We start from the raw sequence: 115343 nt of genomic DNA on the forward strand, positions 1-115343 counted from the left end.
ATCGTGTGAAACACGCTGTTGCCGTCCAGTAAATAGATGACCGGATATCCAGACGGCGGGGCCGGTCCCATCGGCTGTGCCGCAATGATTCGGTAGCGGCGCTGCCCTGCCCTCGAGCGCATCACCCAATGCTCCGCATGGGGCAGCTCCACGCTGCGCCGCATCATATCAACGTAAGGCGTATGATTGCTCATGCAGTGCCTCCTATTGACCCGCGATGGAGCGAACGACATCATCCACGATTTTCTCGTAGGCAATAAGGCCGCTTCCCAGCCAGTATTCGTTATTCGCTTCATAGACATGCCCGTTCTTAACGGCCGGCATGCCCTTCCAAATCGGGCTTTCCGTGATTTCCTTCAAACGCTCGGTTCCCTGATCGTAGGCGTTAATGACAAAAATATAATCTGCATCCAGCTGCGGCAGTATCTCCAACGAGATGTTAGCTGCATTCTCGTTCTCGACCAGCTTGGACTTGCCCAGTCCCAGGTCTTGATGGAGCACAAAGCCGCAGAGATAATTTCCGCCCATCAAACTGACGCCTCTAGGTGCAAAACGAATGATGGCAACGTTCTTGTCCCCCACCACGGAACTCAGCTTAGCCTTCGCTTCGCTTGCTTTTTGCTCGTAATCCTTCAGAGCGGTCTCGGCCTCCGTTGCTTTCCCAAGCAGATCCCCCAAGGTGGTCAGCGATTTCTCAACATTACCGGAAGCATTTTTGAACACGTATGTTGGCGCGATTTTGGCGTATTTTTCATATGTACCGTCCGCGGCATAGGTTTCGGTATGGAGCACGATGAGATCTGGTTCATAGGACATCAGGGCTTCTGGTGAAGGTAAGCCTCCTGAAAAATCAATCAAGGGGACGCCGTCCAGCTCCTGCTGCAAATAGGTGTGTCCCATCTTGCCGTTGGCCCATTGTGCAACAGGCTTCACGCCGAGCTTCAGCAAAGAATCCTCCATGTTCGGTGCGAACACGTTTTTCACGTCAGCCGGAATCTTCACTTCATGCCCAAGCTCATCCGTTACCGTTCGCTCCTCCTTCGTTGATGTCCCTTCACTGTTCGTTCCTATTTCCTCCGTCGATTCTTGACCGTCCTCAACGGTGCCGGTCGTCTCGACTGCTACGTTCTTCGCTGCCTGCTGATCGCCGCCCGCTGCTTCGGAATCCACCTTGTCCCCACAGCCTGACAACAAGCCTATGACGATAACACAGCACGCCAGTGCTGATATTTTGATCCTCCAACTTCTCTTTCCACGGTTAAAACGTTCTGCCACAATATATCTCCTCCTGTGATAATGATTCTCAATTAAGTCGAGTATATATTACGTAACAAACGATTCACCATGGCTTTTATCCAGAACTCCGTTTGGACTATCTCCTGTAAACAGCAGCAATGCCTCGTCCAGCATTCTCGTCACGGCAAGAGCGGAATATTCGAACCACGGATCGGACGAGATCATGTAGACGCTGCTTCGAACGACAGCTCGGAGTGTCTGCCATTTCGCAGAATGCAAAAGCGCAAGCCAATAGCGGCGTGATGTGGCTTCAGGGCATACCGCGATCAGGATCCGGTCCGGATTAATCCGTTGCAAATCATCCAGCGTGATCTGTTGATTACGCATGGTATCCAGACCGCAAGCTTCCTTGAGCTGTAAATCCTGGTATAGCACTTCCTTAAGTCCCCGGTTACCGTATGCATAGAGGCTATGTCCATATATTCGCAGCGCAACGATACTCTCGCTTCCCATTACTTGCTGCATTCGTGAGCGTGCGTACTGCACTCGACGTTCATACTGTTCTATCCATAATTGTGCCTGCTCTTCTTTATTCAAAAACGTTGCGATACTCTCCAACTGCTTCCTCCACCCTGCATGGGACGGAACAATCAAGGTAGGGGCAATATGCTCCAGCTTGGTGACTTCCTCTGGACCGAGATGGTCCATGCCGATAATAACGTCAGGTTTTGCGCGGAACAGCTGCTCGATATTCTCCTCGAAACGGCTGTCCGGATAAGGGGACGTCAGCTTTAAGCGCGACTTGATCTCCGAGTGATAGGCATTGTAGTAATACGGAGTCCACTTCGCGTCAAGAGGCGCAGCGGCAGGGACGACATTCAACGCTACCAGCTGCCCGATGATAGAGGAAGAGCAGGCCGCAATGAGCTGCCTTGAATTTCGGGCATATTCGGACGGCGACATGCCCACCTTCTTTTTAAAAATACGGCTGAAATAGAACTCATCCTTGTAACCGACTCGCTGTGCAATGTCTCGAAGCCGATCGTCCGATTCGGCCAAATAACGCTTCGCATGATTCATACGAACGTGGGTTAGGTAGTCGATCGTGGTTTGGCCGAATGTCTTTTTAAATAAATCCACAAAATACTTAGGACAAATATTAGCCATCCTGGCCAATTGGCCAATAGATAACGCCTCTTCATAGTGGCAATCGATAAACTCTTTAATCTCAACCAGACTGGTTCTCCCGCTACGATCCGAATCCGATAGGCTATCTATTTTCAGCTCTTCTTCCGTACGCATGAGTTGCCTCCTTTTTCCGATAAAACGAGATGCAGGCTATGCAGGCATGTTTATCAGCCTCAATAATTGATAATGATTATCATTTTCATTGATAAAAATAGCATGCCATTAGCAACGTGTCAATCCAAATTTGGAAGGAAATGCTTGTCCCTATACTCTGAATGAAACCTGTTAACAGGTTTCAAACTACGCAAAAAACCCGCCATTAGGCACTTTCCCAAGTGTCCTGTGGCGGGTTCTCTTTTATAAAATAGTCGATTTACGACAAACAGTATTTCACCAATGCCTCGTGTACGCCGTCCTCATTATTCGAAGTTGTCACCGCATTGGCAGCAGCCTTGACCTCGACCGGAGAGTTATCCATCGCAATCCCCATCCCTGCATAGGTCAGCATCGTAATATCGTTGAAGTAATTGCCGATGGCCAGCACCTCGTCCGGCTCATAACCTCTTCTTGCTGCCAGCTGCTGAAGCGCGCTTCCCTTGGATGCTTCACTATGCATAAGATCGATGAAGTACTCTCCGCTTCGCAGCATGTTAAAAGGAAGGGTCCACTGGCTCCAATCTGCGTAAACGCGGTCGATATCGGCGGATTCGCCAAAGGTTGTGAATTTGACGACCGGGTCTGACAGCTCCTCCCATGACGGCAGGTTGCTTGGCAGCATTAAATAGTTCTCGTACATCGAACGAACCGGACCGGCAAGCTCCTCCACCTGGTCCACATACATCTCAAAGGCGGTATTCACGTCAAAATGCACCCCGTGCTTACGGCAGTATTTCATGAAAGGCTCAAGCTGAAGCGGGTCCATGCCGAACTGATGCACAATTTTTTGGGTCTCCACTTCTACCGTTGCCGCACCATTATGACTGATGACATAACCGCCAAGACCCATGCTTTTCATAAAAGGAATCGAATTCAGCGGTCCTCTGCCTGTGCACAGTACAATTTCCACCCCTTGTTTTGCGGCTTCCATTACGGTGTTCCTCGTTTTCTCCGTAATTTCATGATCATCATTCAACAGCGTTCCATCAACATCAAGTGCTACCAATTTGTATGCCATTCTCCATCCATCCTTTAGTCTCTATTTCTCTATCGTGATTATGCCCTTCCGATCAAAGACAATTCTTGCTCGGTCAGCTCCCGGTACGCCCCGATCTCGAGCTTTTCATCCAATCGAAGTTCGCCCATGCTGACTCTTTTGAGATAAACGACTTTTTTGCCTACCGCCTCAAACATCCGCTTGACCTGATGAAATTTACCTTCATGGATCGTCAGCGAGATGCGGGACATCTGGGCCCCGTCGCCTCGTTCCTCATGGGAATGGATTACCAGCTCTCCGGGCAACGTTACGTATCCGTCATCTAAGGTAATTCCCGCAGCAAACAACCGCACATCCTCATCGTCCACCCTGCCCTCTACTATCGCTTCATAGGTTTTCGGAATATGCTTCCGGGGCGACAGCAGCTCATGGGCCAATTTACCGTCATTTGTAAGCAGCAGCAGTCCTTCCGTGTCCTTATCTAATCGGCCCACCGGAAACGGCTCGAAGATCAGGTATTCCTCATCCAGGAGATCCAGCACCGTACGGTCACGAAGATCCTCGGTCGCCGAAATGACGCCCGGAGGTTTGTGCAGCATGAGATACACAAATTCCCGGTATTGAACGGTCTCTCCCTCAAACTCAATGATATCCGTATAAGGATCAACATGTTTGCCAGAGTCCTTCATCACCGTTCCGTTGACCACGATGCTCCCTTGTTTGGCTTTTTTCTTCAATTCGGCCCGCGAGCCGAATCCCAGATTGGATAACACCTTGTCCAATCTTTGCGTTGTTCTGCCTTTAGCACTCATATCGATGTCCACCTCCACCCTGCCGGATACTCATTCTTCAATATTCCTGCCTGCCATTTGCCCCAACCGGCTGAGTATCCGTCTATACACACTAACACATAACCCTTCGCTTCAGCACCCGATCGACAGATCACGCGCTCTTCCGGAATCGATAAGGTTTCCCCTTTCAAATACCGGACCGCTTCCCCGTCCTCGGAGGACAGGCTGACATAGCGAACAGCCTCATCCGCTCGAAGTGCTGTAGCCAAGGGATGTCCAGGTACAAACCGTTCATTCTTCAACTGTCCCATATACCATCCGGGACGAATCACTTTGAGCTGCTTCAGCCGCTCTTCTGGCAGGGGCGATACATACACATGATTCCCGTAGATTACGAGATATCCCGTCAGCTCCATATCCAGCTGCTCGCGAATAAAGGCTTGTAAAAGATGAATCGAACCCGATTGAGAATCCGTAACGCTCCGGCGGGATGCCTGCTGGCGCGTTGCACCTTTACCGTATTTCCCTGGTTTACCTGATCTCTCCTCCCGAAGAGCAGTTTTACCTTTACGTTCACGGGATTGCTCTGTCCGGGAGGATATAGCAAGCGACTCGTTGACCAAGCCGCCAGGCTTGAATAATGGAGCTTGTTCCCGTTCAGCCTCACGCATGTTCAGCTCGCCCTCCCGCTGAAGCACGGCCATGAAATGTCCTTCGCCTCTGACCTTATGCGGCCACAGTCTGGCGGTCCCGGAAAGCTGCTTCAGTACATCGTCCTTCACCTTTTCCTGTCCCGACATCCAGGCCGTTTCACCCGGAGAATAAAATTCCGAATGATCCACCGGGACCACGCAAAAATCCGAATGCTCATTCAGAAACTCCGCAATCATCCCTTCGTTCTCCTCTGGAGAGAAGGTACAGGTAGAATACACCAGCCGACCTCCCGGACGGAGCATGGCTGCTGCCGATTTCAAAATATCCCGCTGCATCTCCGCAAACTTCAGCGGAGACGACGCTTCCCAGTACTTCAGCATGGATTCGTCTTTGCGGAACATCCCTTCGCCGGAGCAGGGGGCATCGATCAATATTTTGGAGAAAAATCCGGGGAAAGCACCCGCGATCCGCTCCGGATCCTCATTCAGCACCACGGCGTTCCGCACGCCGTACATCTCCAAGTTTTTCGCAAGCGCTTTGGTGCGGTCCGGATGAATATCATTGCTAACCAACACCCCCTGCCCACTCAGCTTTGCTGCAATCTGCGTAGATTTGCCGCCGGGAGCCGCGCACAGGTCCAGTACCAGATCCCCCGGCGTTACGCCGAGCAGTTCAACCGGAGCCATCGCGCTTGGTTCCTGAATATAATATAACCCCCCATGATAGTAAGGATGCCGTCCCGGACGCTCTCCAGCCTGAGTATAATAACCGGTGGAACACCAGGGGATGGGTACAAGGTCAAAAGGGGACAACTTCATGAATTCCTCTCTGCTGATCTTCAGCGTATTCACCCGAATGCCGGCATTCGGGGCTTGTTCATAAGACTTCATAAAATTGTCATAGTTTTCGCCAAGCAGCGATTTCATCTTCGCCAGAAACGGCGAGGGCAGTTGTAATGCCATACATGGTACCTACCTGTTCTGTATCGTATCGTTTGAAAGTATATTTTCACCGTGCTGAAGCAAACATTCGCATGTTCCGCTCCGACTTTTAATATTGTATAATAAACTACATTAAAAAGGACAAGTCCTTATTTATTATTAATCATTAGGGGGTGGATCCATGAACCGCAAAAAAAAGAATAAATACACCGCATTATACGCCTTCGGCGGAGTCTTCGTCTTATTGATTGCTGCACTCATTTTCTTGAACGGTCAAGGAGAAGCAAGCGAATTGTACGGGGGCAAGAAGGTCTCCAGCCTGAACCCGGCTACGCAAGAACTCCTTAATGATCCGAACTACCAGCAAATCATTTTGCCGGATCAGCTGAAGAGCAAGGTTGACAACAAAGAGAACTTCTTCGTGTACTTCTTTGCATCCGACTGTCCGCACTGCCGTGCGACGACCCCGGAACTGATGCCTTTGGCGGACGATGCTGGAATTACCATGCACCAGTACAACCTTCGCGAGTATCAGGAAGGCTGGAGAGAGTACAACATTGAGTTCACCCCGACGCTGGTCTACTTCGAGAACGGCGTAGAGAAAGAACGCATGGTCGGCGGATTGAAACCAGAAGGTTCCAGTGAAGGTTATTCCATCGATGACTTCAAGCAAATCCTGGATAAATATAAAGGGAGCGTGACGAAATGAACCGCACTCGCGCCATCCTCTTTACCTTCGTCATTTCGGGCATGCTGCTGACCGCATGCGGCGGTAAAGAATCCGCTGCTGGGCATCAGCACGGCGCCGATTCTGAACGATATGAGACAACAGCCAGCATGACGGTTATGCCGAAGTTCTTGTCGAGCTATACCGACAACACGCAAGCAACCTATGCCACGGTCGGAGAATTAGAAGACATCATGAAGGAAATCAAATGTTATTGCGGCTGCATGGACGAGGAGAATGGCTATCACGATTCCCTTCATCGCTGCTTCATTGCCGAGAACAAGGACGGCGAAGTCAAATGGACGGACCATGGCGCTCAATGCGGCATCTGCCTGACCGAGCTGCAGGATGCCAAACGGCTTCATGACGAAGGAAAATCCGTCGAGGAAATCAAACAGTTCATCGATGATAAATACAAAGGTACCGAATCTTAATCCTAAATGGTCATATAAAAAAGAGCTGCCCAAAAGTAGATCCCTCTACAGACGGGCAGCTCTTTTTTCACTTGTTCCTAAAGTTACTTGGAATGTGCCCGCTCCGGCTTTCGCCGCTGCGGAATGTTCGGCATGATGCGCTCCGATGCCAACCGAACTGCCTGCTTAAGCTCAGCATCCCCAATTTCGATCGTCAAATCCCTATAGGGAAATGGACGAACGTCATACGACGCCAGCTGCTTGGCATAGTCACGTACTTCGCTTACCAGCTTCCCCATCGAGATCCCCAGTTCATCCCCGGGATAACCCCCGAGTCGGGATACAGCGCTTGTGAACATTTTAAATGCTCCTCTTACGTTGTTGTTCCGGAAATGAAAAAGCCCGACAGCCACTTGCAGAAGTCCCTTATACCTTGGATCACGATCCCGCGCGAGCCACAGTTCTTCTAACACTTCATGACATTCGAAGTAGTCCCGATCACGGTTAAAGTAAACGAGGTAAGCGACATACAGCGGTTCATAGCTCATGCTCGTTTACTTTCTTCTTGGCTTCGGCCAGCAGCTCCTTCACCTCATCCAGAAGCACCTTCATCGCATCCATGTCATGATCCTGAAATATCGCGTTAAACCGGCTCTGAAAAGCAATTGCCTCATTGACCAGATGGAAGAAATACAGCTTGTGAATCGCGTTCAGCACCTGTGTCGTAATATTGGAATCGTCCTCGAACTGCCGCTGCGCCTCCAATATATCCTCCCGGATGCTCGACATTTCCGTATCCAGCGTATTCGCCGCTTCTCCGGCCTTCTTCAGCCGTGCCCGAATGTCATCCGGGAGGCTTTCCCGGTACTTGTAGCTAAGGGAATGCTCAATCGTAGCCCAGAAATTCATGGCCAGCGTGCGGATCTGAATTTCGGCAAGCACCTTCTTTTGCCCCAAAGCCGTTTGCACCGGATATTCGATAATCATATGAAAGCTCCGATAGCCGCTCTCTTTGAAATTGGTAATGTAGTCCTTCTCGTATAATACAGTCAGGTCTTTCCGTGCCCGGATATATTCGGCTACCCGCCGGATATCCTCCACGAACTGACACATAATCCGAATGCCTGCGATATCCTCAATCCCGGTTTCCAACTCGTCCATCGGCACATCGAGGCGTTTCGCCTTGTCCAGTATGCTCGAGATCCGTTTGACCCGACCCGTTACGAATTCGATAGGTGCGTATTCCTCCCGTTTTTTCAGTTCGGAACGCATCGTCTTGAATTTAACCTTCAATTCCTCAACGGTCTGCTCATACGGAAGCAAAAATGTCCCCCAGTCTCTAACGTCCATCGCCTTGCCTCCTGTCTTTACCCTTTACCGATGATTAGCCCCGACGGCTTCGGAAATATGGCTGAAGCCATCCCGTGCAAGCAGCTCCCGGAGACCGGAATGAAGCTTGCGGTTCACCTCAGGCCCTTCATAGATAAGTGCTGTATAAATTTCCACCAGGCTTGCGCCCGCGCGTATTTTGTCATAAGCATCACTTGCCGTAAAAATTCCGCCAGACCCGATAATCGGAAGCGCACCGCCGGTCTGCTTGTAAATCCGGGATACAATCTCCGTCGATCGGTTACGCAGCGGTTTCCCGCTAAGGCCGCCGGTTTCTTTGGCGTTACCGTGCGTCAGGCCATCCCGGGAAAGCGTCGTATTCGTAGCGATAATGCCGGAAACGCCGCTTGCACTAATCGTATCCACCATGAATTCCAGTTCCTCATCACTCACATCCGGCGCAATCTTCACCAGGACGGCCTTCTCGCCTCCATGGATCTTGGCTTGGCGGGACATTTCGTTCTTCACGGCTTCCAGCAAGGATGACAATTCGCTCCCATGCTGAAGGCTGCGCAAGTCCGGCGTGTTCGGGGAACTGATGTTGACAACAAAAAAGTCGCCATACGGAAATAAAGCTTGAATGCAAGCTTCGTAATCACCGTTGGCTTTCTCGTTCGGAGTCGCCTTGTTCTTTCCGATGTTGACGGCAACCGGAATACGGCGTTCCTTGAGTGCGGACAGCCTTTTTGCCATCGCCTCGGCCCCTTCGTTGTTGAAACCCATCCGGTTGATGAGTGCCTCATCCGGAGGAAGCCGGAACAATCGCGGCTGTTCGTTGCCCGGTTGTCCCTTCGGGGTCACCGTTCCTACTTCCATAAATCCGAAGCCTATGGAGGAGAAACCTTTGACGGCCTGGGCATTTTTATCTAACCCGGCGGCAAGTCCGACCGGTGTCGGGAAATGAAGCCCGAACAGGTCCACCGCCAAATCCGGTGTTTCGCTAACACCGTACATCCCTCGCATGACAGCGTCTGCGCCGACCACGCCGGAGGCACGTCCAAGGCCGCCAACCACAAGGTGGTGAGCTTTCTCGGGATCGAGTTTAAAAAATATAGGTTTGCCTATGTTGCGGTACAGCACATCCACTCTTCCTCTCATCCAGTTATTTCTCTATCCTTCAGTTTATCCGTTTCTGCCTCAAAAAGAAAGTTCTTCAGCATAAACCGGGCGATCGTCCTGACGAGAAAGCGATGTGGCAATTTCGGGACAAACCCCTTACAATAAAGGAGGATTGTACAAATCATTTTCATGATCATGAGAGAAAGAGGGGAAAGACATGTCAGCCAAACGTAAGCCTCCGACCTTGCAGCAGAAAAAAGAAGAGGTTAATAAGAAGGCCATACTATGGATCAGCTCCGGCATCGCTCTTCTTATTATCCTGATTATCGTTCTGATTGTGATCGCCCAGCCTTAATCCAGCCAGTGATACACCTTGTTGGGGTTGGTCTGCCCCTGGGCAAGCTTGAGCTTAAAACGCTCTTTCGGCGTCCACAGGTCCTCGGGCAGAACCCCTTCCCGAATTGTCACGACGGTTCCCATCGGAACCAGATCAAACAGCTCCTCCACATCCTCTTTAAGCATACGAATGCAGCCCTCAGATTCATTTGCTCCGATACTGTCCACGTCTAGTGTACCGTGTATCGCGTATTGCGTATCGGACAGCTGCATTCCCCGCGTCCCATAGGGGCCCTTCGTGGTCCCGTTCGGATTAACAACCTTGTCATTAATATGAAAATCACCCAGCGGCGTTTTCGCTCCTCCAAGCCCGACCGCATAATTGCGCAGCATGACGGTGCCGCTGACAACGGCAAGCCGATGATGTTTCCGGTCAATGATGACCTGAAGCGGCTGCTTAAAAAAAGGATCCCCGTTCGGCGAAGTCCCCCAATATCCAATCTCCTCCGGGTTGTTCCCAGGCTGCTGCCCCGGCTGGTCCTTAGGGCCGCCAGTTCCTTGGGACTTATGCTTCATCAATGCTCCGAACATCTCCTCCATTGCTTTCGAACGGCCGGACAGCCAATTATTCGGATACGGCTGCGTCAGTTCGTTCAAGCCTTTAGGCAGACGTCCATGTCGAGCCTTATACTGGTTGACCGCTTCCTGCAGCACGGCCGTCTCAACTTGCAGATCCGCCCATTGCCCCGCGCTCCGCTTAAGCTGCGAACTATCCGCAGGCTCGCAATCACACTCCAATGCCGCTCCTTCATATGGCTGGATCGCAATGGCGCCTTTAGCATCCCGATGCAATCCGTATAAACGTTCCATGTCCTTGCTCCATAACTGCCACTTGCCCGATTGCTTCATCCCCAGCGCAACCGACCAATTCGGCAATGCCTGCGGATGCCGAAGCAATGAGGACAGGGCTCCGGCCGAATCCTTTCCCTGACCGGAAGCAACGGCGGTATACAGCGGTTCTTTACGCGAATCCCGCTTCTCTTTGTTAACGGCCGAGGCGGATACCGGCTCATTCGGCGGAAACACATCTGATGCAAAATCCCCCGGAACGGAGCCCGGTGCCTGGGCTGGAGGAAGGAATACCAGCAGCAATAACACCAGCGCAGCAAGCAAACGCCGGGTTCTTTTTCGCCTGCGGTCCTTGTCCCTCTCCATCTCCAATAAACGCTGTTCGTAATTTTTCCATATATCGGACGGGACCTGACTAAGCTCAAAGGCTTCATAGACCCCTTCTGCCTTGTTGTAGCAGTAATTTGCCTTGCCCTGTTCGCCGGCCTGCTCATATTCCTTCCCCAGCAGGTACCAGGCCATTTTATTATCAGGATGCGTCTCCACATACCTTTTGAGGTACAGCGAATTGTTCATTCGGGAGCCTCCTTTTATGACATTTTTGCCTCTATTATCCTGTATATCGGAATAAACGCTCCAATTATGTATGAATCGTCGGATACGAAAAAACGCCCCCTGCCTTTGTCGGGCAGAGGGCGTCGGTATAAGTTCAAGATGGAATATCAGGGCTTAAAGCGGTATTGGTTATTCTGCGTTAAACGGCTCGTCAGCAATCCGAATTGAATCTGTTGGGCAGCCATCGCAGGCATCCAGCATATCATCATGCATATCTTCCGGAATTTCAGTTACCCCGCGGTTGTTGTCTCCGTCAAAAATAACTTCTGCCAAGCCTTCGTCGTCGTAATCGTAAATATCGGGTGCCGTTGCTCCGCATGCGCCGCAAGCAATGCAGGTATCTTTATCTACCCAAGTAAACTTCGCCATAGTCTCTCTTCCTCCTGTATATCTATAAACATCTCTATAAACATAGTATAAGCTGACGGTCTCCCGCCACCATCTACATATATTAATACAATTTTTTTAGGAATACAAATATATTTCCTAACATTTTCCGACAATAATTTGTTATTTTCAAAGGAAATGAAGGAGCTTCAGCTATCAAAAAAAAGGCTAATCGCGGTCCGGGTCCTTCGCGGGCGGCTGAACGGCATTTTTATTATCGTTCCCCAGATCCCTTACAAAATCCATCTGTAAAGATGTACCTCTCCGCTTATGATTGCGGATTAAGGACGACGGGTCATCTCCCAGCATGCCGGCGGTCAGCACCGCACTCTCGCCGAATTTATTGCGCAGCTCGTCCATGACCCGGGTCAGCGATTCTTTCTTTGGCTGTTTCTCGTAATCGAACAAATCCAGCTGAATGGCGGATTCCTCCTTCGCGATAAGCTGCTGCAGCGTAACGCCAAGCAGACGAAGCGGCTTGTCCTGCTTCCAGTGCCGGTGATACAGCTCGCACGCTTCCCGGTAGATATCCTCGGTATTTTCCGTCGGAATGGCCAGATGCCTCGACCGGGTGATGGTCTTCATATCCGGTGTACGCAGCGTGATCTGTATGCCGCTGGTCATTAGACCCTGCCTGCGGAGCCGGCGCGCTACCTGATCGCTCAGATTCAGCAGCACCCTTCGCGCCTCCTCCGCCGAAGTAACATCCTGCGGGAGCGTGGTCGTGTGTCCGATCGATTTGCTCTGTTCCCGCTCCGCAACGACAGGAGCATGGTCGATGCCGCTGGCTGCCCTTTTCATCCATGACCCCATTACGCCAAAAGTCGAGGTCAGCAGGCCTTCATCGGCAGCGGCCAGCTGTCCGATCGTCTGAATGTTCAACTTACGCAGCTTGTCGGCTGTTTTACTCCCGATGCCAAACAGCTCTGCGCAGGGTCTGTTCCAGAGTACCTGCGGGACATCCCGTATCCGCAGCACGGATAGCCCGTTGGGCTTTTTCATGTCCGAGGCCATCTTGGCCAGCAATTTATTCGGAGCAATGCCGACGGAGCAAGGCAGCGACAACTCCTCGCGAATGCGCTCCTGGATCTCCCGGGCGATATCCAGGGGGGTACCGAACTGCTTTGATCCCGTTATATCCAGGTAACATTCGTCAATCGAAGTCGCCTCCAACAGCGGCGTATAGGCATATGCTATATTCATAAATGCATTGGAATACTTGCGGTACAGATGAAAATCCGGCTGGATGATCATCAGGTCAGGGTAGATCCGCAGCGCCTGTCTCACGTTCATTCCTGTGCGGATCCCGAGTGACCGTGCCGCATAGGAGCAGGTGACGATGACGCCTTTTCGCAGCTCGATGCTGCCCGCGACAGCCGTGGGCTTGCCCCGGTAAAGTTCCGGCTCCTCCGCTTCGTGTACAGAACAGTAAAAAGCATTCATATCCACATGAAGTATAACGCGGCCACTGGCCGGATAATAATGGTCGATATGTCCCACGCAGAATTCCTTCTTTCTTCGGCACGGTTCTACTTAAGTCTTATTGCTGCCCTCATCTTGAAGTTCATTTTGAATGATTCTCACGTTTTCCTTATGGCACTTCGCCGTGAATTCGGAGACAAATCCGTGCTCCTGCCGCAGCTGGTCAAGAGCCGTATCATCGCCATCCATAACAGCCTGACGCAGTCGTTCCAGATAGCTCCGGGCTGCCTCCACTCTTCGATTCATCTCAGATCGGCTTGTCGTATGCCGGCCATGCCCCGGGATGAGCAAAGCAATCGGATGCTCCTTCAGGATCCTTGCAGCTTGGCGAATCGTTCCTTCATAGTCCCTCGCACTTTGGAAGATAAATGGAAGCTCAAAATCGGATAAATAGTCACCGGCTGCAAATACGCCCACGGAATCAATCACAGTAAACAAGCCGTCGGCCGTATGTCCCGGTGCTCTATAGAACGTAAGCGTTGTGGAGCCCATTGCGAGCTGTTGTCCATCTTCCTCGATAACCATATCAAGTACCGGGAATTCTATGGGATAATCGCGAGTAATATAGTGGGAAGCATCAAAATCACGAATTGATTTCAGTTTATCCTCTTTTTCCGGGTCATCTCTGAGTCCGGCACTCCCAATCGTCTTTGCGTCCGGGAAAGCCTTATATCCGATAATGTGGTCGTAGTCCCCATGCGTGAAGATGAGATAACACTCCCTGTTTCCCCGAACCGCGTTAACATGTTCTCGAATCTCATCGATTTCGTGCGGCAACCAGGTCGGATCGATGATAATGATACTCTCATCCAGCTGGATTACCGTTGATGTGGTCTGAAATAACGCACTTTGAAAAATCGTCACCTGATCATTAGAATATTGAATCATGTCATAAACTCCGTTCCATTATATCTTCTTTAGTCAATGAAGTGTCTTCATGTCATTATCCATGAGGAATCATGAAGGCTTCACCAACGCCTCCAGCATATCGTTACCCTTAACACGGGTCAAGAATAAGCCTCTATAGGTAAGGTTTGTTTTTTACTCTGTTACTTTCCCGCAAAGAAATGTTATAATACAAAATTATAAACAATACGGTCCAATCCCGGACACCCAAAGGAGGACATCATGTCTAAGTCCATTTCCATCTTTGATACGACACTTCGCGACGGAACCCAAGGCGAAGGAATCAGCTTGTCGGCGGACGACAAGGTCAAAATCGCCAAGAAACTCGATGCTCTTGGTGTTCATTATATTGAAGGCGGTATCCCGGGAAGCAACAGCAAGGACATCGAATTTTTCAAAAGAGTCCAGGATCTCGGCTTAACCTCAAAAGTAACCGCGTTTGGCAGCACTCGCCGCAAAGGCTCCATCGCCGACCAGGATGCCAATCTGCTTCGGATTTTGGAATCCGGCGTTTCTGCGGCCACTTTGGTCGGGAAGTCATGGGATTTCCACGTCCATACCGCGCTTCAGACGACACTTGAAGAGAATCTGGCGATGATCTATGATTCCATCGCTTTCCTGAAGCAAAAAGGCCTCGAAGTGATTTTTGATGCCGAGCACTTTTTTGACGGCTATAAGAATAATCCCGAATATGCTGTTGCCGTATTGTCCAAAGCACGAGAGGCAGGCGCTGATTGGCTTGTCATGTGCGATACGAACGGCGGCAGTCTCCCGCACGAGATCTCGAACATTGTTACATCTTTAGCGGGTCCATTGCCCGGCGCTCCACTCGGCATTCACACCCACAACGATTGCGAGCTTGCCGTTGCCAACACCCTAAGTGCCGTACAGGCTGGTGTCCAGCATGTGCAGGGAACGATGAACGGTTATGGGGAACGTTGCGGGAATGCCAACCTGTGCTCCATCATCCCGAATCTGCAGTTGAAGCTGGGTTATGAGTGCATCGGAGACGATAACCTACGCACGCTGACAAATACCGCACGGTATATCAGTGAAATCGCCAACGTCAATATGCCGGTCAACCAGCCGTATGTGGGTAACGCTGCCTTTGCCCATAAGGGAGGCATCCATGTTTCGGCAATCCTGCGCGATTCCAGAACGTACGAGCATATCGAACCGGAGAAAGTCGGAAACAAGCAGCGCGTGCTTGTTTCCGAGCTTGCAGGACAGAGCAACATCGTATCGAAGGCGCAAGACATGGGTCTTGACTTTGATCCGGCTAGTGAACAATCCAAGCATATTATCGGAAAAATCAAGGATCTTGAGCATGAAGGATATCAATTCGAAGGCGCGGACGCCTCCCTGGAGCTGCTTCTTCGGGAAGCGAACGGAGAGCTTAAGGAGCTGTTTACCTTCGAATCCTTCAAAATGCTGGTAGAGAAATCAGCTGGGCAACCGGTTGTCTCCGAAGCCTTCGTTAAAGTCAACGTTGCCGGTGAGAGCATCTACACTGCGGCAGAAGGCAACGGTCCGGTCAATGCGCTTGACAACGCGCTGCGTAAAGCGCTGGTCCAATACTTCCCGACACTCAAGGAAATGCATCTCGCTGACTATAAGGTACGGGTGCTCGATGACAAGGATGCGACGGCAGCCAAAGTACGGGTGCTGATCGAGTCCAAGAACTTTGAGAATTCCTGGAACACCGTCGGGGTCTCCAGCAACGTCATTGAGGCGAGCTGGGAAGCCCTGGTGGACAGTATGCGCTATGCGCTGCTCGGCCAAATCTCACCGGAACAGGTGCATGAGTCCGCGACTAGACAAGGGTTGGTTAATCACTAAGACTGTATCCAAATATAAAAAGCGCGTATCCGCCATGTCATGAACATGGTGGCCGCGCTTTTTTGGTGTTTCCGCCGCCTTTCGCTTCACAGCTAATTCAACAGCTTGGTTACCTTCTTGCGAAGATCCTTGGGATCCGGAGCGCCCAGAATGATTTCCTGGATCACGCCGTTTCGATCAATCAGCACATTCGTTGGGAAGACCTGGCCTTTATACAACTCCTCAAACACTTCTCCTTTGGGATCGAGAAGGATCGGATACCGAAGTTCAAAATCCTTAACGAATTGACGAGCTTTCTTCTCATTGTCATACTTGGACACGTTCACGCCGTAAATTTCCAGCTCATCTGCATATTCCGCCGCCAACTTGTCGAGTTCCGGGGCTTCTTGCTTGCACGGTTCACACCATGATGCCCAAAAATTGACGACCATTGCTTTATCGCGCGCTCCGCCGCCTGCATAGATCTTGTCGTCCATCCCCTTCAAGGTGAAGGTGGGGGCAAGCAGTCCAGCCTTGGCGCCTGTCTCCGTCGGGAGCGGCTTCTCCTGCGTGAAGACGGCTTGGATATTGTCGCCGGCTTGATTATAGATTACAGCGCCTACCGCAACAACAAGCAGGACGAGAATGATGATATTTCGTCTCATAGGTATAGGTTCCTTTGCTAAACTTAGTTATAGAGGTTGTTCAAAAAGTCCGCTTTTGATAAGAAAACCTCTATCGAGGCCACTTCAAGGATGAGCGACCGCGATGGATAGGTAGGTTTTCTTGCGATATAGAATTTCATCAGTTCCACTGATAATTCATAAATTCTATATCTAACACGAAGCGAATCAGGAAGCAGCTCGGCATCGAATCTTGAATTCAGCCGGGCCTTCCGGTGCTCACGTACCCAAAACGTACGCTCTGCTCCTCACTCCCTAGCTTCATCCAACTGAAGCGTTTTGAAAAAACGCACATCGGAAGCATAAGCTTCGGTGCTGAAAATCGACCTTTTTGAACATGCACTTATAGTCCCTATTGTACCCTGAAACCCTGATCTTTCAAACACGCGATCAACTTCAATTATAGCCCGGGAGGGAAAAAGATGAACCCGTCTGACATGGCCCTGGAGCAGCTTCTGCTGCACGCGGCAGTACAACAGCATATATCGGACTATACGTACGATTGTCTGCCAGAGGAAGCCTGTGGCGTCCTTATCGGGCACTCTAGCGCAATAAGCCGATCGGTAACTGTTACGCAATTTATCCCCGTAAAAAATACTGCGGAGTTTCCGCTGCATTCTTTTCATCTGGACCCTGTTCAATGGACCCGCTTGGTGTTAACTGAAAAAGGAATCATCGGTTTGTTTCACAGTCACCCGCACACATCCCCTGAGCCGTCCGGCGAGGATCTGCTGCAGCTCCCATCCTTCGGCGGATTGCTTCAGGTATATGCCATCGGATCTCCTGCAGCTCCAAACGCTCCCGGCTTGAAACCATTACAGCTTCATGCCTTCAAAATTATGCGGGAAAAAGAAACCGCCGAATTAGACAGCGATCTACCGTCAAATTCCTGGGTTCGTCCGGCAGCGGAGTTCTATTCCCTCACCCCGATTCCTTGCCAGATCAAATAGGGTAATAAGCTATTGCTGCATCCATCATGTTTGAGGTTATGCCTCGCTTAGATAGACATACAAATCTCCCAGCGTGGTTGCATGGCCGCGCGCTTGAATTTCTTTCATATAATCCGCCCACAACCGGGCAGTCATTCGCGCGTCGGACAGAGCATGATGCCGGCCCTCCACCGGGATGCCGCTGCTCCGCAGCAGCTCATCCAGACTGTAGTCCTTCTGCTCAGGATATAATCTCTGTGCGAGCATCATCGTATCGAGGAGCCGATGGGTTAATCGGACCTTCGATGTCTTCCACAAGGCTGCGTTCAGGAATCCACGGTCATGCGCAGCGGCATGGGCAACAAGTACCCTGCCTCCGATAAATGCCATGAAATCATGCAGCCCCTCCATCAAAGGCGGGGCTGCATCAACCATATGCTGCGTAATTCCCGTCAGCTCAGCAATGAATGGAGGAACAGGAGCACCGCTGTTAACGATCATATGAAAGGTTTCGTTCTCGATCACTTGCTCGCCGATGACCTTGATTGCACCGAATGACAAAATTTCATCACCGTGCTGGTGATTGAACCCCGTCGACTCCAGATCAAATACGACAACCTCCAGCTCGTCCAGCGGAGTACCCAGAACCTCCGGCCTCCGGTTATCCTTCATCTGGGATCGGATGAAGGCCAACTGCTGCGCTGTCTGCGCGCCGCGCATGGAGGCGATGGCGGAATTAAAGTCACCCAAGCGGAGTGATCTCCAGAACCCACCGTTCGATTGTCCCGGTTCAGTCATGGGTTCCTCCTCTCCGCAAAACGGTGCTCTCGCTGCAATGACCGGTGTATCCGTCTGACCACACCAAGCGTATCGCGAAGCTCGTACTGCATGGTTTTGTTCTTGAGCTGCTCCTGCGGGATATACCCGCTGCTGATGATCAGCCCGTTCTCCAGCCTATGGGGCGTGTTATTTCTCAGCCGAAGCGCCGTCAAGAAAGCACGCTGCACGCTTTCCAGCAGGAGGTTGCCGCCCTCAAGCAGCATCACCTTCTCCATGCGCTTTTGCGTTGAGGTTTCGATGATGCCTCTTTGCAGCGCCATCGTGCGAATGCTGTTCACAAGCGGAATATAGACGCCATACTTCACGTCAAATTCACCGGCATGCTCACCAAACCGCTCCGTCACAATTCGTCCCATGACATTTAGCGTTGCCTTATGCTTGACCGTGTTTCGCAGCACGGCATTGCCGATGCTCGGGTGCAGCTCGACAGAGCTTCGGAAATGGTCAACCCATTCCTCCGATAGTTTGCCATCTCCTGCTACATGACGGAGATCCGAGGCGATGATGAAATTGCGAATCGGCTCCCACTGCTGGTCTTCACACCACTCGCTAATCTGATTTTTCCAATCGCCAAGCTTTTTGCTCCATAATGGTTCCGAACACATTACCTTTCCCGAACATTTGGGATAGCCTGCATCCTCCAGCAGATTCGCCAGCCGAAGGCCAAATTCCCGAAAAAAAGGGAGCTGATCCTCCTCCAGCTCATCACCAATGATCAGTCCATTGTCCTGATCACTCCACAACGTAGCTTCCTGCCTTCCGCTGCTGCCAAAAGCAACAAACGCATAACGCGCAGGAGGCCGGCCCAAGCCAGCCTCCCACATGTCCTGCTCACAGATTGCCGCGGCACGCTGTCCAATCAGATCGTGCATCGTATTGACGGATGCGATCCACTCTCTCAGCTCCATGTCATGACGCATCTCGATCAGATGGTTCTGACAAGCGATCCGTTCATCTCGTAATTGCTGGGCTGTTACTGCTGTCTGAATTTCCGAGAATACTGGAAACAGATTGACGGATTTCAGAGGTTTCATGCCGCGGCCTCCTTATTGCATATTCATTAACCATTTCGAGTTTATTATTTATAATGCGGTGTCGCTTCCAGGTAACGCTTTGCCTCCGGAACGAAACTCAGGGGAGTTCCCTTCCGATTCCGCCAGAAGTTTCATTTGCTCCGGATATCCGTAAGTTCCGTGTTCACTGATATCAAGGCCCATCAATTCTTCTTCCTCCGTTACGCGAATACCCATCGTGACTTTCATGATATACAGAATGATGAAAGAGATCACGAGAACGAATGCAAACGTTCCGATCAGACCCAGAAGCTGAACGCCAAGCTGACCGAAGCCCCCGCCGTAGAACAAACCTTCTTTGCCTACGCCTGTAATTTCAACAAGTCTAGGTGCTGCGAACAAACCGGTGGATACGGCACCCCACATACCGGCAATACCATGTACGGAGAATGCATATACAGGATCATCAATGCCTTTGCGGTCAAACCACTGAGCCGTAAAGAAGGTAATCGTACCAGCTACTGCACCGATAACAACAGCCGCCCAAGGTTCCACGAATGCGCAAGCCCCTGTGATGGCAACAAATGCAGCGAGGATACCGTTTAGCATGCTGGGTATATCCGCTTTGCCCCGAACCGCCCAAGAGATCAGCAACGCTGCAAGCGCACCTGCCGCTGCTGCGATATTCGTATTTAAAGCCACAAACCCGAAGAAGCCGTCCGTGAGTGCGGAGATGGTGCTCCCCGGATTAAATCCGAACCAACCAATCCAGATGATGAACACGCCGAGTACCGATAATACCTGGTTGTGACCTGGGATGCTGTTAGGCTTCCCGTCCTTATTATATTTGCCAAGTCGGGGTTTCAGAAGAACGGTAGCCACCAGCGCCGCTGTAGCACCTGTCAAGTGAACGACCGTCGATCCGGCAAAGTCCTGCATACCCAGAGCCCCAAGCCATCCGCCGCCCCACACCCAGTGAGCAACAATCGGGTAAATCACGATGGTGAACAGCAATCCGAACACGATATAAACGCTAAGCTTCGCACGTTCGGCCATACCGCCGCAAGCGATAGCCAAGGAGACGGCTGCAAAGGATAAATGGAACAGAAACATAATGGTCGTTGGCACATCGTAAGCGGACAAGGAATCAAATGAGCCTGATGCATTGTCACCGCTTAAGAAAAAACCTTCAAATCCGAAAAAGCTGTTCCCGTTACCGAATGCCAGGCCAAATCCTAGCGCCCAGAAGGCCACGATCGAAATGCCGAAGGTCAGGAATGTTTTACCGGCAACGTGGCCTGCATTCTTCATACGAACCGATCCGGCTTCCAGCAGTGCGAACCCTGCTTGCATGAAGAATACGAGCAATGCTGCCAAGAATACGAACACGGAGTTCAAACCAGCCGTTAATTCAACATTTGTGGCTCCTCCATCAGCGGCGAACGCGCTCGCCGGGAATGCAAGCAATGCGATTGCTCCCGCCATTAAACCTAGCCATCTTTTGTTCATGTTTTACACTCCCCTTAATGTTAACTAATATAACATCAACTTGAATTCATATTGTCATTATAGGGGGGCGAATGAATATCTGCAACGATTTTTTTCATGATAAACACCATTTGTGTAATATAATCTAACATTAAGTGCATTCAGTGCAAATCGTCTAACATCATGTAGAGTTAAAAAAGACGACTAAACATCCATGTTTTTTTGTCACAACTATGACGTTTGACTGTATGGTTCATGATCATGTATCATATTTCTATTAAAATGAAAATATAAATGCATTCATTAATGTCCAATTCAATGAAAGCTTGTGAGGTGATGAATGATGGGGATCACGAGAGGAAACCTTTTCCGGATCGGTGAGCTGGCCAAGGTTGCTGGAATCAGCGAAAGAACCATTGACTATTATACGAAGCTGGGTTTAATCTCCCCTGAGAAACGGACGTTAAAAAATTACCGGTTGTACAGTTCTGAAACCTTAAGCACTCTCGAACGTATTAATCAGTTAAAGCAAGAGAAATATACTCTCGATGAGATTAAGGAGAGACTGGATCGCTGGAAGTCGGTACCCGATGATTCCGAAATGACGGAGAAGCTAACCAAGCTCGAAATACAGATGAGACAGCTGGAACGGGATGTGAAGGAACTCAACCCGCTTCTGCGTGAATTAAAACCAAGTCAAGCCCGGGAAGTACTTGCTAACATCCTTCCTAAAGGAGCTGCCTGTATCGAGTCGATTCAAATTTTGTTGAACCAGTTCACTTCGATGTAATGGTGAAGAACCAAACGACAACTTTGTATGGGGGTATGATATATGTATTCTGACTGGATGTTTATTCTCATTATTATCGCTTTTATATTCTCGCTCTGGGCTCAGTTCCGGGTCAAAGGCACATTTAATAAATGGGCCAAGGTTGAGAACAGCACAGGCATGACCGGATACGATGCTGCCCGGCACATGCTGGATGCGAGCGGTCTCCACGATGTTCCGATTGAACCGGTGCCAGGCACACTCTCCGATCACTATGATCCGACTAAGCGCGTTGTGCGTTTGTCCGAGCCCGTTTATTATGAACGTTCCATCTCGGCTGTCTCTGTTGCTTGTCACGAGGTCGGCCATGCGATCCAGCATGCGGAACACTATCCGATGCTTGTCGCCCGGCACAAGATGTTCCCGGTCGTAAATTTCGCATCGGGTATCGCTCCGTTTCTCTTGATTGCGGGATTCCTGTTCCAAGCCATGAATCTGGTCGGTCTCGGCATTCTCTTCTTCTCTTGCGCCGTTGCCTTCCAGCTTGTCACCCTGCCGGTCGAGTTTAACGCAAGTAACCGTGCCCGTCAGCTGATGGTTCAAGAAGGCTATATCGCCAATGACGAAGAGCGCGGAGTGGCTAAAGTATTGAACGCCGCAGCTCTGACCTATGTCGCTGCCGCCTTGATCTCTCTGCTTGAGCTGATCCGTTATATCATGATCTTTACAAGCAATCGGGAATAATTTAATAAAGCGTAACAACAAAGGGCTTTCCTCTCTACCATGGTTTGGCGGAGAAGGAAAGCCCTCTTTTTGTATTAGGTTATTCTCGATGAATGAAGCCAGGTTAGGGAGTTGTTGTGGAATCCGCTTTCCCTTCCTTTTTCGGTGACGGATCAATACCAAAATATTGAAGCAAAAACGCACGGAAGGCTTGCGCAACCGGTGGCAACTTCTCGTCCGCGCGGTGAATCAGACCGATGGAACGCGTTACCTTCGGCTCCGAGATCCGGACGCGTGCCGGCTGCAGCGGATTCGTCTGGAATAGCGCCATTTCAGGAAGCAAGCTGACCCCCATACCGGCTGCAACCAGCCCGCGGATCGTATCCGTTTCCTCGCCTTCAAAAGCAATTTTCGGCGTGAACCCGGCTTCCAGGCAGGCATGCCACACAATCGGACGCAAGGAGTAGCCTTTGCTGAACAGCACAAAGCGCTCCTCTTTCAACTGCTCCAGCTTGATGGACTGCTCCCCCGCAAGCGGGTGATTCGGCGGCAGGATCGCAAACAACTCCTCTGTCAAGACGATATCTCCGTCCACTTGATCATGACGATCCGGAAACGGCGACACAAATGCCAAATCCACTTCAGCCCCAACCACGTCCCGGATCAAAGTCGGGAACATCCCCTGCTTGAACCGGAACTTCACGTTCGGGTATTTCTTCCGGAATTCAGCCACAATGGACGGAATCAAATGGATGCCCAGGCTGTGCGGGAATCCGATGCGGATCTCCCCCTGCTCCGGGTCCAGAAATTCATGTATCTCGACGACCGCACGGTCCAAGTCCTTCATAATGCTCTCCACCCGTTTGCAAAAAAGCTGACCTACCGGGGTTAACTGCAGATTCCGGCCTTTTTGCATGAACAAATTAACACCAAGCTCTTCTTCCAACTGATGTATTTGACGGCTGACGGCTGACTGAGCCACATGAAGTTCTTCTGCCGCTTGGGTAACGTGTTCCTTTTGCGCAACCTTTACAAAGTATTGCAACTGTCGTAATTCCACGCCTTTTATCGCTCCATTCTTATTCCCTAGAAGACTTGAAGACTTTATCAAATCATCCAATTCTATTATAACAGACCCCTCTAAGGTCCGATTATGTTCGACGTTTAAATAATCGAATCATGAGACCGTAGAGGAAAAATCCGCCTACCAATCCGCCGACATGTGCTACAAGGCTGACCCCTGGGGTAAACGAGAACAGAATCCCCAAAATAAGCAGGGTGAACAGCGTCTTGCGGGACGACTCATCCATGACATGCCGCTGGAACAGGGCAATATACAGATAAGCGCCATATGCACCGTATATGGCTCCAGAAGCGCCGACAAGAAAGTGGTAACCCTCCATGCGCTCATAATATGCCAATCCGATGATATTGCCGAGCAGACCACTGAGCAAATACAGGATCGCAAATTTCCAACTCCCCATGATTCTCTCCAGCGGGGGAACAAACACCAGTAGTGCAAAGCTATTAAACAACAAATGATCAAATCCATTATGGAGAAACATCGCGGCAAAATATCGCCAAGCTTCATCAACAAACTGCGGCAAATCCGATAAAGCCCCGTATTTCATCAGGGTCAATGGATTTCTCGATCCGCCGTCAATCGACGTCAGGACGAACATCACCAGGTTGATCACGAGCAGCAGCGATGTAACGGGATAATAACGCAAATAACTTTTCCAATTTTCATAACGTACGAATATCATAGCATCCTCCTCATCCTAAATCAGGCCAGGGATGCCCCTTAGTGGACATTCCCTTTTTAAAAAGATTATAATGTACCATGAACCTGATCACCAAACTTTGATATCCAAGGAGGAGATTTCTCATGGCTCAAGAACGTTCAGGAGCTGCCACTTTCAAAGGCAATCCTATTACACTCATCGGACCACAGCTCAAGGCTGGTGATGCCGCGCCGGATTTTACAGTGAGCAAAAACCTGCTCGAAGACGCATCTCTTAAGGATTATGCTGGTAAAATCAAGCTAATCAGTGTCGTTCCTTCCCTCGACACCGGGGTATGCGACGCACAGACTCGCCGTTTCAATGAAGAAGCCGCCGGTCTAGGCGATGATGTGGTGATCCTTACGATCAGTGCCGACCTTCCGTTCGCCCAAGCTCGCTGGTGCGGAGCTGCAGGCGTTGACCGGGTCATTACGCTGTCCGACTATAAATCGCGTTCTTTCGGTGAAGCGTATGGCGTGCTCATCAAGGAATTCCAGCTCGACATGCGTTCGATCTTCGTCGTGGATACTAACGATACCATCACCTATGTAGAATACCTTGGTGAGATGACGGAGCACCCGGATTACGAAGCCGCGATCGATGCAGTAAAATCTTTGCGGTAACACGCCAAAGGCTACATACACTGCACACTTTTAAAAAGCGGGAGAGCAGCTCTCCCGCTTTTTCTTATTCTACTAAGCATCCACTTTATACTTGCTCAGTTTCTTATCCAGAACAGCGTACAGGTTCAAGATAACCCGATAGTTCGCTCCCAGATCCCCTAGAGAACCGCGGGACGCCGAATACATATCAACTGCGCTGCGAACCGGACTGATGCCAAGCACGGATACGGTAATGTCCAGTGTACGTCCAAACGAGGTTCTTTTCTCGAGCGTAATTTCTCCCACGGATTTAACCTCATGCAGAACTTTGTAACCCGGAATTTTTTTTAGTGTCGAGGAAACCTCTTCAAAACACTTTTCTTTTGAAAGATTGTAATAACGCGTCTTCAGCTTGGGATCTTTAGCACGGTCGCTTGTGCCGTCATAGCTGCGCACGATACCAATTAGAACTCGTTTTAATGACAAAGACCGTTCCTCCTTTATAAATGACCGTTCCATCCATACTCTAGTTTAACATTGTTTATGCTTTCAGCAAACCTTTATATATAGCAAAAAGGCACCTCTTTCACTTCAAATTCGAAATGAAAGAGGTGCCCATTCATTGGTTTAACGAAACCCGCCTATGCCGTCCGGTAAACATTGTCTTCGAACCTGCATTAGCAGGTGGGTGACCGCAGAACCGCTTATGAATTCCCCTTGTCATATAGACAGGGCATTTCAGCCACGATTACGTATAGATCTCCCTAGACATCGTCATTGGTTCAAAACAACGGAAAACCGAAACGAACATCGCAGGATGTAGTCTTATTATAGGGGGTTTTGCCGGAAAAGTAAACCTCGCATATTAAGGTTTCGATCCATTATCTCCCTTTTGGGCAGCATCCATGCTTTCCAGAAGAGCTTGTTCGGTTTCAGACTCCTCTTCCTCGGCTTTCTTCATCTTCTCCTGCTGTTCCTGCATTTTGGTAAAGGTAGCATAGAAGTTAAAGAACGCGAACAATGCCATCAGGCAGAACAGGAAGAACACGAACAGCACCGGCATCTGCGTGCCGATATATGCCAAGACAGCGCTTCCGATCAACGTCGAAAATACCCGGAACGGGCGAATCAATGTCAGCAGTACGGCATTTTTCAACAGCTGTATCGTTTTCATCTCATAATGGACAGTCATGGAGAAGAAATTAAACAGGGAAACAAACAGCACGATAAGCAGCACGAGCATCACAATGCCGACAAGCTGGAAACCATCAAGCTGCGTCATATAAACCGTGTAATCCACATACATAATCACGAACAGCAGCGTATAAAAAATGCCGCCGATCATGCTCTGCTTGTAATTTTCCTTATAACCCTTAAAGAACGTTTTGAATACGGACACATCCGGATTGCCCATGACCCACTTACGTACAACGGTAAATAAAGCCGCCGTAGCCGGAAACAGAACAAACGGTGATAATATTCCGAGAACCCAGTTGGACAGCAGCTGCTCATTATGCGCATCCGGTGTCTGAACGGCCATCAGGAATTTAGTTAGAACAATAAACAGGAAAGGCGATGTACAAATAACCCACAAGATGTTCGAAAAAGCAATACGGGTAATCCACTCGGTGAGCTTGTATAAGCCACCCATGGCTCCTTTCATTTCCAAATCCGTTTCCTCCTCACTCAAATCATGCATGTATCTATTAATATACCTTATTTTGTACATGCATTGCCAGAGCCTAATTTATACGCACCTGGGTGAATGTCCAATCCAGCGCCATCGTTTTTCCATACGATATCTCGTAATCCGTTCAACAAGCTTGAATTTCCAAATTAAAAGAGGAGGGATTATGTATGTCTTGTGAAGGTGGCGGCGGGTACGGCTACGGATCAAATGTCGGTATTGTCTTGGTTCTGTTCATTCTCCTTGTAATTATTCTCAGCACATTCTATATCTAATGACTCCTTGAATCATTCAGTGAAACAGATCAGCTGTTATTGATCTAAAACTGCAAGTTTAAAGGGGATGCACCCTGGGTGCATCCCCTTTAAACATAAACAAAAGACGAAGCGGGCTTCACTTAGCGTGGGCAACTGCTTCGTCTTTTGTGCTCGGTTACTTCAGTCAGATAAAGTTAACCGTAAATACTATTCGTCTCCGCTCCGGTTAGGACGACGTTCGCCGCCGCTGTAGGAACGCGGTTTACGGTCACCGCTATTGTTGCGGTCACGGTTGTAGCCACCGCCATCGCGGTTGCCATAACTGCTGCCGCCGCCATCACGATTGTATCCGCCTTTGGAGTAGCCGCCACGGTTACCACCGCTACCGCTGCCGCTTCCGCCATCACGACGATAGCCGCCGCCACCGCTGTTGCTGCGTCCGCCATAGCCTCCGCTTGGCTTGCGGCCACTTCGAATATCCGGCTTCCGGCGCTTTGCGCGGATCGGATCTTCCGGAGTCAAGTGAATATCGGAGCCTTCCTTCTTGTCGCCCGTCAGGATTTTCATTGCAGCTGCCAGCAATTGTACGGAATCGTACTGCTCCAGCAATTGAATGGCAAGACCTTTATACTCGGTCAATTCGCCTTGCTCAATGATTTCAAGCACACGCTCAGCGATGATCCGTTGTTTACCTTCAATCGCTTCAGCGATCGTAGGCAAAGGTTTACGTGGAATACGGTGACGAGTCACACGCTCGATGAAGTACAGATGATCCATCTCACGAGGAGTTACGAAGGACCAAGCTGTACCTTCTTTACCCGCACGGCCTGTACGTCCGATACGGTGTACATAACTTTCCGGATCTTGCGGCAAGTCAAAGTTCACAACATGGGTAACGCCCGATACGTCGAGACCACGTGCAGCCACATCTGTCGCTACGAGAACATCAATGCTGCCGTCACGGAATTTACGCATAACGGTATCACGTTGGTGTTGGGACAGGTCACCATGGAGACCGTCTGCAGAGTAGCCGCGTTTTTGCAGAGCTTCTGCCAGTTCGTCTACCCGGCGCTTGGTACGTCCGAATACAATCGCAAGCTCAGGCGATTCCATATCCAGAAGGCGGCTCAAGGCTTCGAATTTTTGACGTTCAGGAACTTCGATATATGCTTGGTCAATCAGAGGTGCACTAACGTGCTTAGGAATAACGGATACATGCTCAGGTTCTTTAAGGAACTGGGATGCCAACTTCTGAATGTTAGCCGGCATAGTTGCGGAGAACAGCAAGGTTTGACGTTCTTCAGGAACAAGCTTAAGGATCGACTGAATATCTTCCATGAAGCCCATGTCCAGCATTTCATCCGCTTCATCCAATACAACCGTTTGGACATCATCAAGTCGGATGGTTTTTCTGTTGATGTGGTCAAGTAGTCGACCTGGTGTGCCGATAATGATTTGAGGCTTCTTTTTCAAAGCGCGGATCTGACGCCCGATATCCTGTCCGCCATAAATAGCCAAGGAACGAATTCCTTTAAAACGGGACAGTTTACCGATTTCTTCAGCAACCTGGATGGCAAGTTCACGGGTTGGTGTCATGATGAGAGCGACGATACGCTCCTCTTCCTTGGCGATCTTGTGAATAAGAGGAAGGCCGAATGCTGCTGTCTTACCCGTACCCGTCTGTGCTTGTCCAATCATATCCTTGCCGGTAAGAGCAATCGGAATCGATTGGGATTGGATCGGTGTGGCTTCCTCAAAGCCAAGTTCAGTAATTGCTTGCAGCACGCGCGGCTCCAAGCCAAAATCTGCGAAATTTTTCAATAGGTTCATACTCCTTCTATCTGTGGACTTCCACTTTCTTCTCTGTATTCTTAAGTAGTGGTAACGTTTATAGGCTTTCCCGGCCAGCAGGATTTTCTGCACGAGGTGAACCGGTATATTTCTCTTATCACCAGTATGTTGACTGGATAATGTATAATCATCCTGATAAGCTTGCAAAGTTATCAATGTAACGGACTACTCAAGAATATCCAATACATTATATCACAAAACATTTCTGGAATACCAGCAAGCTTAAAGAAGTCATAATAACCGGGAGGTGATTCCTATGTTGAAGCGTCTATGGACCTATTTCGCGATCGTATTCGGCGGCATCATTATCGCCGGCGGATTTAATTTATTTCTGATTCCCCATCATCTGCTTAGCGGTGGCGTTTCCGGCGTGGCTCTGATTATCGGCTATTTCACGCCGCTAAATATCAGCATCATGTATTTTGTGCTTAATATCCCGATTCTTATAACCGGTTGGTTCAAGCTTGGCAAAAGATTCGTTGGTCTCAGCGTGATCTCGGTTATTGTTACTACCCTGTTCCTTGAGCTCATTCCAGTTACTCCGGTTGCAACCGATATGCTGCTCTCCTCCGTTTTCGGCGGCGTGCTTGTCGGATTCGGCACCGGCCTCTCCTTTCGGGTTGGTGGTTCTACCGGGGGCTTTGATATCATCGGCTCCCTCGTTACGAAATATCGGGACTTCCCCGTTGGAAGTGTACTCGTGACGCTGAACGCCATCGTCATTATGGCGGTTGCTTATTTGGAAGACGACTGGAATCTGGCCCTCGCCTCGATGGCTTCCATCTATGTTGCCGGAAAAATGGTGGATATGCTCCACGTCAGTCATATCAAGGTTACCGTCTTTATTGTCACGAACCAGACGGAAGCCCTGCTGGAGAAACTGCTCAAGCGCCCCCGCGGCATAACCAAGATCAAAACCGAGGGAGCCTTCAGTCATAAAGAAAAGGATATGCTTATGACCGTCACGACGCGATATGAGCTGGCTGAGCTAAAACAAATTATTACAGAAACAGACCCCCTGGCCTTTGTTAATATCGTGGAAACTACGGCTGTCATGGGTCAATTCCGCAAGAACTAAATATTTACCACCTGTGAGGGGTTGGTAAATATGTGGTATAATATTTGTGCGCGGTTCCTACAATATTCATGAGATCTGTTTCCCGGGCATCGCTTTGGCCCAATTTTAATTGTTTTTCCGTTTTACAAAAGAACGTCCTGCCTAACCAATTTGGAAGGAAAGGGTGATTTTTATGGAAATGGAAACGGTAAAATTGTCACAAATCGTCATGAAGTGGTTCCCGGAAATGATACCGTTCTTTAGACAGAAGGAACTAAATTCCATGATCGTTCTAAGGGACGGGCTGAGTATTCTGGAGCAGGAGGATGCTCTTGAAATCATTCAGTTCAGCATTTGCGAGCATCAGAATCAAACGCCGCTTCATTAATTTTAATGCAACACGTGAATATCGCACGACAAGTGCCGTTATTCACCGGTAAAATTCACCGGTGAATAACGGCATTTTTTTATGGAGAAATGTAAATTCTATAAGCACGTCTTTCCCCACCATGCAGATAAAGCTGTAAGTAAACGCTATCACCTTCTTATGCTCATTATTTCCGATGCTTGTCACTCCCCATGTTCACAAGTTGTTCACGGCCAGCGCCGAGAAATGTCGATATTTAGCGTTTAAAACGCCCTTTACCCGTTTAATTATCTAGGTACGCTCACCCCCGTTTCCAATTTATTGTCGATTGTAACAATCCTGTTCTTTTTGAAGGCATCCGTTCCTTTATAATCATGATGTGAATGTACACAAGGGAGAGAGTAATTATGAATATCATCTTGGCTTTATTCATCTTAGCGTCCGCGGGCTTCGGCGGTTCCAGTCCGCAAGATAGCAGCCTTACCGCCAAACTTCAGGCTTCATTAAATACCGCTATGATTCAGGGCATGCACCAAAAGGGCAACCAAGGTCAGGGCCACAGCGGCATCAAATCAAACACAACAGAGATCGATCCGCAGATTGAAGCGCCTAAAGTCAAGGGCATTTATGTAACGGCTTATAGCGCAGGCGGCTCCAGAATGAATCAACTCGTAGATCTTATGGACAAGACCGATCTCAATGCCATGGTCATTGACATCAAGGACGATGAAGGATACATAACGTATAAAACCGAGAATCCGAAGCTGAAGGAACTCGGTAAATCTCAGCCTTTTATCAAAGACATCAAGCAATTGATGAAGCGGCTGGAGAAACACGATATTTATCCGATCGCCAGAATTGTCGTGTTCAAGGACACGATTCTTGCCAAGAAAAACCCGGAGCTTTCCTTCCGTAAAGGAGACGGCAGCGTCTGGACCAATGGCGGGGGCGACAGCTTCGTGAACCCGTACAGTAAAGAGGTTTGGGATTACAACATCGAAATCGCCAAGGAAGCTGCAAAACTTGGATTCAAGGAAATCCAGTTTGATTATGTTCGTTTTCCGGAGGGCTTCGAGAAACGCGCCGATTCCCTGAAATATACCAAGACGGATCAATCGCGCGTGGACGTGGTATCCGACTTTGTACAATACGCCCGGGAAGAACTAGCACCGCTCGGCATACGCGTATCCGTTGACATCTTCGGGTATGCTGCTTCGGTACCCGCGGCAGAAGGGATCGGCCAAGACTTCGTCAAAATTTCCAAGAACGTCGACATCATCAGTCCGATGGTTTACCCTAGCCATTACACGGCAGGCTGGTTCGGCTCTCCTGTACCGGATAAGGCTCCTTACCAGACCATCAAAGGCTCCATGGAAGCTACCCACAAAAAGCTGGATGAGCTGGGGGATCAAAAACCGATCATTCGGCCTTGGATTCAGGACTTTACTGCGAGTTGGCTCGGAAGCGGAAATTATGCCAAGTACGGCAAAAAGGAAATCGAGGAGCAGATTCGAGCCCTCAAAGATACAAACGTCGATGAGTATTTACTCTGGAATGCTTCCAACCGTTATACGGAAGGCGTCACTCATAAATAATTCAATTATCAGTCGCAAAGGGTCGGCCAACAACAGGGCCGGCCCTTTCTGCGTTCAAACCGTTCGGTGAACTCTCTTGACAGCAGATGCTATGATGATGGATAGGACTGGTTTCACCCCCCAATCTTTGAAATTGACGTACTCCAATTCAACAGCTGGTTGAGTTCTGGCTCGCCGCTCAATAAGCCAGTTATTGTTCCCAGCCATAGCAGGACCCTACAATATGGGGACAGCGTCATAAAAACTACAATAAGAAAGGCACAAACGCACATGCAACCGACCACAACAACACGGGGAAAGCTGAAGCAATTCGCGATCATTCTGATCCCCATTCTGATTACGCAGCTAGCCTTGTCCGCCATTACTTTTTTTGACACCAACATGTCCGGAAAATTCAGCTCGGCCGACTTGGCAGGCGTAGCAATCGCTACAAGCATTTGGATCCCGGTCCAAACCGGCCTTAGCGGAATACTAATGGGGATAACCCCCATCGTTTCGCAGCTCGTTGGCGGGCGACAGGAAAATAAAGTCGCTTACCAAGTGAACCAGGCGCTCTGGCTGTCCATCTTACTCGCCATCGTCGTACTTGCGATCGGGTATGCGGTTGTACCGGGCATTCTCGGAGCCATGGGCCTGGAGCCGGAAGTTCGGCGGATTGCTTCCCAGTTTCTCGCCGCCATATCGATTGGCATCATCCCGCTGTTCGCATATACCGTGCTCCGCAGCTTTATTGATGCCCTTGGGCAAACTAAAATTTCCATGGTGATCACGCTGATTACCCTGCCGGTAAACGTAGGCTTGAACGCTCTCTTCATTTATGGATTCTGGGGCTTTCCAAGAATGGGAGGCGTAGGTGCCGGCATCGCTTCCGCGATTACATACTGGACCGTTCTCATCATCGCGATCGTAATCATCCATAAAAATCAGCCCTTCTCTTCATTCAGCATCTTCAGGCAGCTTCAAGGTGTTTCCTTGAGCGCATGGAAAAGCCTGTTAAACATCGGCGTGCCGATCGGGTTCTCCATCTTCCTCGAGACCGCCGTCTTCGCAGCGGTGACGCTGCTTATGAGCAGCTTTGATACGGCGACCATTGCCGCACACCAAGCGGCCCTGAATTTCGCTACGACACTGTACATGCTTCCATTAAGCATATGCATGAGTTTGACGATCCTGGTTGGCTTCGAGGCCGGCTCTGGACGCATGAAGGATGCCTGGAAGTACGCTAAACTTGGCATTAGCACAGCCGTTATCCTATCGCTGATCACGGCGGTCATCCTATTTATGGCCGGCAGACAGGTCGCCGGATTATATTCTAACGAGCCTGCAGTCGTGGCGCTGATCCAGCAGTTCCTGCTGTTCGCGATTTTCTTCCAGATCTCGGACGCGATCGCCACGCCGACTCAAGGGGCGCTGCGAGGCTATAAAGACGTGAATGTCGCTTTCATGCTCGCTTTTCTGTCTTTCTGGGTCATTGGCCTGCCTGTAGGATATGTGCTCGCCAACTACACCGATTGGGAAGCCTTCGGCTACTGGATCGGATTAATCACAGGCCTTGCCGTCGGCGCTGCCCTGATGCTTATGCGTCTGGTCAAAGTTCAACGCAAGTACACACGACAGGTAGATGCTTCATCTCGATCCGTATCCTAAACGTCTATCGACGTACCTTCTTAAAAAAGACCGCCTCCATGCAGAATGCGTTCTGCAATGAGAGACGGTCTTTTTGCTTATCATCAAAAATTAGGCAGCGGCCTAATTTATTGGGACAATCGCAATGCCAAATCGTAAAGCTCACGGTTAAATTCTTTCTTCGTGTTAACGACCTTGTCAATATCCGTGAGGACCAGCTCGCCCTTGATGATGCCGCATCCTTTATCGGATTGGCCGTCAATCAGACTGCGAACCGCAAAATCGCCAAGACGGCTGGCCAGGTTGCGGTCAAACGGAGTCGGAGCTCCACCGCGCTGGATATGTCCAAGCACCGTTACTCGTGCATCGATTGAGGCATGGCACTCTTTAAGATCACATACGATGTCCTCGCCGCGTCCAACGCCTTCCGCTACAATGATGATACTGTGACGTTTGCCTTTTGCAAAATTCTCGCGCAAGCGGGTTGCCACTTCATCAAGGTTATACTCTACTTCCGGCACCAGAATGGTCTCTGCGCCTGATGCAAGACCTGCATGGAGCGCAATGTCGCCGCAGTGGCGTCCCATAACCTCTACAACGGACGAGCGAGCATGGGAAGACATTGTGTCGCGCAGTTTATTAACGGCGTCTACAACGACGCTAACGGCTGTATCAAAGCCGATCGTATAATCGGTAAATGAAATATCGTTATCAATCGTTCCTGGAAGGCCCATCGTTTTGATTCCGAGTTTACTGAGCTTGTTCGCCCCATGGTAAGAGCCGTCCCCTCCGATAACGACCAATCCGTCGATGCCATGCTGATTCAGAATGTCGGCACCCTTCTGCTGCCCTTCCGCCGTCTTGAATTCTTCACAGCGGGCGGAACGAAGGATTGTGCCTCCACGCTGGATGATATCCCCTACGCTGCGAAGATCCATTTTAATAATATCGTTCTCGAGAAGTCCTTGGTAACCGCGCTGAATCCCATATACTTCAAGACCATAATACATACCGCTGCGTACAACGGCGCGAAGCGCTGCGTTCATCCCTTGGGAATCGCCACCACTTGTAAGAACTGCAATTTTTTTAACCTCTGCCATGTTTCGTTTCCTCCTTCAATGTCACTCATGCTTTATGCTTACGAATCCATCGGCTGTTGACGTAGAAAAAGATCCGGGTCATCGGACTCTTCTTCATCAAACGTTTGGATACGGAGCGAACCAGCTGCTGCTCGCTGACTTTTGGATCGGATAAATATAACGCCAGTAACCCCTCAATGATCATACGATGAAAAGGGGTCGAGGGAATTGTTCTGACATCCTTCCGGGCCCACTCAACTATGGAAGCTATACGGTTCAGCATCGTATCGGCATCTTCGTAATAATTACAAAAGTTCAGATCGCCACCCAGCCTGTCTTCGTCTTGATCAATAAGATAATCCAGCATAATGTGGAGACTGCATACATTCGGAAAATAAGACGCATGAATGGACGATGCATCCTCGTCATCCAGAAACGGATCAGTTGCAGCCAAGAATAGCATGAACACACCCAAGGTTGATCCCGTTGCAGCCGCAAACTCGTTCCACCGCAGATGCGGTGTCCGATGAGCATGCTGGGACCACCATTCAAGCAATGCCGCTTCTCTCTTATCCGGATGGATGTGCTTGTGTACCTGCAAATCGGTATACAGCCCAGCCAAATCCCTTATGTAGGGCTTTGCCGCTTCATATCCTGATAATTGACCGATACAATCCCGGCATTTCTGCACAAGACGGAGAAGGTAACCTCCATCCTCCCTTTCGGTCCGGAGAGCGTAATAATCGGCCGGCTCAGTCTCAGGCGTAACGGCATCCAACATCGACTGATGGAGCTGTCTGAAATCCGCTGGATCCAGCGAAGTACTACGGTCACATAAATTATCGAGATAATCGCTAATTGTCTGGTAAGCTACAATCAATGGAATGAGAATATGCTTCTCCGGCAGATTGGCTGCGGCATACACCGCTCCGCCCTGGCAGTGAAATCTTTTGTTATCTATACTGGCCAGTGCCTGCTTTCGTAGCTCCTCATCCGGAATTTGCTCAGCCTCCCGGCGCCACTTCTCCAATTCGATCCGCACTTCCGGAAGTATGAATTTATACACCCGGCTCATCAGCCCAACCGGACTGCGCGGAACTTTGCGGCTTAGCTCTTGATTATTCAATGAACTCTGCCTCCACATGGTTGTCTTTTTATACCTATCCAAATCAAACCTATTATAATATGATCGTTCATTTTGCACAAATAACACAAATCATTGACGGCGTACGGTAGTTGGACGCGTCCTATAATCCATCTATCTCCATTATGCGATATGTTATATACTAGTCGGAGCTGAATAACAGACCATGAACCTCATAAATAGCGTTATCTATACGGGCTCATGAAAAGAACGGAGATCCCCAGCATGAAACTTCCCGCTACGCCCAGACCGGATCAGAATTGGCTGCGCGCCTTTATGTTTACGATTTTTGGCACGACAGCCCTCGTCATTTCCTATTTCCCGCTATATTTCAAAGAAATCGGCTTCAGCAGCGCGCAGATCGGTTATCTGTATGCCATCGGCCCGCTTATATCCATGTTCTCCAATATGATTTGGAGTTACACCAGCGACAAATACCAGACTATCAAACGTATTATGAACATTCTGATTATCGGACAGCTCGTCACGATGCTTGTGTTGTGGCAAGTTGCAAGTTTCGGCGTTGTATTGTTCACGATCAGTCTGTTTTATTTTTTCTACTATCCGGTCTATCCCCTGGCGGATACGATGGCCATCCAAACGGCACAGAGGACGGACGCAGCTTTACCGTCATTCGCGTATTCGGCTCACTCGGCTATGCGTTCTTCGCGCTTGCCATTGGATATGCCATCGGTGCTGCAGGCGCATCGGCCACACTGGCGATCGGCATTGGAATCGGCGTGTTCACACTGCTCTGCTCGTTTCTTCTCCGCGACGGAGTTGCTGTCAAGTCAGAGCCTGTTGAGCTGGGAGCCCTCCTCAAAATATTGCGTTCCAAAGAAATATTGTGGTTCTTCGGCTGCACGTTCTGCCTTGCCATCGCCCACCGTATGAATGAAGCCTTTCTTACGCTTACTTTATCCGAGCTCGGTGCGGGCGAAGGACTCATCGGCTGGTCCTTAATGGTCTCGGCTGGCAGCGAGATCCCGATTTTCTTCCTGCTGAGCAAGTATGGCGACAAGATAAAGGAGCTGCCGCTGCTGACCTTTGCAAGCCTAATGTTTGCGCTCCGTTTCCTGCTCATGGCCCTGGCAGCTGATCCGTTGTCCGTGCTCGCGGTTCAGTCGCTTCACAGCATTACTTTCGGCGTGTTCTATGTAACCGCCGTGCGTTATATTACAAGGATCATTCCTTGGCAGTACCGCGCGACCGGCATGGCTCTATTCATTATCTTCTGGTCAAGCGTTTCAGGACTTCTCAGCGGAGCCTTCGGCGGTTTGCTGTTCGAAGCGGCAGGAAGACCGGCCTTCTACCAGCTTGCAGCCCTCCTGGCCTTAATCGCTGGTCTCGGGTTTCTTTACCGGCACCTCTTTGCCAAGCCGGAAGATATGAATGTCGGCGGAATCAGCGCTTAGAGGATCCGCTTGGATATCCCTCGCTTGCTCCAAAACAATAAAGGCAAGTACGGACCAAAAATCATCCGTACTTGCCTTTGCTTTCTAATGACACTGGCTTGACCCATCAGAATACAAAAAAGCACAGTTCTCAAAACCGAGAACTGTGCTTCATGCCTTGGTAATTCTATAAGATCTCCGTATTAGGAGCTAACTTACAGTTTAGTTACGTTGGCTGCTTGAGGACCACGGTTACCTTCAGTGATGTCGAACTCAACCGCTTGACCTTCTTCCAAACTCTTGAAGCCTTCTTCTTGAATTGCGGAGAAGTGTACGAATACATCCTCGCCACCTTCAACGGAAATGAAGCCGTAACCTTTTTCTGCGTTAAACCATTTAACTGTACCTTTCAAATGAACAACCTCCTAAAAATACCGCCATCTATGGCGAATATCCATATTATATCCCATGTTTTCTGACAATGCAATCCGTCAATTCGCCCTAAGGGGCTTTTTTTGAACCACTATTTAACAGAAGATTATTTGCTTTTACGCCCACGAGTGCGTTATCATTTACCCAAAAGCCTAAGTAGCAAACGGAGAATGCATATGATCAAAAAACATGAAATATACAAAAAAGACAAGTGGAACATGATGACGGTTGAAGTTCAGGGCCGGTACATCGTTCTACGCGAGATTTCTGACCAGTGGGGCGAAGAGACCCATACCTTTATGAGTCGGCCAGCCTTGATGCACTGGGCTCAAAACCGTTTCCCCAAAGCAGATTTTGAAGGCCGGGAAGATGAGTGGAGAGAAATGATGGCTGCTTTTAAGCAGGTGTAGAGCATGGATTATACAAATATTGTCATCTTCATTATTCTCGCGTTCAGTCTCGGTGCCGTCATGATCATGTACCGGGATAAGATACCGCCAAGACTGAGGAAGGGGATGGCCCTGATTGCCGTCGCCTTCATCTTGTTTGCCTTTTACCTTATTGTATACAGTTTCTTGAATCCAGGTTCCTCGTAAATTTATAGGATGAAATTGGCGGGTACGCGGCATACTATCGCTCGGATGCTTCAATTCGAGGAGGTATTATGCCATGAGAGGCGCCAAGGTGCTCAGTATGACAATTGCAATCTGCCTGATCGCTCTAACTACCCGCAACGAAGTCTTATCTGAAGGAACCCGGACTCCAACTAATACATATCATTCAAGGAGGATTTCCATGGAACAATTGTTAAAACGCGCTGATGTCCCTAAAGAGCATCAATGGAAGCTTGAAGATTTATTCGCTGACCAGAAGGCATGGGATGCGAGCTTTGCGGAGCTGAAGAATCTTCTGAAACGCACAGCCGATTATCAAGGCAAGTTAACCAACGCGGCTTCCATCAAGGAATGCTTCGAGCTTGAAGACGAAATCTCATATCATGCCGAACGTTTATATGTTTATGCTCATATGCATCATGATGAGGATACAGCAAACCCTACATATCAGGCGCTATCTGCCAAAGCCAAAAAATTGAATGTCGAAGCCGGAGAAGCCCTCTCTTTCATCACGCCGGAAATTCTGTCCTTGTCCGAAGCGGAGCTTGACAAACTCATTGAAGACCCTTCCCTCAAGGAATTCAAATTTACGCTGTCCGAGATGAAACGGGAGAAAGCGCATGTTCTGTCCAAGACCGAAGAAGCGCTGCTGGCTCAAGTCGGCAACCTCTCCTCTGCGCCGCAGACCATTTTCGGCATGCTTAACAATGCGGATATGAAATTCCCGAAAATCAAAAACGAGGACGGCAAGGAAGTCGAGCTCACACACGGCAACTATATTCAATTCCTGGAGAGCTCGAACCGCGAAGTTCGCGAGCGTGCTTTCAAAGCCGTGTACGAAACCTATGGCAAGCAGAAAAACACGATTGCGGCTACGCTGAATGCCAATGTAAACAAAAATATGTTCTATTCCCGCGTACGCAAGTACCCTTCCGTTCTGGAAATGGCGCTCTATGGCGATAACATTCCGAAGGAAGTCTACACCAACCTGATCGACACCATTCACGAGAGCCTGCCGCTCCTCCACCGGTACATGGAGCTCCGCAAGAAGCTGCTGGGCGTGGATGAACTTCACATGTACGATTTGTTCGCACCGCTCGTAGAAGAGTACAAGTGGGACATCACTTACGAAGAAGCAAAACAAATGACCAAGGAAGGCCTCACGCCGCTTGGTGAAGATTATCTCAGCAGCCTGCAAGCCGGATATGACAACGGCTGGATCGATGTATATGAGAATGAGAACAAACGGACTGGCGCATACAGCTGGGGCGCTTACGGCACCCATCCTTATGTGCTGCTGAATCATAAAGATAACCTGAACAGCATGTTTACCCTTGCTCATGAGATGGGTCATGCGCTTCACTCTTACTATTCCGACAACGCCTTGAAATACCGTGATGCCCAGTACACCATCTTCCTGGCTGAAGTGGCATCCACTACGAACGAAGCGTTGTTGATGGATTACTTGCTGAAAAACGCCAAAGATCCGAAGCAAAAAATGTACCTGCTCACCTACTATGCCGATCAATTCCGGACCACGGTATTCCGTCAAACGATGTTTGCCGAGTTCGAGAAGATTGTGCACGAACGCGCGGAGAGCGGCGAATCCCTGACTCCTCAAGACCTATCCGACATCTACTATGAGCTGAACGTGAAATATCACGGCAAGGGCATGCAGGTGGATAAGGAGATCGGCATGGAATGGGCACGGATTCCTCATTTCTACAACAGCTTCTATGTGTACAAATACGCCACTGGCTTCTCGGCTGCGACCAGCTTCTCCAAGCAAATCCTTGAAGAAGGCCAGCCTGCCGTTGACCGCTACCTCGGCTTCCTGAAGAGTGGCGGCAGCGATTACTCCATTAACATTCTCAAGAAGGCCGGCGTGGATATGTCCTCACCAGAGCCGATTCGTGAGGCGATGAGCGTGTTTGAAGACATCATCAGCCAAATGGAGCAATTGACGAAATAAACAGCCTCTATAGCAGGATGAGCGATTCTTAAATTGACCAGTGGAATAAAATCCCTTGCCCTTTACAGGCAAGGGATTTTATACTGTTTGGAGGAAGGAGGTGTTCCCCATGAAAATTCAATGGTCGCTAATCGCAGCCTTATTGTTTGCCCTGATTACGGCTGTATTCGCCGTCATCAACGTCAATCCGGTTGAAGTGAATCTGTTATTCGGCACAGTCAATGTACCGCTGATTCTGCTGATTATCGGGTGCTCACTGATCGGGGGACTGATTGTCGGCACGTTCGGCATTTACCGTCAATATCAAATGCAGAAGGAAATCCGTTCGTTAGCGGAGCAACTTATACATATCCGTGAAGTAACGGGATACACCCCTGAAGTACAAGCTGCCGAAGAGGAAAGCAAGAAAGAAGAGAAGGACGCCCCCGCTGCTGAATAGGGAGGGCGGTTCGTTTGAAACAAGGAGGCTTAACAATTCGTGTCGATACAACCGAATGAAACTTATGTGCTCGACCTGCTAAAAGAACTGCTCGATACACCGAGCCCTACCGGATATACCCAAGACATTATGAAGCGGATCGAACAGGAAGCCGCTTCGCTGAATGTCTCGCTGGAATGGAATGAAAAAGGCGGTGCCATCCTGTCCGTTCCTGGACAAGACGGCAGCCGTACAGTTGGACTGAGCGCCCATGTGGACACGCTTGGCGCGATGGTTCGTGCCGTGAAATCAGAGGGCACACTCCGGCTTACCTCCGTTGGCGGATACATGATGAACAGCATTGAGAATGAATACTGCATCATCCACACGCGCAGCGGCAAGAAATATACAGGTACCATCCTGTCCACGCATCCTTCCGTTCACGTGTACAGCGATGCTCGTGATTTCAAGCGCCAGGAAGCCCATATGGAGGTCCGGATCGACGAGCTGGTGGAGTCAGCCGATGATGTGAAGAAACTCGGCATTGGGGTTGGCGATTTTGTTTCCTTTGATGCTCGTCCGGTCATTACACCAAGCGGGTACATCAAATCGCGCCATCTGGATGACAAAGCCAGCGTTGCCGCCCTCTTCGGCTTGCTCGAAAGCATGAAGCGGGATAACTGGAAACCTAAACACAATGTGAAGCTTCTCATCTCGAACTATGAAGAAGTGGGACATGGCGCAGCCTACATTCCTGCCGACATCAATGAAATGATTGCGGTTGATATGGGCTGCATCGGCGATGACCTGAGCTGCAAGGAAACCGATGTATCCATCTGCGCGAAGGATTCATCCGGTCCCTATGACTATGACATGACCAGCCGTTTGATCCAGCTGGCCGAGAGCGAAGGCATTGCTTATGCGGTGGATGTCTACCCTCATTACGGCTCTGACGCCTCTGCGGCGCTTTCCGCGGGCAGCAACATCAAGGCCGCGCTGATCGGTCCCGGCGTTCATGCATCCCATGCCATGGAAAGAACGCATAAACAAGCCGTTCTTAACACCGTTAAGCTGCTGGCAGCCTACGTCAGGTAAAATCATTCATAAACAATGTCTATTTACGTACTTTCATAGAGGAGCGTCCACGTTTAGAGGATGTTGTTCTTACGAATCTCACAAGGTTTCCGCTTCGCTGAAACCTTAATCTAACAAAGGGGCGTCCCGCCAAGGCATTATGCCTGGGGACGCCCCTTTGTTATTGATATGGATCGCTTAAAATCATTACGATTTCTTGCTCTGTTCAATCTTCTCCGCGAGCTCATTCAAATAGGTCCAGCGTTCCATCAGATGCTCCAGCTCACGTTCCGTTTCCTCTTGAGCCTTCATCAACTCCTGAAGTCTGGCTGCATCGCTGCCGGCGGTCTCCATCTCCGATTGAATGGATGCCAGCTTGCTCTCTGCTGCTTCAATGAGACTGTCAATCTGCTCATACTCCCGCTGTTCTTTGTAACTGAATTTCAAGCGCTCTCGCGGTGCTTCTTTAGCTGAATCGCTATCCGTGCCATCATTGCTCCCCGAAGCAGACTTGGAACTGGATGCCTCCGCCTTATTCCCGGCAGCTTCACCACCATGGCGCTGCATCCATTCCGCATATTCGCTGTAGGAGCCGACATGGACACGGATCTCTCCGTTGCCCTCAAACGCCATAATCTTGTCTACCGTTCGATCCAGGAAAAAGCGATCATGGGATACCACGATACAGACGCCCGGGAACTCATCCAAATACTGCTCCAAGACGGACAATGTCTGGATGTCCAAATCATTCGTCGGTTCATCCAGCAGCAGCACATTCGGTGCGCTCATCAGCACCCGAAGCAGATACAACCGTCGCTTCTCTCCTCCGGACAGCTTCGCAATCGGCGTCCACTGCAGCGCGGGCGGGAACAGGAACCGCTCCAGCATCTGGGCCGCGGTAATCGCCGAGCCGTCCGCCGTGCGGATAACCTCTGCTTCATCCTTGATATACTCAATCACGCGCTGACTACCATCCATCTCCTGATGCTCCTGCGTGAAATAACCGAGCTTGACCGTCGGTCCCAGCACGACTTCCCCGCCATCTGGCTGAATCAGCCCGGCAATCAGATTGAGCAGCGTGGATTTGCCGCTGCCGTTGGGGCCTACGATGCCAATTCGATCTTCGGGAACTGCGATGTAGGAAAGGTCCTGAATTAACGTTTTGTCGTCGATCTTCTTCCGGAGACCTTCGATCTCCAGAATTTTGCGTCCCAAGCGGGTGGAAGCGACTGAGACGTCAAGCTCACCAGAGCTGTGCACCATTTCCTGATCCTTGAGTTTCTCAAAGCGCTCAATTCTCGCCTTCTGCTTGGTCGTACGGGCCTTGGCACCTCTGCGAATCCAGGCAAGCTCGCTCCGCAGCAAATTCTGACGCTTTTGCTCGGAAGCAGCCTCGCGCTCCTCGCGTTCTGCCTTCAGCTCCAGAAAACGGCTGTAATTCGCCTCATATCGGAACAACCGTCCATGATCCAGCTCCAGCATGACATTCGCCACCCGGTCCAGAAAATACCGGTCATGCGTAATCATGAGCAGCGCACCGCGGCGCTTCTGCAAATACTGCTCCAGCCAGGCGACGGATTCATTATCAATATGGTTTGTCGGCTCGTCCAAAATGAGCAAATCGGAAGGCTGAATCAAAGCGGCGGCTAATGCCACTCGCTTACGCTGGCCGCCCGACAGCGTACCCATCTTCGCTTCATAATTCCGAATCCCCAGCTTGGACAGGATGGTTTTCGCATCGCTTTCAAGCTGCCACGCCTGCAGTGCATCCAGCGTCTGATTGAGCTTCAGCAGTTTCTGCTGCAGCTCCTCATGACTCGGATGCAGCTCCAGCAGCTCCATCGTTTCGGTGTACTCCCGCACCGCCTTCATCTCCGGAAGATCGCCCTCAAACACCTGCTGGAGGACGGTTTTGTCCGGATCAAACTCCGGGTTCTGTGCCAGGTAGCGCACCCGGATGCGATTGCCCATCGATATTTTACCGGAGTCGGGCGGCTCGAGCCCTGCGATGACGCGCATAAACGTGGATTTCCCCGTGCCGTTAACACCGATAATGCCGACTTTATCCTGATCCTCCATTCCGAAGGACGCATCTTGAAACAGAATTTTATCTCCATAGCTTTTTGTTACCTGTTCGACGGTCAAAATATTCATTGTTATGATCCCTACTTACATCTATAGATTTCGTTGAGCGTTGTTTCATCGGTAAGATGGATACATTATAACGCAATCAGCACTGCAATCCCATAAGCTGCCGCGCCGCCGAGAAGTGAACTGACCAGATTAACTGCATCATTGGACATCCAAGCATATCCGCGCATGCGCACCGTATCTTGGCCGCAGTGTTGAGATACTTCCACTGATTTGCCGCACGCACGGCACCGATACATCACCTGTAAAGTCGCTCCGAGGTACGAATCGGCAAAAGCTCCAACCAATCCTCCCGCAAGGGCTGCCAGGACATACGGCCATATCTCTGCATCCATGCCGCTCCATCCAGCAAGTAACCATCCGCCTGCCCCAATCAGTATGCTCCCTACCGCTGCAGCCGTGGAGCCGACCCAGGAGACGCCGCCGGATTCGCCGGCGGTCAGTACCTTGCCGTTCAGCACGGAACGCGGAGGTTTCCGGCTAAGGCTGCCTAACTCCGTGGCCCAGGTATCCGCCGTTACGGTAGCCATAACACCTATAAACAGGAATACCCACAGATCGGACGGGAACCATGCGTTTATCAGACACAGCACCATACCGATGCCGCCATTGGCGAATACCTGGCCTGCATCCCGTCGGCCTGTCTTGGCATAGGATTTCTCCAGGTCGGCCTTCCGCTGTTTCCCGTACCGGGAGAGAAGTGTAGACGTTATGAAAAAAAGAAGCAGGGTTCCGAACCAAAACACGTTCCCTGCTCCGTAATATATGGTACCCATCAGAATAGCGGCCGCGGCTCCGGATTCCGATAGCGATCGTTTCCTGTATGCGGCTCCTGCCACGATAAGGGCACCTGCCGCTCCGATCAGCCAATCCATCTGTGACCCCTCCCATGATAAAGCATATCAGATTACCCGATTTCGCAGCGGCCCAGACGGACATCTCCCCAGAACAATTCGAATACGTCACCGGATTCCGTCGGACCTACGCCAGCCGGTGTACCCGTAAAGATTAAATCACCTTGACCAAGGCCATAATGTTCGCCGATGTAATCGATGATGCGCTGAAGGGAGAAGATCATATCCTTCACATTCCCGCGCTGTACCTCTTCGCCGTTCTTCCTTACGATAAAATCAATATCCGCCAGCTTCGCGGTTCCGGGAAACGCAATGGATGGCGTAAGCGGTGCAGAAGATTTAAACGCTTTTGCCGCGGTCCAAGGATGTCCCTTTTCCTTAATGACCGACTGTACATCACGCAGCGTGAAATCGATGCCAAGAGCCATCGTTTTTACAAGCTCGTCAACACTTTTGCCTGGCGCGTAATCCTCTGCGAGCTGTATAACAAACTCACCTTCAAAATGAAGACTCCCGCGGTCCATCGGCAGCTTCAACACGCTGCCATCCAGCGGAACGACGGCATGCGAGGGTTTAAGAAAAATCATCGGCTCTTCCGGTACGGTATTGCCGAGCTCCGCCGCATGCAATTGATAATTACGACCTACACAGTAAACGTTATTCACTAAGGCACACATACATTAAAACCTCCATTTTCTTCGCCAGAATGGAACTTTAGGTGCAATTTTATGAATAAAAATCTGCCCCCATGTATCGGGGCGGTTCGTACAGATCATGATGGCAGGATTCATTCTGGCCAGCGATCTCATGCTCTTCGCATCATCCACCGTCCAGGCCATCGGCGTAATGCCATTCTTCACCAAATCCGACGCGAAGGCCGCATCCAGATGGGAGTAGCCGATGGATAAAAAGGAGCATTTCATTTGCTTCAGGCGTGCTACCAAATTGCGAGGATGCGCATCAATAATAAGTCCGGTTCTCACATTAGGTTCCAATTCCTTCGCTTTCATCAAGGCTTTCGGCTCAAAGGAAGTGAGCACCACATCCGGAAGCATCCGGTGGGCATGAATCCGTTCCAGAACGGCCTTCTCAAGGCCGGGATACATATCTCCGCTTGTTTTAAGTTCGATATTAAGTTTCAATCGGCCTTTGACAAGCTGCAGGACTTCATCGAGCGATGGAACCTGCTCTCCCCTGAATTGGCGTCCCTTCCATTCTCCGGCGTCCATCCTCCGGATTTGCTGCCAGGTCAGATCCTTCACCTTGCCCTTCCCGGTCGTCGTACGATCCACGCTGAAGTCATGTATCACTACAGGGACCCCGTCCTGAGTCAATTGCACATCAATTTCCATCCAATGCACGAAGGGCTCATCCATCGCCATCTGAATGGCTGCGCGCGTATTTTCAGGTGCTTTACCGGAAAATCCCCGGTGAGCCACACATAAATTGTTCATGGTGGGACCTCCTTGCTGTAACGTTTAACGAATTATTCCACAGCCTTGCCTGCAATTACTTCACCATCAAGCGCTATTTTGACGCCGCCAACGGATCGCTTCTCCACCTCTTTCAGCAAGGACTCAGCTTCTTTGCCTTCAAGCGGGATGACCTGTCCGATCTCCGTACGATAAGGCGTCAGCTTCAAGTCACAATCTCCTTGCTTGCTGCATGACGCCTGGAATACGGCTGTTTTCCACGTATCTTCATTCGACGATTTAGTAAATATAAAATTGCCGGTACTATAGGCAATCCACTTGCCTTTGTACTGCTCCAATCCCTGCAGCACATGGGAGTGCCCGCCGATAATCAGGTCAGCCCCGCCGTCAATGAACGCGCGTGAGAGATTGATCTGATGGACATTTGGCGTCTTATGAAGCTCCTCGCCCCAATGGGCAATCACGACCACCAGATCGGCCTTGGAACGCGCTGCCTGGATCGCTTCAACCGCCTTGGGCAGCACATGGTCATACGCCCCGGCCACCCCCGGCCTGTTCTCCAGCGCGTACCAGGTCGTTTCCGGGAGCACACGGCTGAATCCAAGCAATGCAACCTTCATGCCCTGAAGCTCGAAATACTGGGCCGCGAAGGCTTCATCCTCATTCCGTCCCGCTCCCACATAACGGATATCCTGGTCCTTCAAGTGCTTCAAGGTATCCAAAAGTCCTTCTTGGCCTTGATCCAGGATGTGATTGTTAGCCAGATTAACCGCCTCTACTCCCGCATCTCGGAGAGCCGGCAATACGTCCGGTGAGGACTTGAATACGAATTTCTTATTGGCCGCGCCAACGCCTCCGGTCGTAACCGGCGTTTCCAGATTAAGCACGGTTAGATCGTCCTCCAGGAATGCGGTGCCCAGATGCTTGTAGGGATAATCATATCCGTGCTTCTTCAGCTCAGCCTCCACCTTGCCCGAGAACAAGGTATCCCCTGCAAAATGCATAACCACCCGCTTTGCCATCGCGGAATCGGCAGGATCATCTGTTGCGCTGCCTTCTGGCTTGGTCCTATCGGAACCTGGGGGTTCGCCAGTCTCCGTCGTCTCCGGAGGCTTTGAATCCGCCCCCTCCCCGTCAGCTTGTTGTCCGGAGCCGGGGCTATCCGCCTGATCCCCTTCCATGCCAAAGTCCGGCATACCAGGCGGATAAGCCGTTTGCTGAACAGGATCTTCCTTAAATTTAAAATGATAGACAAGCAAAGCAGCGATCATAAAAATCAAACATAAGTTAAGTATAATCCAAACCCGTCCGGTTCGCTGCTTACGGGCCTTCTTCTCGGCCTTGCTTTTCTCTGATCGTGACAGATGCATAGGTCACTCCTTTATTTCACTTATGAGCTCGCGTTATAAGTCGCTTCCCCCATTATACCAGCTTCCATATAAAGAATAGAACCCCCCGTCACCGGGGAGTTCCATATCTAAGCTTCTATTCGAATTTCCGGTAATAACGGATTTACAGACCTATCAAGGTGATCACGGAATCGCTGAGCGCTTCCATGTAAAGCGGGTCACTGTTCAAGGAGTCGATGCGCTCAAGCCGCATATCCATTTCCTTGGCAATGCTTTTGGCTTCAATATCCAGATCGTACAGGACCTCAAGATGATCCGAGACGAAACCGACCGGTGCAACCAGTACATCCTCGACCTGCTCTTCTTTATTCAGCGTTTGCAGCGTATCCAGAATGTCGGGACCGAGCCAAGGCTCCGCCGTCCGACCAGCACTTTGCCATGTGAACTGCCACTTCTTTACGCCGGCCTGTTCGGCTACGGCTTTGGATGTCTCAAGCAGCTGCTCCTGATAAGGATCTCCGATGGACAAGATGCGTTCCGGGAGGCTGTGAGCACTGAACAGCACTCTCACGCTGTCCCGGTCAGCCCCTGCTTCCTCGAACTGGTTCAGCTTGGCGGACACCCGATCGGCAAAGGCCTCGATCAGTTTCGGATGCATGTGATAGCTCTCCACAAACGAGATCTCAAGTCCCAACTCATCCGCTTTGGCTTGAGCGCGCTTCACGTAGGATCCGATGCTCATCGTGGAGTAATGAGGAGCCAGCACGATGCCGACGGCTTCCTTAATGCCGTCCCGCACCATTTGCTCAACACCATCTTCGATGTACGGTGCTGCGTGCTTTAGTCCCTGATAGCATACAAACTCAAGATCGATCGCGCGAGGATCCGCATTTAATGTATCCTCCAGCGTGCGTACCTGTCGGTCTGTATTCTCCCGGAGTGGAAAGACTCCCCCAACAATCGCCTCATAGCGGTCAGTAAGCTCCTTGAGCTGCTCCTCCGACGGCTTGTTCCCGCGACGGATGTGGGTATAATAACTCTCGATTCCTTCCATGTTCTCCGGAGTACCGTAGGACATAACCAACACGCCAATCTTGTTCTTCATACCAACTCACCTCTGACTAATAAAATATTCAACATTTAAGAGCGTTGTGCACCTGCGTGCAGTGCCTGAGCGGAGTATTCGTGAATATACGATGTCAACTCACGCAGTTTCTCTAGCGAAGCCTCCGGGAATAAACCGTGCCCTAGATTAAACACAAAGCCGGGCTCCTGAATCCCTTGATCGATAATCTCCTTCGCATACTGCTGGATGACCGGCATCGGTCCGGTCAGAACGGTCGGGTCCAGATTGCCCTGAACAGCATACTTATGCTCTAAACGGCTGCGTCCTTCTGCAATGGACACTCGCCAGTCGAGACCGATGACATCCGTGCTGAGATGCGTAAGCGTAGGGAGCAGCTCACCCGAGCTCACGCCTGGAAAATAAATTTTCGGAACACTCAGGTCCTGAAGCTCCGCAAAAATACGCGTAATCGTTGGTAGGACAAACGTTTGGAAATCCTGTGGAGACAATGCCCCCACCCAGCTGTCGAACAATTGAAACGCTTTCCCGCCGTTAGCGACGTGGGCACGCAAATAAGCGATCACCATATCCCCAAGTTTGTCCATCAGCGAGAACCATACCTTCGGCTCACTGTACATCAGCTCTTTCGTGCGAAGATAATTTTTGGATGGTCTGCCTTCGATCAGGTAGCTGGCAATCGTGAACGGAGCGCCGGCAAACGTGATAAGCGGCACTTCCAGCTCCTTATCCAGGATACGGATCGTCTCCAGGACATGTCCAAGATCCCCCTCGACATCAATCGGGCGTAGTTTCTCTACGTCCGCCGCAGATCGGATCGGATTATCAATCACCGGGCCGATATTTTTCACGATATCGAAGTCTACCCCGATTGAGGCAACGGGATTCATAATATCGGAATATAAAATAGCCGCGTCTACACCAAGCTTCCGTACGGGCATCAAGGTTACCTCTGCCGCCAGCTCCGGTTGACTGCATATTTCCAGTAAGGAGTACTTTTCTTTAATCTTTCGATACTCCGGGTCGTAGCGTCCCGCTTGACGCATGTACCACACAGGAACATGATTCACTTCCTGCTTACGGCAAGCGCGAATGAATTGATCGTTATAGGTCATGATTAGGCCCCCATCAATGTGTATAAAGTTTCCTAAATTTCATTATGCCCTTTTTAAAAGTAAGTAACAACCGTCTTACATGGACATCCTATGAAAATCACATGACAATCTTATGACATTGTTAGCTTTTGGCACTTTTTAAATATGTTATACTGAAAGAACGGCATTTTCAGGGTACTCCCGCAATTCGCCCGGTCATTCCGGGCTCGACAGCTTAGAAAGGAAGTGAAGGGCACATTGACCAATTGGAAAATCAATCTCATTGTGCTTTGGTTCGGACAGTTTTTGGTCAACTCCGGGATGACAATGATCACCCCGTTCCTGACATTATACCTGGCGCAAGACCTGAATGTTGTTGGAGACCGGGAAATAGGACTATGGGCAGGATTGATATTCGCCGCCAACTTCCTGACATCATTCATTTTTCAACCGATCTGGGGAAAAGTCGCCGATAAATACGGACGCAAAATCATGCTGCTGCGCTCCGGCTTCGGCATGGCGCTGGTCATTGCCTGCATGGGCTTTGCTACCCATCCATGGCATCTGCTGGTTCTGCGTTTGCTGAACGGTACCATATCGGGATTTAATCCTGCGGCGATATCGCTCGTATCAAGCACGACGCCCAAGAATCGAATGGGATTTGCGATGGGCATCATGCAGTCCGGACAAGTTGCAGGCACCATTCTCGGTCCGTTGATCGGCGGACTCATGGCCAGCTGGGTCGGATTCCGTCCAATCTTCTATATCACCGGCGGACTGATCTTTGCCGCTTCGATGCTTGCCTTGTTCCTGGTTAAAGAAAACTTCAACCGCGAGCAGGCAGCCAAGGCGCCACAGCCTTCGGTTATTGCCGGGCTTAAAGAGCTGAGCCACATTCCGCAGCTGCCAGCGTTATTCGCCGTCACGTTCCTGTTGCAATTCGCCATGATTAGTCCCATGGCACTGCTCCCGCTGTACGTTCAGAAGCTGCATGGAACCGCGGTGGATATTGCGATATGGGCCGGGTTCGTTGTAGCCGTAACGGGGCTGTCAAACATGATCGCCTCCCCGATACTCGGCAAGCTAAGCGACAAGGTCGGTGCGCACCGCATCTTGACCTACGCCTTGATCGGTACGGGACTTACACTGATCCCGCAAGCCTTCGTTCAATCGGTGTGGCAGTTGATTATTGTACGGTTCATGATGGGCGTCTTCATGGGCGGGCTGCTGCCGAGTGTCAACGCGCTGATTCGCTCTTACACGCCGGACGGCATGGAAAGCCGCTCCTTTGGTTTCAATACAAGCTCGCTTGCGCTTGGCAACATGCTGGGCGCGGTGATCGGCGGATTCTTATCCGGTTTCATCGGAATCGAAGGATTGTTTATTACTTCCGGCTGCCTGTTGATCATCAATATGATGTGGGTGAGACGAAAGCTGTTCTCGCAAAAGCCTTCGCCCAAATATCGTTGATCCCCCTGGGTCTGTCATCTAGATGGAGCGAGTCTCCCAAACCAAACAACAAAGGGCTGTCCCGTGGTCTACATCGACCCGTGGACAGCCCTTTGTTTATATTCATGTACCCGTCAAATCACCTACATCCATGGGCCATGCGCCGGATTATACCAGGCGGCAAGCTACAAAATGACCCGATGCACTCCTTCCAATGGTTATCTGATCGTCCAGCACATCTCGCTATTGATTGTTTCATCCTTTAACTCGTGCAAGGATCAGCCCGTCATAAGCGGGCAGCAGTGTGCTAACCAGCCTCTTGTCCGTCGCGATGACTTCATTAAACCGGCGTACCGCTTGAACCGAAGGACCGTTCTTCTCCGAGTTCAGCGTTCTGCCGCGCAAAAAGCAGTTATCCCCAGCTATAAGCGCACCCGGATTCGCAAGCTCCAAGGCATAGTCCAAGTATAGAGGATAGTTCTCCTTATCCGCATCAATAAAGAAAAAATCGAATGTCCGTCCGTCCTGCTTCAACGCTGCCAAACTGTCCGCAGCCGGACCGATCCGGTACTCCACCCGATCCTTGAATCCGGCCTTCTCCAGATGCCTGCCTGCAAGTTGCGCATATTCTTCCTTCAGCTCGAGTGAGGTGAGTTTGCCGTCCGCAGGAAGCCCTCGGCACAGACAGATGCCGCTATAACCTCCAAGGGCGCCGATTTCGAGAATATTTCTAGCGCCGGCCGTCTGTACCAGCATGGTCAGCAGTCGGCCATATGCCGGTGCCACCGAAACCTCCGGCATCCCATGCTTGCGGATGGCCTCTATGACGAACTGAAGCTCTTCATCTTCAGGGTATAATTGGTTAACATAATCATCAGGGGTCGTAAGCAATGAAGCCGCCTCCTTTGTCTTAATAAGATGCGTTGTTTCCCGTTAAACCTAACGAGAACTATCATATGATAATTGTCTTAGTCAATGCAATCGCCTATACTATATAGATTGAACCGGCGGCGACTATCGCCGTACACATGTTAAATGGAGTTGACATCGTTAATGCCTCGATTACAATTGATCGCGACGGCCCCGATGGGGCTGGAAGCCGTCGTTGCCCGCGAGTTGAAAGAGCTCGGGTACACCGACATGGAAGTAGAGAATGGTAGAGTTACCTTTTCAGGTGACCTGATTGATATTTGCCGCTGCAATCTGTGGCTCCGGACGTCGGACCGTATTCTCGTCAAGATGGGTGAGTTTAAAGCCTTTACCTTCGACGAACTCTTTGAAGGAACCAAAGCTCTTCCATGGGAAGAGTGGATTCCGGCGGATGGCGAATTTCCTGTGGAAGGGCGTTCCCATAAATCGCAGCTTAGCAGCGTTCCCGCCTGTCAGGGCATCGTGAAAAAAGCAATCGTGGAGAAGCTGAAGCTCTCGCACCGTACGGAATGGTTTCCCGAGGACGGCCCCCGTTATGTAGTCGAGGTTTCTCTCTTGAAGGATCGAGCCATACTGACCCTTGATACTACGGGACCAGCCCTTCATAAACGTGGCTACCGCAAGCTGGTTACGGAAGCTCCGCTGAAGGAAACCATGGCTTCCGCCCTGCTGCAATTAAGCCGTTGGGGCCCGCATCGTCCGCTGTATGACCCATGCTGCGGTTCGGGCACCATTCTGATCGAAGCCGCGATGATGGCCTGGAATATTGCGCCCGGCCTGCGCCGCTCGTTTCCGTCCGAGCATTGGGATATCATTGGAGACAACCTCTGGGAAGATGCACGCGAGGAGGCTTTTGACGCTGTGAAGGACGATATTCCGCTGCATATCGCCGGAAGCGATATCGACCCGAAAGCGATCGAAGTAGCCAAAGCCGCCGCCAAAAGTGCGGGACTTGCTGGCGAAATCGACTTTAGAGTGCTCCCTGCAGCCAAAGCCATACCTGAAGGTGAATATGGTTGTTTTATCACCAATCCACCCTATGGCGAGCGGTTAAGCGAGAAAGAGGAGGTTGAACGTCTCATCCGCCAGCTCGGATCCGTAACGCATTCACTCCCGACCTGGTCCTTCTTCGCACTTAGCCCGACCAAGCAATTTGAGCATTACTTCGGCCGCAAGGCGGACAAGCGCCGCAAGCTGTTCAATGGCCGGATCGAATGCCAGTATTATCAATACCTGGGCCCCTTGCCGCCTCGTAACAAATCGGCGGAATAACGAAATGACGCTTCCTGCAATCGCCGCCCTTGGGCGGCTTTTTTGCTCGGTCATCCGGGCCAAGCTATAATAAAAGGATGTTTTTGAAAAAAGGAGGATACCCACGTGCTCTCATCCCCATCATGGAGCGATATCCGAAGCAGGGTCTCCAAAGGGCTGCATTACCGATACACCGCATATTTATTATTCCTTATCCTCATGATGTACAAGCTGATCATGCTTGATCATCATCTCCATATTACCAACATGAAGCTGGATCAGGCAGACTATGTGATCGCTGTTGGCTCGCTCCTGCTGATCTCCTTCTGGACCTTGTGGCTTCCGGCAAGAGGCCGGCTTGCGGCCTTAACTTTATTAAATCTCTTCTGGACGGGGATTCTGTACGCCGATTTGATCTATTATCGCTACTTCGATGATTTCATTACAGTGCCGGTACTTATGCAGGCCGGACAAGTCGGTTCCCTCGGGGATAGCATTCGTTCCCTGATTCATGCGTCTGATCTGTTCTTTTTTATCGATTGGCTTATGATCGTCCCATTTACTGCCGTGATGGTGTTCCGCAAACGGAGATCCACCTTTGGAACCTACGCACTCCCGGGTGAATATCGCCAGCATCGGCGGAACCGGATCATTCGCCGTTTGGTAACAGGCACACTTGTGTTCATCCTCGGCATGGTCATGACTTTCATTCCGATCAAGAAAGCGTCCAATACATGGGCCGTTGGCCTCTTTGAAGGCAATTGGTGGAATATTACGCTGTATAATGTGACGGGACTGATCGGCTTTCACGGTTATGATATCTACCGTTATGGACGAGATCATCTCGTGGGGCAGCCCAAGCTTCCGGAAGAGGAAATCAATCAGATCAAGGCATGGTTTGATGCTAAACGTATGGAACCGTCCGATACGGACGCCTTGTTCGGCAAGTATAAAGGCAGCAATGTCATCATGATTCAGACGGAGGCCTTCATGAATTTTGTCATCGGCCAGTCGATCGGGGGGCAGGAAATCACCCCTAACTTCAACCGTTTGATGAAGGACAGTATGTATTTCAGCAATTTTTATCATCAAACCGGTCAAGGGCGAACGTCCGACGCGGACTTTGTCACGCACAGTTCCTTGCTTCCGCTGCCTACAGGTTCCGTATTTACGCGATATGCTGATCGCGAGTACGATACCCTTCCGGAGATTCTGAAAGAACAGGGCTATGGCGCAAACGTGTTCCATGCCTATGACAGCAGCTTCTGGAACCGTACCACAATGTACCGAGAAATGAATTACGACCGGTTTTACAGCAAGAAAGATTTTGAAATGAACGATGTGCAGGGATGGTCATTGAGCGACAAAGCGTTCTTCGCGCAATCGCTGGATGCGATGAAAGGCATCAAAGAGCCCTTCTATTCCTTCCTGATTACGTTAACGAGCCATCATCCGTATTATGTCCCCAAGGATGGGGCGAAGCTGGATACAGGGGCTTTTGAAGGATCGATATTCGGGAACTATTTGCAGTCGATCCACTATGTTGACGAAGCATTCGGCCAGTTTGTCGAGCAGATGAAACAGCAAGGACTGTGGGATAACACCATATTGATCATCTATGGGGATCACGACAATTCGATCAAAGAAAAAGCGGACTATGAGAAATTCCTGGGACGAGAACTGAATGCACTCGACATGGAGCAAATCATGAATCAGGTTCCCCTGCTCATCCGCCTGCCTGATGGGAAGCAAGCCGGAGTATATCCTGAAGCCGCTGGCATGATGAACGTGACACCAAGTATTCTTCATCTTCTCGGCGTGCCAAAAGAACCGTATTACTGGATCGGAAGCCATCTGTTGGATAACAAGCCGCGTCTAATTCCGCTGCGCAGCGGCGCATTCTCCGATGAGAAAGTGTTCTACCTGCCAACCGAAACGGCCGGACTTGAAGGGGGAACTTGCTACGATCTTGCGACGCGTCAGCCGACCGATATTCAGGCCTGCCGTGAAGGTTATGATAAGACACAGGAGCAGCTGCGTATTTCCGATCAAGTGATCACGTATGACCTGCTGAAGTTATTTAAATCACAGGGCGAAGCGAATGCCCGATAACCGGGCCTAAAATAGTAAATTTCAAATTTTGTTCAGCCTCTGATCGCTGTTGACTGGGGCTGCTTTAAACCAAACCAACCAGGCTGATCATATCCATCAGCCTGGTTGGTTTTTTGAGCTAGGCGTGTCAGAAGAGGCACGCCTAGCTGCATTTATGAAGAATCATCTTTTTACTGGTAACATTTCTTATATCAAGCCCGGCGGGTAACCGACTCAAGATGTTTTCTCCGATTGACAAGCGTTCCGTACATCAGCACAAGCCCCATCCATGCCAGGCTAGCTACAATCCCGAGTGTCATATAGGCAATGTCAGGTGCAAAGAGTCGTATGGAATTCCAAGGGGAGCTTGTCAGACGCGTGAAGAGCGGAATGATGCCAGCTGACATCGCAAATAGAACCAAACTCAGCGGAAGCGTGAGATATAACTTCAAGTTGCGTTTTTTCATTCTTAGCAGCAACCATATCAGAATAGCGAGCAGGATGAACAAAGTTCCCGCCAATCCCCAAATCATCGGATGGACTCCAGCGGAAGGAGGTTTCGGGTCTTGTCCGTCTAGTATCCCCCTCAAATCCTTGGAGACCTGAGACAATCTGGCTTCCTCCAAAACGTGATTCTTGTTGGTTAAAATAACGGCCCCTACGCCCCGATCAGGGATGAAGAAGATTTCCGCCCGTGCCTCCGGCGTTGATCCGGAATGCCATACCAGAGTCTCGCCTTGGTCCGTCTCACTTATTCTCCAGCCAAAACCATAGGCGCGATCCGGTCGATGCTGAACTAAAGGCGACAGGAGCAGATCCTTATATTCTCGACGAAGCAACATGTCGTTATCTTGGAGCAAAAATTGGACATACCGTGCCATATCGTCGATACTCGCCGTGATATAACCATAAGAAGCACCGCTATTGTCATAGGGAACGCTGCTCACTCGCGCATAGCCGAACCAGAATTGATACCCTTGTTCAAACCCGGATCGCCCGCTCCTCATCGGCTGCAGCCGTACTCATGCCCAGCGGGCCAAACACATGCTGCTCCATATAATCGGCATAGGATTGCCCCGACACCTCCTCCAGAACTGCACCCAGGATCATATAATTGGCGTTACTGTATTGATGTTGTTCCCCTGGCGCTCTAGTAAGCTTCGCGTGAGAGAGATTGCGCACATTCTCTTTCAGGGCAGAAGCATGCTTCGCACCCACATCGGAATACTCCATGCCCGTATATGTACTATATCCGCTCGTCTGAGCGAGCAATTGCCTTATCGTTATTGACGACGCCTCGGAAGACGCTTCGGCCGCAAACCATGGCAGATAGGTCCCAATGGACTCATCCAAGTCGACCCTGCCCGACTCCACAAGCTGGACAATCCCTAACGCCGTCATGGATTTGGAGATGGATCCGAGGAAAAATGGAGTATTGGAGCTGACCGTGCTGCCTTCTGCTGTAACGCCATAACTGTATGTAAACAGCGTGTCCCCATCCTGTACGATGGCAACGGAAAGGCCCGGAATTTGATATTCCTCCATCATCGCTTTCATGTAGAGGTCAACCTTATCGGTCATGCCTTCATCCGCTTCGACAACGTTCCCCCATGTCGGAAGTAGAAATGCCAGAACGGTTACAACGACATACGTCCACTTCTTTCTCATAACACGCTTCCTCCTTCTGTAAAACGGAGGGCACGTCTATGTTTTCTTTTACCGAAGACGTAGACCAGAATCGTAACGAGCACCGATATCGAAAGGCTGGATACGATCAACATCATATTCCACCACATCTGATCGGATATCCGGTACAACAGATTGAAGCCGGTTATCTCAAACCCCTTCACCCATGCCGTCGTTAATGAGAAGGAAAACAACAGCTGACATAGGATATAAACGGCCGCAAAGACCAGTGGATATTTCATAAAGCCCCATACACTAAGCCGCCCGCTACGCGGTTCCGGTTCTTCAGGAACAGACTCGAGATCCCTGGCGTCTTGTACTCTAACCAAACCTTGCACCTCTGCATAATCCCTGACATACATATTGGGAGAGCCCAGATCTTCAAGACCATTCTCCCCGTGCTCCCGGCTTGCCTCCAGATGCTCCTGGATCTGTTCGACAACGGCCTCTACCTGGCTTGACGTCATTTCGTACCGTTTCAACTCGCGGCGAACGGCCACGATAAATTGTTCTTCTTCATAGGATAATATCATGATCTCTGGCTCTCCTGTTCCACGCCATCTTCAAAACGCTGCACATTCGATGAAAGCAATGACCGAATATCCTGCTGCAGCTCCTGCCACTCCTGAATCTTCTTGTCCAGAAACAGATCTCCACTAGGCGTTATTTCATAATACACTCTGGCTTTACCGCTCTCGCTAAGCTCTCTCGTATCCGTCACCCATCCCTGATCTTTCAGCTTGGAAAGGATTGGATATATGCTTCCTACTCCCTTCAATTTCAGTCGGTGTTTCTCCAGCTCCTTCATGATCTCGTAACCATAACTCTTGCCATGACTCAGAATGGCCAATACGCACATTTCCAAATGCCCTTTAATTAAACTTGTTCTATCCATGACAACAATTTAACAAAAATATATATCGGAATCAAGTATATAATTCAAATACGTATATCAATATGTAAAAAAGCCCGTTCATTAGCTCGAAAGCTATTGAACGGACTGCACAGGATCCTAAACTACTTTTTAGCTGAACGAAGCTTGGACAGACGTTCCTTCTCATCGCCTAACAACTCTTCCGCCAATTCCACCGCGTTTCGATTTCCCTGCTCAATTACCTGGGAAACCGCTTGCTCCGTATGGGATAACGAATTCTCCGCTTGCTGAATCAGCTGTTCCGTCGGATGGGACATTGCCGAGGATACGGCACGGTGCAGCTTCTCCACGGAATCTAGCGCGCTGTTGCTGGGACTGTTGGAGTGTAGACTGGAATCGTGACTGTTCATGACGGATGCTCCCTTCTAAAGTTGTTGTTCCCGTTGCCCTCTTAGCATGGATGGCTGAGCCAGGAACTATACCCGTAGAATGGGAATTCCACTTTAACTTCAATGCAGATGTGTTAAACAGCCTGTTTGTTTGTTATTTCACAAAAGGCAGCGCCTTTGCCAGCACTTCATCCTCTGTAGGCGCGCTGACGTAACGGCCATTGATATACATAAATGCTCGTTTGCCGCAAGGACCGCAATAGGATTTACAGCCGATCTTAATGTCGGCATCCGGTACCATTTTCTTAATTTTTGGGATCATTGTCTTCAACTTCGTATGTCTGCACTTCTCGCAGACTCGAATATCATTAGCCATTGTACATTACCTTCTTTATTCTGAAGTAACCTAGTGGTCGCCGTGATTGCCCTGGGACGGATTCGTAATTACAAAGCCTTCCTCAGGAAAATAAAGATAGTCGATTTTGACGCCGTCCAGGAAAGGTTGTCCTGCCTCCAAAATGACGTCGATCTCTTTATCTGTGGATACGATGACATCATTTTCCTTAGGCGTGTCCAGATCCAGGCCGTAGTGGGCATGATCGCCATGCGCATGGGTAACCAGCACGCGGAGTTTCTTATCCTTGTTCTCTTCCTTGTCCAGCTCTCGCTTTAACACCTTGGCGGCATTACGGGTAATTTTACATTTCACGTATATTCATCTCCTCACGGATGTTTCATTCAATATGTTATTGTAGACCCCTGCCAACTTTTTCGCAAGGGTCCGATCCGTATTGTTACCGCCCGAGTCTCATTTACCGTACGCGCTTGGCAGGGCCCTGGTCCTCACCGATCAGACCTGGATATTTCCGTTCGACACGGGATACGAACCAGTTCATCAGCAGCATCGTGACTCCGATGTCATCGATCGGCAGCAAAGGCATAAAGTCCGGCAGCACCCAGTACAGCACAACGGGGACCAGAAATAACAGCTTGTCCCCGAGTGCAACCCGGGAAGAGGCTAAATACCCGAATATCCGCTGGAATACATGCGACCAGCGCCGAAGCGACCATAATCTTCTCCACTTCATATTGTTCCCTCCATTCCAAGCAGCATGTCTATATCATTACCCAATTAGCAAATCTCTAAGAAATCCCGGAAACACGGTATTCCGGTGGCTGCTTCAATAAAAGCGCGAAAAGAGGCCACTGCCTTGTGATCCATTAAAGCAGCGGCCGTATTCTTCTATATTTTATACGTTGAATAAACCTATTCGTTTCAAACGATCTTATTCCAAAGACATAAACGCAGCTAGAATAGAACCCACCTCGACGCACAGATCCTCGAAATCCTCAAGCGGCAGCGGATTCATCCCATAACCAATCTCCACAGTAAATCCCGGCCTCCGGTAATGCTGAATGAACCAATCCTTGTATCCTGCATCGCTGCCCTGCAGCTTCACCGGCCTGTAACCGCCGGCCTGACCTAATCTTCGGGCCATGTCCTCACTCTCCGGAGGTTCGTAGTCCCTATAATTCCAATAGATTTCCCTGCCTTGGCTGTGCAGGGAAATGGCCCGTTCCGGAGATATCGATAACGTATGCTGATAGACGGCCTCGGCTTCTGGCTCACTTAGCGGCTTTGTCCCCGCATAATCCTGCGGCGACGGATGGATCTTGCCCCTCCGCGCGACTTCCTCATTCCAATGCGCAGGGAATTGATCCCCCAAATCCACGCCGTTAATATTAGCCTTCCAGCGGCGAAAGTCCTCGCGCCCGCCATTCCATTCGAGCAGACGCTCATAATATGGATGAGAAGGGGTAACGCCTTCTTGGACAAGCTCTACCCCATCCGGGTTCGCCATCGGCACGATCCATAACGTATAGTTCCGGTACCACGCATGCGGATCCTGAAAATAAACCGGTGACTCTTGCGATAAAGCCTTGCTATATTCCTCCATGAATCGCATCAGACAAGGGGTTGTGATCCATTCATTGGCATGCAGTGCTGCATTGATGTGAAGGTTCTTAGGGCCTTTGCCGATTTTGGCCGCATAAATGGGTTTGCCGAGCACACTTCGGCCGATGACACTCCACTCGATAACAGGGTAGCGAAGCTGCATCTCTTGTATATCACGTTCCAGATCCCCCGGTCCGTATTCGCCGGTTAATCGTATCAAATGCCTATGCGTGGTACCCGGCAGAACGATCGTTTTTCCCTGTGGCAAATGATGAGCTGATAATCCGGGATTCAGTTCTTCCAAGGCTTCCTTCCGAAACCGGAACGTACTGGCAATACTATCAAAGGTATCATGTTCCTGAATGATATACCTTCGGCGCAACGATGCAGGAAGATAGAGCATTTGCCCCTGCTGGAGATACGGCTGCTGCGCCGCCCATGGATTCGCCGTAATCAGCTGTTCATACGCCAGACTATATCTGGCAGCCACGCGTCTTAGCGTGTCGCCTTTCTGTACGACATATTGCTGCATAATGGATTCCTTTCCGCGGCAAAGCCGCTTCAATTAGCGTCCATTCCATGTATATGAGCAGCCGGTTGTCCAACATGTATGATGCAAAAGATCAAAAAAGGCTCCGATATCCCTATCCTTTTGGAAACTTAGCACTGGAAATAATGAAGGCAGAACAAGGTGTTATCCCTTGTCCTGCCTGCGCTTGCTTGCTCTTATTCATTCTTGATAAGCTCTAAGGTATGAATGTGAATTATAGCTTCGTAATTTGCCAGACAACAGGCGTCCGCTTGATATACTCTCCGAGCCATTCGGTCGCAATGCTCTGAAAAATGACCGGATCTCCTGTACAGAAAAATTGATGCACCGGGCTCTCCATGCTGCTCGCGAGCTGGCCTTTATCGTACAGAATCGTGCTGACCTCGCGAGCCGTCTCATCGGCGGAGCTGATCAATTTCACGGACGGCCCCATAACCTTCTGGATCGTATTCATCAGGAACGGATAGTGAGTACAGCCCAGGATCAGGCAATCAATGGAGGTATCCTTGATGCCTCTCAAAGATTCTTGCACCACCTGCAAGGCATCCTTGGATCGGAACAATCCGTGTTCGACGAGCGGTACCAGTTCGGGACAGGCTTGACTTTCCACCTCGACGTAAGGCGAGAGCTGTTTCAGAGCCGCTGTATATGCTCCGCTGCCAATGGTTCCGACAGTACCGATGACGCCGACGTTACCGGTCTTTGTTGCGCTTATGGCGGCACGCGCCCCTGGGTGAATGACACCGATGACCGGTACAGGCACTTTGGACGAAATATAATCAAGCGCCGCCGCCGTAGCCGTATTACAGGCGATCACAATCATTTTAGGATCATACTGAATTAAATAATCTACAATTTGCTCCGTAAATAAACGGACTTCTTCCGGCGTACGGGGTCCGTAGGGTGCGCGGGCTGTATCTCCGAAATAAATAATTTTCTCTCTCGGGAGCTGTCTCATCACTTCTTTAGCGACAGTCAGCCCGCCGACACCCGAGTCTAGTATTGCGATTGCTTGCTGCACGAACCCACCGCTTCCTTCTTGTCAAATTCATGGTTTACAGTGATACCATATGTCATTTCGGATCGAAATGTACCTTAAATCTTACCCCAATTCCCCCCTATCTTCAACAAGGGCACCGCTCCCAAAAGACCGTTGGTTAATTGTTCAAGTAATTGTAGGACTCTTGCTCCGGTCGCTGACCGCAGGTAGTTTATACTATAATAAGCGCGCGTATAGTAAAGGAGAATTCTACGTGAATGACAACATACATCATACCGACCTTATGGAAGCTGCGAAGCCGTTTATCGAGCTTTGTTATGCTGAATTAAACCGCACCCCGGAAGAAGTCGAGGACCGGCTCATGAACATCCGCTCACAGATCGAGCTGACAGGTACATATGAGCATACACTTGAGGAACTGACGCATGGAGCCAAAATGGCTTGGCGAAACAGCAACCGCTGTATCGGCAGACTGTTTTGGGATCGCCTCAAGGTATTCGATGCCAGGCACTTAACGGAGACCTCTGACATTTTCTCGGCACTCCTTCACCATATCGAGAGTGCCACCAATGGCGGGAAAATCATGCCTACGATTACGATTTTCAAGGCTGCACGTCCAGGGGAGGCCCCGCTTATTATCAAAAACCACCAGTTGATTCGGTATGCCGGTTACGAAACGGCGGACGGGACGATTGGCGATCCGGCTTCCCTATCCTTCACGAAGGAATGCATGGAGCTGGGGTGGCAGGGAGACTTGACCGACTATGATGTGCTGCCGCTGGTTGTGCAGCAGGGGAATGAGCCGCCGGAGTGGCTTGCGATACCGAAATCCTACGTGCTGGAAGTCCCTTTGGAGCATCCCGAACTTCCTGCTCTTAAAGCGGAAGGGATAAAATGGTATGGGGTGCCTCTCATCTCAGACATGCTGCTTGAAATCGGCGGCATTATGTATACGGCAGCACCGTTCAACGGCTGGTATATGGGAACCGAAATCGGAGCCCGTAACCTTGCAGATGAAGGGCGCTACAACAAGCTTCCGCTTATTTCCAAGCTGATGGGGCAGGATACTTCCAGCGAAACTACCTTATGGAGGGATCGCGCATTGGTTGAACTCAATGCTGCCGTGCTCTATTCCTACAAAAAAGCGGGCGTCAGCATAGTGGACCATCATTCGGCAGCAGCCCAATTCGGTTTGTTTGAACAGCGCGAACAGCAAGCCGGGCGGGAGCTCACAGGGGATTGGAGTTGGTTGATTCCTCCGGTCTCGCCGGCTACAACCCATATTTTCCACACCTCTTATCCTAACGACATCCGTTCGCCGAATTTCCATTACAGGAGCAAAGGGCAGTAATCGGGGCTTTATTTCGAATCGTTTATACACAACAAAGCCGGGGCTCATTGCCGCCCCGGCCTTCATGTATTTTGATATGATCCTTATCCTCGTAAATGAGTGCTGAAGCGGTCATCTGATCCCGGATTAATCGTTGACCTTCACTTCGGCAGCAGTGGACACATTAACCTCTTCTTCAAAATCCTCATCAAACGCGGAGACCTGTGCAATTTCCTCATCTGCCATCCAGCTTTCTTGCCGATTGCGCCAGGACTGAATGTCGGAGATCACATTCTCTGCCCGATCCGTCATAATGCCGATCAGGTTAACGCCCTGCTCTCCTACCTTCTCTGCTGCCTCCTGCACCTTGGTGCCGATGCCGCGGGCGCCGTCGGCAATGTCATTCCGAAGCTCTTTGCCGGATTTTGGAGCCAGAAGAAGTGCGGTAACAGAACCTGCAACACTGCCGATCAATACTCCCCAGAGGAGCCCTTTGCTCTTCTCTTTCATATTCCATCTCTCCTTCTATTTGGCTTGCCCTTCGTCGGACTTGGAGGTGTATTTGTTCCATGAATGCCAAAGCGTCATTCCGGCATCAACCCACCGGAACACCTCCCCGATCTGCCGTTCATTATCGAGGCGAGCACGTTCCAGATGCTCAATGGCAGTTATGGAAGCTTTTTTCCCTACAGCATGAACCGCATCGGCCGTCTTGGCTACCGCTGACGCAGCATCGGACATGGAAGCGGCAATAGCTTCGCTCGCTGCCAGCTGACGCTGAATCATCTCTAACGAGACCGATGCCTGCTCCAGCACCTGCGAGGCTTCCTTACTCAATCGGCTACTGTCTTCCTCAAGCCTGCCCAGCATGGTCTCGGCCCGCCCGATCAGCTTTTTAACCGACACCATCATGACCACCGCCGCAACCGCGATCAGAACGATGCCGATAGCAGCGGCCAGCGCACTCCATTCTGTCATCGGGAACTCCTCCTTTCGTCCGACCGGGCGAATGCCTAGTCGCTTGATGCATTATAAGCAGTATGGGCTTGTCTTGACACAACATCGGCGATTTTTTTATTCCAGCAGAGAAAAACCACGAGTATCCCCTACAACTTCGGAACATCCCAGCCGCTTGAGATAAAGACAACAAAAAAACAGACCGTTCAGGGATTACCTGAACGGTCTGTTATGGATGAATCGTATGGAAGAGCCCATGGCGCGTCATGAATATCTCTTTTTTAAAACTATACAAGCCTCAGTACATCTCGTTCTTTAAATACTCACGGACATTTCCCGCAAACTGCTCCAGCACATCAGGCAAAATCGGGGTTAAAGAATGAAGCGCATGCCTGTCCCAATCATAGTAGTCCTGCACGAGCGGTTTACGCAATCGAACCAGCTCCAGCAGCACCTTATGAACCTCTTCAGGGAACACCTTTTCCTCATGATTAATATCCATGATATCTTCATAACTGCTGGCATCCCGCATAATAAATCCGTCAATCAAGTAGCTGCCGACATCCGTTACGACTTCGATCGCCAAATGAAGCGCTCGTTCCTGAACTAAGCCCAGCACCAGGCCTCCGTCCCATGATTGTGCCGCAGCACGCAATCCTTCCGCGATTTCGGGAATCGCGCTCAGACGCCGTTCAATTTGTTCTTGATTCACATAATACACCGCAAATCTCCTCCAGCCTGTTGTTGTAAAGTCTATATCATTGCCTACACTTCAAAATCAACGCTAAGCGTATGATCTTTCACCGTATTGATGTATTGGATCACTTCCTGGTGAACAGGATGAACGGCATATGCTTGTAAATCTTCAAGATTGTCCACTTCAACGATCAAAGCCAAATCATAAGAGCGCTCGGAGCGAATAACATCGGCACCCGCCTCAAGGGATCTTAGCATCGGAATCTTGCCATCCATATCACGCAGCACCTGCACCGTCTTCTCAATATTCTCGGCGGATGAATCCTTCAATTTGAAAAAAACAATATGTTTAATCATCGTCCGTTCCTCCATCTCTAGCATTTATGTAAATCTTTCGTATCTATCATACCCCGTTCGTCCGGAAAAAGAAATCGCTACCACCAACATAGCGGACATATCAGCTGCGCCAGATCTAGCCAAATAGGAGCACGTTCTGACTTACGCCAGAACGCGCTCCTGAAATCGAATTCTATTTAAGGGAACAACCGCTAAAATCACGAACCTAATTGGTTCAGCATGTTCTGGGCAATCCAGACGCCGGCGGCTCCTGCCTGAGCAAGCCCCCTGGTAATTCCGGCACCATCCCCGCCACAATAAAGACCCTTGATTTCCGTCTCGAAAGACTCCGACAGCTTCGGTCTTGCGGAGTAGAACTTGGCCTCCACCCCGTAGAACAGCGTGTGCTCCGATGCGATCCCCGGCGTGACTTTATCAAGCGCTTCGACCATCTCGATCAGGCTTTTCATAGTGTTGTACGGCAGCACCAAGCCAAGATCTCCAGGAACCGCTTCCTTCAGCGTCGGCTCCAGGAACCCTTCACGAATTCGGCCATCGGTGGATCTCCGACCGCGGAGCACGTCACCGTATTTCTGTACAATGACCCCGCCGCTGGATAGATCGTTAGCCCGCTTGCATATTTCACGCGCATATTCGTTAGGCTTGTCAAACGGCTCCGTAAACTTATGGGATACGAGCAGCGCAAAGTTCGTATTGGCTGATCCCAAAGCCGGATCTTTGTAGGAATGGCCATTGGCTGCCATAACTCCACTATGGTTCTCAACCACAACATGACCGGAAGGATTGCTGCAGAACGTACGCACCCGGGTTCCAACCGAGGTGTTAAAGATGAATTTGCCTTCATACAAATGCTCATTGATCTCGCGCATGACCACATCCGAGGTTTCCACCCGAACGCCCACGTCCACTTGGTTATTATGCATTTTCAATCTGCGTTTTTTTAATATACCGGTCAACCAGGCTGAGCCGTCACGCCCAGGGGCAACCATCACTAAATTCGCCTCATGGACCTCCCCGCCTTTCATTGTGATACCGGTAATACGGTGGGTTCCGTCTTCTTTGACGGTGACAATGTCCTCGACTTCCGCCCGGAAAGCCATATCAATTCTTGTCTTCAAATATTCATATATCGACTTTAGAATCTCCAAATTCTGCTCAGTTCCAAGATGTCTTACCTGAGCGCGAAGCAGCTTCAGGCCCGCTGCGTATCCACGGTGTTCAATATCCCGAATCGCATGGGTTGTCGGGTCCGTAATGGCAGGTGTCGCTCCATGCTCCAGATTGATGGCGTCGACATATTGGATGAGCTCCATGACTTTGGAGCCAGGCAAATAATCGGTCATCCAGCCGCCAAACTCCGTGGTGATGTTGAATTTGCCGTCGCTGTATGCTCCCGCCCCACCAAACCCGGCTGTAATCGAACAAGCCGGCAAACAACCGGCAAATTCCTTGCGTCCTACTGCCGGTGGACAGAGCTTAATCTTCTCTTCCAGGATCGGGCAGCTTCTCCGGTAAATATCATGTCCCTTGTCAACCAGCAGCACCTTGCTTCCTGGTGACTTCAATGTCAGTTCATAACAAGCGAAAATGCCAGCCGGACCGGCACCAACAACGATAACATCATATTTGCTCATCATATCCCCCTGTGTGTTTGACTGTCGCTTTGCGCACAACACTTCCGGGCACAAAAAAAATCCTGCTCCGAATAGGTATGCTTGCGCATCCTATTCGTAGTCAGGAATTTAAGGTCCCTTGTAGAAACCCCTGAACCTTATTTTCAGGGATATACGAACAAGCATCTTTTTTCTTTATCAACCGTAGTTAATATAAAACGAATTCACGAATGAGTCAAGTTAAATCATTCCCATCGTTCGTCTTTAACCTCTTATATTCTGGTTATACATGCGATTCACCCCGAGTAAAAACGTCAAAAGACGAACGATTCATTATAATAATTAAATAAACGAGTAGGTCCATCGGACCATTACATCCGACTTATAAATCATGTAACAACGAAATGGAAACAATTGTTTTATGTTTGGCTATTGAAAAGTGAGTGTCGAATATTGTAGTATTGTGTTAAAAAAATCGGAGGAATTATGCCTACAAAACTGCAGCAAGAAAAACACTCCATTGAGGCGTGGTCCCTGATCAATCGTAAATATTTGGGGAAAGGTGTGCGAGTCAAGCGCTTTCGCCGGCCGACCCGCTGCCAAATTCGCAACCGCGTCCTACTAGCCGTACTTATGGCCAACGATATCAAGTTGTCGCAATTGGCCGAGGAACTGGGAGTATCCTCCCGTAGTGTCAGCGCCTGGGTATATGAGGGACGCGTTCCCGGAAAAAACAACCTGGAGAAGGCTTGTGACTACTTGGGTTATCCCCGCCACATACTCTTCAGAGAGGAACTGCTGGACAAGTCACCTTTAATCTGTCAGCCGGCACCTTCCCGCTTCATGAAACGCACCCTGACACGCTCACCGGTTAGCAACCGGATTCTGACAGGTCTGTGCATGGTTTATGATTTGTCGGTAAGCGATGTCAGCCGCTGGATCGGCGTGCATCCTGGCACATTCCGCAAATGGCTGCACCAGGGCACCGTACCATCCCCAGCGTTCCAGGAAAAAGCGGAGCAGTTCTTCCGTATCCCTAAATCTGTTCTATTCGCAGATTGCGCATTAAAGCAAAATTCCTAATCGAAGTTGCCGTAATGCCATAACCATACTTATATTTCAACCCATGCTCAGCTTGTCGGATCGCTCCGGCTAAGCCGGGCTTATTTTCTGTTATGGCATATTTCGAGACGATCAGGGAATACAAGTAACATTCAGACCGCAATACTTAACTTTGAGGTGACAGACATATGACGTTACGTCATAAACAAATTGGCGCTGCACTGGGATTGCTCACCGGAACAACCATGGGAAGCGGCATTGGATTCCTGCTCGGCTGGCACTCCTTTAATTTGATCGTCCTGGTGGCCCTCTTCGGCTTATTCGGAGTTGCGGCTGGTATTTGGCTAGGCTCCCGAATGATATTCAAAGAGCTCCCTTAATGAATGATATGATATTCATCGTTCTGCCTCTTCCTCGCTGAGAATGGAGGCATAACCACACAAAGAAGACCGGAGGTTTCCGGTCTTCTTTGTTATGAATTAGTTATGGGTCCTTGTATTAACAACATACAATGGTCCAGACACAGCGCCTACGTTCTTGGGAGCTTCAGCAGCTCCATCGGTGATAGCTCCCGTGGCAGGGCTGCTGGCGGTCGTATCCGGTATATCCTGGTCGCTCCAGGTTTTACCTCCGTCCTCGGTTTTGGCTTGACCGCTGAATCCCGTTTCAGGCGAGATGAAATGGAGAAATCCGGCATTCGGCGTGCTTCCAATCCGAATCCACGTCTCCCCGCCATCCGTGGTGCGATACAGATCGTTATTCTCCATCACGGTCCAGGCCTGTTTGCCATTCAGCGCAAAAATTTGGCGTACCGTGCCTTTCGGCTGAGCCTGAACCTCCCATTCCGTACCACCGTTATCACTAAAAGCAATCCAGCCTTCCCCGCCAATCCAGCCCGAGCTATGATTAATTAGCCGGACCGCCGTCACATCCGCTAAATCCACATCGGGTTCAGCGGTCTGATGATCGGGCGATACGTCCGTATCCTCTACTGCAACGACACTGCTTCCCGCGGTGTCATCACCTCCTGAAGCTGAGCCGGAAGGGAGCTCTGTCTCCGGGGTATTCTCATTCGAAGAAATCACCGATTGCTCAGGTACCGGATGCTGAGCCACATTCCCCTCATCCGTTGGTTGACATCCAACAGACAAACTCACAACAACGAGCATCGACAACATAAAGCTAAACCCTATTCGAGGTTTTATCACAGGATCACACCCCTTGTATTCAAAATAACTCGCCCGTAACTTCCGCTAACAGGTCTTATATTATAAATCCAACTCCATTGAATTCACCTTAAAGCTGAACGGTTCCTCCTGTTTAGTATAACGCGAGTTCTGCATGAAGAGGAACGAAAAAAAGCTGTTCTCCAAGTTAAATTTCCACTTGAAAAACAGCTTTGCTTCATAGATGCGGTCGAGAGGACTCGAACCTCCACGGGGTTTAGCCTGCTAATCCAAATACTTGATAAGCTTGGACCAAAAGGCCGAATAGTGCTCCCAGTTCACAAACTCCAACGATCCCCAGTGCGGCGAACAATCGCTTGCAAAGGCTGCCGTCTTGCCGGCTCCGTAGGTTCCGACCGTCAGAATGGCATCGCCTTCATGGCTTAGCAATTCCTCTGCCCCCGGCTTGGCTGACAGTTTATTATAACCCAGCAGCCTAGGCCATTCTCCCAAATCATTTACCAGTGGATGCGGCTGCGATACGACAGGCGAGAAGCCGCTTGGCATCTCTACCCGATCATCTTTGTCCATCATGACTACCGGCAGCACATCGGCCAATATCGTATTTCTATAATTGGCTTTCCCTTCGATTCCCATGAAGGTCAGGTAACCGCCAACCATCAGCAGGCCGCCCCCTTCAGCGACATACTGCTTCATTAGCTCAAGGGCGTTCGGAATGATTTGCATTTGATAGAAGGTTGGATTTTGGAGCAGGAATGTGTTGGCCCCTACGTCACTAAGTACAATCGCATCATAGGCTTTTAGCTCTTCCAACGATTGAGGGAAGCGCACCTGTACTTCATGCGCAGGCATATAGGTGACGTCAATTCCCTCCTGACGCAGACAGGACAGCAAATAGGTTGCTCCCTCCTCGTACTTGGTCGAGGTAAAGCTGTCATAACCTTTCGTATGAATCATATGCACAACCCAAGATTCGCCAACAAATAAGATTTTCATCAGTTCAAGCACCTCCGTATTGTATATCACCAGGCCCTATACCTACAGGCCGTCTTGATCCCGTTTTTACGCCTCCGCGATTTCACACCAGTCCACAATCGTTTTGGCAATCATCTTGACCGCCTGAATCACTTCATCGACAGGTGTAAATTCGTCGCTATGATGGGCAAGGCTTGGGTCGCCTGGTCCAAAGTTAACGGTCGGAATGCCGACGTTCACCGGCCAGCCCATATCGGTATGGAAGCCCAATCCTTCGATCTTCCCTTCCTCTCCAATAGCCTTCAAGGATTGTACACAAGTCTGAACAAAGGGATGAGACACATCCGTTTCTGCACAATCGGCATCCACCAGCCATTCGATTTCCGGCATATGCTCACGCAGCCAAGGATCTGATTCCGATACCTCGCGCAGAAAGTCCGTCAATTCCTTCTTTACGTTGCCGCCTACAAGCTTCTCGTCACGCTCCGATGGCAAGTATTGCGCGTTAAATACGATTTCCGCCTCATTCGCGAAGGAGGTCGGATATTCCCCAGCGTTTAATTGCGCGACATGCACCTGACAAGGGATCGCCAAGTAGGGATGAGTCTTGCTGACAGCCCATTGCTCATTCAAGCGGTCCAAATGCTCCAGAATATATCTCGCTTTCTTAATCGCATCCACCGCGCCGCCGTCCTGCCAATCCGCTTGCGGCATCTCAATATGGCCGCTGCGGCCTTGGATTTTGATCTTCCCCCATAAAATCCCACGGCACAGCGGGGCGATCGTTAGCGAGGTCGGTTCTGTCAAAATGCATGCATCTGCTCGATATCCATGGTGGATGAAATCAAGCGCCCCCATGCCTCCCGCTTCTTCATCGACGACCGTGCCGACAACAACCGGACCTTTAAGCTTAAACCCGCTGCGAAGAATAGCTTCGACGGCCATAATCATGGCTGCGACTCCGCCCTTCATATCAACGGTGCCGCGGCCGTACATCTTCCCGTCAATCACTTTGCCCTCGAACGGATCGACCGTCCACTTTGAGCCTGCCATGACGACATCAATATGGCCAAATAAGAGCAGGGACTTGCCTTCCGTTCCTTTGCCAAACGTAGCCGCTAGATTGGGTCTGCCCGTAAAATCTCTTCCCGCATAATAGCCCGCCATGCCTTCATATTGCTTCAGTTCATCAGCGACGGGCTCCCAAATCTCGATGTCCGCACCCAGTTTCTCCAGCTTGCCGGCAATAAATTGTTGCAGGTCCTTCTCTTTCGATGGCCCTGGCTCCTCGAAGAACCAGGGGTTCACGCTCGGAATTTGAATAAGCTGTTGTAAAAATTGAATAATTTCATCTTGATGATTCTCGATCCAATCCATCACTCTTTGTTCTTGGTTCATCTCTCTCTCTCCTTTGTGGCAGCACTCTCCTGATACCGCATGAATCCGCAGCTGCCGTAAGCAAGAGTATCAGGAGCCGTGCCTGCTCCCTTATTCGAATCGAACAGTGCTTCCGTTCATAAAATCAACCCACGGATTGATCATCTCATCCCCGAATTTATCCTTTTTCTTCTCGATGCCGAACATATAACGGGCGTCGTCCGCAGCCGGGTAGGCCGGGCTATGCCAGACCCCCCGATGGATGACGATAGCTTGTCCGGGCTTGATTCGGAAGCACTTGACGGTGGAAGCATCAGGGCTTTCATCCGGATTGTCAATATCCATGCACAATGCTACAGGCTGCACAATCTCACGATCAAAGGTAAGCAGAAGCTCTTCGCGGCTGACATGCCTCTCCATGGCTGTGACGACAAATTCGCGCCGCTTGGTGTCGACAAGTCCAAATCCGATGGGCTCCCATACGTCCAGCATTTGAACATAGCTCCAGCAATCCCACCCGTCACCGGATTTGGAAGGGTCAATCGCCGGCACATCCACCACTTTGCCATAGGGAGCAAAAGCCTCCTCCGTTAAATCTTCTATCTGCACCTTATACTCCATTAAGGCCGCCTCCTAAGGGTGTTATTAGAAATCAAAACTGTCCACATTATCGTTCGTGACTTCAAGCGTGCCAATAAAGACGCTTTGTCCGTCTACCTTCACTGTTCCAATCGTCGGAATCTCCATGCCGTCTTTGATTTCCTTGCCTTGAGCCAGTTGATCCATAATATAGACCGTTACGTAAGCCAGCTTGCCCGGATCCCAAATAATATCTGTTTTGATCGTGCCGTTCTTGATGTAATTTTTCACGACGCTCGGCACGGCAATGCCTGTAATGGCCACTTGGTTCTTCTCCAAAGTGCCTGCCTTTACAGCTTGCTCCACGACCTCCGCGGCTGCAGGAGGTTCGCCGCCTGCAAATCCGATAATGCCTTTCAGATCAGGATAGGTTTGAAGCAGGTTTTGCGCATTGGCATACGCCTTCTGTTGATCGTCGTCGCTTGCAACGGTCGTTACGACCTCAATATCCGGATAGTTGGCTGCAAAATAGGCTTTAGCCGCATTGGATTTGGCAATCTGGTTTTGTGAGCCAAGACCGGCTACCATGAACGCTACCTGTCCTTTGCCGCCGATTTCCTCTCCGATCGTTTTGGCCAGAAGCTCCCCGATTTCTTGGTCTGTAGCCGGAGCGACATAATATTGGCGGTCTGTGTCCGGCGCGTCACTGTCCCAGGTCACAATGTTGACACCTTGGCCTGCCGCTTTCTTGAACACAGGGCCTACCGCTTTCGCATCATTGGGCGATACGCCGATGCCGCTTACTTTGCGGGTCAGCATATCCTGAATCATATTAATTTGCTTGGAGGAATCCGCCTCTGTCGGCGCATTGAACAGAACCTTTACCTTCAAATCGGCCTCCGCCTTCTTCGCGCCCTTCTCAGCCGCCGCCCAATAAGCAGGGCCGATGGACTTTGGATTCATAAAGTAAGTTCTGGATCCCGAAGCTCCCTGGTTCGTTTTGCCTCCGTTATCCGTTTGATTCCCGCTTGTACTTCCGCATGCTGCCAAATTCAAAGCCAATACGCCCGTCAGTAACGTCAATGCCAGCTTTTTCATAGATTTCACTCTCCATTGAATTTTTTGTTTCCTACAGCAAGCAGAAGCAATGCCCCTAATATGACTGCCTGGTAAAGCACGGATACACCTAACAGATTCAATCCATTACGCAAAAACACGATGATTAGCAGCCCGACAAATGTGCCTGAAAGACTCCCCCTTCCTCCAAAAATATGTGTGCCCCCTATCAGAGTCGCTGTAATGACATCGAGCTCTATATTGGTACCCGATGTCGCCTCTGCGCTTGCCAGACGCGACACCAGAAATATACCCGCCAAGGCCGAAAACAATCCGCTAAGCATAAAGAGGATAAACCGGATGCGTACGACCGAGATACCTGAGTAGCGGACAACCTCTTCATTGTTGCCAATGCCGTACACATAAGTGCTGAATCTTGTTTTCTTCATGACAAAGCTGGCCAGAAGGAACATCACCACTAGGAAAATCGCATTAACCGGAATGCCGCCGACATACTGCTGGCCCATAAAGTAGAATGCATCCGGAAAGCCGCTAATGGGTCTGCCCTGATTGATCACGTAGACCAGACCCCGCAGCATCACGAGCATGCCAATGGTGACGACGATCGCCTGCATGCGGTGCCTTGCGATCAGATAGCCGTTAACCGCCCCGCACAGCAAGCCAGCCAGCAGCCCAATGATCACGCTGATCCATATATCGAGGCCCCGCTCAAAGGCAACTCCCATACTTACAGCGGAGAAAGCGAGAATTGAGCCTACCGAAAGATCCATGGCACCGGATATGATGATCATGGTCATCGGTATGGCGATCAGCCCTACTTCAACCATCTGGTTCAGCACATTCATAAAGTTAGTGACGGTCAGGAAATAGGGAGACAAGAAGCTGAACAGCACGATAATGACGAGCAGCAGCAGCATTTGAACGATCAGCTTATTTCCCCTAAGCGGGAACCGGCTTGTCCATGTACTCATACCAAATCCCCCTCTTTTCCTTTGTTTTGCCTTATACGCTGCAGCGTATTAATGACAATTGCCAGAATAATCAGAAAACCCGTCGCGGCATCAACCCAGAAAGGAGATACCTTGGATATAATGAGCCCGTTTTTGACAATGCCCATAAAGAGCACACCCAGCATCGTTCCGGCTATGGTGCCGACGCCTCCAAATATACTTCCCCCGCCGATAAGAACGGCTGCCATGACTTCAAACGCCAATCCGCTGCCTGCTGTCGAGGCTTGCACACTTCCTACCTTTGCTGCGAAAATAACCGAGGCGATCCCGACCAGCAAGCCGGTTAATACATACACCTTAAACTTGGTTCGGGCTACGCTGATTCCCGCCAGCTTGGCTGCTGGTCCATTCCCGCCAATGGAGTAGATTCTTCGGCCCTCACGGGCGAATTTCATTAAATAAATGAAGACCGCGATAAGAATGACGGCTATTAGCAGCGGGAAGGAAATGCCGAGCAAATACCCTTGTCCGAAGAATCGAAATCCTCCCGGCAAGTTCGTCATCCAGGTTCCTCCGCTGATCCCTACCGCAATGCCCCGGAAGATATACATGGTGGCCAAGGTGACGATGATGTCCGGTATTTTCCTAACCGCAATGAAATAACCATTGACCAGGCCGCATAGAACCCCGATGCATATCCCCATAGCGGCTGCAATCCATGGATGGATGCCATGGCTGAGAAACAATCCGACAGAAGTCGCTGTCACTGCCAGCACGGAGCCGACGGATAAATCCATGCCCCCCAGCAGAATGACCATCGTCATCCCGATCGCCACGATGAACATGGAGATGTTCTGATCCAGAATCAGCCTTATATTTTCGAATTGCAAGAAGTCAGGAGATATAATGGAAAACAACAGCGTAACGAGAATGGTAAATAAAATAATAGGCGCTTCATGCACATTTAGTAGGCGTTTCATATGCGGCCTCCTTCTGAAAGCGGATGTGAAGCACGCTGCAGCAATTGTTCCTGATCAGCCTCGCCATGTGCAAATTCATGCACGATCGTGCCTTTGTATAGCACCAGGATCCGATCACAGAGTCCAATCACCTCCGGCATTTCGGACGAAATCAGCAGGATGCTCAAGCCTTCCTGGGCCAGTTGATGAATAATATTGTAGATCTCCGCCTTCGCTCCGACGTCAACTCCCCGGGTCGGCTCCTCCAGAATAAGAATATCGGGATTCGCTGCAAGCCATTTGCCAATCACAACCTTTTGCTGGTTGCCGCCACTCAGAAAGTCTACGCTTTGGCCATCGTTGGGAGCTTTTATTCGAAGCTTCTCCATATACTCCTTGCTCATCTCTTTAATCCGCGCCTCGTCCAGCACCGTATACTTTGAAAGCTGCGGCAGCATCGGAATGGACAGATTTTGCCGAATTGACATCGGTTTAATGATGCCTTGGCGGTGACGATCCGGCGGAACATAAGCAATCTTCTTTGCTTTGGCCTGACTCGGATTATTGATTTTCACCGCTGCGCCACGAATAGTGATTTCACCCGTTCCCCGCTTTAGACCGAATAAACGCTCGGCAATCGTGTGCGTGCCCGAACCCGGAACGCCGAACAGACCTAATATCTCTCCTTTTCGCAGCTCAAAAGATACACAGTGTGCGGAATCGAGCGACAACTGCTCGACCTTCAGCACAACCTCTTGATCGTGCTTCTGTTCCCTGACCGGATATAGCTGGCCAACCTCTTTGCCCACCATCATTTGAATCAAGCTCTGTTCGGTAACCTCTTCGATTCCACGGGTATCAATCTTGGCTCCATCCCGCAGCACCGTTACCTTATCCGCAATTTCAAATATTTCCTTCATGCGGTGAGAGACATACACGATGGCTACGCCCTGCGCCCGGAGCCGGTTGACCACATCAAACATTTTTTTCACTTCGTTTTCCGGAAGCGCCGCTGACGGTTCATCCATAATGAGCACATCCGCCTGAAAAGACAGCGCTTTCGCAATTTCGATTACTTGCTGGCTGTGAACGCCAAGATGCCGGACCTCCTGGCGGACATCAATTTCACCTCCCCCTATGGAATCAACCAAACGCTGCGCCTCGTCATACATTTTGGACCACTGTATCCGGCCGAATTTGCCCACCATTTCCGGACGGTCGATAAATATATTTTCCGCGGCTGTCAAATTAGAAAACAAATTGAATTCCTGGTGGATAATGGACACTCCTTGCCGCTGGGCGTCAAGCGGGTTGCCGAATGTCACTTCTTTGCCCTTCAGTCTGATCGTTCCTTGCGTCGGTGAATATACGCCGGACAAAATTTTCATCAGCGTGGATTTCCCTGCTCCGTTCTCCCCCATAAGCGCATGGACTTCGCCCGGATAGAGCTCAAAGCTAACATCTGATAACGCTTTGACCCCTGGGAATTCCTTGCTGATGCCTTCCATTTTCAAAACCGGATGCCTCATCGTTCGACCTCCTATTCACCTTACTGAGCTGCTTTTTGGATAACTTTAACAAGACTAAGCGTTAACTCACCAAAGTCTGAGAATACAGGTGTCCCTTTCCAGGAAAGAAACCCCGTATATTACCTTTTTATAACGGTCTTATTAACCTATTGTTCTACACCGTAAGAAACGATTGTACCTGTTCTTCTGTCGGAATCGAGCTTTGGGCACCTGGTACAGATACAGCCAGCGCCGATGCCGCTGTCGCGTAGCACAGACAATCGCGCAGCTCCGCTCCCGTTACATATTTAGCTGCGAACGCTCCGATGAAGGTGTCTCCGGCCGCTGTCGTATCCACTACGTCAACCGAAAATGCGGTTAATGTGATTTGCCTTCCGGATTGGTCCATATAGATAGAGCCTTTGCTTCCCAAAGTAATAATGAGATGAGGAATGCCGTCATTAAGCAGTTTCTTTCCGGCCTCCAGGGCCTGGCTGCTTCCTTCAATACGGATGCCGCTCAGCTCCTCCGCCTCGACCTCATTCAGAATGAGGAAAGTGACCTTGCTCAGTTGGCTCTGGTCAAACCCGTCAATTGGAGCTGGATTCATAAATACCGGAATACGTTGCTCTGCCGCTTTATCCAGCACCCTTTGATTGGCTGCCGATGATATTTCATTTTGCAGCAAAATGACGTCGAAACCAGAGAGGTCCAATTTATCTACCTCGTCTGCACCATACCTTCCATTAGCGCCTGAGGATAAAATAATGTTGTTCTCGCCTGCTCCATCGATTGTAATCAAAGCAAGCCCCGTCATACACGGCTTCTCGATAACATGATCAAGATCAATCCTAGCCTCCGCCAATTCCCTGCGTATGTCGATCCCAAAGGAATCCGAGCCCAGTGCACCCGCCATAGCGACCGAAGCTCCGGAGCGAGACGCGGCAACAGCCTGGTTAGCCCCCTTGCCCCCAATAAAGAAACGGGTCTCGTTGCCCTGTATCGTTTCGCCGGGAATGGGGTGACGCTCAACCTGTGTGACAATGTCCATATTCATGCTGCCCACTACCAAGATTTTCGCCATAGCGCTCTCCCCCCAGTATTACTCCTTCAGTCTTTTGACTGAGCCGAATTTCTTCAATTCAACATCCAATATCATTTTTTTCAGCTTCGTCCGCTCTTTAGGCTCTCTCTTGATTTTTTGAATGAGCATTTCCGCCGCTTGAATTCCCATCTCTCTTGTCGGTCTGCTGACCACGGTCACTCTTGGCTGCACGAACTGGGCAAGCTCGTTATCATCAAAGCCAATTAAAGAAATATCCTCTCCGATTCGGAGATTCAAATCGCGTATCGCTTTAATCGCACCCGTACAGATGACGTTGTTAGCCGCAAATATAGCTGTCGGTGGCTGCTCGGATTGCATAAGCTCCGTCGTAAATCGGTAGCCGTCCTCTTCCAGCCAATTCCCCTGCTTGTGATAGGCAGGATCGGGTGTCAGGCCGCTCTCATGCATAGCTTGACGATATCCCCAATAACGGTCCTTGCCATCGTTAAAATCATGCGCCCCATCTATAATGGCAATGCGTTCATGACCATAGTCCACGAAATGCTTGGTCGCTTCGTACGCGCCGCGGAAGTTGTCGATTAAGACACCATCGTGGCCGCAATCGTTGATATAACGGTCGACAAGGATGGTAGGCTTGCGAATGTTCCGGTAAAACTCTGCATCCTTATGCGTACCGATTAAGATGATTCCATCCACATTTTTCCCTAGGAAGCTTTCAAAAAATTCTTCCTCCTCTGCCTCATCGCTATTCGTGGCGACTACTAGAGTAAAGAAGCCTTCCTTCTTGGCCACCTCTACCATACCGCCAATGACTGCGGTGTAGAAGGGATTCTGAATCTCCGGCACCACGACGGACAGCATGTTGGTTTTTTTATTGACCATCGATGCAGCCATCGTATTCGGAACGAAGTTCATCTCTTCGATTATTTTGAGTATTTTCTTGCGAGTGGCTTCACTTACGCGATCTCGTCCATTCATCACTCGGGATACCGTAGCTACAGATACATTTGCTTGCTTGGCTACGTCCTTAATTGTAATTTCCTTGTTCGTCATAGCCACCCCCCTTCCTTTAGTTTAAAGTCATAACGTTTTCTCAATATTTCCCTTTGATAATAAACGATATGAGTTCATTTCCCACTCTAAAAATGTAAACGTTTACGCAATTTCTGATTTTATTGTAGTTCATGATCAATCAGATTACAATAGGTTTTTTTCGAAAAATCAAAAAAATAAAACGGTTACATTTACGATTTCTACCCTATTAATGTTAGGTATTTGTTCGGTATTCAACTAAAAATCATAATATAACCTTGTTTATATGTCATATATTATAACATAAAATCAAGCTCTTCATTGGTACCGAGTAAGCCTCAGGAAAAATCACACGACTTTTATTAGAATCTAACTATCAGCCACTCCTCAAAAAAACTAGAAACGTTAACCCGTTGTTTCCCTTATTTAAAACCTCCTTTTTTAACCAATTCTTTGTTAAAACGTTTACGCAATTTGTTTGGAAATGCGCATTGTTCCCGCCCTATCAAACAGGAAGACCGTCGAAATTAAGCAATCGTACGATGTTTAACGCCTTTCTTTGGATTGCCCGAAGTGGTGAGGCATGGCGAGACTTGCCGGAAGAACGTTATGGTTCATGGAAAACGGCCTACAGTCGTTTCTGCAAATGGAGAGACTCCGGACTCCTTATCGCCATCTTCCAAGCCCTTCACATCGAACCCGATTTTGAAAACCTGAGCATCGATTCTACATCGGTCAAAGCCCACCAACACAGTGCCGGTGCAAAAAAATCGCAGATGGACACGAAGTAAACCAACACATCGGCGTCAGTCGTGGCGGCAAGACGACCAAACTTCATGCCGTAGTCGATGGATTAGGCAACCCTCTAGCTTTTCTACTGACGGGTGGTCAAGTTTATGATTCTGTTCCAGCGATCGAATTGCTTCAGGAGTTGGATATTACGGGAAGCCACATTCTTGGCGACAAAGCCTATGGCTCAGAAGCGATTCGGAACTGGATTACGACTAAACAGGCCACTTACCATTCCGCCTAAAACGAATAGTCAACATCCATGGAAGGTCGATTGGTATCGGTACAAAGAACGCCACTTGGTTGAATGCTTTTTCAATAAAATCAAACACTTTCGCCGTGTGGTCACTCGTTACGATAAGTTGGCTAAGTCATTCCTCGCGTTTATATACATAGCTTCCATTTTTAAATTGACTCAATGATAGTTTTCAGACACGCCCTAAATGACAATATTAAAAAAAGTGGCGTAATGGCCTCCTCCTATGTAGGTGGGCTTAATAGTAGAGCCTTTATTCCGGTCAATGAAGATCACGGCATGATTCAAGCAGTTCAGCGGGGTACCCTTACACTAGAGAAGCTGGAAGCTATGACCTTTGGTCGAATTTGGCGGCCTGCTCGGATATGCACCAGTTATAGCAGTAAACGGCTTCAACTGCGCGAACTTCGTTAATCGTGGCGGACGAATCTCAGCTCCAATTCATAGCTTTAAGAATTAATTGAAACCTCAAACAGCAAGTCCCTATTTCACTTAGGAGACTTGCTGTTTTTTTGTGTTAGTTGGTCAGTCGTAGAAAAAAACTTTAGCTGAATGAAGAGGCATATCATTTGATATACCCCTTTATCCATCTTATTGCAATTAAATCAAACCGTTTCCATTCTATTTGAACTGGAACCAAGTTAAATTTGCAACTGTGGTTGAATCTGACTTAACAAAAGTAACATATACCGTATGGGTTCCTACAGCTGTCCCGGCATTAAGCGGGATATTCTTGACTGACCATGTCTGCCATCCGCCTGTGCTTTCTGCCGTCCAATAACCCAGCATAGTGCCTGTAGGACTGTCCAAGTGGAATTCTATCCTTCCGCCGGAATTAGCGGATGCAACCTTCAAATCAATACTTGTTTTAGCTGTACTACCAAAGTCTACATTTTTAAATGCTATATAGTCGCCATTACTCCCTCCACCAACATCCAGCCCACCATCAGTGCTTGCCTCATAGGATATAACACCTGAACTAAGGTTATAACCTTCCGCTTCAAATTTCAATGTGTTGAATTTGGGAGCTGCAGCATAGCTGTTAGTATCTGTTATTTTCAATTCTGCGAGTGTAGTTGCCGCAACTCCACCGACGCGAACATTGTTTAATGTAACTCCGGAGACAGTAGATGTGTCACTCCAACCCTTCATTATTGAAACTTCACCTAAAGCGCGTAAATTGATATTATTATAGACCACATTTTTTATCGGACCGGTTTTTGCAGAAAGATCAAACCACCTGGAGTGAACACCGGATCTTGGCCAGAAGCCTTCTACATCTATATTGTCAAATATGATGTTTTGTGCTGCTGGAGTCCCATAAAGATGACCTACCGCTAAAGCGCGCCAGCATCTGTATACATAAGAGTTTTTAACAACTATGCCATCCTGAAGCTGTTTCACTCCATCTCCAACCTTGAATGCTCCACATCTGCTCCAAGCCAAAGCATCATCCACAACTACATTTGACTGGTTTTCAGGACTTCCCGGCCAGTTTGCAGCTATATCCGTAGTTGCTACATCCCATGTCTTAAATGAGTATGTGTCATCCTCCGATACTGCTACCGTGTGCTTTATGAGTACATTCTGGCTCTCTTGAATGTCTATTGCATCATTTTCATAATCAAGTTCATTGTTGTTGAAGTGCTTTGTATTCTGGAATGTTACGTTATTAGATCTTGTAACGATTGTAGCCCAGCCACCGCTGTCTCTTATGGTTATGCCGTCAACCGTGAAGTTGCTGCACTGCAAGGGTACAAGAATATTGTTCAAATAATTGTTTGTATTTCTCATATAATGGCCATTGCCGTCAATAGTCCCCCTGCCGTATATCTTAATATTGTTTGCATTTGTTTCGGTATAAATAAACCATGTTCCATCCTTATTCAGAGAATTCTTATGAAAATGGGTAGTGTAATCGCTTGGATTTCCTGAACCCCTTATAACAGAACCACCCTCCAGATAAACCGAAACATTGCTTTTTAGAACAAGGTTTCCGCTCTTGTATACTCCGGCTGGAACGTATACTATACCGCCGCCTGCTGCGTTAGCTGCATTTATGGCGTTTTGTATGGCAGTTGTAGCCATACCGGAACCGGTACTGTCGGCACCGTATTGAGTTTTAACATTGTATATCCCTGTACCGGATGAAGCTGGAACATTGGTTTCAAGAGCATCTGCCGCAATAACCAGATCCTTCAGATTATTGATTTTAACGATAAGATAGGTTGGTGATGAAAGTGTAAATGTAAGTGTGTTTCCGCTCTTTGTTGCGGTGATTCCCAAAGCTTTGGGAGAAATATTATAGGTATTGATTGGCTCGCTTGCTGTTATTGTGATTGTAGTCGTACCTGAAAAAGAGAAATTACAATAATTATAGTTTACAAATACCTCCGAAGTGTCGATTACCGGTATATTGGTAGAGTCTGCTGTTACTGTGTATTGATTGGTCGTGGTATAGACCGATGGTAATGGATAGCTTACAACTGAAGCCGCGTTTGCTGACGAAGGAACGACAGGTAACAGACTGGCCATACAAATAATTAATAATGCACTTAATAATTTTAACTTTTTCAACATCATTAAACACCTCTTTCATATTTTTTTAGCAAACACTAGGTCATCAGTGAATAATGATTTCACCAGTGATGCTCTATTACTCTTTTCAAAAAGTCGACATATTCCTGTTCAGCTTCGGAAGTGGCAGAGTAATACTAACCTTTTCTGCATCAGCAAAGTTTCCTTTTAAAGTACAGCCCCGGTTTTGTTGCACCTTGTGCAGGATTTCTGCGTTGGTCGCTACTACTGAGCTGTATTGTTGCATTTTATGCACAATCTCCCCACGGTCGCTGCTATTGATCTAGCATTGTTGCACTTCATACACAATCTCCGCGCAAGCCGCTCCAATCATGGCACATGGCCCCACTGTTACTCCGCATTTCCGCCCTCAGCCTGCTTCCAATCTTATCTATGCTCCGGCTCCAGACAGAGCCGGAGCAGATCGTCCACATGGGCCGTTGCCAGACATTCCACCGTATCCGCAGAGCCGTAATAGATCTTGACCTCGCCGTCATCCTCCAGAATCATCCCTCCCGGAAAAATCACATGATTGCGGAAGCCCCCGCCAATCTCATAGTCTGTCTCCGGTGCCAGCAGCGGCTGCCTGCTCATGCCGATCACCTTGCGGGGGTCCTCCAGATCCAGCAGCATAATTCCGGCGGTATAGCGTTTCTTCCAGGTGTCCTCCCAACCGTGCTTGCCTCTGGCCGGGTCCACATCCACCGCATGGAAGGTGGTCAGCCAGCCCTTATCCGTCCGGACCGGAGGTGCGGCCGGGCCGACCTTGTCATTGGCAAACGGCACCTGCTCAACGGCGAGCAGTAGGCTGGAGTTGCCCCAATGCTTCAGGTCCGGCGACTCGGAGATCCAGGCATCGAAGCGGTCCCGGCCGCCGCGGCTGTATACCGTGAAGGGACGCTCCAGCCGGACATACTTGCCGCCGATCAACTCGGGAAACAGTACCATATTGCGCAGGTCCGGTGTAGACAGGCTGAGCACCTCGAAGTGTTCCAGATCATCGGTAACGGCAATTCCGCCGCGGATGCCATGGTGCGTATCCACGGCAAAACACATATAACAACGGCCGCCGATCACGGTCAGGCGCGGGTCGTAGGCGCGGATAATTTCCTCGTCATGCATTTTGAACACTGGCTTCGGGCCGGCGGTCCAGCTCAGCCCGTCGTCACTGTAAGCAATGCCGAGATCCGTGGTGTGGTGCGGCTCAAGCGTCTGATCGACCAGTGAGCCGTAATCATTACGGAAGATCATCACATACTTGCCGTTAAATTTCGTTACACCGGCATTGAATACCAGTGCGGTGGGGTAAGGAACCTTCGTTGCATCCAGCACCGGATTGCCCGGATACCGCCGGATGAACGGGGCAGATTGCAGAATTGCCGGAGCGTGTTGAGTCATGGGGTGTACCTCCTTGAATGTTAAATATGGAATATGGGTTGCGCAGTGCCGGACCGCTACCCTTTGAGGGAACCGGCCGTCATCTGCATGAAGGATTTGTTGGCGAACAGATAGGCCACGAGAATCGGCAGAATGGACAAGCAGGCGCCCGCCATCATATAGTGGGTCTGAGAAGCGGCCGAAATCCCGTATTTCAGGTTCGCCAGCCCGACGGTCAGCGTCTGCAGCTCCGGCTTCGTCATCGTGAACACGAGCGGCAGCAGATATTCATTCCACGCGCCGCGGAAGGTGAACAGGGCACCTACGCCAAGTCCGGGTCCGAGCAGCGGCAGAATTATCCGCCAGAAGGTCCGGCCGGGAGAGCTGCCGTCCATCAGCGCCGCCTCGTCCAGCTCCCGGGGAATCCCCTTCATGAAGCTGGAGAGAATGAAGAAGATCGAAGCATGGGCGGAGATCAGAATCAATATAACGCCCCACAGGCTGCTGTGCAGATGAAGCTTAACCATCAGATCGAACTGCGGACGCAGCACGACCGCCCCTACAGCCACGAACATGGTGAAGGATTGCAGTCCGATATACAATTTTTTGCCGACAAAATCCATCCGGTCCACCACATAAGCCGCCATGGATGATACCAGCAGCGTGCCGACCACCGCCGCCAGGGAGACAATCAGGCTGTTCAGGGTATACCTGGAGAAATTGGCCTGCGCCCAGGCTTCGGCATAGTTCGAGAAGTGCCAGCTCGCCGGCAGGAAGGTCGCTCCCGCAGTAAGCTCAGCATTAGTCTTGAAGGAGCCCAGGATGGTGATAACGACCGGAATCAGCGTAATAAAAGCAACAGCCAGCAAAAAAATCCACAGGATGATATTGCCCAGTATGGTTCTTAGTCTCATAATAGCCTCACTCCTCAATCGGTCTGATTCATGCGTCTGGATGCGTAGAAATAAATGAGTGATATCATCCCTACAATGACCGCAGACACAAAGGCGACCGCACTGCCGTATCCGAACTCCTGGACCTGAACCGCCGCGCTGCTCCCGCCGACAGGGAAAAACAATTTGTACAAATACAGGAACATGACCTCTGTCTTGCCTACAGGACCTCCTTCAGTCAGAACCATGATGCTCTCGTAACCCTTCAGGGCTGTAATGATCGCCAGCATAATAACCATCTGCATCACAGGTCCGAGCATCGGCAGGGTGACATAGCGGAACTGCTGGATTCTGCCTGCCCCGTCCAGGGAAGACGCCTCATACACATCCTCCGGAATATTCTGCAGACCGGCGAGGAAGAGCAGCATATAATTGCCGACCGCCCCCCAGGCCGCAACCAGAATGACGGTGAGCATGGCATATTTCGGCCCCAGCCAGTCCACACCGGAATCGGAGAGGCCCAGGCGGATCAGAAACTGGTTGAGAATCCCGTTATATGAGTTGAAAATCGTGAAGAAGACTACGGCCATTACAGCGGTACTGATGACGGTCGGCATGAAGAAAATCCCCCGCAGCAGTTGTCTGCCCCGCAGCCCCCGGTTCAATATGACTGCCAGCAGCAGGGCCAGCGGAATGGTGATCAGCAGCTTGCCGCCAGCATAGACAAATGTATTCACCACCGAATCCCAGAACTGGGTGTCCTTCAGAATGCGGCTGAAATTGGCCAGACCGGTAAACCGCGCCGTTCCGAACCCTTTGTAATCATAGAACATATAGCGGAACGCCCAGGCAATCGGGTAAATCCCGAGAACCAACGTGAGCAAGGCACTTGGAAAGATAAAACTGTATGAAAATAAGGCATGTTTCGTTTTGTTCATCTGGTTTCTTCCGGCTCCTTTCCTTTACGACCAGAGCAGAGGGATGAGGGAGTTGCTCCCTCATCCCCTGCTATCCCGGCCTATATCTCTATCCCTAACCTTCTGTCTACTTGGCGAACTTGCCGCCCAGAGCGGCGGGATCAAAGCCGGTATCCGGCTCAGCCTTTATGCCGTCATTCGCAATCACACTGTCCAGTGCAGCGTTATAGCGTTTGTTCAGATCAGCGATAACCGCCTTCAGGTCGCCGCCGTTCAGCATATATTTGAAGAAGGCGTCATCCGATTTCATTCCTTCCGGTGCTACAGACGGATAGACCGGCCACACCCCATCGTGCTTGTTCGGCAGGAAGCCTTCAATGCCGTTCACATCCGGTGTCTTGGCTGCTGCGCTAATGGATGGAACCATGGAGATGCCGAAGCCTTTTTCCTGATAATCCGTCAGCACCTGATCGCCGTACATGAACTCCATGAACTTCCAGGCTGCTTCTTTATGCTCTGATTTCGAGCTCAGCGCCAGCCATTGGCCCCCGAGGAAGCCGGAAGCCCCCTTCACGGTGCCGTCGATGGTAGGAACCGGAGCGGCCGCCCAGTCAATCTTGGCCGGGAACTGATTCTTGTAGACGCCAGGCTCTGAGGAGTAGGACATATACATTCCGATCTTGCCTTCCGCAAACTGCGCCCGCAGCGGATCAATATCCAGCGATTCTACACCCGGCAGCATGCTGCCGTCGTCCCTGATCTGCTTAAAGGCATTGATGATCGGCTCGAAGCCGCTGAAGTCGTAGCGGGCTGTCTTGAAATCATACCCGAAGCCGCCATAGCCGCTCATCTCCGCAACCACCCGTGCCGAACGTGCGAACGCACTGCCGGGGCTCTTGAAGTTAAGGGCGAAGCCGTAAGCGCCGTCCGCTTTGCCGGCTTCTGTCAATTTCTTGGCTGTATCCACCAGCTCCTGCAGGGTAGTCGGCGGATGTTCAATGCCCGCTTTGGCGAACAGATCCTTGTTGTACACCAGACGCATGGTCGTTCCATAGTTCGGCAGACTGTAACGCTTGCCGTCGAATTCATTCAGATCCGGCATGGCCGGGAATTTCGCCTTCAGCTCATCGTTCAGGAACTCGTCAATAGGAGCGAGGAAGCCTTTTTTGTAGAAGGTCTGGATGGTATTCTCCTTCACCCGGATCACATCCGGTGCATCGGAGGTCTGGAAGGACAGATCGAGCGCGGTATCGAAGTCGTCGCCCTTGACGACCAGCTCCACCTCAATCCCGTCAGTATTGGTTGCGTTGAACTCGGCTACCTTCTCCTTCACGAAATCCGCATCGTGGCGGTCGCCTGTCCAGTAGCTGATTTTAGTTTTCCCCCCCGAGCCGGCTGTCGCCCCGTTTCCCGTGCCTTCAGCAGCATTGCCGCCGTTGCTGTTACCGTTGCCGCAGGCTGCCAAGCCAAGTGCCAAGACCAGGCTCAGAGATGTCATTAGCATACGCTTCATCATTGGTAGTGCCCCCTTATATATCCCTGCTGTATTCGCTTACAACCTGATTATAGTTCGATAGGCGCATCCAGATAAGGCGGGTAAGCCCACATTAAGGGCAGATTTCTGCAGGAGTTCTATACAGACAAGGGAGGTAATCTCCGCCCTGCGGAAATCCCTCCCCTGCTGATTCCTATTCTTTTCCAAGATAATACAATTTGAACTCGGACGGGGTCATGCCGGTATATTTCTTGAACACCTCGCTGAAATAGCGCCTGTGCTCATACCCGAGATCCTGGGCGATCTCCTGAACCTGCCGGCCGCTGATCAGCATCGCCTTGGCCTTCTCCATCTTCTCATGCATCACATACTGCTGAAACGAAATTCCCTGAACCTTCTTGAACAGATTGGAGAAATACCCCTGGCTAAGGTTAATCTGCTTCGCCATCTGCTCCAGCGACAGCCCCGTGTCCAGATGACTATGGATATATTCGACGGCCTGACGGATAATCCGCGTGGACTCCAGAGAACGGGCTTGCTCCACCAGCGCACAGGCCTCCCGGCAGAGCCAGGACAGCAGGTCCCGTATATCTTGAAGGGAAGGATGCACCTGGTTCTTCATGGCAGCAATTCTGAGTTCCAGCGGCTCCACCTGCCCATAAGGGAACTGCTCCAGCAGGACCCGGCAGATCCTGGAGCTCAGCTCATAGCCGACACTTTCAACATAACGCGGCTCAGGCAAAAGCCCGCTGTCCAGCAGCTCCGCGAACAGCTGGTCCAGCACCTGCAGGCTTTTGGCGGAATTGCCGGAACGCAGGGCGAACAGCAGCTCCTGCTCGGCGGCGGCGGAATAGCTGTGGAGCGAGAGAGGTTTATTCTCGATATTGCTATAATGATATACCCCGTTGCCCCCGGTATAGAAATGATACCCCAGCGCGCTAAGCGCCTGCCTGTACGCCGTGCCCAGCTCCTGAATCGCCGCCGTTCCCAGGCCCACGCCAATAGAAATGGTATGACGCGAGAAGCGGCTTACATTCATGCAGCAGGCCTCCGTAATCCGCGCGGCGGTCTCCGGGTCTGAGCCGTTCATGATACAGACGTACCGGTCTGTCGCCTCCCGGATAATAACGCCGCGGGTCAGGGCGGAAATCGTCTCTTCGAGAATATTGTGCAGGCTGAATCTTAGCAGCTCGACCTCCTGCACAGGCTGGCCGCCCAGCTTCTCCGCAAAATGATCGATCTCGGCGACAAACACGAAGAAATCATACTGGTCCAGCGGGATATCGAGATAGGCCCAGCGGGAACGGGCATCCGCTTCTGTCGTCTGGTGGTGCAGCAGGAAGGTGAGATATTCCTGGCGGAGGATAGGCAGACTTTCCTTGATTTTGGCCTCCATCACAGCAAGTCTGGCGGTCTCCTGACGCTCCTCCCGGCACAGCTCCCTGGCCTTCAGCACTGCATTCACAATCTCCTCCAGGGAAAAGGGCTTCTTCACGAAATCAAGCGCCCCCAGCCGGATGGCTTCCTGGGCATAAGAGAACTCCGAGTAGGCGCTGAGGATAATAATCTTGCAGTCCGGCAGCACCTCCAGAATCGCCCGGGTCATCTGTAGGCCGTCCATTCTTGGCATCCGGATATCCGTCAGCACAATGTCCGGCCGGGTCTCGCGGATGATCTGCAGTCCCGCTTCGCCGTTAAGCGCCGTACCTGTTACCTCAATACCGTGCTCCTGCCACGGCGGCTTGCGCGAGACCATCTCCACCACGCTTTTGATATCGTCGATTACACATAATTTGAACCTTTCCGGCTCCAGCTTTTGGTCCATCCTTCAACTCTCCTCCTCTGCGGGAATCCACAGATCCGTCCGTGATCCCTTACATGGTTCGCCGCCAACGTCCATACGGGCTTCGTTCCCGTAATACAAGGCCAGCCGGTGCCTGATGTTGAACAGGGCATAACCTTTCCTCGACTGCGGTGCCCTGACCATCCCCTGCTTGACCCTTGCAGCATCAAGCCCCCGTCCGTTGTCGGTAATGCAAATATGCAGCAGCCCCTGCTCCCGGCTGACCGTGATGTCTATCCTGCCTCCTATTGTCATGTCGCTGAATCCATGCTGAATGCTGTTCTCCACCACCGGCTGCAGGATAATCTTCGGCAGCAGGCAGGACAGCAGGGCCTCGTCCTCTACCGTCACCGTGTATTCAAACAGTCCTTCATAGCATTTCTGCTGAATGGCGAAATACTGCCGCATGTGGGACAGCTCATCCGCAAGGGTAATCAGATCCTTGCCGCCGCTGAGCCCGATCTGGAACATCTGCGACAACGACAGGATCATCTCATTCACATCGTCATTCTCGCCCATGACCGATTTGCAATAGATGGTATTCAACGTATTGTACAGAAAGTGCGGCTCCATCTGCGCCGTAAGGGCACGGATCTCTGCATGACGCTTGTCCTTCTCCTTCGCCTTCACATCCGAGATCAGCGTCTTAATCTCCGACATCATCCGGTTGAACTGAAAGCCAACCTGGGCAACCTCGTCCTCATAACGGCTCTCATACACCACACTGAGCTGGTTCTCTTCGACTCTGCGCATCAGCCGCCGCAGCTTGAACAGGGGCTTCAGCAGTACAGATGTCAGCTTATTGGAAATCAGCCAGGTCGCCAGCAGGAAGACAACGATGACATAGAGGGTAATGCGCTGCACCCGCTGCAGCTTACCCAGCAACTGGTCCCGCGACTGCATACCTGAGATGATCCAGTCGGGTGATACGGCTGAGCTTGTATAATTCACCAGATATTCCTTGCCGCCATAGCTGTAGTAGTGATCCTGCGGATCGGCTGCTTTTCCGGCTTCTGCAAGCACCGGCTTCCAGGGGAACCTGCCCCGGAACGGCCAGCGGGACTCCACCACCGCCTCTCCTTCCCCGTTCACCAGATAATAATTTCTCCCTGCTTGTTCTCCGCCTGTATTCAACAGCTCATCTATCCGGCTCTCCCTGATATTGACCACAATAAATACATTGCTGATCGGCGTGTAAGGGTATTCATAAATTCCCCGGACTACGAAGGAGACCACCCGCTGGCTGCCCGTGAACAACCGGTCATAATGTCCTTTGGCCCAGTAGCCGCCCGGCTGCTCCTTGCTCAGATCATATAATTCCGAGCCGTAGAACGAATTGTCCTGCGCCCGGATCTGCGTAGTGGGATAGAAATCGCCAATCGGGGTAACGATCAGCACATTCTCAATGATCGGCTGATTGAACATTGCCTGCGAGAGGACATACTGCAGATCGGACAGATGTACGTAGTAATTCGACACATCATGGCTGAACACATCGAGCATCATCTTGCGGTACGCATCGCTCAGCATCAGGGACTGCACGGACAGCGCCACATCATTCAGGCGGGAATCCAGAAGCTGGGCAGTTTTGCTTACGGTCTCCCGGCTGCCGGCGTAGGCATTATCCTCGATCTCCTGCGCGGCAATCCAATACGAGAAGGTGCCCATTGCAGTGATGGACATCGTGATCAGCACGATGAACGAGAACAGAATCCTCTGTTTGATGGATATCCGGTAATACCTGCCGGCAATCTGCTGCCGGAGCTGCCGGCCATAGGCTGTGAATGTATTCATAGTTCCCCCTTCTTGAGCATGTATCTCCCTACGATTGTCAGTTCTTGTCACTTGTACCATACGGCTGCTCCAGCCCGGCGTCAAGACAGGGCATGATTATTTAGCGGATTCCGTCCCTTATTATCAATAGGCAGGGGGCCCTCCGCATAACATGGTGCGAATTCACTAATCATGGCTCAGGTTGACGGGAAGCTGCGCGATTGAGTAATTATGCTTGTGACGGTCAGTCCATTCCGTTTGATGCCTTTCTGCGGCAAATGTTGAACGATCCAACAGTAGCAGAGCTCACTGATTTTGTTGCCTCATACGTAAAAAATAATACAATTAGCCAAACTGACGGTTTCAAGGGCGATTCTATGAAGCATGAAACAGAGATGGGGGGAACGTTGAGCAAAGTCCTGCCCCAACTGAATACTGGCAGCAACGCAATGTTCACTTATTATGGCGGCGGGGAATCTGGTCCGCTTCATGTGGTATTCCATGTATAGGTCTGGGAACAATAAACTGCTTCCATTTGCTGCTTCGACACCTGGATGAACAAGGGCTGGGACCAGTTGTTGGCATTACGATTGCGGATGTAGAGCGCTATTGAGACCAGGAGCATTGACGGACTGATCGAACGACTGGCTGACGACTATGCGGCCCGTCTTCTGGATACCGGACATCGTCAATTTCAGCTAATCGGCTACTGTTTGGGAGTGTTACTGCTAATACATAATGACCGGCGGTTGACGGCGTAAGTTGTCCTGCTGGTGACGGCCAAGCTGTCCGGTCTATGGTGTGAAGAAAGGGAGAATCATGACAATTCTCCCTGGATGACGCGTTTGATCATATGATCGTCAATGATGCGATGTTTGTTCTGCGAGCCGTAGATGAGGCTGTGCGTGCAGACCTTGTTGAAGGCATGAGTCCGGTACAGTACCGAACTCATGCCCAACAAGTTGCCTAATAAAATAATATGTCTAACTTTATGGGGTCACTTCATAGCGGGTGGTTTTTTGTTTCGCGCGTTTCACGCACTCAACTGGCTAAAGCCATAATAAAAACAGTCCACTAGATTTTTAATCTAATGAACTGCTCTTAGTAAAGTAATACCGGCGAGAGGACTCGAACCTCCACGGTTTCCCACTCGATTTTGAGTCGTACATGTTATTGTCCAAGAAGAGGAACATAAAACCCGCGAAAAACCTTGTAAAATCAAGGTTTTTCGCGGGTTTTTTCGTTTCTTCCAGGCTACGAGGAGATAAAACATGTCAGAAGCCGGCTCAGAGCCGACTATTATTCCTGACCCTTATACCCTTCTGCTTCTGAATTACCCAGATGTCGTTACGGTGGAGCAAATGTGTGAAATGCTTGGCGGCATCAGCACCAAAAAACAGCTTACAAATTACTGAAAGTAATGAGCACTAGCCTCAACATTTTAAATAAAAAAAGTTCCTGCTCTGCCAAAAAAAGCAGATCAGAAACCTATTATAATTGAAGTGGTGCGGTCGAGAGGACTCGAACCTCCACGGGGGTTAGCCCACACGGACCTGAACCGTGCGCGTCTGCCAATTCCGCCACGACCGCATATTATGTAAAGTCGGTATCGTGTTGATCACCGTAATTAAGAGTATATTACGCCCATAGTTAAAAAGCAAGCATTTTTTTGAAAAAATGGTCGAAACCATATATTCCGCGTGATTTCGACCATTCATGGCAACATCAGATCGTCCACTGATCATGAATAATTCCGGATAAGACCCATGTATTCCCTTCCTGCTGAAACACAAGACGCAGGCTTTCCCAGTCCATGCCAGCATAATCAGGATGAACCCCATCGAAGTAATACTCAACGATGACTGCCCCTTTATACTGGCTGGTCGCATTGTTCAACGTATTTCCTTCGCTTTTGGATTGGTTGTAACCCACCCAAGGCGCAGCGGCAAAATCGCTTGTATAAATAAACGTCTTATAATACTTTTCGAAATTCATGGAAATCGGTTTACCGCTGCCATCAAACTCGCCCCAACGGTATAAGGTATCATCTTTAAACCCATCGCGCAGCTGTTGTTTGCTCAACGTGATATCCTTCTGACGGTCCACATAAGCGTATGGGGAGAAGGTGACTCCTTTTGAATGAGCGAATTCTGCAAGCTTCTCAAAATCTTTGTTTTTCAATAGCGTCATCACTTGATCCGCACTCTTGGACAAGGCAGTTTCAGCCTCTTTAGGTGTGAGCACAGGAAAGATCATGGCTTGTTTTGAAGCGTTATTCCAGGTTACCTTGCCTCCGAGACCTTCAGCCGAGAACCGCAGTGGAATATAGACCCGTCCTTCCTTAAGCTTAGGCGAAGCATCCAGCGTCACCCATTTACCGTCTTGTATCACATTGGGCTCTCCCACTGTATAACTTGTCGTATGTTTACCGTTGCTCACAACCGCGGTCTGCTTGGCTTGATTCCAGTGAACCTCCGCCCCCATCGCAGTCGAAATATCGCGAAAAGGAACCATGACTAGGCCATGCTGAATAATTGCCGGAGAATCGAGCATCAGCTTCCCTCCATTCACTCTAATCTCAATCTGTTTGTTCGAGGATGCCTCCGCTGCCACTACTCCCCCTCCATACTGTAAGTTTCCGGTTAAGGCTATAACCGCCGCAGTAATCCCTGCCAGCAGCACTCGAACCCCTTTGCGCTTCTTCATCAACAGCTGTCACCCCTTCTTATGTTCTCTGTCCATTTTCGCTGATAAATGGTCTATACCCTTAATTCCAAGCGCGAAACGTTATTTTATCTATTCTTACACTTCCATGACGATGCGATTCCGCTTTAAACCTCGATTCATGCTCACGGGCTCCGAATACTCATCCTCCATGATATGTTCCCCCTTATACTAAGGCAATTAAAATATATAATCGCGGAATATATTTTCCAAGCAATTTCAGCAGATTTAATTTATTTCTAATAATGCTTTACATTCCTATTTCATGCGGAGATAGGAAAGAGGGATTGGGACGCTGCAAGAAGAATTGTCTAACATAAAGATTACATACGCATAGGAGGACTGTATTTGAAACGATACATGCTGCCATTGATCATCCTGATCATGAGTCTGCTTTATATTTTCCTGATTCCATCCGAGCCCCTTGCTGTCAAACTGCTGTTCAAGCTCATTCCGATGTGGCTCATCATCCTGTTTGCCTATCGGCAATTGCCGCCCCATAGATCCAGGATTCACTATCTACTGTTAACAGGACTTTTCTTCTGTATGATCGGTGACGGGACGCTCATCTGGTTTGTTGTCGGTCTTTCTGCCTTTCTGATCGGGCATCTGTTCTACACGTCCGGCTTCTTGGGGCAGTGGCGCTATTCAGCTCCCCGCCTTCTCAGCATCGTTCCGATTGCAGCCTATTCGGTATGGATGGGCATCCAATTGGTGTCTTCTCTCAAGTCGAACGGAGAACAGGCTTTGATTATTCCTGTCATCGCCTATATCGCAGTCATTTCGTTCATGCTCTGGACAGCCATCATGACCGGGAATCGATATGCGATGCTTGGAAGCCTGCTCTTTGTCATCTCTGACTCGATCTTGTCCTGGAACATGTTTGTTGCGGATATCCGCTATTCGGACATATGGATCATGACTACTTATTATGCCGCCCAATTTCTGATTGCCAGAAGCATCTCGGCTTTTGATAGACCTCGAGTACAGGCATTAGGAAGCTCGTCCTTGAATACATCTGCAGCCCCATAGAAGACATAAAAAAGCCGAGCCCGGGTCCACCCGGGCTCGGCCCTGTGCATCATATTTAGCCCAATCATAGGATCTGGCCTTATAACCATTCGGGCATCAAGCAAATCCGATAAACGCTTAATCCCGCCAGTTCATGCGAACCTGCTTAATCCCCTCTACCTGCCACAATTGCTCAAACAATCCGTTAATTCCCTTGCTGTTAAAAGAATACACCCGGAATTCCATCGTCACCTTGGTCGAGTCGTCTTCCGTTGTGTCATTATTCACGATCATGCCTTCCACCGTCATATTTGCCTTTTGCAGCAATTCCGTAATGGTACTTACATGAACTGGACGATCTCCAGCCTCAATGATGATCTTCAAACTGCCTGACTTTTTGATAAAGAGAAATTTTGATTCCAATTTATTCAACACCAGCGTGCTGACCAGAACGATCGCCGTCGTTATGATCGCGGGCCAGTAAAATCCGGAACCGACACTTAAACCGATAGCCGCTGCTACCCATAGGGTTGCCGCCGTGGTAAGACCTGAAATGATATGATTGGAACGCCGCAATATAGCTCCAGCACCAAGGAAACCGATACCGCTTACAACTTGTGCCGCCAGCCGGGCAGGATCAACCCTCGCATTCGGATGATTGATCAGTGCAGAATCAAAGCCATAAATGGAAGTCAGCATAATCAGTGTTGATCCGACAGCCACCAAGAGATGGGTTTTTAAACCGGCCTGCTTGTTTCTGCGTTCCCGCTCCCAACCGATTAAACCGCCAAGCAATGCAGCCAATAGCAGCCGCATCAGCATGGTCTCCGTATCCAGTTGAAACACATCCATTCCCTAATCTCCACCCATCTTTGTCATTTACGGAGGATCTTCGCTATACCATATGTTCATCCTGCCAGCGCCATAGCTCTTTGCTGGAGGTGGATATGCCAATTACACCGCTCTTCAAAGCTGTATCAAAATCCTCCAAGTCGATCATGAGTCCTCCTGCGATGACGGGCACGTCCACCTCTGCACGAATCCGTTCCATAATCCGCTGACACACCATGCCCGGCAGCACTTCAATGGCATCCGGATTGGAGGCCTTAATCATCTTGATCCCGTTGTCCAGGGAAACAGAATCGAATACAAACAGTCGCTGAACCGTTAACAAGCCCAGTTTCTTCGCTTCAACAATCGCGGTGTTTTTTGTCGTAACAATACCATCGATGCCAACCTTTTCTGCTAAATACTTAACCCCCGTCTTGTCTTTGCCGATCCCTTCAATCAGATCAAAATGCACAAACGAGAGCTTGCCCGCCTCCCGAATCTGCTCAACAATCGATTCGATGATAAAAATATCGGTCTTAAGAATAAACACGATATTCGATTCGGTTGCTAGTACATTGGGGAGTTCATCGGCATTCATTAATGAAGTAATAATGGGCTTACGCTTCAAGCAATACGAAATTCGTTGTGCACCTTCAACACTGGTTTTCATGTCTTCACCTCGTTGCCGCAGCAGCATCTCCAATTCTCCCGTTGCCCCGGCTTATTTTTGTAAATACTCATGACTTGGCTTCGTCTGCCTGCTTCACGGCAGTACCACTGAGATAAATATCGTAGACCGAATTCAGTACATAGGTGGGCTTCACGCTGCTGCTCATCAGATCGTCACTGGTTGATACGCCTGTCAGCACCATTGCCGTACTCATCCCTGCCTGATTTCCCATCTTGATATCCGTCTCCAGCCGATCCCCTGACATCAGACAATCTTCAGCCTGCACTCCCAAAATATCAAGAGCCGTCAATGCCGTCAAGACGGAGGGTTTGCCCATGACGGTCGTGATTGTTATACCGGCAGTGCCTTCGATGGCACCGATCATACCGCCGCAATCCGGCACATCGCCGCCAGGCATTGGACATGTTCGATCCGGGTGGGTGGCAATCACTTCAGCGCCCCGTTTAATCGCCTGATATGCAAAATCCAGATGACGGTAGTGAAAATCCCGATCCCAAGATACAACCACAACATCGGTTTCCTCCGGCGATGAGGCGAATCGTATTCCATTGTCCAGCAGCTCATTCTTCAATATATCTTCGCCAATGACATACACGTTTGCGCCCGGATGATGTTTTTGAAGATAATGAATCGTAACGAGTGCAGGATTCAATATATTATTCAGTTCAACTTGAATGCCAAGCTTCCTTAATTTCTTCAAATAGTTTTCCCTGGAATCTATCGTTTTGTTGGTCAAAAACAATAGCTTCTTACCCAGTCCCTGCAAATAATGAATGGTCTCCACCGCACCATCAATGGCCTCAGCCCCAAGATAAATCGTGCCGTCCAAATCAAAAATATACCCTGAATAATGATCCATAATTTCGTTCTCCTCTGCATGTTCAATCTGTAATTTCGCCCGTAAACGTAAATTGGACATGTTCTGGCCAGATCAGTTCTGTTATGGACCCACAGTCCCCATCCGTAAAGTATACATATGACAACGTCATGCCCTTTAGTCCTTGGACAAGCGGTTCCACGCGGATACAAAAAAATGAGAAGCACTTTGCATTGAAAAAGCCTTCATTCATGACAAATGAAAGATTCTCGTTATGCAAAGGGCTTCTCATCATCTCTGCCCAGCTCTATAACTTTATATGGTTATACTACATCCACATTTTACATTTGACAAGATGCTCCTGATAAATAAGATTCCTATCGATTCATCGCTGAAACGGCGGAGGAATGCTCGGCTTCCTCGTCGGAGCTCGGTCCTGTGACGTCTTCCCGATCCGGCAGATCCGTAAACCGTTCCAACCTGCTGTCTTCCACCATTCCCCATGCCAATTGCAATTGATCCTGCAGCAGCTCCCATTGCCTGTTGACTTCCACATGATTCCATTCTAAATATTCACGCATTATTCTCATCACGGAAGCAAGGGTTCGCTCGGTTTTTTGCCGGTCGAATAATATCCAGCCTGTTCTTCTTAACAGAAAATCCACTGCGGTCATCGTCATCTCATATTCGATGGAATACTCGATTTCCGCGCGTAACAATCGAAGCTCGACCGTGTCTGCTTCCTGCGAAGAAGCACCGATCCGGTTCATCAGTTCCATCGTATTGGAGCCGTACCTGTTCATGAGGCTCACAATGTCTTCGGGTCTGATGCCGAGGGATTCACCCTGCTTGATTAACTTCTTCTGAACCTCCTCATAGGTGAGGCCATTCAGGTCGCCTCCGCTGATGGGAACACGATCCGTCGTACAAGGAGGATAGATGGTGCCATCGCCGTCTTGAAGCTGTCTGGCTGCAAGATTCACGACCTTTTCAGCCATTTTCCGAAATCCGGTCAGCTTTCCGCCTGCAATGGTGATCAATCCGGAATCGGATATAAACATCTCATCTTTCCTTGATATTTCCGAAGGATCCTTTCCTTCCTCGCCGACGAGTGGTCGTAACCCCGACCATCCGGATTCAATATCGTTCAGCTTCAGCCTTAATTCCGGAAAAGCATGATTCACCGCATCGATAAGATACCGCCGATCCTCCTCGGTAATACCGGGCGTCTCAATCGCACCCTCATAAAGGGTATCGGTCGTTCCGATGTAGGTCTTGCCCTCTCTTGGAATGACAAAAATCATTCTCCCACCCGGCACATCGAAATAAGCAGCCTGGCGTATGGGAAGCTTGGCATGATCCACCACCAGGTGAACGCCTTTCGTTAAGAGCAGCCGCTTTCCCTTGAGCGAATTATCCTTGAGCCTGACCTGATCCACCCATGGCCCGGCCGCATTGATGATTTTTTTGGCGCATATCGTATAGGTCTTACCACTCACTTGGTCTTCTACGTGAACTCCTACTACTTTTCCTCCTCGATACATGAATTCCTGGACTTTGGCATAATTCGCGATGAGAGCTCCTTTGGCCCTTGCAGACTTCATCACTTCAACCGTTAATCGCGCATCATCGGTTCGGTATTCATAATAATAACCGGAACCTTTCAATCCCTCCTTTCGAAAGAGCGGTTCAAGGGTCAGGGTACTCTCGCGCCGGAACATCTTTCGCCGTTCACTTCGTTTGACCCTTGCCAACCAGTCGTACAGACACAACCCGATCGAGCTGGCAAGATAACCATAAGTACCCTTTTTATAAATAGGGAGCAGCATGGGAATGGGCTCCACCAGATGCGGAGCGCTCCGGTGAAGCAGTGCCCGTTCAGAACCTACCTCGCGTACCAAGCCGATCTCTCCTTGCTTCAAATACCGAAGACCGCCATGAATCAGCTTCGTTGATCTGCAACTCGTTCCCGAAGCAAAATCATTCATTTCCACCAATCCGACGCTCATCCCTCTACAGCTGGCGTCCCAAGCAATTCCCGCACCCGTGATACCGCCGCCAATCACCAGCACATCCAGCTTTTTGGCCGACATGTCCTGCAAATATTGGGTCCGCATCTTGGCGGATAAGCTTGTGTACACCTGACATTCTCCTCTCTAAAAATAAAATGAAGAACCTATTCCATAATAAGAAAAACGTCTATCGACGTACTTTATCTGAAGACAGACCGCATTTAGCGGAAGTTTTTCTTACGAGATAAGGATGCTAAGCCTCGGATGTTTATACTTTCTTATCTCTTCAAAAAAAGAACCGCTTCTGCTAAGAATACATACCGAATACAGTACGCATTTAAGCAAAAGGGTTCTCCGTTATCTCCGCCACTTTATGCAATAAATATGATTATTCATTATAGGTTGCTTTTATACTTATGTCTACATGGAGCCCATTCAGAACCGTTAAAGCCGATTCTCACTTTTTTCGTAAAGCCGATGGAGCCATACTTTTATATTTTTTGAAGGTTCGACTGAAATAATAAATATCATTAAATCCGGTTGCAGCCGCGATTTCGGACACCGTAAGCGGACTTTCCCGAAGGAGATAATCCGCCCGGTTGAGCCTCGTCTCATTCACATACTCTGTCACGGTCCGACCGCTGATCTCCTTGAACAAGCGGCTGAAATGAAAACGGCTGAGACCAGCCATGCTTGATAGGAGCTCCACTGACAAATCCTCCCGGTAATGCTCCTCGATATACTTGAATATCGGGGCAAAGCGCTCTACATTCTTCATCCGCTCGACGTATTCATCCAGTGTAAGGACCGTCGCTACATAACCTCGTACAAGCAGCGTAAGCAGCCGATACAGCTCTGATTTGACCGCCAGCTCATAACCGAATTCCCGCTGTTCCAGCTCATGAATGATGGACAACATGGAGGCTAGCGCATCATCCCCGCTAATTCGATTCTCGAAGATTAGCCGGTTCTGGGTGATGGGTGTGATGAATTTCATCTCGGTTGCATCCAGCGAATGGCTCTGAAGCAGCGAAAAGTCCGCGATTAACGCATAATAAAACAAATGATCCGATAAGCTGAGGCCGTAATGCAGCTCATTCCGGTTAATGACGATCATATCGCCTTCCTTGACCGTGAAGGTGGACGAGCCGCACTCCAGACTCGCTTCCCCAGATATAATATATAGAATTTCAAGATGTTCATGCCAATGATGGTTAAACAAAACCTGTCCCCGGCCGTCAAACTCGCAACGATGGACCTTAATCGGAAACTGAGGATCCGGCATTGTCATCGGTTCTTGAAGTGTTTTGTCCAATGTTCTGATCTCCTTCCAGTAAGACAGCACAATTGTACAAACAAACAGCACGGTTTATCATGGTGTCTTCCTCTAAAAGCATTATAATACGAAAGTGTAATGCAGTAAATTCAGAGGAGTGAACTCATGAAATCTATTAATATTGGCGTCATTGGCACGGGATCGATCTCTGCTATGCATTTGCAATCTTATCAAAAACATGCGAACGCGAATTTGCTCGCCGTGTGCGATTTAAATGAAGAAAGAGCACAGAGCGCAGCTGAAAAATACGGTGCTACCAAAGTCTACACCGATTATAACGAACTTCTGGCTGATCCGGAAATCGATGCTGTAAGCATCTGTACCTGGAACAATACGCATGCCGAAATCAGTATTGCGGCACTGAATGCGGGCAAACACGTTCTGGTTGAGAAACCTCTCTGCCGTACCGTTGAGGAAGCGCTTCAAGTACAGGAAGCCGTTAAATCTTCCGGCAAGCTGCTTCAGGTCGGCTTCGTAAGACGTTACGATCCTAACGCTCAAATGCTCCGCGAGTTTGCAGACAAGGGTGAATTCGGGGAAATCTATTTCGCGAAGGCTTCCTCCGTTCGCCGTCTAGGCAATCCAGGCGGCTGGTTCTCTGACATTGAGCGTTCCGGCGGCGGACCTCTCATCGATATCGGCGTGCATGTCATTGATCTGTGCTGGTACATGATGGGTCGCCCTAAACCAGTTTCTGTCAGCGCCAATACATACCGGAAGCTGGGCAATCGCTCTAACGTTCGCAACCTCTCCTTCTACAAAGCGGCTGACTATGACGCGGAGAAGAACACGGTTGAGGATATGGCGAATGCGATGATTCGTTTTGAAAACGGCGCTTCTATACTGGTGGACGTCAGCTTCACGCTGCACGCTAAGGAAAATCTGCAATCCGTTAAATTATATGGAGACAAGGGCGGCTTTGAAATTGATCCTGAAGTGGTCATCGTCACGGAGAAACACGATACCATCATCAACATTCAGCCTCAGACAGACAGCACAGGATTCGCGTTCGACGCGGCTTTCCAAAGCGAAGTCGATCATTTCATTTCCAGCATCGAGAACGGCACATCACCTCTCAGCCCAGTAGAAGACGGCGTTGAGATCATGAAGATTCTGTGCGGGATCTATGAATCCGCCGAAAAAGGGGTTGAAGTTCTACTATGAAACTTGGAATAAGCTCGTACAGCCTGTACCAGGCCATGAACAAAGGCGAAATGACCATTACCGATGTCATCGACTACGTTGCAGAAATCGGTGGAGAGCATATCGAGATCGTTCCGCTCGGCTTTAACCTGAAGGAAACACCGGAGTTGATCGATACAATTAAATCCCATGCCGCTTCCAAAGGGCTTGAAATTTCCAACTATGCCATCGGCGCCAATTTTGCGGAATTGGATGACGCTGCATATGAAGCGGAGATTGAACGAGTTAAAGGTGAAGTGGACATCGCAGCCGCACTTGGCGTTAAGCTGATGCGTCATGACGTAGCCTCTTCCAAAGACTTGTCCATCACGCATTTCCTGGAGGAGCTTCCCCGCCTCGCCAATGCATGCCGGATCATTGCCGATTATGCGGCTGAACGCGGCATTACGACAAGCGTGGAGAACCATGGCTATTTCATTCAACATAGCGACCGTGTAAAAGCGCTGGTTCAGACCGTGAATCACCCTAACTTCAAAACAACCCTGGATATCGGAAACTTCCTCTGTGCAGATGAGGTGTCCACTGTGGCTGTCAAGAATAACATCGGCTTGGCCTCGATGGTTCACTTCAAGGACTTCTATTATCGCCCGGCTCACCGCGCACCTGGATCCGGTTGGTTTAATACCTCCAGCGGCAACTGGCTGCGTGGCGCGATTGTCGGCCAAGGCGATATCGATATGCCCGAAGTCGTTCGCATCGTGAAGGAATCCGGTTATGACGGTTACATCTCGATTGAATTCGAGGGGCTGGAAGATTGCCGCACGGGAGCTAAGTTTGGATTGGAATATGTCCGTAAAGCCTGGAATGAAGTTTAAGTTAGACGGTCGATGGATGAACACAAGGATGATACAAGGGGGATATTAGGATGTCGAAGCCTATCATGCCTAACAAAATTGGCGTTATTGTTGACAGCTTTCGAGTTGGAGTAAGAGACGGCCTTCTTAAAGCCCGGGATGTCGGAGCAGACGGCGTTCAGATCTATGCCGTTCATGGCGAAATGGATCCGGCCAACCTCTCTGCTTCGGCCCGTAAAGAATTGAAGGATTACATCGATTCACTGGGACTTGAAATCTCCGCTCTCGTTGGTGACCTTGGCGGACACGGTTTCCAGGACCCTGCCGAAAATGCGGCTAAAATCGAGAAATCCAAACGAATCATGGAGCTCGGCTTGGAGCTGGGAACCAATATCATCACCACGCATATCGGTATCGTGCCGCAAGATCATAACAGCCGCGTATATGAAACGATGCATAAAGCTTGTCTGGAGCTTAGCACATTCGCGAAGTCGATGGACGCCTTCTTTGCCATCGAGACAGGTCCGGAGCCTTCTGCTCATTTGAAATCATTCCTGGATGGCCTCGGTTCCAACGGTGTGTCCGTTAACTTTGATCCTGCCAATATGGTCATGGTCACTGGAGACGATCCGGTACAGGGTGTGTACAATCTGAAAGATTATATCGTTCATACACACGCGAAGGACGGAATCAAGCTGGCTGACTATATCGATCCTCGCGATGTATACGGTGATTTCGGATACGAAGCACCTGCGCTTGACCATGACAAAATTGCCGATATGGCTGAATCCGGCGAGAAGTTCCGTGAGGTACCTCTTGGAGAAGGTGGCGTTAACTGGAATGCTTACTTGCAAGCTCTCAAGGATATTGGCTATACGGGGTATCTGACAATCGAACGTGAAGTGAAAGCCAATCCGGAAGCGGATATCAAGCTCGCCGTGGACTTCTTGAAAACATTCAGAGCTTAACGTTTACACGATTATTTAGTGTTCTTGCTGTGGGATATCAGGCGCTATTGCTTTGGTCATCTGCAATGAGCTCATTAACCAAATAACTAAACAAGGCCAATCAGGTTATTCCCTGATTGGCCTTGTTTATATTTGTTCTACCCTATAGTAAGTAAAATTAGGATACTACCTGTTTCCCAGATACCGTCTCCAAAGCGCCGTTCGCTCTCGCGGAACGAATCTCGGCTTCAATAATTTCTAGCGATCCGGCAGCGCTTTCTGGTGTACATACCGTTACCGGCTTTCCTTGCGCAACATGCTCAATGAAATACCGGAGTTCACGGTAATAGCCGGAATCCTCGGACAGCTCAGCCGTAAAGCCTGGAGCGTTTTCAGGGTACACCGTCAGTTCATTATTCTCAAACACCAGCGTAGCCTCTTCCAGATTCACCCGATATCCCATATAGAAACCGTGTTCGCCGTGCAGTGTCCAATCCGCATGCGCGTTAATCACTTTGCCATCCGGGAAACTGTAGTGGGTGGATACGATATCGTACGAGCTTCCTTTAATAATCGTTTTGGCGAATGTCGATACCCGCTCAGGTTTGCCCATAAGATAGTGGATCATATCCACGTCATGCACATGCATGTCCGTAATGCAGCCACCACTCTTGTCTCCTTCCAGGAACCAGCCTTTAGGCGGCTCCGATCCCCGGAAGAATTCGCCTGCAACGATGCTTCCATAACGGCCGTCCTCCACACATTCTTTCAAATATTCATAGGCTGGCCAGAAACGCAGGCATTGTCCGATCATGAGCGTTTTTCCTGTGCGCTCCGCTGTTTTCACCATGCGCCAGGCTTCCTCCGAGCTGCCTGCGACAGGTTTCTCGCACATGACGTGAATGCCCTTCTCCAGCAGCATGCAGGACATGTCTGCATGCAAATATGTCGGCAGGCATACATCCACTATATCCAGCTCTTCATTCTCCAGCATTTTGTCCACATGGTCATAAAGATGATAGGGCTCCAGGTCGTATACATCCCGCTCGGTCGCCATATTGCCGTTGGCTTTGCTGTCCTTAAGCTCATCAATACGCAGATCGCAAATCGCCACCAGTTGGATGTCCGCACCCTCTTCGGCTAGTCGAACATAATTGTCGAAATGCATGCGCCCCATGAAACCAAATCCCAATATTCCGATTTTTAGCATTCTCTTTCCCTCCGTATCCCTTATTATGATTGGCCTTGATGCTGGCGTGCATCCGGCTTGCGCAAAGATGGCGTACGTCCAAGAATCGCATCCATTGCATTGGATGTATTAAATATGATCTGCTCCGAATAGTGGGTATACGCCGGGATCATCTCTGCCGTGACATAGTTGTCATAGCCGATCAAGCGCAGCGCTTCAACAACGGCCGGATAATTAACGTCCCCTGCCAACAGGTCGACAAAACCGTGCAATCCGCCTGCCTGTCTGCGGTAATCTTTGAAATGGACTTTTTTGATCCGCTCACCCAAAATCCGAATCCAGTGCTCCGGATAACCGTTATGCACAACATTGCCTACGTCGAAATAGGAGCCGACATATTCGGAACCGATCTCATCAATGAAGGTCCGCAACTCCAGCGGTGACAGCAGGAATTTATTCCATACATTCTCGAGTGCGATGGCAACGCCGGCGCTTTCCGCGTAAGGAACCAGCTTACGAATGGATTCTTGAGCCCGCTCGTAGGCATATTCGTAGTCAATAACTGCTGAACCGGGAACGAAATCGACCCCGACCGCCCCTGGGATCACAAGTATGGCATCCACTCCAAAAGCGGACGCGAGTTCCAGCTGCTTCTTGCAAATATCCATGGCCTTCTCACGGACAGCCGGGTCATCACTTGTCATCGGGTATTCCCAATACAAACCTGTTGCCAAACCCGCGATTTCCAGGTCCGCTTCTTTCAGCTGTGCCGCTATGGCCTGTACTTCCTTGTCGCCAGCCTGAAGTCCGAGCTCCCCTGTTTGGTTTAATGACAATTCGATTCCTTCAAACCCAGCTTCTTTTGCCAATCGGATGCAGTCGGAGATGGAAGCATCTCCCGGGAACGACCAGATATTAATCCCTTTCTTCATCGTGAATCCCTCCTAAAATCAATAGGTTGATGTTGTAACACTCGTTTTCTGAAACACATCATTTGACTTTTTCCGTCAAGTTGTAAATAAACCATTCGGATGTAATAATACTTATATAATAAATAAATATTCCGCCAAATGATTTAGATAGAAAAGTGATTATTTGGACAATTCCGTTCTATTTATCATCTCTTAATAACATTTTGGAGTGAGTTTACAATGGCCGATATGGATCTCAATTTTCCGATAAAACGCGAAGCGCCTTTTAGGGAATGGTCACCCTGCATTCACTATGCTCAGTTTCAACGCATGGCGACGGGATCACTCCCGCAGCGCAGGTTATACGATTTTGAACTGCTCTATGTATACCAAGGGGAAGCCGCTACAACGATGTACGGGAACCGCTATCGCATCGAAGCTGGTCAGTTGATCTTTCTGCCGTCAGGTGTTTACCATCAGAATGAGGTGGTTTCCCATCCTGATGCGCGGTTTCTGGGGATTCATTTTGATTTCTTTGATGAGCTGGACATACAGACCGAAGCTGATATGATCGTGAATGAAGCCGTGCTGGATACAGATAAATTCGCGCATGAAGCGGTGTCCTCCGCATTTCCCCCACTCTCTTCCCGTGTCATCTACACGCCACCATTGCCTTGCGTTCAGATGATGGAACGAATCGTGGAGGAATTCACCCTGCGTCCCGCCGGCTATGAGCTTGCCTGCAAAGGGCTGATGCTGGATGTGCTCGTGCAACTGCTTCGGACGCATCCTTCCCAAGCCTTGACGGAAACGTCACCGCACGATGCCAAACTGATTGAACTGATGTCTCAAATCGAAAAAACTCCAGCCAAAGACTGGAGCAACAAAGTGATTGCGGAGCATTTGATGTTAAGCCCGGATCATACCGCCAAATTGTTTAAACGCTTTGCCGGAATGCCGCCAAGTGAATTCGTGCAAACCGTTCGTCATCGCGAAGCGCGCCGGCTTCTCCGGGAATCCGACATCTCGATCGAGATGGTTGGCGAAGGGGTCGGATACCCGGACATTCATTATTTTAGCCGAATCTTCCGCAGACTGGAGGGAATTACCGCTACCGATTACCGTAAACTCTCAAGAATTCTGTAAGGTGGGCAGACCACGGACAGCACTTGCATGCGTTCGAAGCCAGTGCTCCATTCGGTCGAGTGCTTCGCTCAATTGATCGGACGAAGTTGCATACGAGCAGCGAATAAAGCCTTCGCCCCCGGCGCCAAACACATGACCGGGTACAACGGCGACTTTTGCCTCCCGAAGCAATCGCTCCGCAAACTGCTGCGAGCCCAGACCCGTTCCGGTTATGCTGGGGAACGCGTAGAAAGCACCCTGAGGATCGCGGCAGCTTAGGCCGATATCGGTCAGACCTTGCACAAACATCTTTCTGCGTTCATCATAAGCCTGCTTCATCACGTCCCGATCCCCGAGTCCATTCCTTAAACATTCGAGAGCCGCAATCTGCCCCATGATGGGTGCACAGAGCGCAGTATACTGATGAATCTTGACCATAGCGCTCACCAAGTGGGAATCGCCGCAGAGGTAACCGACCCGCCAGCCCGTCATGGCAAAGGCTTTGGAAAATCCACCGATGACGATGGTGCGCTCCCGCATCCGAGGCAGCGAAGCAATACTGGTATGCGTGCGGCCATAGGTAAGCTCGGCATACATCTCGTCTGAAATCACCACCAAATTGTGCGTAACCGCAAGGTGCGCAATCGGAAGCCAATCCTCATAGGTCATCACGGCGCCTGTTGGATTGCTTGGAAAGTTAACAACGATCGCTTTCGTCCGAGGGGTAATCGCCTTCTGCAGCGCATCCGCAGTCAATTTGAAGTTATGCTCTGCTGAGAGCTCCAGTTCAACGACAGTTCCTCCGTTCAATTGCACAAGAGGAGCATAAGCGACATATCCCGGCACAGGAATAATAATTTCATCTCCCGGCGAAATGAGCGCCCGCAGCGTAAGATCAATCGCTTCGCTGCCGCCAACCGTGACCAGTATCTCTCTCGTCGGTTCGTATTGCAGCTGGAATCCGGTATCCAGATATTCCGCAATCCCTTCCCTTAGCTCCATTAGCCCTTCATTCGGCGTATACATCGTGCGGCCATGCTCCAGAGCTCGTTTGCAGGCCTCAATCGCACACGAGGGCGTCACAAAATCCGGTTCCCCCACGCCGAGAGAAATGACATCATCATCCGCTTCCGCCGCATTAAAAAATTGCCGGATGCCGGAAGGCGGCATGACTTGCACCGTTGATGTTAGAAAGCTGCTCGTTGTATTCATATCCCTCTACTCCTTGCCTTCGCTTTTTCGTTCCGATAATGAAGTTTCAATGATGGCATCCAGAAGTCCACTGAACGAATAGCCCGCCGCTTCCGCGCTTCTTGGCAGCAAACTGTTCTTCGTTAAACCCGGAAGCGTGTTGACCTCCAAAATATAAGGAGTCTCTTCCTTCAGGATGATATCGATCCGGGCATACACACTGCACTTCAGCGCCTTATAGCATTGAAGCGCAGCTGCGCGCACCCGCTGCTGAAGTTCGGCAGGAAGCTCAATTACTTGCTCATCCGCTTCGCCTTCTTCGTATTTGGATGTATAATCGAAAAACTCGGAGTTCGGCTTGATGGACACAATCGGGAGCATCTCACCGTTCAAAACCGGGCAAGTGATCTCTTCTCCCTTGATCATTTGCTCGATCATCACGGAGCGGTCCCACTGCAATGCCTCTTCAACCGCGGATGCTAAGGCATTCGCATCACGCACGATTCGAGTGCCAACGCTGGACCCGCCTGCGTTCGGCTTCACCACGACAGGAAAACCGAGTCCCTCCACGTCGGCAGCGGCCAGCTCCTCCATACTGTTGACCATGATCCAATCGGCTGTAATCAATCCCTCGTACCGCAGCAGCTTCTTGCTCAGGTCTTTATCCATGCAAACGCTGCTGGAGAGAACGCCGCTGCCTGTATACGGAATGCCCAGGGAGTCGAGTGTGCCTTGAACCGTCCCGTCTTCCCCGTATTGCCCGTGCAGGGCGAGCAAAGCAATATCGATGCCTTTCGTTTTGCTGATCAGCTCGCGTTTATTGTTAATCTCGATCGGATAAACCTCGTAGCGGCTTTTATCCAGATTTGCGATCATCTCTTTGCCAGTCATTAGCGAAACTTCACGCTCGGATGATACGCCTCCCATGATGACGCCAACCTTCATGATGTAGACCTCCTAAAAATAAGCTAAACTCTTACCGTTTGATTACCTTAAAAAGGCTCGCATTGTAAGCAGAAACTACCTTTGGTAAGCTAATCATCACTTCGCATGCGGATTATTCTTCCGATCTCTGTTGCCTTCAGATTTCTACTGATTGGAATATTCATTGTTGAAATCCGACGGCAAAGGAGAACGCTCCGCTTCTCCAGAATAATTCCGCCTTCTCCGTTGCAGTCAAAAGATTTCTCAGAGAAGCATTCCTTGGATGCTAATCAGCACTCGGCATGCGGATTATTCTTCCGACCTCTGTTGCCCTCAGATTTCTACTGATTTGAATATTCGTTGTTGAAATCCGATGGGTGCATTGGCTTCCGAAGCGAGTTTTCCGTTGGAAAGCTTTCAGGAGAACGCTCCGCTTCTCCAGAATCATTCCGCCTTCTCCGTTGTAGCTTTATTACACCAGCTTTCTGGCCGCCTCGCCGATGATACGGATTCCCTTCTCGATGTTCTCGTCGGAGACGCGGGAGAATCCCAGACGCATGGTGTGATGGCCCCCGCCATCGGTAAAGAAAATGTCGCCTGGCGTGAACACCACGCCCTGGGCGGAGCAGACTTCCAGCAGCTCGCGGGTTCGGAATTCGGGACCGAATTCGACGAACAGGTGAAGCCCGCCGTCGCCGGACAACCGCTCCATCGGGATCCACTCCTCGCAGCAGCGGATCGCAAGCTCATATTTTCGCTTGTACTCGGCCTTCGCCCTTTTTAAATATTTCTCGAAGTTGCCGTTGTACAAATATTGAAAGAGCAGGGATTGATCCAGGGTCGATGTGTGAATGCTGCGGGCACGTTTCACGCTCTCCAGATAATGAATCAGGGTCTTGTCGGCAAGCACCCAGCCCACTCGCAGGCCGGGAAACAGGATCTTGGAGAAGCTGCCCAAATAGATCACGCTGTTGTTCTCGCCGCCTGCACATGCAACGAGCGGCGCGATGTGCGAGCCCGAATAGCGCAGCTCTTCGTTGAAACCATCTTCGATGACGGGAATCTCGTGCTCATTCAGCAGCCGCAGCGCTTCCAGCCTCTTCTGGTGGGACATCACGATTCCTGTAGGATTATGATAGGAAGGCACAAGGTACGCCATGTCGTACGTCCGCTCCGACAGCTCGCGCGCGAGCCCCGTCAGGCTGATGCCGTCATGCTCCATCTCAACGCCGGTAATGGCGTACCCGTGCATTTTAAAATTTTTAATGGCTGTATGATGGGTGGGATTCTCGCACAGGATGCCGCCATGCCCTTTGTTCAAGGCCGATAACACCAGACTTAAGCCTTCCGTAAAACCGCTGGTGATCAGCATATCCTTACCCTCCATATTCACGCCCTTGTTCTCCATATAACGGAGAAGGTAATCAATAAGCGGTTTATAGCCCTTGGCGTAACCATAGTTTAGAAGTACATCGCCTTCAAGCGACATCCGGTCCAGGAAAGCACGCTTGACATTTTGCAGGTCGAACAGCTTCTCATCGGGAGCGATGCTTGTAAAAGATATGGAGCCCTTCTCGGCTCGAATACCGTGCTTCATCAGATCATGCGCTTCCGCAAGTCTGGCGTATTCGTTCAGGCGAGGACCCCAGTCCAGCCGTTTGCCTACGGGCTGCAGCGAAGCTCCGCTGATCGAAGGGGTAACAAAGTGCCCCTGCCCTTTGACCGCATAGATATAGCCTTCGTCCTCCAAATCCGAGTACGCGCTCAGCACCGTATTGCGGCCCACTCGAAACAGCGCGCTTAGCTCACGCGTGGAGGGAAGCTTCTGATCGGCTTGCAGCGCGCCGGTCGTCATCAAGCGCTTCATGTAATCTTTAACTTGAATGTACGCCGGACGATCATCCGCCAACTTGAAATCCAAATACATCGTTCTTACCCCCTTGCTCTTATGATGGCATAAATTCGGCGGTACCACTAGAACCACAGCAGGCCTCTTTCGCCTCGGACGTGGTTTGCCGGTGACAGGCCGACTTTCTATATCAAACAACCTTGGCCAATTCTTTGGATTTAACAGGATTTAAGTGTCCATTAACAGAACTATACCATCTTGACACGAATGCAAAGGAGATTATGATGGTGAACCTTCCAAGAATTGTAATCAGCAATCTTACCATTCCTCTAGAAAGGATGAACGGCGAGCTCCTCATGATATCGGGATTGGCTGATGAGAGCTGGAATTCCGCTTATCTCTCGGAGCAAGCTTTCAAACGAAAGACAGCTTTCCGCAAAGACGCATCCAAACATCTGATCTATGATGGGGCAGGACATTACATTGGTATACCTTATCTGCGAGCGGTGTCCTCCGATCAGGGAAACCAACAGGCTCTTGCACAAGCAAGCGTAGAATCATGGAAAGAAACCATTCGTTTCTTCAAGCGCGTATTATGTAAATAAAATAAAGGTCTCACATTCCTATAACGGGAATGCGAGACCTTCTTATACAGAGTTCAATGCCGCCAAGATTTAGTTTGCACTCACCAGCCGGCTTACTTCACAACCAAACTTTCCTTGATCTTATCGTTGATCCACTGCCGCTTCGACAGCAGCCATTCCTGCTCCCTCGGATACGTCTTAAAGGTGATTGGCTCTTCGAGCCCTTCCTCCAGCGCCTGCAGCACAGCCTCTCTGCCGATCTGCGTCTCCAGCAGCTGAAGCGCTCTCAAATCCTGAAGCGCTTCCTGAAATACCTTCAGCCTAATGGATTCAATCGGTCCTTCTTCACCAGGGTATACCACAAAAGCATCCCCGGAAGGAAAACCGCAATCCGCATCCGTCACCTTGAACGGATCAATGGTGCGTTTCGAGTATTGCGAATTCCAAAAGTTATATCCCCAATGGAGAAATCCCTCGATATTAAACTTATACAACTGAATCCCGATGATCCGGTTTCTTGCCGAAGGCAAATTGAAGAAACGGTTGGACACTTCCTTGTACTGGGAACAGCAATAATAGGTCCACAGTGGCGTTACCTGTTGATCCAGAAAAGGCTCAATGTGATTGCTGGCCGGAATCGGACGCTTCACCAGCCCCTGCTCATAGAACGAAATATCGGAGAGCGCGTCAATGATCGGGTAATCCGGCAGCAGCTCGTTCATCAACCGGCTTGCATGACCGTAAGCCTCCAGATGGGACTCGGATGGCTCATCGGATACATGGAAATAACAGCGCTGCTCAAGTCCCCGGCTTTCAATCCAACCGGTGAGGGCCGGTATGAATTGTCTGATGAAGGCATGATACGCTTCTCCGGTTGCATCCGTCTCCCATCCGAACAGCTTCTCAGGCTTTCCGTTCACGTTAGCGATAATCTTCGGCGCATGCCCGGCTCCCCACTGGGTGAAAAGATGCGAGAATTCCAGGTACTGAATCCCATTAGAATTACACAGGTCTGCCCAGCGGTCCAGCTTATCAAACCCAAACGCATATGTTCCATCCTGGGTAACAGCCACGTCAACCAGTTGCACCGTTGGCCGTTCTCCGCCCACTTCTGTATCCAGCGGAGGCGTAAACAATGGGGTCAGGATCATATTGATGCCATGCTGAGCGGCGGTCCGCATAAATTGACCGATCAACGTCCAATGCCGTTCACTAAAAATCTCCACCTCGTAGTAGTTCGCCAAGCAATCGGCATGAAACCATTCCGTATGAATCAGCGTCTGGTCCGGCAAGGCTGCCGGAATCACTTCCAGTGTGAATACCTCTTCCCCAAGCGACTCCCCCGATTCCGCTTCAAAACGAAGCCGGATTTCATATGTACCGCCCTTGATCTCACCCTCAGGCTGTACCGTAATCCATAGACTTCTCCACTGGTTCGGGCATCCGGTTATCACAGGCTCTGATGTCAGAGGCAGCAGCGGGTCCGGATACAGCCCGGGCGTAGCTCTTAAGATAAACTCGTCATGATCATAATATGTAGGCATCTCCGATGGAACCAGGCCTACAGAACGGACGGTAATCCGCTCGCTCAACTCAGATTGCAGATGAACCCGGATGTTTTTCAACAAGCGATTGGAACGGTAAGCAACTTGAAACGAGTATGTCTCATTGCCAAACGACGACCCTCTGTCATACGAGGCTTGGGATAGTTCTTCATCGGCAAATACTTTGGACAAAGAGCTCAACAGCCGGGTCTCAAATGATACGGAATGACTCATGCAGGTTACACCTCTCTACAATGAAATGGGATACTTTCACGTACATCTTACACTAATCTGGATGAAACGGAAGGTGAATTTTGCGTTTTCGAAAAAAAAGGAGCCACCGCTCCTTTGCGGTGGCCTCCTTATTATGGCTCCATACCGGAATTCCGCGAAGATGCTAGAATTCTCCTTCTCCCATCAATCCTGCGAGCTACGGTATACTTCAAAGCCGGACAGACGCGGACACCATCTCGATTCCAAAATGGTAAGCCTGATATATTGAGCCCGTACAGCGGGAAAGCGGCAAATGCGTTTGCGCCCGACATAGAAGAATGAACGGGGATTACCAACACTTTTTTGGAGTACGGAAGAAAAACAAGTCGAAAGCATCACGACTTCCATAGCATTTACACCGCCCTTAAGCTATGGTAATTATCCTTGTCTTAAGCTGCGGCAACAGAGGGAGATCAACCGACTATAGACCGAAACTACGGATTTGGAGGAGTCGGCACTGCTGGTTCTCCCTCGCGGCCAAGCCGCCGGCTTGCCGTTTCCCTGCGTCCCGTCGCGGGGACATGGGCCCCCGCTTTTGCCAAACCGAACCTCGGCATATTGTTGTACAGACATTCATATTGTCCTTCCGGAACCAAATAGGTTTCGTGGAATATCCCTACGTCCCCTCCCGTTCCAATCTTGCGGTTGAAATCCCGCCATGCCTTCAGGTGACTGGCTCCGTGACGGGCATAATGCTCCAGGTGTTCGAAACTCCTCCAATATTGAATAAGAGTAAGCCCCTTGCCGGAAAAATGATAGGTACCGTCCATGAAACCGAGCTCATCCTTGTTCCGGTACAGCTCCTGAAGCATCGGGGACATGGCATTCATGACAGGCAGCCACTTATGGACCGCCCACCACTTGTTAATCCGAAACCCGATCACGAATACAACGAAGGATCCTTCCATGTGTGCGGTATATCGACCTGGAATGACTTTGCTCATACCTGTTCACTCCTCTTCCTTTATTTCTAGCAGACCAAGATGCGTTTCGTAAAAGCGACTGATTTCGGTTGAATTATACAATTGCGCCGTCAGAAACGCGCCATAAAAAATGGTGAAACAAATCTGCACAGCTTGCTCCAAGGTAAAAGCTTTGTTCAGCCTTCCGGCTTGCTCCTCTTCCTTCATGAACTGCTGGAACAAATCGTACATGTTAGGTGACTTGCTTCCCGCTTCCTCGTGTCCGGGAAAGAGCAGCGATACTTCCGCAGAGCTGAGCTCCGGCATGCAGGGCTGCATGTTCTGCTCCGCGAGAAAGGAGATCAGGCTTGGCATCATGCCTGGCCTCACTTGATGCTCATTAGCCACTTGGGACAACAGATGCCGGAAAGCCTGAAATCCCTTTTTCCCTTCCGTATCGATCTCGATAACCCGTTTGGTCAGCCATACCCGCATAAAATAAATCAGCAGATCCTCTTTGTGTTGATAGAACTTAAAAAAAGTGACTTTTGAGATTTCGGCTCGCCTGCAGATGTCCTCCACCATAACCTGGCTGAACATCCGATCGCTCATCAAGGATAATGCCGCTTCATACAGCGCGATTTTGTTCTTGGCTTTTTTTAACTCCCTTAATGGGATATCCGGATCCATTGTGATAGCCCCCTTAAAGTTAACTTATGTAAATAAATTAACTCGAGTTAATTTATTTTGTCAACACAACCATATCAAATAGCAGACAGACAAAATACCCCTAACATCAGGCACGCTGATGTTAGAGGTACGGGATACTTACACTCTGTCTTTTGAATATGGGCTCTCTTCCTTTACCAGTACATATCCCAATCTTTAAAGACCCTCACTAAAGCTTCGAAATAGAAATAGTCCCCCCAGATGCAGCATTCGTCGATTCCGTTGCCGAGCGGCTTTCCGTACACCGCATGCTGCAGAATACCGTTGGATCCTGGGAGCGATACCGTAGTATATCGATCGCTTAATGACCCCAAAACGCGCAGTGCCGCGTTCTCGTACGTACGGCGCCGCGGGTGTGAGAGCGGCAAATGCTTTGCCAGTTCCAGCATTCCGCATACCGAAATGGCTGCGGCCGAGCTGTCCCTCTCTTCTTTTCCTTCGGTGAATATCAAATCCCAATAGCACACATAATCCTCAGGCAGCCGATTCAAAAAGTAATTCGTTACCCGCTCCGCATCATGCAGCAGCGATTCTTCCCTCATATATGCATAACTGAGCGGTAAACCATAAATGGCCCAGGCCTGACCGCGGGACCAGCATGAATGATCCGCATATCCTTGGGACGTTTGCCCAAACCTTGGTTCTCCGCTCTCGACATCCATATAATACGTGTGATACGTTGAGGAATCCTCGCGGATCAAATAACGGGAGGATTGGTGCGCATGGCTTATGGCGGCGCGCCGATACTCCGGTTTGCGGGTTTCCTCTGTCGCCCAATAGAGCAAAGGCAAATTCATGCAGCAGTCGATGATCATTCGGCCGCGCTGTGAAGGCTGGTCCAGCTTGCCCCAAGCCTGAATGATCCCGGCTTTCTCGAAATACCGCTCCATCAACAGGTCTGCTGCGGCCAAGGCAATCCGTCTTGCTTCCTCATTCCCGGTCAGCTTATAGGCGGCAACGCAGGACAAGGAATACAAAAATCCCAGATCATGCGTCTCCGTGGCGATGCGCTGCTCCACGCGCTCCTTGTAGCTGTGGAGCTGAAGCTCCGCAGTCGACCGGTACTTGGCATCTCCCGTGACTTCATAAGCAAGCCACAGCATCCCGGTCCAGAATGACGAGGTCCATTCCGTGTTGCCGATTGCCTCGTAGATATTATCGCGGCTGGCAGGAGACGGAAAACAATTGGAGAACGTGTCTAAATTCTGATCGATCCGATGAAGAACGAATTCGATGGCGGCTTCGGTCCTTTGCTGCGTCCATGTCGTTACCTCACCGTATTTTAAAGGTTCCTGAATCGCTTCCATTTCTGATTGGCCACTCCTCTCTGCGTTCAACGTTATTGTCCGCTAGCGCTCACCCGATATTTGCCGGGGGTGACCCCCTCCAATTTCTTGAATGCCCGGATGAACACGACATCATTGGTATAGCCGACCAGTTGGGCCAGCTGCGCATTGGTCAGTTCCGATTGCTCCATCAATGTCTTCGCTTTCTCAATTCTCGCTCGGGTAATATAGTCGGTGATATTGCATCGATTCATCTTCTTAAAGAAACTCGAAATATATTGCGGCGTCATGCCGAAATGATCGGCGATCATACCGAGTCCTAAATTATAATCGGTTAAATT

The 115343-nt window shown here is 50.0% G+C and carries 115 protein-coding genes, 1 tRNA gene, 1 other RNA gene, 3 pseudogenes and 1 riboswitch (2 of these 121 running past the window's edge); of the genes and pseudogenes, 36 read left to right on the plus strand and 84 right to left on the minus strand.

All coding sequences use genetic code 11. The features are described 5' to 3' along the window. The 6 genes from MKY48_RS23880 to MKY48_RS23905 all read right to left on the minus strand — a co-directional run. Positions 1–194, minus strand: the 5' end (the start) of a protein-coding gene (locus MKY48_RS23880; RefSeq protein WP_339291251.1) for an alpha/beta hydrolase-fold protein. The gene continues 649 nt to the left of window position 1, outside the view; 194 of the gene's 843 nt are visible here — the first part of the coding sequence; its start codon is at positions 192–194; its stop codon lies beyond the left edge, outside the window. 10 nt (positions 195–204) lie between these two features. Then, complete coding sequence (locus MKY48_RS23885; protein WP_339291252.1) at positions 205–1275, minus strand: ABC transporter substrate-binding protein; 1071 nt, start codon at positions 1273–1275, stop codon at positions 205–207. A gap of 48 nt (positions 1276–1323) precedes the next feature. Continuing rightward, complete coding sequence (locus tag MKY48_RS23890) at positions 1324–2538, minus strand: helix-turn-helix domain-containing protein (RefSeq protein WP_339291254.1); 1215 nt, start codon at positions 2536–2538, stop codon at positions 1324–1326. Positions 2539–2797: 259 nt separating this feature from the next. Continuing rightward, a complete protein-coding gene (locus tag MKY48_RS23895) occupies positions 2798–3598 on the minus strand; it encodes a Cof-type HAD-IIB family hydrolase (protein WP_339291256.1) in 801 nt (266 codons plus the stop codon). A 38-nt stretch (positions 3599–3636) separates the two neighbouring features. After that, on the minus strand, positions 3637–4389 hold the full coding sequence (locus MKY48_RS23900; RefSeq protein WP_339291257.1) for a pseudouridine synthase: 753 nt from the start codon (positions 4387–4389) through the stop codon (positions 3637–3639). Beyond that, positions 4386–5984: an RsmB/NOP family class I SAM-dependent RNA methyltransferase gene (locus MKY48_RS23905; protein WP_339291259.1), complete on the minus strand. Its 1599-nt coding sequence runs from the start codon at positions 5982–5984 to the stop codon at positions 4386–4388. The genes MKY48_RS23900 and MKY48_RS23905 overlap by 4 nt, the downstream gene beginning before the upstream one ends. A 160-nt stretch (positions 5985–6144) precedes the next feature. Between MKY48_RS23905 and MKY48_RS23910 the strand changes: the two genes are divergently transcribed. Both MKY48_RS23910 and MKY48_RS23915 read left to right on the plus strand, forming a co-directional pair. Beyond that, positions 6145–6672 (plus strand): thioredoxin family protein, encoded by a 528-nt coding sequence (locus MKY48_RS23910; protein ID WP_076325752.1) that lies wholly within the window; start codon positions 6145–6147, stop codon positions 6670–6672. Next, positions 6669–7124, plus strand: coding sequence for a PCYCGC motif-containing (lipo)protein (locus tag MKY48_RS23915; RefSeq protein WP_339266804.1), 456 nt, complete (start codon positions 6669–6671; stop codon positions 7122–7124). Before MKY48_RS23910 ends, MKY48_RS23915 begins: the two co-directional genes overlap by 4 nt. Positions 7125–7207: 83 nt before the next feature. On the opposite strand, the gene MKY48_RS23920 is transcribed toward MKY48_RS23915, so the two are convergent. Genes MKY48_RS23920 through MKY48_RS23930 form a run of 3 tightly spaced genes read right to left on the minus strand, consistent with a single transcriptional unit; the run spans position 7208 to position 9572 of the window. After that, complete coding sequence (locus MKY48_RS23920) at positions 7208–7651, minus strand: DUF309 domain-containing protein (protein ID WP_339291261.1); 444 nt, start codon at positions 7649–7651, stop codon at positions 7208–7210. Beyond that, positions 7641–8453 carry a GTP pyrophosphokinase family protein gene (locus MKY48_RS23925; protein ID WP_076325749.1) on the minus strand — a complete coding sequence of 271 codons (813 nt, stop codon included), beginning with the start codon at positions 8451–8453 and terminating at the stop codon, positions 7641–7643. The genes MKY48_RS23920 and MKY48_RS23925 overlap by 11 nt, the downstream gene beginning before the upstream one ends. Positions 8454–8477: 24 nt before the next feature. Beyond that, positions 8478–9572: a quinone-dependent dihydroorotate dehydrogenase gene (locus tag MKY48_RS23930; RefSeq protein ID WP_339293550.1), complete on the minus strand. Its 1095-nt coding sequence runs from the start codon at positions 9570–9572 to the stop codon at positions 8478–8480. A gap of 196 nt (positions 9573–9768) precedes the next feature. Between MKY48_RS23930 and MKY48_RS23935 the strand changes: the two genes are divergently transcribed. After that, positions 9769–9906, plus strand: a complete 138-nt coding sequence (locus MKY48_RS23935) for a hypothetical protein (protein ID WP_015736685.1) — start codon at positions 9769–9771, stop codon at positions 9904–9906. Here the strand turns inward: MKY48_RS23935 and MKY48_RS23940 are convergent. From MKY48_RS23940 to MKY48_RS23955, 4 genes are all read right to left on the minus strand, one after another. Further along, a complete protein-coding gene (locus tag MKY48_RS23940) occupies positions 9903–11312 on the minus strand; it encodes a L,D-transpeptidase family protein (protein WP_339291263.1) in 1410 nt (469 codons plus the stop codon). The two genes, MKY48_RS23935 and MKY48_RS23940, sit on opposite strands and share 4 nt — an antisense overlap. 168 nt (positions 11313–11480) lie before the next feature. Further along, the gene (locus MKY48_RS23945; RefSeq protein ID WP_009594795.1) at positions 11481–11720 is read right to left on the minus strand and encodes a ferredoxin; all 240 of its coding nucleotides are present in this window, start codon (positions 11718–11720) and stop codon (positions 11481–11483) included. Positions 11721–11906: 186 nt separating this feature from the next. Next, positions 11907–13238 carry a DNA polymerase IV gene (locus tag MKY48_RS23950; RefSeq protein ID WP_339291265.1) on the minus strand — a complete coding sequence of 444 codons (1332 nt, stop codon included), beginning with the start codon at positions 13236–13238 and terminating at the stop codon, positions 11907–11909. 33 nt (positions 13239–13271) lie between these two features. Continuing rightward, positions 13272–14108, minus strand: coding sequence for an MBL fold metallo-hydrolase (locus MKY48_RS23955; RefSeq protein WP_339291266.1), 837 nt, complete (start codon positions 14106–14108; stop codon positions 13272–13274). Between the two features lie 240 nt (positions 14109–14348). Between MKY48_RS23955 and cimA the strand changes: the two genes are divergently transcribed. Beyond that, the gene (gene cimA, locus MKY48_RS23960; RefSeq protein WP_098747981.1) at positions 14349–15965 is read left to right on the plus strand and encodes a citramalate synthase; all 1617 of its coding nucleotides are present in this window, start codon (positions 14349–14351) and stop codon (positions 15963–15965) included. A gap of 92 nt (positions 15966–16057) precedes the next feature. On the opposite strand, the gene MKY48_RS23965 is transcribed toward cimA, so the two are convergent. Further along, positions 16058–16609, minus strand: coding sequence for a TlpA disulfide reductase family protein (locus MKY48_RS23965; RefSeq protein ID WP_339291268.1), 552 nt, complete (start codon positions 16607–16609; stop codon positions 16058–16060). 440 nt (positions 16610–17049) lie between these two features. Between MKY48_RS23965 and MKY48_RS23970 the strand changes: the two genes are divergently transcribed. After that, positions 17050–17577, plus strand: a complete 528-nt coding sequence (locus tag MKY48_RS23970) for a M67 family metallopeptidase (protein ID WP_339291270.1) — start codon at positions 17050–17052, stop codon at positions 17575–17577. 36 nt (positions 17578–17613) lie between these two features. On the opposite strand, the gene MKY48_RS23975 is transcribed toward MKY48_RS23970, so the two are convergent. From MKY48_RS23975 to MKY48_RS23985, 3 genes are read right to left on the minus strand one after another with little or no spacing between them, the layout of a single operon-like run. After that, complete coding sequence (locus tag MKY48_RS23975) at positions 17614–18354, minus strand: 3'-5' exonuclease (RefSeq protein WP_076325741.1); 741 nt, start codon at positions 18352–18354, stop codon at positions 17614–17616. Then, a complete protein-coding gene (locus tag MKY48_RS23980) occupies positions 18351–19430 on the minus strand; it encodes a DUF294 nucleotidyltransferase-like domain-containing protein (protein ID WP_339291271.1) in 1080 nt (359 codons plus the stop codon). Before MKY48_RS23980 ends, MKY48_RS23975 begins: the two co-directional genes overlap by 4 nt. Before the next feature lie 48 nt (positions 19431–19478). Next, a complete protein-coding gene (locus tag MKY48_RS23985; protein ID WP_339291273.1) occupies positions 19479–20918 on the minus strand; it encodes an ammonium transporter in 1440 nt (479 codons plus the stop codon). Positions 20919–21237: 319 nt separating this feature from the next. On the opposite strand from MKY48_RS23985, the gene MKY48_RS23990 reads away from it, so the two are divergent. Together MKY48_RS23990 and MKY48_RS23995 are read left to right on the plus strand one after the other, a co-directional pair. After that, positions 21238–21687 (plus strand): MerR family transcriptional regulator, encoded by a 450-nt coding sequence (locus MKY48_RS23990; RefSeq protein WP_076325738.1) that lies wholly within the window; start codon positions 21238–21240, stop codon positions 21685–21687. A gap of 42 nt (positions 21688–21729) precedes the next feature. Continuing rightward, a complete protein-coding gene (locus tag MKY48_RS23995; protein WP_076325737.1) occupies positions 21730–22410 on the plus strand; it encodes a zinc metallopeptidase in 681 nt (226 codons plus the stop codon). Between the two features lie 103 nt (positions 22411–22513). On the opposite strand, the gene MKY48_RS24000 is transcribed toward MKY48_RS23995, so the two are convergent. Both MKY48_RS24000 and MKY48_RS24005 read right to left on the minus strand, forming a co-directional pair. After that, positions 22514–23449, minus strand: a complete 936-nt coding sequence (locus tag MKY48_RS24000; protein ID WP_076325736.1) for a LysR family transcriptional regulator — start codon at positions 23447–23449, stop codon at positions 22514–22516. A 91-nt stretch (positions 23450–23540) separates the two neighbouring features. Further along, positions 23541–24155, minus strand: a complete 615-nt coding sequence (locus tag MKY48_RS24005) for a rhomboid family intramembrane serine protease (protein WP_339291276.1) — start codon at positions 24153–24155, stop codon at positions 23541–23543. 122 nt (positions 24156–24277) lie between these two features. Between MKY48_RS24005 and tpx the strand changes: the two genes are divergently transcribed. After that, positions 24278–24796: a thiol peroxidase gene (gene tpx, locus MKY48_RS24010; RefSeq protein ID WP_339291278.1), complete on the plus strand. Its 519-nt coding sequence runs from the start codon at positions 24278–24280 to the stop codon at positions 24794–24796. 72 nt (positions 24797–24868) lie between these two features. Here the strand turns inward: tpx and MKY48_RS24015 are convergent, their stop codons facing one another. The 3 genes from MKY48_RS24015 to MKY48_RS24025 all read right to left on the minus strand — a co-directional run bounded on the left by MKY48_RS24015 (position 24869) and on the right by MKY48_RS24025 (position 26444). Then, complete coding sequence (locus MKY48_RS24015) at positions 24869–25261, minus strand: DUF1499 domain-containing protein (RefSeq protein WP_006211699.1); 393 nt, start codon at positions 25259–25261, stop codon at positions 24869–24871. Between the two features lie 144 nt (positions 25262–25405). Further along, positions 25406–25597, minus strand: a non-coding RNA gene (gene ssrS, locus MKY48_RS24020) — 6S RNA. A 43-nt stretch (positions 25598–25640) separates the two neighbouring features. After that, on the minus strand, positions 25641–26444 hold the full coding sequence (locus tag MKY48_RS24025; protein WP_339266826.1) for a DUF624 domain-containing protein: 804 nt from the start codon (positions 26442–26444) through the stop codon (positions 25641–25643). A 188-nt stretch (positions 26445–26632) separates the two neighbouring features. Here MKY48_RS24025 and MKY48_RS24030 point away from each other — a divergent pair, with 188 nt between their 5' ends. Then, positions 26633–26737 (plus strand): YjcZ family sporulation protein, encoded by a 105-nt coding sequence (locus MKY48_RS24030; RefSeq protein WP_207383580.1) that lies wholly within the window; start codon positions 26633–26635, stop codon positions 26735–26737. A 189-nt stretch (positions 26738–26926) separates the two neighbouring features. On the opposite strand, the gene MKY48_RS24035 is transcribed toward MKY48_RS24030, so the two are convergent. Then, entirely contained in the window at positions 26927–28540 is a 1614-nt protein-coding gene (locus MKY48_RS24035; protein ID WP_339291282.1) for a DEAD/DEAH box helicase, read from the minus strand. A gap of 286 nt (positions 28541–28826) precedes the next feature. Here MKY48_RS24035 and MKY48_RS24040 point away from each other — a divergent pair, with 286 nt between their 5' ends. From MKY48_RS24040 to MKY48_RS24055, 4 genes are all read left to right on the plus strand, one after another. Next, positions 28827–29648 (plus strand): YitT family protein, encoded by an 822-nt coding sequence (locus MKY48_RS24040; protein ID WP_213643867.1) that lies wholly within the window; start codon positions 28827–28829, stop codon positions 29646–29648. A gap of 172 nt (positions 29649–29820) precedes the next feature. Then, a complete protein-coding gene (locus MKY48_RS24045; protein ID WP_076325730.1) occupies positions 29821–30015 on the plus strand; it encodes a hypothetical protein in 195 nt (64 codons plus the stop codon). Between the two features lie 386 nt (positions 30016–30401). Next, entirely contained in the window at positions 30402–31589 is a 1188-nt protein-coding gene (locus tag MKY48_RS24050) for a putative glycoside hydrolase (RefSeq protein WP_339291285.1), read from the plus strand. A gap of 270 nt (positions 31590–31859) precedes the next feature. Next, positions 31860–33236 carry an MATE family efflux transporter gene (locus MKY48_RS24055; RefSeq protein WP_339291286.1) on the plus strand — a complete coding sequence of 459 codons (1377 nt, stop codon included), beginning with the start codon at positions 31860–31862 and terminating at the stop codon, positions 33234–33236. Positions 33237–33343: 107 nt separating this feature from the next. On the opposite strand, the gene pfkA is transcribed toward MKY48_RS24055, so the two are convergent. Together pfkA and MKY48_RS24065 are read right to left on the minus strand one after the other, a co-directional pair. Continuing rightward, complete coding sequence (pfkA, locus tag MKY48_RS24060) at positions 33344–34315, minus strand: 6-phosphofructokinase (protein ID WP_076325727.1); 972 nt, start codon at positions 34313–34315, stop codon at positions 33344–33346. A gap of 25 nt (positions 34316–34340) precedes the next feature. Further along, entirely contained in the window at positions 34341–35420 is a 1080-nt protein-coding gene (locus MKY48_RS24065; protein WP_076325726.1) for a tetraprenyl-beta-curcumene synthase family protein, read from the minus strand. 294 nt (positions 35421–35714) lie between these two features. On the opposite strand from MKY48_RS24065, the pseudogene MKY48_RS24070 reads away from it, so the two are divergent. After that, a pseudogene (locus tag MKY48_RS24070) lies at positions 35715–36002 on the plus strand (MFS transporter); the annotation flags it as partial. Then, positions 35939–36853, plus strand: a complete 915-nt coding sequence (locus MKY48_RS24075) for an MFS transporter (RefSeq protein WP_339291288.1) — start codon at positions 35939–35941, stop codon at positions 36851–36853. The pseudogene MKY48_RS24070 and the gene MKY48_RS24075, both read left to right, overlap by 64 nt. A 194-nt stretch (positions 36854–37047) precedes the next feature. Here MKY48_RS24075 and MKY48_RS24080 read toward each other — a convergent pair whose 3' ends face one another. Further along, complete coding sequence (locus tag MKY48_RS24080) at positions 37048–37245, minus strand: cold shock domain-containing protein (RefSeq protein ID WP_006211711.1); 198 nt, start codon at positions 37243–37245, stop codon at positions 37048–37050. A 195-nt stretch (positions 37246–37440) separates the two neighbouring features. Between MKY48_RS24080 and MKY48_RS24085 the strand changes: the two genes are divergently transcribed. The 5 genes from MKY48_RS24085 (at position 37441) to MKY48_RS24105 (ending at position 41363) form a co-directional block, all read left to right on the plus strand. Continuing rightward, the gene (locus MKY48_RS24085; RefSeq protein WP_076325724.1) at positions 37441–37674 is read left to right on the plus strand and encodes a hypothetical protein; all 234 of its coding nucleotides are present in this window, start codon (positions 37441–37443) and stop codon (positions 37672–37674) included. Between the two features lie 3 nt (positions 37675–37677). Continuing rightward, complete coding sequence (locus MKY48_RS24090) at positions 37678–37860, plus strand: hypothetical protein (protein WP_076325723.1); 183 nt, start codon at positions 37678–37680, stop codon at positions 37858–37860. Positions 37861–38059: 199 nt separating this feature from the next. Then, positions 38060–39850 carry an oligoendopeptidase F gene (pepF, locus tag MKY48_RS24095; RefSeq protein WP_339291290.1) on the plus strand — a complete coding sequence of 597 codons (1791 nt, stop codon included), beginning with the start codon at positions 38060–38062 and terminating at the stop codon, positions 39848–39850. A gap of 109 nt (positions 39851–39959) precedes the next feature. Next, positions 39960–40289, plus strand: coding sequence for a lipopolysaccharide assembly protein LapA domain-containing protein (locus tag MKY48_RS24100; RefSeq protein WP_076325721.1), 330 nt, complete (start codon positions 39960–39962; stop codon positions 40287–40289). Positions 40290–40328: 39 nt separating this feature from the next. Further along, positions 40329–41363, plus strand: a complete 1035-nt coding sequence (locus MKY48_RS24105) for a M42 family metallopeptidase (protein ID WP_076325720.1) — start codon at positions 40329–40331, stop codon at positions 41361–41363. 186 nt (positions 41364–41549) lie between these two features. Here MKY48_RS24105 and taeA read toward each other — a convergent pair whose 3' ends face one another. The 7 genes from taeA to hemE all read right to left on the minus strand — a co-directional run bounded on the left by taeA (position 41550) and on the right by hemE (position 49328). Next, the gene (gene taeA, locus MKY48_RS24110) at positions 41550–43496 is read right to left on the minus strand and encodes an ABC-F type ribosomal protection protein TaeA (protein WP_339291293.1); all 1947 of its coding nucleotides are present in this window, start codon (positions 43494–43496) and stop codon (positions 41550–41552) included. A gap of 65 nt (positions 43497–43561) precedes the next feature. Next, entirely contained in the window at positions 43562–44368 is an 807-nt protein-coding gene (locus tag MKY48_RS24115) for a DUF92 domain-containing protein (RefSeq protein WP_339266840.1), read from the minus strand. Positions 44369–44400: 32 nt separating this feature from the next. After that, positions 44401–45024: a fumarylacetoacetate hydrolase family protein gene (locus MKY48_RS24120; RefSeq protein ID WP_339291295.1), complete on the minus strand. Its 624-nt coding sequence runs from the start codon at positions 45022–45024 to the stop codon at positions 44401–44403. A gap of 3 nt (positions 45025–45027) precedes the next feature. Continuing rightward, positions 45028–45801 carry a glycerophosphodiester phosphodiesterase family protein gene (locus MKY48_RS24125; RefSeq protein WP_076325716.1) on the minus strand — a complete coding sequence of 258 codons (774 nt, stop codon included), beginning with the start codon at positions 45799–45801 and terminating at the stop codon, positions 45028–45030. Positions 45802–45833: 32 nt separating this feature from the next. Next, positions 45834–47150: a CapA family protein gene (locus MKY48_RS24130; protein WP_339291297.1), complete on the minus strand. Its 1317-nt coding sequence runs from the start codon at positions 47148–47150 to the stop codon at positions 45834–45836. Between the two features lie 142 nt (positions 47151–47292). Beyond that, positions 47293–48234 carry a ferrochelatase gene (hemH, locus tag MKY48_RS24135; protein WP_215158667.1) on the minus strand — a complete coding sequence of 314 codons (942 nt, stop codon included), beginning with the start codon at positions 48232–48234 and terminating at the stop codon, positions 47293–47295. 35 nt (positions 48235–48269) lie between these two features. After that, on the minus strand, positions 48270–49328 hold the full coding sequence (gene hemE / locus MKY48_RS24140) for a uroporphyrinogen decarboxylase (RefSeq protein WP_339266847.1): 1059 nt from the start codon (positions 49326–49328) through the stop codon (positions 48270–48272). Between the two features lie 237 nt (positions 49329–49565). Between hemE and MKY48_RS24145 the strand changes: the two genes are divergently transcribed. Then, positions 49566–50777: an MFS transporter gene (locus MKY48_RS24145; protein ID WP_076325712.1), complete on the plus strand. Its 1212-nt coding sequence runs from the start codon at positions 49566–49568 to the stop codon at positions 50775–50777. Between the two features lie 234 nt (positions 50778–51011). Here MKY48_RS24145 and MKY48_RS24150 read toward each other — a convergent pair whose 3' ends face one another. Then, positions 51012–51647 carry an O-methyltransferase gene (locus MKY48_RS24150; protein WP_339291300.1) on the minus strand — a complete coding sequence of 212 codons (636 nt, stop codon included), beginning with the start codon at positions 51645–51647 and terminating at the stop codon, positions 51012–51014. Between the two features lie 162 nt (positions 51648–51809). Between MKY48_RS24150 and MKY48_RS24155 the strand changes: the two genes are divergently transcribed. Together MKY48_RS24155 and MKY48_RS24160 are read left to right on the plus strand one after the other, a co-directional pair. After that, positions 51810–52958: a class I SAM-dependent RNA methyltransferase gene (locus tag MKY48_RS24155; protein WP_339291302.1), complete on the plus strand. Its 1149-nt coding sequence runs from the start codon at positions 51810–51812 to the stop codon at positions 52956–52958. A gap of 105 nt (positions 52959–53063) precedes the next feature. Then, positions 53064–55049: an LTA synthase family protein gene (locus MKY48_RS24160; RefSeq protein ID WP_339291304.1), complete on the plus strand. Its 1986-nt coding sequence runs from the start codon at positions 53064–53066 to the stop codon at positions 55047–55049. Between the two features lie 191 nt (positions 55050–55240). Here MKY48_RS24160 and MKY48_RS24165 read toward each other — a convergent pair whose 3' ends face one another. From MKY48_RS24165 to racE, 10 genes are all read right to left on the minus strand, one after another. Then, positions 55241–56035, minus strand: a complete 795-nt coding sequence (locus MKY48_RS24165) for a serine hydrolase domain-containing protein (protein ID WP_339291306.1) — start codon at positions 56033–56035, stop codon at positions 55241–55243. Beyond that, positions 56010–56696 (minus strand): serine hydrolase domain-containing protein, encoded by a 687-nt coding sequence (locus MKY48_RS24170; protein WP_339291307.1) that lies wholly within the window; start codon positions 56694–56696, stop codon positions 56010–56012. The genes MKY48_RS24165 and MKY48_RS24170 overlap by 26 nt, the downstream gene beginning before the upstream one ends. Further along, entirely contained in the window at positions 56693–57247 is a 555-nt protein-coding gene (locus MKY48_RS24175; RefSeq protein WP_215158680.1) for a hypothetical protein, read from the minus strand. Before MKY48_RS24175 ends, MKY48_RS24170 begins: the two co-directional genes overlap by 4 nt. Then, positions 57244–57609 carry a PadR family transcriptional regulator gene (locus MKY48_RS24180; protein WP_215158681.1) on the minus strand — a complete coding sequence of 122 codons (366 nt, stop codon included), beginning with the start codon at positions 57607–57609 and terminating at the stop codon, positions 57244–57246. Before MKY48_RS24180 ends, MKY48_RS24175 begins: the two co-directional genes overlap by 4 nt. A 122-nt stretch (positions 57610–57731) precedes the next feature. Continuing rightward, on the minus strand, positions 57732–57998 hold the full coding sequence (locus tag MKY48_RS24185; protein WP_076325705.1) for a hypothetical protein: 267 nt from the start codon (positions 57996–57998) through the stop codon (positions 57732–57734). A 133-nt stretch (positions 57999–58131) separates the two neighbouring features. Then, positions 58132–58353 (minus strand): DUF1450 domain-containing protein, encoded by a 222-nt coding sequence (locus MKY48_RS24190; protein ID WP_076325704.1) that lies wholly within the window; start codon positions 58351–58353, stop codon positions 58132–58134. Between the two features lie 30 nt (positions 58354–58383). Then, positions 58384–58686 carry a heme biosynthesis protein HemY gene (locus tag MKY48_RS24195; RefSeq protein ID WP_076325703.1) on the minus strand — a complete coding sequence of 101 codons (303 nt, stop codon included), beginning with the start codon at positions 58684–58686 and terminating at the stop codon, positions 58384–58386. 103 nt (positions 58687–58789) lie between these two features. Beyond that, positions 58790–59065 carry a hypothetical protein gene (locus MKY48_RS24200; RefSeq protein ID WP_215158683.1) on the minus strand — a complete coding sequence of 92 codons (276 nt, stop codon included), beginning with the start codon at positions 59063–59065 and terminating at the stop codon, positions 58790–58792. A 198-nt stretch (positions 59066–59263) separates the two neighbouring features. Then, complete coding sequence (locus MKY48_RS24205; protein WP_339291310.1) at positions 59264–60466, minus strand: M14 family metallopeptidase; 1203 nt, start codon at positions 60464–60466, stop codon at positions 59264–59266. A gap of 232 nt (positions 60467–60698) precedes the next feature. Further along, positions 60699–61505 carry a glutamate racemase gene (racE, locus tag MKY48_RS24210; RefSeq protein WP_339291311.1) on the minus strand — a complete coding sequence of 269 codons (807 nt, stop codon included), beginning with the start codon at positions 61503–61505 and terminating at the stop codon, positions 60699–60701. A 262-nt stretch (positions 61506–61767) separates the two neighbouring features. Between racE and MKY48_RS24215 the strand changes: the two genes are divergently transcribed. After that, complete coding sequence (locus tag MKY48_RS24215) at positions 61768–62835, plus strand: nitric oxide synthase oxygenase (protein WP_339293551.1); 1068 nt, start codon at positions 61768–61770, stop codon at positions 62833–62835. 126 nt (positions 62836–62961) lie between these two features. On the opposite strand, the gene MKY48_RS24220 is transcribed toward MKY48_RS24215, so the two are convergent. The 5 genes from MKY48_RS24220 to MKY48_RS24240 form a co-directional block, all read right to left on the minus strand. Continuing rightward, positions 62962–63324 (minus strand): YtxH domain-containing protein, encoded by a 363-nt coding sequence (locus MKY48_RS24220; protein ID WP_339291312.1) that lies wholly within the window; start codon positions 63322–63324, stop codon positions 62962–62964. Positions 63325–63339: 15 nt separating this feature from the next. Beyond that, a complete protein-coding gene (locus MKY48_RS24225; protein ID WP_339291313.1) occupies positions 63340–63792 on the minus strand; it encodes a DUF948 domain-containing protein in 453 nt (150 codons plus the stop codon). Between the two features lie 277 nt (positions 63793–64069). Continuing rightward, positions 64070–64492: a HepT-like ribonuclease domain-containing protein gene (locus MKY48_RS24230; protein WP_339291315.1), complete on the minus strand. Its 423-nt coding sequence runs from the start codon at positions 64490–64492 to the stop codon at positions 64070–64072. Between the two features lie 44 nt (positions 64493–64536). Next, positions 64537–64824: a Dabb family protein gene (locus tag MKY48_RS24235; protein WP_076325696.1), complete on the minus strand. Its 288-nt coding sequence runs from the start codon at positions 64822–64824 to the stop codon at positions 64537–64539. A 197-nt stretch (positions 64825–65021) separates the two neighbouring features. Then, on the minus strand, positions 65022–66458 hold the full coding sequence (locus MKY48_RS24240; protein WP_339291317.1) for an NAD(P)/FAD-dependent oxidoreductase: 1437 nt from the start codon (positions 66456–66458) through the stop codon (positions 65022–65024). Between the two features lie 77 nt (positions 66459–66535). Continuing rightward, positions 66536–66635: riboswitch (purine riboswitch) on the minus strand. Positions 66636–66923: 288 nt separating this feature from the next. Between MKY48_RS24240 and MKY48_RS24245 the strand changes: the two genes are divergently transcribed. After that, on the plus strand, positions 66924–67520 hold the full coding sequence (locus tag MKY48_RS24245) for a helix-turn-helix transcriptional regulator (RefSeq protein ID WP_339291318.1): 597 nt from the start codon (positions 66924–66926) through the stop codon (positions 67518–67520). Between the two features lie 167 nt (positions 67521–67687). Then, entirely contained in the window at positions 67688–67879 is a 192-nt protein-coding gene (locus MKY48_RS24250) for a hypothetical protein (protein ID WP_339291320.1), read from the plus strand. A 99-nt stretch (positions 67880–67978) separates the two neighbouring features. Here MKY48_RS24250 and MKY48_RS24255 read toward each other — a convergent pair whose 3' ends face one another. The 10 genes from MKY48_RS24255 to MKY48_RS24300 all read right to left on the minus strand — a co-directional run bounded on the left by MKY48_RS24255 (position 67979) and on the right by MKY48_RS24300 (position 78230). Then, positions 67979–68707 carry a hypothetical protein gene (locus tag MKY48_RS24255; RefSeq protein WP_339266871.1) on the minus strand — a complete coding sequence of 243 codons (729 nt, stop codon included), beginning with the start codon at positions 68705–68707 and terminating at the stop codon, positions 67979–67981. Positions 68708–68950: 243 nt separating this feature from the next. Continuing rightward, on the minus strand, positions 68951–69682 hold the full coding sequence (locus tag MKY48_RS24260) for a glutamine amidotransferase (RefSeq protein WP_339291322.1): 732 nt from the start codon (positions 69680–69682) through the stop codon (positions 68951–68953). A 66-nt stretch (positions 69683–69748) separates the two neighbouring features. Then, entirely contained in the window at positions 69749–71059 is a 1311-nt protein-coding gene (locus MKY48_RS24265) for an ArgE/DapE family deacylase (RefSeq protein WP_339266873.1), read from the minus strand. Positions 71060–71149: 90 nt separating this feature from the next. After that, complete coding sequence (locus tag MKY48_RS24270) at positions 71150–71659, minus strand: ureidoglycolate lyase (RefSeq protein ID WP_098748085.1); 510 nt, start codon at positions 71657–71659, stop codon at positions 71150–71152. Positions 71660–71683: 24 nt separating this feature from the next. Beyond that, positions 71684–72715 (minus strand): autoinducer 2 ABC transporter substrate-binding protein, encoded by a 1032-nt coding sequence (locus MKY48_RS24275; protein WP_339291325.1) that lies wholly within the window; start codon positions 72713–72715, stop codon positions 71684–71686. A gap of 5 nt (positions 72716–72720) precedes the next feature. Continuing rightward, positions 72721–73665: an ABC transporter permease gene (locus tag MKY48_RS24280; protein ID WP_076325688.1), complete on the minus strand. Its 945-nt coding sequence runs from the start codon at positions 73663–73665 to the stop codon at positions 72721–72723. Beyond that, complete coding sequence (locus MKY48_RS24285) at positions 73662–74624, minus strand: ABC transporter permease (RefSeq protein WP_339291326.1); 963 nt, start codon at positions 74622–74624, stop codon at positions 73662–73664. Before MKY48_RS24285 ends, MKY48_RS24280 begins: the two co-directional genes overlap by 4 nt. Then, positions 74621–76132, minus strand: coding sequence for a sugar ABC transporter ATP-binding protein (locus MKY48_RS24290; RefSeq protein WP_098748093.1), 1512 nt, complete (start codon positions 76130–76132; stop codon positions 74621–74623). Before MKY48_RS24290 ends, MKY48_RS24285 begins: the two co-directional genes overlap by 4 nt. A 154-nt stretch (positions 76133–76286) precedes the next feature. After that, positions 76287–77195 (minus strand): ribokinase, encoded by a 909-nt coding sequence (locus MKY48_RS24295; RefSeq protein WP_339266881.1) that lies wholly within the window; start codon positions 77193–77195, stop codon positions 76287–76289. An 18-nt stretch (positions 77196–77213) separates the two neighbouring features. Beyond that, complete coding sequence (locus MKY48_RS24300; protein WP_339291329.1) at positions 77214–78230, minus strand: LacI family DNA-binding transcriptional regulator; 1017 nt, start codon at positions 78228–78230, stop codon at positions 77214–77216. 470 nt (positions 78231–78700) lie between these two features. On the opposite strand from MKY48_RS24300, the pseudogene MKY48_RS24305 reads away from it, so the two are divergent. Further along, positions 78701–79420: pseudogene (locus tag MKY48_RS24305) on the plus strand (IS5 family transposase). Between the two features lie 17 nt (positions 79421–79437). Then, positions 79438–79714 (plus strand): annotated as a pseudogene (locus MKY48_RS24310) (DUF711 family protein); the annotation flags it as partial. 161 nt (positions 79715–79875) lie between these two features. On the opposite strand, the gene MKY48_RS24315 reads toward MKY48_RS24310, so the two are convergent. From MKY48_RS24315 to MKY48_RS24345, 7 genes are all read right to left on the minus strand, one after another. Next, on the minus strand, positions 79876–81837 hold the full coding sequence (locus MKY48_RS24315) for a carbohydrate-binding protein (RefSeq protein ID WP_339291331.1): 1962 nt from the start codon (positions 81835–81837) through the stop codon (positions 79876–79878). 381 nt (positions 81838–82218) lie between these two features. Continuing rightward, the gene (locus tag MKY48_RS24320) at positions 82219–83229 is read right to left on the minus strand and encodes a glycoside hydrolase family 130 protein (RefSeq protein WP_144023517.1); all 1011 of its coding nucleotides are present in this window, start codon (positions 83227–83229) and stop codon (positions 82219–82221) included. 56 nt (positions 83230–83285) lie between these two features. After that, positions 83286–84122: a carbohydrate ABC transporter permease gene (locus MKY48_RS24325; protein WP_339291332.1), complete on the minus strand. Its 837-nt coding sequence runs from the start codon at positions 84120–84122 to the stop codon at positions 83286–83288. A gap of 14 nt (positions 84123–84136) precedes the next feature. Further along, positions 84137–85039 (minus strand): sugar ABC transporter permease, encoded by a 903-nt coding sequence (locus tag MKY48_RS24330; RefSeq protein ID WP_018751892.1) that lies wholly within the window; start codon positions 85037–85039, stop codon positions 84137–84139. A 106-nt stretch (positions 85040–85145) separates the two neighbouring features. After that, a complete protein-coding gene (locus tag MKY48_RS24335) occupies positions 85146–86534 on the minus strand; it encodes a sugar ABC transporter substrate-binding protein (protein WP_076325679.1) in 1389 nt (462 codons plus the stop codon). 172 nt (positions 86535–86706) lie between these two features. Next, the gene (locus MKY48_RS24340) at positions 86707–88338 is read right to left on the minus strand and encodes a response regulator (RefSeq protein ID WP_339291333.1); all 1632 of its coding nucleotides are present in this window, start codon (positions 88336–88338) and stop codon (positions 86707–86709) included. A 3-nt stretch (positions 88339–88341) separates the two neighbouring features. Then, a complete protein-coding gene (locus MKY48_RS24345; protein ID WP_339291335.1) occupies positions 88342–90150 on the minus strand; it encodes a sensor histidine kinase in 1809 nt (602 codons plus the stop codon). Positions 90151–90350: 200 nt separating this feature from the next. Here MKY48_RS24345 and MKY48_RS24350 point away from each other — a divergent pair, with 200 nt between their 5' ends. Further along, positions 90351–90638, plus strand: coding sequence for a hypothetical protein (locus tag MKY48_RS24350; RefSeq protein WP_339291337.1), 288 nt, complete (start codon positions 90351–90353; stop codon positions 90636–90638). Between the two features lie 308 nt (positions 90639–90946). On the opposite strand, the gene MKY48_RS24355 is transcribed toward MKY48_RS24350, so the two are convergent. After that, entirely contained in the window at positions 90947–91081 is a 135-nt protein-coding gene (locus MKY48_RS24355; RefSeq protein WP_339266894.1) for a hypothetical protein, read from the minus strand. Positions 91082–91400: 319 nt separating this feature from the next. Between MKY48_RS24355 and MKY48_RS24360 the strand changes: the two genes are divergently transcribed. Next, a complete protein-coding gene (locus tag MKY48_RS24360; RefSeq protein WP_213643833.1) occupies positions 91401–91544 on the plus strand; it encodes a hypothetical protein in 144 nt (47 codons plus the stop codon). A gap of 88 nt (positions 91545–91632) precedes the next feature. Here the strand turns inward: MKY48_RS24360 and MKY48_RS24365 are convergent. Then, positions 91633–91719, minus strand: a tRNA-Leu gene (locus tag MKY48_RS24365). Between the two features lie 135 nt (positions 91720–91854). Beyond that, positions 91855–92835, minus strand: a complete 981-nt coding sequence (locus tag MKY48_RS24370) for a copper amine oxidase N-terminal domain-containing protein (protein WP_339291338.1) — start codon at positions 92833–92835, stop codon at positions 91855–91857. A gap of 366 nt (positions 92836–93201) precedes the next feature. On the opposite strand from MKY48_RS24370, the gene MKY48_RS24375 reads away from it, so the two are divergent. Continuing rightward, positions 93202–93885 carry a lysoplasmalogenase gene (locus MKY48_RS24375; RefSeq protein ID WP_339291339.1) on the plus strand — a complete coding sequence of 228 codons (684 nt, stop codon included), beginning with the start codon at positions 93202–93204 and terminating at the stop codon, positions 93883–93885. Between the two features lie 117 nt (positions 93886–94002). On the opposite strand, the gene MKY48_RS24380 is transcribed toward MKY48_RS24375, so the two are convergent. From MKY48_RS24380 to MKY48_RS24400, 5 genes are all read right to left on the minus strand, one after another. Continuing rightward, positions 94003–94716, minus strand: coding sequence for an MgtC/SapB family protein (locus tag MKY48_RS24380; RefSeq protein WP_098748124.1), 714 nt, complete (start codon positions 94714–94716; stop codon positions 94003–94005). Between the two features lie 43 nt (positions 94717–94759). Continuing rightward, positions 94760–95365 carry a glycerol-3-phosphate responsive antiterminator gene (locus tag MKY48_RS24385; protein ID WP_076325856.1) on the minus strand — a complete coding sequence of 202 codons (606 nt, stop codon included), beginning with the start codon at positions 95363–95365 and terminating at the stop codon, positions 94760–94762. A 67-nt stretch (positions 95366–95432) separates the two neighbouring features. Next, complete coding sequence (locus MKY48_RS24390) at positions 95433–96245, minus strand: HAD-IIA family hydrolase (RefSeq protein WP_339291341.1); 813 nt, start codon at positions 96243–96245, stop codon at positions 95433–95435. Positions 96246–96580: 335 nt separating this feature from the next. Next, positions 96581–98344, minus strand: a complete 1764-nt coding sequence (locus MKY48_RS24395; protein WP_339291343.1) for a glycerol-3-phosphate dehydrogenase/oxidase — start codon at positions 98342–98344, stop codon at positions 96581–96583. Between the two features lie 328 nt (positions 98345–98672). Next, on the minus strand, positions 98673–99530 hold the full coding sequence (locus MKY48_RS24400) for an AraC family transcriptional regulator (protein ID WP_076325666.1): 858 nt from the start codon (positions 99528–99530) through the stop codon (positions 98673–98675). A gap of 126 nt (positions 99531–99656) precedes the next feature. On the opposite strand from MKY48_RS24400, the gene MKY48_RS24405 reads away from it, so the two are divergent. Genes MKY48_RS24405 through MKY48_RS24415 form a run of 3 tightly spaced genes read left to right on the plus strand, consistent with a single transcriptional unit; the run spans position 99657 to position 102516 of the window. Then, complete coding sequence (locus MKY48_RS24405; protein WP_339291345.1) at positions 99657–100715, plus strand: Gfo/Idh/MocA family oxidoreductase; 1059 nt, start codon at positions 99657–99659, stop codon at positions 100713–100715. Continuing rightward, positions 100712–101569, plus strand: a complete 858-nt coding sequence (locus MKY48_RS24410; RefSeq protein WP_076325664.1) for a sugar phosphate isomerase/epimerase family protein — start codon at positions 100712–100714, stop codon at positions 101567–101569. The genes MKY48_RS24405 and MKY48_RS24410 overlap by 4 nt, the downstream gene beginning before the upstream one ends. A 50-nt stretch (positions 101570–101619) precedes the next feature. Continuing rightward, positions 101620–102516: a sugar phosphate isomerase/epimerase family protein gene (locus tag MKY48_RS24415; protein WP_076325663.1), complete on the plus strand. Its 897-nt coding sequence runs from the start codon at positions 101620–101622 to the stop codon at positions 102514–102516. Between the two features lie 157 nt (positions 102517–102673). On the opposite strand, the gene MKY48_RS24420 is transcribed toward MKY48_RS24415, so the two are convergent. Together MKY48_RS24420 and MKY48_RS24425 are read right to left on the minus strand one after the other, a co-directional pair. Then, positions 102674–103705 carry a Gfo/Idh/MocA family oxidoreductase gene (locus tag MKY48_RS24420; RefSeq protein ID WP_076325662.1) on the minus strand — a complete coding sequence of 344 codons (1032 nt, stop codon included), beginning with the start codon at positions 103703–103705 and terminating at the stop codon, positions 102674–102676. Positions 103706–103728: 23 nt separating this feature from the next. Then, the gene (locus tag MKY48_RS24425; protein WP_339266904.1) at positions 103729–104616 is read right to left on the minus strand and encodes a sugar phosphate isomerase/epimerase family protein; all 888 of its coding nucleotides are present in this window, start codon (positions 104614–104616) and stop codon (positions 103729–103731) included. 219 nt (positions 104617–104835) lie between these two features. On the opposite strand from MKY48_RS24425, the gene MKY48_RS24430 reads away from it, so the two are divergent. Beyond that, positions 104836–105741: an AraC family transcriptional regulator gene (locus MKY48_RS24430; RefSeq protein ID WP_339291347.1), complete on the plus strand. Its 906-nt coding sequence runs from the start codon at positions 104836–104838 to the stop codon at positions 105739–105741. Here the strand turns inward: MKY48_RS24430 and MKY48_RS24435 are convergent. The 3 genes from MKY48_RS24435 to MKY48_RS24445 form a co-directional block, all read right to left on the minus strand. Next, positions 105727–106932, minus strand: a complete 1206-nt coding sequence (locus MKY48_RS24435) for an aminotransferase class I/II-fold pyridoxal phosphate-dependent enzyme (protein ID WP_339291348.1) — start codon at positions 106930–106932, stop codon at positions 105727–105729. The two genes, MKY48_RS24430 and MKY48_RS24435, sit on opposite strands and share 15 nt — an antisense overlap. A 6-nt stretch (positions 106933–106938) precedes the next feature. Beyond that, positions 106939–107856 carry a D-alanine--D-alanine ligase gene (locus MKY48_RS24440; RefSeq protein WP_339291349.1) on the minus strand — a complete coding sequence of 306 codons (918 nt, stop codon included), beginning with the start codon at positions 107854–107856 and terminating at the stop codon, positions 106939–106941. 451 nt (positions 107857–108307) lie between these two features. After that, a complete protein-coding gene (locus MKY48_RS24445) occupies positions 108308–109762 on the minus strand; it encodes a PLP-dependent aminotransferase family protein (protein ID WP_339291351.1) in 1455 nt (484 codons plus the stop codon). A 209-nt stretch (positions 109763–109971) separates the two neighbouring features. Here MKY48_RS24445 and MKY48_RS24450 point away from each other — a divergent pair, with 209 nt between their 5' ends. Next, on the plus strand, positions 109972–110289 hold the full coding sequence (locus MKY48_RS24450) for an acyl-CoA thioester hydrolase/BAAT C-terminal domain-containing protein (RefSeq protein WP_339291353.1): 318 nt from the start codon (positions 109972–109974) through the stop codon (positions 110287–110289). A gap of 92 nt (positions 110290–110381) precedes the next feature. Here MKY48_RS24450 and MKY48_RS24455 read toward each other — a convergent pair whose 3' ends face one another. The 5 genes from MKY48_RS24455 to MKY48_RS24475 form a co-directional block, all read right to left on the minus strand. Then, positions 110382–112046, minus strand: a complete 1665-nt coding sequence (locus MKY48_RS24455; protein ID WP_339291355.1) for a DUF4091 domain-containing protein — start codon at positions 112044–112046, stop codon at positions 110382–110384. 473 nt (positions 112047–112519) lie between these two features. Then, complete coding sequence (locus MKY48_RS24460; RefSeq protein WP_339291356.1) at positions 112520–113029, minus strand: DUF4188 domain-containing protein; 510 nt, start codon at positions 113027–113029, stop codon at positions 112520–112522. A 6-nt stretch (positions 113030–113035) separates the two neighbouring features. Continuing rightward, positions 113036–113677, minus strand: coding sequence for a helix-turn-helix domain-containing protein (locus MKY48_RS24465; protein WP_339266915.1), 642 nt, complete (start codon positions 113675–113677; stop codon positions 113036–113038). Between the two features lie 173 nt (positions 113678–113850). Next, the gene (locus MKY48_RS24470) at positions 113851–115023 is read right to left on the minus strand and encodes a glycoside hydrolase family 88 protein (RefSeq protein WP_339266917.1); all 1173 of its coding nucleotides are present in this window, start codon (positions 115021–115023) and stop codon (positions 113851–113853) included. A gap of 32 nt (positions 115024–115055) precedes the next feature. Continuing rightward, positions 115056–115343, minus strand: the 3' portion of a protein-coding gene (locus tag MKY48_RS24475; RefSeq protein WP_339266919.1) for a helix-turn-helix domain-containing protein. It continues 2082 nt past the right edge of the window; 288 of the gene's 2370 nt are visible here — the last part of the coding sequence; its start codon lies beyond the right edge, outside the window — the gene reads right to left on this strand; its stop codon occupies positions 115056–115058.

The sequence above is a fragment of the Paenibacillus sp. FSL W8-0187 genome (genome assembly GCF_037969755.1).
Taxonomy (GTDB): domain Bacteria; phylum Bacillota; class Bacilli; order Paenibacillales; family Paenibacillaceae; genus Paenibacillus_AQ.

Excerpts from the sequence above, each read along its gene's own strand:
- MKY48_RS23890 (WP_339291254.1), bottom strand. The coding sequence starts at position 2,538 with ATGCGTACGGAAGAAGAGCTGAAAATAGATAGCCTATCGGATTCGGAT.
- MKY48_RS23895 (WP_339291256.1), bottom strand. The coding sequence starts at position 3,598 with ATGGCATACAAATTGGTAGCACTTGATGTTGATGGAACGCTGTTGAAT.
- MKY48_RS23900 (WP_339291257.1), bottom strand. The coding sequence starts at position 4,389 with ATGAGTGCTAAAGGCAGAACAACGCAAAGATTGGACAAGGTGTTATCC.
- MKY48_RS23905 (WP_339291259.1), bottom strand. The coding sequence starts at position 5,984 with ATGGCATTACAACTGCCCTCGCCGTTTCTGGCGAAGATGAAATCGCTG.
- MKY48_RS23910 (WP_076325752.1), top strand. The coding sequence starts at position 6,145 with ATGAACCGCAAAAAAAAGAATAAATACACCGCATTATACGCCTTCGGC.
- MKY48_RS23915 (WP_339266804.1), top strand. The coding sequence starts at position 6,669 with ATGAACCGCACTCGCGCCATCCTCTTTACCTTCGTCATTTCGGGCATG.
- MKY48_RS23920 (WP_339291261.1), bottom strand. The coding sequence starts at position 7,651 with ATGAGCTATGAACCGCTGTATGTCGCTTACCTCGTTTACTTTAACCGT.
- MKY48_RS23925 (WP_076325749.1), bottom strand. The coding sequence starts at position 8,453 with ATGGACGTTAGAGACTGGGGGACATTTTTGCTTCCGTATGAGCAGACC.
- MKY48_RS23935 (WP_015736685.1), top strand. The coding sequence starts at position 9,769 with ATGTCAGCCAAACGTAAGCCTCCGACCTTGCAGCAGAAAAAAGAAGAG.
- MKY48_RS23940 (WP_339291263.1), bottom strand. The coding sequence starts at position 11,312 with ATGAACAATTCGCTGTACCTCAAAAGGTATGTGGAGACGCATCCTGAT.
- MKY48_RS23945 (WP_009594795.1), bottom strand. The coding sequence starts at position 11,720 with ATGGCGAAGTTTACTTGGGTAGATAAAGATACCTGCATTGCTTGCGGC.
- MKY48_RS23955 (WP_339291266.1), bottom strand. The coding sequence starts at position 14,108 with ATGATTCAATATTCTAATGATCAGGTGACGATTTTTCAAAGTGCGTTA.
- cimA (WP_098747981.1), top strand. The coding sequence starts at position 14,349 with ATGTCTAAGTCCATTTCCATCTTTGATACGACACTTCGCGACGGAACC.
- MKY48_RS23965 (WP_339291268.1), bottom strand. The coding sequence starts at position 16,609 with ATGAGACGAAATATCATCATTCTCGTCCTGCTTGTTGTTGCGGTAGGC.
- MKY48_RS23970 (WP_339291270.1), top strand. The coding sequence starts at position 17,050 with ATGAACCCGTCTGACATGGCCCTGGAGCAGCTTCTGCTGCACGCGGCA.
- MKY48_RS23975 (WP_076325741.1), bottom strand. The coding sequence starts at position 18,354 with ATGACTGAACCGGGACAATCGAACGGTGGGTTCTGGAGATCACTCCGC.
- MKY48_RS23980 (WP_339291271.1), bottom strand. The coding sequence starts at position 19,430 with ATGAAACCTCTGAAATCCGTCAATCTGTTTCCAGTATTCTCGGAAATT.
- MKY48_RS23985 (WP_339291273.1), bottom strand. The coding sequence starts at position 20,918 with ATGAACAAAAGATGGCTAGGTTTAATGGCGGGAGCAATCGCATTGCTT.
- MKY48_RS23990 (WP_076325738.1), top strand. The coding sequence starts at position 21,238 with ATGATGGGGATCACGAGAGGAAACCTTTTCCGGATCGGTGAGCTGGCC.
- MKY48_RS23995 (WP_076325737.1), top strand. The coding sequence starts at position 21,730 with ATGTATTCTGACTGGATGTTTATTCTCATTATTATCGCTTTTATATTC.
- MKY48_RS24005 (WP_339291276.1), bottom strand. The coding sequence starts at position 24,155 with ATGATATTCGTACGTTATGAAAATTGGAAAAGTTATTTGCGTTATTAT.
- tpx (WP_339291278.1), top strand. The coding sequence starts at position 24,278 with ATGGCTCAAGAACGTTCAGGAGCTGCCACTTTCAAAGGCAATCCTATT.
- MKY48_RS24030 (WP_207383580.1), top strand. The coding sequence starts at position 26,633 with ATGTCTTGTGAAGGTGGCGGCGGGTACGGCTACGGATCAAATGTCGGT.
- MKY48_RS24040 (WP_213643867.1), top strand. The coding sequence starts at position 28,827 with ATGTTGAAGCGTCTATGGACCTATTTCGCGATCGTATTCGGCGGCATC.
- MKY48_RS24045 (WP_076325730.1), top strand. The coding sequence starts at position 29,821 with ATGGAAATGGAAACGGTAAAATTGTCACAAATCGTCATGAAGTGGTTC.
- MKY48_RS24050 (WP_339291285.1), top strand. The coding sequence starts at position 30,402 with ATGAATATCATCTTGGCTTTATTCATCTTAGCGTCCGCGGGCTTCGGC.
- MKY48_RS24055 (WP_339291286.1), top strand. The coding sequence starts at position 31,860 with ATGCAACCGACCACAACAACACGGGGAAAGCTGAAGCAATTCGCGATC.
- pfkA (WP_076325727.1), bottom strand. The coding sequence starts at position 34,315 with ATGGCAGAGGTTAAAAAAATTGCAGTTCTTACAAGTGGTGGCGATTCC.
- MKY48_RS24085 (WP_076325724.1), top strand. The coding sequence starts at position 37,441 with ATGATCAAAAAACATGAAATATACAAAAAAGACAAGTGGAACATGATG.
- MKY48_RS24090 (WP_076325723.1), top strand. The coding sequence starts at position 37,678 with ATGGATTATACAAATATTGTCATCTTCATTATTCTCGCGTTCAGTCTC.
- pepF (WP_339291290.1), top strand. The coding sequence starts at position 38,060 with ATGGAACAATTGTTAAAACGCGCTGATGTCCCTAAAGAGCATCAATGG.
- MKY48_RS24100 (WP_076325721.1), top strand. The coding sequence starts at position 39,960 with ATGAAAATTCAATGGTCGCTAATCGCAGCCTTATTGTTTGCCCTGATT.
- taeA (WP_339291293.1), bottom strand. The coding sequence starts at position 43,496 with ATGAATATTTTGACCGTCGAACAGGTAACAAAAAGCTATGGAGATAAA.
- MKY48_RS24115 (WP_339266840.1), bottom strand. The coding sequence starts at position 44,368 with ATGGATTGGCTGATCGGAGCGGCAGGTGCCCTTATCGTGGCAGGAGCC.
- MKY48_RS24120 (WP_339291295.1), bottom strand. The coding sequence starts at position 45,024 with ATGTGTGCCTTAGTGAATAACGTTTACTGTGTAGGTCGTAATTATCAA.
- MKY48_RS24125 (WP_076325716.1), bottom strand. The coding sequence starts at position 45,801 with ATGAACAATTTATGTGTGGCTCACCGGGGATTTTCCGGTAAAGCACCT.
- MKY48_RS24130 (WP_339291297.1), bottom strand. The coding sequence starts at position 47,150 with ATGCATCTGTCACGATCAGAGAAAAGCAAGGCCGAGAAGAAGGCCCGT.
- hemH (WP_215158667.1), bottom strand. The coding sequence starts at position 48,234 with ATGAAGAACAAGATTGGCGTGTTGGTTATGTCCTACGGTACTCCGGAG.
- hemE (WP_339266847.1), bottom strand. The coding sequence starts at position 49,328 with ATGACCTATAACGATCAATTCATTCGCGCTTGCCGTAAGCAGGAAGTG.
- MKY48_RS24155 (WP_339291302.1), top strand. The coding sequence starts at position 51,810 with ATGCCTCGATTACAATTGATCGCGACGGCCCCGATGGGGCTGGAAGCC.
- MKY48_RS24165 (WP_339291306.1), bottom strand. The coding sequence starts at position 56,035 with ATGAGGAGCGGGCGATCCGGGTTTGAACAAGGGTATCAATTCTGGTTC.
- MKY48_RS24170 (WP_339291307.1), bottom strand. The coding sequence starts at position 56,696 with ATGAGAAAGAAGTGGACGTATGTCGTTGTAACCGTTCTGGCATTTCTA.
- MKY48_RS24175 (WP_215158680.1), bottom strand. The coding sequence starts at position 57,247 with ATGATATTATCCTATGAAGAAGAACAATTTATCGTGGCCGTTCGCCGC.
- MKY48_RS24180 (WP_215158681.1), bottom strand. The coding sequence starts at position 57,609 with ATGGATAGAACAAGTTTAATTAAAGGGCATTTGGAAATGTGCGTATTG.
- MKY48_RS24185 (WP_076325705.1), bottom strand. The coding sequence starts at position 57,998 with ATGAACAGTCACGATTCCAGTCTACACTCCAACAGTCCCAGCAACAGC.
- MKY48_RS24190 (WP_076325704.1), bottom strand. The coding sequence starts at position 58,353 with ATGGCTAATGATATTCGAGTCTGCGAGAAGTGCAGACATACGAAGTTG.
- MKY48_RS24200 (WP_215158683.1), bottom strand. The coding sequence starts at position 59,065 with ATGAAGTGGAGAAGATTATGGTCGCTTCGGCGCTGGTCGCATGTATTC.
- MKY48_RS24205 (WP_339291310.1), bottom strand. The coding sequence starts at position 60,466 with ATGCAGCAATATGTCGTACAGAAAGGCGACACGCTAAGACGCGTGGCT.
- MKY48_RS24215 (WP_339293551.1), top strand. The coding sequence starts at position 61,768 with ATGGAAGCTGCGAAGCCGTTTATCGAGCTTTGTTATGCTGAATTAAAC.
- MKY48_RS24220 (WP_339291312.1), bottom strand. The coding sequence starts at position 63,324 with ATGAAAGAGAAGAGCAAAGGGCTCCTCTGGGGAGTATTGATCGGCAGT.
- MKY48_RS24225 (WP_339291313.1), bottom strand. The coding sequence starts at position 63,792 with ATGACAGAATGGAGTGCGCTGGCCGCTGCTATCGGCATCGTTCTGATC.
- MKY48_RS24235 (WP_076325696.1), bottom strand. The coding sequence starts at position 64,824 with ATGATTAAACATATTGTTTTTTTCAAATTGAAGGATTCATCCGCCGAG.
- MKY48_RS24240 (WP_339291317.1), bottom strand. The coding sequence starts at position 66,458 with ATGAGCAAATATGATGTTATCGTTGTTGGTGCCGGTCCGGCTGGCATT.
- MKY48_RS24245 (WP_339291318.1), top strand. The coding sequence starts at position 66,924 with ATGCCTACAAAACTGCAGCAAGAAAAACACTCCATTGAGGCGTGGTCC.
- MKY48_RS24250 (WP_339291320.1), top strand. The coding sequence starts at position 67,688 with ATGACGTTACGTCATAAACAAATTGGCGCTGCACTGGGATTGCTCACC.
- MKY48_RS24260 (WP_339291322.1), bottom strand. The coding sequence starts at position 69,682 with ATGAAAATCTTATTTGTTGGCGAATCTTGGGTTGTGCATATGATTCAT.
- MKY48_RS24265 (WP_339266873.1), bottom strand. The coding sequence starts at position 71,059 with ATGAACCAAGAACAAAGAGTGATGGATTGGATCGAGAATCATCAAGAT.
- MKY48_RS24270 (WP_098748085.1), bottom strand. The coding sequence starts at position 71,659 with ATGGAGTATAAGGTGCAGATAGAAGATTTAACGGAGGAGGCTTTTGCT.
- MKY48_RS24275 (WP_339291325.1), bottom strand. The coding sequence starts at position 72,715 with ATGAAAAAGCTGGCATTGACGTTACTGACGGGCGTATTGGCTTTGAAT.
- MKY48_RS24280 (WP_076325688.1), bottom strand. The coding sequence starts at position 73,665 with ATGAGTACATGGACAAGCCGGTTCCCGCTTAGGGGAAATAAGCTGATC.
- MKY48_RS24285 (WP_339291326.1), bottom strand. The coding sequence starts at position 74,624 with ATGAAACGCCTACTAAATGTGCATGAAGCGCCTATTATTTTATTTACC.
- MKY48_RS24290 (WP_098748093.1), bottom strand. The coding sequence starts at position 76,132 with ATGAGGCATCCGGTTTTGAAAATGGAAGGCATCAGCAAGGAATTCCCA.
- MKY48_RS24295 (WP_339266881.1), bottom strand. The coding sequence starts at position 77,195 with ATGGCGAAAATCTTGGTAGTGGGCAGCATGAATATGGACATTGTCACA.
- MKY48_RS24300 (WP_339291329.1), bottom strand. The coding sequence starts at position 78,230 with ATGACGAACAAGGAAATTACAATTAAGGACGTAGCCAAGCAAGCAAAT.
- MKY48_RS24315 (WP_339291331.1), bottom strand. The coding sequence starts at position 81,837 with ATGATGTTGAAAAAGTTAAAATTATTAAGTGCATTATTAATTATTTGT.
- MKY48_RS24320 (WP_144023517.1), bottom strand. The coding sequence starts at position 83,229 with ATGACTCAACACGCTCCGGCAATTCTGCAATCTGCCCCGTTCATCCGG.
- MKY48_RS24325 (WP_339291332.1), bottom strand. The coding sequence starts at position 84,122 with ATGAGACTAAGAACCATACTGGGCAATATCATCCTGTGGATTTTTTTG.
- MKY48_RS24330 (WP_018751892.1), bottom strand. The coding sequence starts at position 85,039 with ATGAACAAAACGAAACATGCCTTATTTTCATACAGTTTTATCTTTCCA.
- MKY48_RS24335 (WP_076325679.1), bottom strand. The coding sequence starts at position 86,534 with ATGATGAAGCGTATGCTAATGACATCTCTGAGCCTGGTCTTGGCACTT.
- MKY48_RS24340 (WP_339291333.1), bottom strand. The coding sequence starts at position 88,338 with ATGGACCAAAAGCTGGAGCCGGAAAGGTTCAAATTATGTGTAATCGAC.
- MKY48_RS24345 (WP_339291335.1), bottom strand. The coding sequence starts at position 90,150 with ATGAATACATTCACAGCCTATGGCCGGCAGCTCCGGCAGCAGATTGCC.
- MKY48_RS24355 (WP_339266894.1), bottom strand. The coding sequence starts at position 91,081 with ATGAGTTCGGTACTGTACCGGACTCATGCCTTCAACAAGGTCTGCACG.
- MKY48_RS24360 (WP_213643833.1), top strand. The coding sequence starts at position 91,401 with ATGTCAGAAGCCGGCTCAGAGCCGACTATTATTCCTGACCCTTATACC.
- MKY48_RS24370 (WP_339291338.1), bottom strand. The coding sequence starts at position 92,835 with ATGAAGAAGCGCAAAGGGGTTCGAGTGCTGCTGGCAGGGATTACTGCG.
- MKY48_RS24380 (WP_098748124.1), bottom strand. The coding sequence starts at position 94,716 with ATGGATGTGTTTCAACTGGATACGGAGACCATGCTGATGCGGCTGCTA.
- MKY48_RS24385 (WP_076325856.1), bottom strand. The coding sequence starts at position 95,365 with ATGAAAACCAGTGTTGAAGGTGCACAACGAATTTCGTATTGCTTGAAG.
- MKY48_RS24390 (WP_339291341.1), bottom strand. The coding sequence starts at position 96,245 with ATGGATCATTATTCAGGGTATATTTTTGATTTGGACGGCACGATTTAT.
- MKY48_RS24405 (WP_339291345.1), top strand. The coding sequence starts at position 99,657 with ATGAAATCTATTAATATTGGCGTCATTGGCACGGGATCGATCTCTGCT.
- MKY48_RS24410 (WP_076325664.1), top strand. The coding sequence starts at position 100,712 with ATGAAACTTGGAATAAGCTCGTACAGCCTGTACCAGGCCATGAACAAA.
- MKY48_RS24415 (WP_076325663.1), top strand. The coding sequence starts at position 101,620 with ATGTCGAAGCCTATCATGCCTAACAAAATTGGCGTTATTGTTGACAGC.
- MKY48_RS24420 (WP_076325662.1), bottom strand. The coding sequence starts at position 103,705 with ATGCTAAAAATCGGAATATTGGGATTTGGTTTCATGGGGCGCATGCAT.
- MKY48_RS24425 (WP_339266904.1), bottom strand. The coding sequence starts at position 104,616 with ATGAAGAAAGGGATTAATATCTGGTCGTTCCCGGGAGATGCTTCCATC.
- MKY48_RS24430 (WP_339291347.1), top strand. The coding sequence starts at position 104,836 with ATGGCCGATATGGATCTCAATTTTCCGATAAAACGCGAAGCGCCTTTT.
- MKY48_RS24435 (WP_339291348.1), bottom strand. The coding sequence starts at position 106,932 with ATGAATACAACGAGCAGCTTTCTAACATCAACGGTGCAAGTCATGCCG.
- MKY48_RS24440 (WP_339291349.1), bottom strand. The coding sequence starts at position 107,856 with ATGAAGGTTGGCGTCATCATGGGAGGCGTATCATCCGAGCGTGAAGTT.
- MKY48_RS24445 (WP_339291351.1), bottom strand. The coding sequence starts at position 109,762 with ATGTATTTGGATTTCAAGTTGGCGGATGATCGTCCGGCGTACATTCAA.
- MKY48_RS24455 (WP_339291355.1), bottom strand. The coding sequence starts at position 112,046 with ATGAGTCATTCCGTATCATTTGAGACCCGGCTGTTGAGCTCTTTGTCC.
- MKY48_RS24460 (WP_339291356.1), bottom strand. The coding sequence starts at position 113,029 with ATGAGCAAAGTCATTCCAGGTCGATATACCGCACACATGGAAGGATCC.
- MKY48_RS24465 (WP_339266915.1), bottom strand. The coding sequence starts at position 113,677 with ATGGATCCGGATATCCCATTAAGGGAGTTAAAAAAAGCCAAGAACAAA.
- MKY48_RS24470 (WP_339266917.1), bottom strand. The coding sequence starts at position 115,023 with ATGGAAGCGATTCAGGAACCTTTAAAATACGGTGAGGTAACGACATGG.